The sequence below is a fragment of the Pseudomonas sp. FW305-3-2-15-E-TSA4 genome (assembly GCF_058787295.1).
Window position 1 is genome coordinate 1 of the sequence record NZ_JBYSZP010000011.1, and the last position, 113291, is coordinate 113291.

At 60.8% G+C, this 113291-nt stretch carries 102 protein-coding genes and 2 tRNA genes (1 of these 104 running past the window's edge); 42 read left to right on the forward strand and 62 right to left on the reverse strand.

Annotated elements, in window-relative coordinates:
* Nucleotide 1: 1 nt before the first annotated feature.
* From AC3WMV_RS16205 to rluD, 5 genes are all read right to left on the reverse strand, one after another.
* Nucleotides 2-75, reverse strand: a tRNA-Pro gene (locus tag AC3WMV_RS16205).
* Between the two features lie 9 nt (nucleotides 76-84).
* Nucleotides 85-160, reverse strand: a tRNA-Asn gene (locus tag AC3WMV_RS16210).
* Between the two features lie 296 nt (nucleotides 161-456).
* A complete protein-coding gene (gene clpB / locus AC3WMV_RS16215) occupies nucleotides 457-3021 on the reverse strand; it encodes an ATP-dependent chaperone ClpB (RefSeq protein WP_007963856.1) in 2565 nt (854 codons plus the stop codon).
* A gap of 130 nt (nucleotides 3022-3151) precedes the next feature.
* A complete protein-coding gene (pgeF, locus tag AC3WMV_RS16220; protein ID WP_027612808.1) occupies nucleotides 3152-3874 on the reverse strand; it encodes a peptidoglycan editing factor PgeF in 723 nt (240 codons plus the stop codon).
* Nucleotides 3871-4833 carry a 23S rRNA pseudouridine(1911/1915/1917) synthase RluD gene (gene rluD / locus AC3WMV_RS16225; RefSeq protein ID WP_007963852.1) on the reverse strand — a complete coding sequence of 321 codons (963 nt, stop codon included), beginning with the start codon at nucleotides 4831-4833 and terminating at the stop codon, nucleotides 3871-3873. The genes pgeF and rluD overlap by 4 nt, the downstream gene beginning before the upstream one ends.
* 150 nt (nucleotides 4834-4983) lie before the next feature.
* Here rluD and AC3WMV_RS16230 point away from each other — a divergent pair, with 150 nt between their 5' ends.
* From AC3WMV_RS16230 to AC3WMV_RS16245, 4 genes are all read left to right on the forward strand, one after another.
* Nucleotides 4984-6006: an outer membrane protein assembly factor BamD gene (locus AC3WMV_RS16230; protein ID WP_027612809.1), complete on the forward strand. Its 1023-nt coding sequence runs from the start codon at nucleotides 4984-4986 to the stop codon at nucleotides 6004-6006.
* Between the two features lie 127 nt (nucleotides 6007-6133).
* Nucleotides 6134-6367, forward strand: a complete 234-nt coding sequence (locus AC3WMV_RS16235; RefSeq protein ID WP_097089235.1) for a PP0621 family protein — start codon at nucleotides 6134-6136, stop codon at nucleotides 6365-6367.
* The gene (locus AC3WMV_RS16240; RefSeq protein ID WP_097089237.1) at nucleotides 6357-7946 is read left to right on the forward strand and encodes a sensor histidine kinase; all 1590 of its coding nucleotides are present in this window, start codon (nucleotides 6357-6359) and stop codon (nucleotides 7944-7946) included. Before AC3WMV_RS16235 ends, AC3WMV_RS16240 begins: the two co-directional genes overlap by 11 nt.
* Entirely contained in the window at nucleotides 7943-9289 is a 1347-nt protein-coding gene (locus tag AC3WMV_RS16245) for a sigma-54-dependent transcriptional regulator (protein WP_103367295.1), read from the forward strand. Before AC3WMV_RS16240 ends, AC3WMV_RS16245 begins: the two co-directional genes overlap by 4 nt.
* Before the next feature lie 115 nt (nucleotides 9290-9404).
* Here AC3WMV_RS16245 and thiO read toward each other — a convergent pair whose 3' ends face one another.
* Genes thiO through AC3WMV_RS16280 form a run of 7 tightly spaced genes read right to left on the reverse strand, consistent with a single transcriptional unit; the run spans nucleotide 9405 to nucleotide 16170 of the window.
* On the reverse strand, nucleotides 9405-10505 hold the full coding sequence (gene thiO / locus AC3WMV_RS16250; protein WP_103367294.1) for a glycine oxidase ThiO: 1101 nt from the start codon (nucleotides 10503-10505) through the stop codon (nucleotides 9405-9407).
* 58 nt (nucleotides 10506-10563) lie between these two features.
* Nucleotides 10564-10965, reverse strand: coding sequence for a type IV pilin protein (locus AC3WMV_RS16255; RefSeq protein ID WP_103367293.1), 402 nt, complete (start codon nucleotides 10963-10965; stop codon nucleotides 10564-10566).
* 15 nt (nucleotides 10966-10980) lie between these two features.
* Nucleotides 10981-14064, reverse strand: coding sequence for a pilus assembly protein (locus AC3WMV_RS16260; protein ID WP_103367292.1), 3084 nt, complete (start codon nucleotides 14062-14064; stop codon nucleotides 10981-10983).
* Nucleotides 14051-14530: a pilus assembly PilX family protein gene (locus AC3WMV_RS16265; RefSeq protein WP_096795282.1), complete on the reverse strand. Its 480-nt coding sequence runs from the start codon at nucleotides 14528-14530 to the stop codon at nucleotides 14051-14053. Before AC3WMV_RS16265 ends, AC3WMV_RS16260 begins: the two co-directional genes overlap by 14 nt.
* A 10-nt stretch (nucleotides 14531-14540) precedes the next feature.
* A complete protein-coding gene (locus AC3WMV_RS16270; RefSeq protein ID WP_103367291.1) occupies nucleotides 14541-15254 on the reverse strand; it encodes a PilW family protein in 714 nt (237 codons plus the stop codon).
* Nucleotides 15251-15700, reverse strand: coding sequence for a type IV pilus modification protein PilV (gene pilV / locus AC3WMV_RS16275; protein WP_097089249.1), 450 nt, complete (start codon nucleotides 15698-15700; stop codon nucleotides 15251-15253). The genes AC3WMV_RS16270 and pilV overlap by 4 nt, the downstream gene beginning before the upstream one ends.
* Nucleotides 15697-16170, reverse strand: a complete 474-nt coding sequence (locus AC3WMV_RS16280; protein ID WP_098965689.1) for a GspH/FimT family pseudopilin — start codon at nucleotides 16168-16170, stop codon at nucleotides 15697-15699. The genes pilV and AC3WMV_RS16280 overlap by 4 nt, the downstream gene beginning before the upstream one ends.
* Nucleotides 16171-16301: 131 nt before the next feature.
* Between AC3WMV_RS16280 and AC3WMV_RS16285 the strand changes: the two genes are divergently transcribed.
* A complete protein-coding gene (locus AC3WMV_RS16285) occupies nucleotides 16302-16871 on the forward strand; it encodes a GspH/FimT family pseudopilin (RefSeq protein WP_103367290.1) in 570 nt (189 codons plus the stop codon).
* Here the strand turns inward: AC3WMV_RS16285 and ispH are convergent.
* The 6 genes from ispH to murJ form a co-directional block, all read right to left on the reverse strand.
* On the reverse strand, nucleotides 16828-17772 hold the full coding sequence (ispH, locus tag AC3WMV_RS16290) for a 4-hydroxy-3-methylbut-2-enyl diphosphate reductase (protein WP_027612821.1): 945 nt from the start codon (nucleotides 17770-17772) through the stop codon (nucleotides 16828-16830). The genes AC3WMV_RS16285 and ispH overlap by 44 nt on opposite strands.
* Nucleotides 17773-18006: 234 nt before the next feature.
* Nucleotides 18007-18444, reverse strand: coding sequence for an FKBP-type peptidyl-prolyl cis-trans isomerase (gene fkpB / locus AC3WMV_RS16295; protein WP_178085219.1), 438 nt, complete (start codon nucleotides 18442-18444; stop codon nucleotides 18007-18009).
* A gap of 7 nt (nucleotides 18445-18451) precedes the next feature.
* A complete protein-coding gene (gene lspA, locus AC3WMV_RS16300; RefSeq protein WP_103367288.1) occupies nucleotides 18452-18964 on the reverse strand; it encodes a signal peptidase II in 513 nt (170 codons plus the stop codon).
* A complete protein-coding gene (gene ileS / locus AC3WMV_RS16305) occupies nucleotides 18957-21788 on the reverse strand; it encodes an isoleucine--tRNA ligase (protein WP_103367287.1) in 2832 nt (943 codons plus the stop codon). The genes lspA and ileS overlap by 8 nt, the downstream gene beginning before the upstream one ends.
* 13 nt (nucleotides 21789-21801) lie before the next feature.
* Complete coding sequence (gene ribF, locus AC3WMV_RS16310) at nucleotides 21802-22740, reverse strand: bifunctional riboflavin kinase/FAD synthetase (RefSeq protein ID WP_003228347.1); 939 nt, start codon at nucleotides 22738-22740, stop codon at nucleotides 21802-21804.
* A 129-nt stretch (nucleotides 22741-22869) separates the two neighbouring features.
* Nucleotides 22870-24408: a murein biosynthesis integral membrane protein MurJ gene (gene murJ, locus AC3WMV_RS16315; protein ID WP_097089255.1), complete on the reverse strand. Its 1539-nt coding sequence runs from the start codon at nucleotides 24406-24408 to the stop codon at nucleotides 22870-22872.
* Between the two features lie 252 nt (nucleotides 24409-24660).
* On the opposite strand from murJ, the gene rpsT reads away from it, so the two are divergent.
* A complete protein-coding gene (gene rpsT / locus AC3WMV_RS16320) occupies nucleotides 24661-24933 on the forward strand; it encodes a 30S ribosomal protein S20 (protein WP_003228351.1) in 273 nt (90 codons plus the stop codon).
* Nucleotides 24934-25116: 183 nt separating this feature from the next.
* On the opposite strand, the gene AC3WMV_RS16325 is transcribed toward rpsT, so the two are convergent.
* The 5 genes from AC3WMV_RS16325 to rplU all read right to left on the reverse strand — a co-directional run bounded on the left by AC3WMV_RS16325 (nucleotide 25117) and on the right by rplU (nucleotide 28875).
* The gene (locus AC3WMV_RS16325; RefSeq protein WP_003228353.1) at nucleotides 25117-25584 is read right to left on the reverse strand and encodes a CreA family protein; all 468 of its coding nucleotides are present in this window, start codon (nucleotides 25582-25584) and stop codon (nucleotides 25117-25119) included.
* A 12-nt stretch (nucleotides 25585-25596) separates the two neighbouring features.
* Nucleotides 25597-26715 (reverse strand): glutamate 5-kinase, encoded by a 1119-nt coding sequence (proB, locus tag AC3WMV_RS16330; RefSeq protein WP_027612826.1) that lies wholly within the window; start codon nucleotides 26713-26715, stop codon nucleotides 25597-25599.
* A 137-nt stretch (nucleotides 26716-26852) separates the two neighbouring features.
* Nucleotides 26853-28076, reverse strand: a complete 1224-nt coding sequence (gene cgtA / locus AC3WMV_RS16335; protein ID WP_097089258.1) for an Obg family GTPase CgtA — start codon at nucleotides 28074-28076, stop codon at nucleotides 26853-26855.
* Between the two features lie 194 nt (nucleotides 28077-28270).
* A complete protein-coding gene (gene rpmA / locus AC3WMV_RS16340) occupies nucleotides 28271-28528 on the reverse strand; it encodes a 50S ribosomal protein L27 (RefSeq protein WP_003228360.1) in 258 nt (85 codons plus the stop codon).
* 35 nt (nucleotides 28529-28563) lie between these two features.
* Nucleotides 28564-28875 carry a 50S ribosomal protein L21 gene (gene rplU, locus AC3WMV_RS16345; protein ID WP_003228361.1) on the reverse strand — a complete coding sequence of 104 codons (312 nt, stop codon included), beginning with the start codon at nucleotides 28873-28875 and terminating at the stop codon, nucleotides 28564-28566.
* A gap of 241 nt (nucleotides 28876-29116) precedes the next feature.
* Here rplU and AC3WMV_RS16350 point away from each other — a divergent pair, with 241 nt between their 5' ends.
* The 3 genes from AC3WMV_RS16350 (at nucleotide 29117) to AC3WMV_RS16360 (ending at nucleotide 31072) form a co-directional block, all read left to right on the forward strand.
* Nucleotides 29117-30085 (forward strand): polyprenyl synthetase family protein, encoded by a 969-nt coding sequence (locus AC3WMV_RS16350; protein ID WP_003228362.1) that lies wholly within the window; start codon nucleotides 29117-29119, stop codon nucleotides 30083-30085.
* A 180-nt stretch (nucleotides 30086-30265) separates the two neighbouring features.
* On the forward strand, nucleotides 30266-30607 hold the full coding sequence (locus AC3WMV_RS16355) for a zinc ribbon domain-containing protein YjdM (RefSeq protein WP_025108781.1): 342 nt from the start codon (nucleotides 30266-30268) through the stop codon (nucleotides 30605-30607).
* A gap of 207 nt (nucleotides 30608-30814) precedes the next feature.
* The gene (locus tag AC3WMV_RS16360) at nucleotides 30815-31072 is read left to right on the forward strand and encodes a PA4570 family protein (protein WP_003228365.1); all 258 of its coding nucleotides are present in this window, start codon (nucleotides 30815-30817) and stop codon (nucleotides 31070-31072) included.
* A gap of 136 nt (nucleotides 31073-31208) precedes the next feature.
* Here the strand turns inward: AC3WMV_RS16360 and bamJ are convergent, their stop codons facing one another.
* The 3 genes from bamJ to AC3WMV_RS16375 all read right to left on the reverse strand — a co-directional run bounded on the left by bamJ (nucleotide 31209) and on the right by AC3WMV_RS16375 (nucleotide 32877).
* On the reverse strand, nucleotides 31209-31826 hold the full coding sequence (gene bamJ, locus AC3WMV_RS16365; protein WP_003228367.1) for a BamJ family beta-barrel-assembly machinery protein: 618 nt from the start codon (nucleotides 31824-31826) through the stop codon (nucleotides 31209-31211).
* 121 nt (nucleotides 31827-31947) lie between these two features.
* Nucleotides 31948-32253: a DUF6482 family protein gene (locus tag AC3WMV_RS16370; protein WP_096795239.1), complete on the reverse strand. Its 306-nt coding sequence runs from the start codon at nucleotides 32251-32253 to the stop codon at nucleotides 31948-31950.
* Nucleotides 32254-32388: 135 nt separating this feature from the next.
* The gene (locus tag AC3WMV_RS16375) at nucleotides 32389-32877 is read right to left on the reverse strand and encodes a TIGR00645 family protein (protein ID WP_007963798.1); all 489 of its coding nucleotides are present in this window, start codon (nucleotides 32875-32877) and stop codon (nucleotides 32389-32391) included.
* Between the two features lie 174 nt (nucleotides 32878-33051).
* On the opposite strand from AC3WMV_RS16375, the gene AC3WMV_RS16380 reads away from it, so the two are divergent.
* The gene (locus AC3WMV_RS16380) at nucleotides 33052-34884 is read left to right on the forward strand and encodes a hypothetical protein (RefSeq protein WP_103367286.1); all 1833 of its coding nucleotides are present in this window, start codon (nucleotides 33052-33054) and stop codon (nucleotides 34882-34884) included.
* 6 nt (nucleotides 34885-34890) lie between these two features.
* On the opposite strand, the gene AC3WMV_RS16385 is transcribed toward AC3WMV_RS16380, so the two are convergent.
* Together AC3WMV_RS16385 and AC3WMV_RS16390 are read right to left on the reverse strand one after the other, a co-directional pair.
* Nucleotides 34891-35220 (reverse strand): PA4575 family protein, encoded by a 330-nt coding sequence (locus tag AC3WMV_RS16385; RefSeq protein ID WP_007963794.1) that lies wholly within the window; start codon nucleotides 35218-35220, stop codon nucleotides 34891-34893.
* Between the two features lie 264 nt (nucleotides 35221-35484).
* A complete protein-coding gene (locus AC3WMV_RS16390; protein WP_027612829.1) occupies nucleotides 35485-37923 on the reverse strand; it encodes a Lon protease family protein in 2439 nt (812 codons plus the stop codon).
* 277 nt (nucleotides 37924-38200) lie between these two features.
* Here AC3WMV_RS16390 and AC3WMV_RS16395 point away from each other — a divergent pair, with 277 nt between their 5' ends.
* The 4 genes from AC3WMV_RS16395 to AC3WMV_RS16410 all read left to right on the forward strand — a co-directional run bounded on the left by AC3WMV_RS16395 (nucleotide 38201) and on the right by AC3WMV_RS16410 (nucleotide 41944).
* Nucleotides 38201-38689, forward strand: coding sequence for a DUF3015 domain-containing protein (locus tag AC3WMV_RS16395; RefSeq protein ID WP_007909797.1), 489 nt, complete (start codon nucleotides 38201-38203; stop codon nucleotides 38687-38689).
* Between the two features lie 260 nt (nucleotides 38690-38949).
* Nucleotides 38950-40803 (forward strand): Lnb N-terminal periplasmic domain-containing protein, encoded by a 1854-nt coding sequence (locus AC3WMV_RS16400; RefSeq protein WP_103367285.1) that lies wholly within the window; start codon nucleotides 38950-38952, stop codon nucleotides 40801-40803.
* 218 nt (nucleotides 40804-41021) lie between these two features.
* Nucleotides 41022-41378, forward strand: coding sequence for a hypothetical protein (locus AC3WMV_RS16405; protein ID WP_007963787.1), 357 nt, complete (start codon nucleotides 41022-41024; stop codon nucleotides 41376-41378).
* Nucleotides 41379-41449: 71 nt separating this feature from the next.
* The gene (locus tag AC3WMV_RS16410; protein ID WP_103367283.1) at nucleotides 41450-41944 is read left to right on the forward strand and encodes a GreA/GreB family elongation factor; all 495 of its coding nucleotides are present in this window, start codon (nucleotides 41450-41452) and stop codon (nucleotides 41942-41944) included.
* Here the strand turns inward: AC3WMV_RS16410 and gdhA are convergent.
* On the reverse strand, nucleotides 41941-43278 hold the full coding sequence (gene gdhA / locus AC3WMV_RS16415; protein WP_103370556.1) for an NADP-specific glutamate dehydrogenase: 1338 nt from the start codon (nucleotides 43276-43278) through the stop codon (nucleotides 41941-41943). The genes AC3WMV_RS16410 and gdhA overlap by 4 nt on opposite strands.
* A gap of 346 nt (nucleotides 43279-43624) precedes the next feature.
* Entirely contained in the window at nucleotides 43625-45289 is a 1665-nt protein-coding gene (ettA, locus tag AC3WMV_RS16420; protein WP_003228391.1) for an energy-dependent translational throttle protein EttA, read from the reverse strand.
* Nucleotides 45290-45576: 287 nt separating this feature from the next.
* Between ettA and morA the strand changes: the two genes are divergently transcribed.
* The 5 genes from morA to AC3WMV_RS16445 all read left to right on the forward strand — a co-directional run bounded on the left by morA (nucleotide 45577) and on the right by AC3WMV_RS16445 (nucleotide 54034).
* A complete protein-coding gene (gene morA / locus AC3WMV_RS16425; RefSeq protein ID WP_103367281.1) occupies nucleotides 45577-49425 on the forward strand; it encodes a cyclic di-GMP receptor MorA in 3849 nt (1282 codons plus the stop codon).
* 239 nt (nucleotides 49426-49664) lie between these two features.
* Nucleotides 49665-50918, forward strand: a complete 1254-nt coding sequence (gene glyA, locus AC3WMV_RS16430) for a serine hydroxymethyltransferase (protein ID WP_103367280.1) — start codon at nucleotides 49665-49667, stop codon at nucleotides 50916-50918.
* Between the two features lie 279 nt (nucleotides 50919-51197).
* Nucleotides 51198-52511, forward strand: a complete 1314-nt coding sequence (locus tag AC3WMV_RS16435) for a C4-dicarboxylate transporter DctA (RefSeq protein WP_095139287.1) — start codon at nucleotides 51198-51200, stop codon at nucleotides 52509-52511.
* Between the two features lie 84 nt (nucleotides 52512-52595).
* Nucleotides 52596-53300, forward strand: coding sequence for a FadR/GntR family transcriptional regulator (locus tag AC3WMV_RS16440; protein ID WP_027612834.1), 705 nt, complete (start codon nucleotides 52596-52598; stop codon nucleotides 53298-53300).
* A 23-nt stretch (nucleotides 53301-53323) separates the two neighbouring features.
* Nucleotides 53324-54034, forward strand: coding sequence for a GntR family transcriptional regulator (locus tag AC3WMV_RS16445; RefSeq protein ID WP_103367279.1), 711 nt, complete (start codon nucleotides 53324-53326; stop codon nucleotides 54032-54034).
* Nucleotides 54035-54150: 116 nt separating this feature from the next.
* On the opposite strand, the gene yjiA is transcribed toward AC3WMV_RS16445, so the two are convergent.
* The 3 genes from yjiA to AC3WMV_RS16460 all read right to left on the reverse strand — a co-directional run bounded on the left by yjiA (nucleotide 54151) and on the right by AC3WMV_RS16460 (nucleotide 57554).
* A complete protein-coding gene (gene yjiA, locus AC3WMV_RS16450) occupies nucleotides 54151-55122 on the reverse strand; it encodes a GTPase (RefSeq protein WP_096795248.1) in 972 nt (323 codons plus the stop codon).
* 152 nt (nucleotides 55123-55274) lie between these two features.
* Nucleotides 55275-55472, reverse strand: coding sequence for a YbdD/YjiX family protein (locus AC3WMV_RS16455; RefSeq protein ID WP_003228401.1), 198 nt, complete (start codon nucleotides 55470-55472; stop codon nucleotides 55275-55277).
* A gap of 15 nt (nucleotides 55473-55487) precedes the next feature.
* Nucleotides 55488-57554, reverse strand: a complete 2067-nt coding sequence (locus AC3WMV_RS16460) for a carbon starvation CstA family protein (RefSeq protein WP_007963766.1) — start codon at nucleotides 57552-57554, stop codon at nucleotides 55488-55490.
* A 159-nt stretch (nucleotides 57555-57713) separates the two neighbouring features.
* Between AC3WMV_RS16460 and AC3WMV_RS16465 the strand changes: the two genes are divergently transcribed.
* Nucleotides 57714-58082 carry a PilZ domain-containing protein gene (locus tag AC3WMV_RS16465; protein ID WP_103367278.1) on the forward strand — a complete coding sequence of 123 codons (369 nt, stop codon included), beginning with the start codon at nucleotides 57714-57716 and terminating at the stop codon, nucleotides 58080-58082.
* 111 nt (nucleotides 58083-58193) lie between these two features.
* On the opposite strand, the gene radA is transcribed toward AC3WMV_RS16465, so the two are convergent.
* The 3 genes from radA to katB are packed head-to-tail and all read right to left on the reverse strand — an operon-like array spanning nucleotide 58194 to nucleotide 61743.
* A complete protein-coding gene (gene radA, locus AC3WMV_RS16470; protein WP_007963764.1) occupies nucleotides 58194-59561 on the reverse strand; it encodes a DNA repair protein RadA in 1368 nt (455 codons plus the stop codon).
* A gap of 43 nt (nucleotides 59562-59604) precedes the next feature.
* Nucleotides 59605-60141: an ankyrin repeat domain-containing protein gene (locus AC3WMV_RS16475; protein ID WP_103367277.1), complete on the reverse strand. Its 537-nt coding sequence runs from the start codon at nucleotides 60139-60141 to the stop codon at nucleotides 59605-59607.
* Nucleotides 60142-60201: 60 nt separating this feature from the next.
* Nucleotides 60202-61743: a catalase KatB gene (katB, locus tag AC3WMV_RS16480; RefSeq protein WP_103367276.1), complete on the reverse strand. Its 1542-nt coding sequence runs from the start codon at nucleotides 61741-61743 to the stop codon at nucleotides 60202-60204.
* Nucleotides 61744-62028: 285 nt separating this feature from the next.
* On the opposite strand from katB, the gene mscL reads away from it, so the two are divergent.
* Entirely contained in the window at nucleotides 62029-62442 is a 414-nt protein-coding gene (gene mscL, locus AC3WMV_RS16485) for a large-conductance mechanosensitive channel protein MscL (RefSeq protein WP_027612841.1), read from the forward strand.
* Between the two features lie 42 nt (nucleotides 62443-62484).
* Here the strand turns inward: mscL and AC3WMV_RS16490 are convergent, their stop codons facing one another.
* On the reverse strand, nucleotides 62485-63261 hold the full coding sequence (locus AC3WMV_RS16490) for a ferredoxin--NADP reductase (protein ID WP_027612842.1): 777 nt from the start codon (nucleotides 63259-63261) through the stop codon (nucleotides 62485-62487).
* Nucleotides 63262-63591: 330 nt separating this feature from the next.
* Between AC3WMV_RS16490 and AC3WMV_RS16495 the strand changes: the two genes are divergently transcribed.
* Together AC3WMV_RS16495 and AC3WMV_RS16500 are read left to right on the forward strand one after the other, a co-directional pair.
* A complete protein-coding gene (locus AC3WMV_RS16495; RefSeq protein ID WP_027612843.1) occupies nucleotides 63592-64320 on the forward strand; it encodes a helix-turn-helix transcriptional regulator in 729 nt (242 codons plus the stop codon).
* Nucleotides 64321-64470: 150 nt separating this feature from the next.
* Entirely contained in the window at nucleotides 64471-65595 is a 1125-nt protein-coding gene (locus AC3WMV_RS16500) for a methyltransferase (RefSeq protein ID WP_027612844.1), read from the forward strand.
* A 76-nt stretch (nucleotides 65596-65671) separates the two neighbouring features.
* On the opposite strand, the gene AC3WMV_RS16505 is transcribed toward AC3WMV_RS16500, so the two are convergent.
* From AC3WMV_RS16505 to AC3WMV_RS16515, 3 genes are all read right to left on the reverse strand, one after another.
* Nucleotides 65672-65839 (reverse strand): DUF2474 domain-containing protein, encoded by a 168-nt coding sequence (locus tag AC3WMV_RS16505; protein WP_007963754.1) that lies wholly within the window; start codon nucleotides 65837-65839, stop codon nucleotides 65672-65674.
* Nucleotides 65840-65922: 83 nt separating this feature from the next.
* Nucleotides 65923-66930, reverse strand: a complete 1008-nt coding sequence (gene cydB, locus AC3WMV_RS16510) for a cytochrome d ubiquinol oxidase subunit II (RefSeq protein ID WP_007963753.1) — start codon at nucleotides 66928-66930, stop codon at nucleotides 65923-65925.
* Between the two features lie 3 nt (nucleotides 66931-66933).
* Nucleotides 66934-68376, reverse strand: a complete 1443-nt coding sequence (locus AC3WMV_RS16515) for a cytochrome ubiquinol oxidase subunit I (RefSeq protein WP_027612845.1) — start codon at nucleotides 68374-68376, stop codon at nucleotides 66934-66936.
* 538 nt (nucleotides 68377-68914) lie between these two features.
* Between AC3WMV_RS16515 and AC3WMV_RS16520 the strand changes: the two genes are divergently transcribed.
* Complete coding sequence (locus AC3WMV_RS16520; protein WP_007963751.1) at nucleotides 68915-70153, forward strand: MFS transporter; 1239 nt, start codon at nucleotides 68915-68917, stop codon at nucleotides 70151-70153.
* A gap of 6 nt (nucleotides 70154-70159) precedes the next feature.
* Here the strand turns inward: AC3WMV_RS16520 and AC3WMV_RS16525 are convergent, their stop codons facing one another.
* Nucleotides 70160-70711, reverse strand: coding sequence for a DJ-1 family glyoxalase III (locus AC3WMV_RS16525; protein ID WP_103367275.1), 552 nt, complete (start codon nucleotides 70709-70711; stop codon nucleotides 70160-70162).
* Nucleotides 70712-70778: 67 nt separating this feature from the next.
* Nucleotides 70779-71228 (reverse strand): DUF4879 domain-containing protein, encoded by a 450-nt coding sequence (locus tag AC3WMV_RS16530; protein ID WP_103367274.1) that lies wholly within the window; start codon nucleotides 71226-71228, stop codon nucleotides 70779-70781.
* A gap of 224 nt (nucleotides 71229-71452) precedes the next feature.
* On the opposite strand from AC3WMV_RS16530, the gene AC3WMV_RS16535 reads away from it, so the two are divergent.
* The 4 genes from AC3WMV_RS16535 (at nucleotide 71453) to AC3WMV_RS16550 (ending at nucleotide 75323) form a co-directional block, all read left to right on the forward strand.
* Nucleotides 71453-72748: an NCS2 family permease gene (locus tag AC3WMV_RS16535; RefSeq protein ID WP_003228434.1), complete on the forward strand. Its 1296-nt coding sequence runs from the start codon at nucleotides 71453-71455 to the stop codon at nucleotides 72746-72748.
* Nucleotides 72745-73824, forward strand: coding sequence for a tRNA (uridine(54)-C5)-methyltransferase TrmA (trmA, locus tag AC3WMV_RS16540; protein ID WP_047602591.1), 1080 nt, complete (start codon nucleotides 72745-72747; stop codon nucleotides 73822-73824). The genes AC3WMV_RS16535 and trmA overlap by 4 nt, the downstream gene beginning before the upstream one ends.
* Before the next feature lie 198 nt (nucleotides 73825-74022).
* The gene (aroQ, locus tag AC3WMV_RS16545) at nucleotides 74023-74472 is read left to right on the forward strand and encodes a type II 3-dehydroquinate dehydratase (RefSeq protein WP_025108744.1); all 450 of its coding nucleotides are present in this window, start codon (nucleotides 74023-74025) and stop codon (nucleotides 74470-74472) included.
* Nucleotides 74469-75323: a shikimate dehydrogenase gene (locus AC3WMV_RS16550; RefSeq protein WP_103367273.1), complete on the forward strand. Its 855-nt coding sequence runs from the start codon at nucleotides 74469-74471 to the stop codon at nucleotides 75321-75323. The genes aroQ and AC3WMV_RS16550 overlap by 4 nt, the downstream gene beginning before the upstream one ends.
* Before the next feature lie 117 nt (nucleotides 75324-75440).
* Here AC3WMV_RS16550 and AC3WMV_RS16555 read toward each other — a convergent pair whose 3' ends face one another.
* Both AC3WMV_RS16555 and quiC read right to left on the reverse strand, forming a co-directional pair.
* Nucleotides 75441-76118 (reverse strand): TetR/AcrR family transcriptional regulator, encoded by a 678-nt coding sequence (locus AC3WMV_RS16555; protein ID WP_027612854.1) that lies wholly within the window; start codon nucleotides 76116-76118, stop codon nucleotides 75441-75443.
* Nucleotides 76119-76220: 102 nt separating this feature from the next.
* On the reverse strand, nucleotides 76221-78122 hold the full coding sequence (gene quiC, locus AC3WMV_RS16560; protein WP_103367272.1) for a 3-dehydroshikimate dehydratase QuiC: 1902 nt from the start codon (nucleotides 78120-78122) through the stop codon (nucleotides 76221-76223).
* 267 nt (nucleotides 78123-78389) lie between these two features.
* Here quiC and AC3WMV_RS16565 point away from each other — a divergent pair, with 267 nt between their 5' ends.
* On the forward strand, nucleotides 78390-79727 hold the full coding sequence (locus tag AC3WMV_RS16565; protein WP_103367271.1) for an MFS transporter: 1338 nt from the start codon (nucleotides 78390-78392) through the stop codon (nucleotides 79725-79727).
* Between the two features lie 127 nt (nucleotides 79728-79854).
* On the opposite strand, the gene AC3WMV_RS16570 is transcribed toward AC3WMV_RS16565, so the two are convergent.
* From AC3WMV_RS16570 to AC3WMV_RS16585, 4 genes are all read right to left on the reverse strand, one after another.
* Entirely contained in the window at nucleotides 79855-80733 is an 879-nt protein-coding gene (locus tag AC3WMV_RS16570; RefSeq protein ID WP_103367270.1) for a DMT family transporter, read from the reverse strand.
* A gap of 64 nt (nucleotides 80734-80797) precedes the next feature.
* Nucleotides 80798-81613 (reverse strand): sugar phosphate isomerase/epimerase family protein, encoded by an 816-nt coding sequence (locus AC3WMV_RS16575; protein ID WP_027612858.1) that lies wholly within the window; start codon nucleotides 81611-81613, stop codon nucleotides 80798-80800.
* Nucleotides 81614-81615: 2 nt separating this feature from the next.
* Nucleotides 81616-82677, reverse strand: coding sequence for a Gfo/Idh/MocA family protein (locus tag AC3WMV_RS16580; RefSeq protein ID WP_103367269.1), 1062 nt, complete (start codon nucleotides 82675-82677; stop codon nucleotides 81616-81618).
* Nucleotides 82678-82901: 224 nt separating this feature from the next.
* On the reverse strand, nucleotides 82902-83678 hold the full coding sequence (locus AC3WMV_RS16585; protein WP_097089295.1) for an IclR family transcriptional regulator: 777 nt from the start codon (nucleotides 83676-83678) through the stop codon (nucleotides 82902-82904).
* Between the two features lie 176 nt (nucleotides 83679-83854).
* Here AC3WMV_RS16585 and AC3WMV_RS16590 point away from each other — a divergent pair, with 176 nt between their 5' ends.
* From AC3WMV_RS16590 to AC3WMV_RS16605, 4 genes are all read left to right on the forward strand, one after another.
* Nucleotides 83855-85594: an FAD-dependent oxidoreductase gene (locus AC3WMV_RS16590; RefSeq protein ID WP_103367268.1), complete on the forward strand. Its 1740-nt coding sequence runs from the start codon at nucleotides 83855-83857 to the stop codon at nucleotides 85592-85594.
* The gene (locus AC3WMV_RS16595) at nucleotides 85578-86411 is read left to right on the forward strand and encodes an aldo/keto reductase (protein ID WP_027612862.1); all 834 of its coding nucleotides are present in this window, start codon (nucleotides 85578-85580) and stop codon (nucleotides 86409-86411) included. Before AC3WMV_RS16590 ends, AC3WMV_RS16595 begins: the two co-directional genes overlap by 17 nt.
* Nucleotides 86412-86601: 190 nt before the next feature.
* Nucleotides 86602-87492, forward strand: a complete 891-nt coding sequence (gene ypfJ / locus AC3WMV_RS16600; protein ID WP_027612863.1) for a KPN_02809 family neutral zinc metallopeptidase — start codon at nucleotides 86602-86604, stop codon at nucleotides 87490-87492.
* On the forward strand, nucleotides 87493-88443 hold the full coding sequence (locus tag AC3WMV_RS16605; protein WP_103367267.1) for an alpha/beta fold hydrolase: 951 nt from the start codon (nucleotides 87493-87495) through the stop codon (nucleotides 88441-88443). It abuts the gene before it with no gap.
* A 70-nt stretch (nucleotides 88444-88513) separates the two neighbouring features.
* Here AC3WMV_RS16605 and AC3WMV_RS16610 read toward each other — a convergent pair whose 3' ends face one another.
* The 3 genes from AC3WMV_RS16610 to AC3WMV_RS16620 form a co-directional block, all read right to left on the reverse strand.
* A complete protein-coding gene (locus AC3WMV_RS16610; protein WP_103367266.1) occupies nucleotides 88514-89107 on the reverse strand; it encodes an HAD family hydrolase in 594 nt (197 codons plus the stop codon).
* Entirely contained in the window at nucleotides 89104-89973 is an 870-nt protein-coding gene (tesB, locus tag AC3WMV_RS16615) for an acyl-CoA thioesterase II (protein WP_003228466.1), read from the reverse strand. The genes AC3WMV_RS16610 and tesB overlap by 4 nt, the downstream gene beginning before the upstream one ends.
* A 105-nt stretch (nucleotides 89974-90078) precedes the next feature.
* Entirely contained in the window at nucleotides 90079-90648 is a 570-nt protein-coding gene (locus AC3WMV_RS16620) for a GNAT family N-acetyltransferase (protein ID WP_103367265.1), read from the reverse strand.
* 82 nt (nucleotides 90649-90730) lie between these two features.
* On the opposite strand from AC3WMV_RS16620, the gene AC3WMV_RS16625 reads away from it, so the two are divergent.
* Nucleotides 90731-91651 carry a histone deacetylase family protein gene (locus tag AC3WMV_RS16625; protein ID WP_103367264.1) on the forward strand — a complete coding sequence of 307 codons (921 nt, stop codon included), beginning with the start codon at nucleotides 90731-90733 and terminating at the stop codon, nucleotides 91649-91651.
* 281 nt (nucleotides 91652-91932) lie between these two features.
* Complete coding sequence (locus AC3WMV_RS16630; protein ID WP_103367263.1) at nucleotides 91933-93174, forward strand: TIGR03862 family flavoprotein; 1242 nt, start codon at nucleotides 91933-91935, stop codon at nucleotides 93172-93174.
* 117 nt (nucleotides 93175-93291) lie between these two features.
* Here the strand turns inward: AC3WMV_RS16630 and rhlE1 are convergent, their stop codons facing one another.
* A complete protein-coding gene (gene rhlE1, locus AC3WMV_RS16635; RefSeq protein ID WP_103367262.1) occupies nucleotides 93292-94629 on the reverse strand; it encodes an RNA helicase RhlE1 in 1338 nt (445 codons plus the stop codon).
* Between the two features lie 65 nt (nucleotides 94630-94694).
* The gene (gene yedA / locus AC3WMV_RS16640; protein WP_103367261.1) at nucleotides 94695-95636 is read right to left on the reverse strand and encodes a drug/metabolite exporter YedA; all 942 of its coding nucleotides are present in this window, start codon (nucleotides 95634-95636) and stop codon (nucleotides 94695-94697) included.
* Nucleotides 95637-95799: 163 nt separating this feature from the next.
* Between yedA and AC3WMV_RS16645 the strand changes: the two genes are divergently transcribed.
* Nucleotides 95800-96252: an Lrp/AsnC family transcriptional regulator gene (locus AC3WMV_RS16645; protein WP_095139246.1), complete on the forward strand. Its 453-nt coding sequence runs from the start codon at nucleotides 95800-95802 to the stop codon at nucleotides 96250-96252.
* A 134-nt stretch (nucleotides 96253-96386) separates the two neighbouring features.
* Here the strand turns inward: AC3WMV_RS16645 and AC3WMV_RS16650 are convergent, their stop codons facing one another.
* The 3 genes from AC3WMV_RS16650 to AC3WMV_RS16660 all read right to left on the reverse strand — a co-directional run bounded on the left by AC3WMV_RS16650 (nucleotide 96387) and on the right by AC3WMV_RS16660 (nucleotide 98515).
* Nucleotides 96387-96992 carry a 3'-5' exonuclease gene (locus AC3WMV_RS16650; RefSeq protein WP_027612872.1) on the reverse strand — a complete coding sequence of 202 codons (606 nt, stop codon included), beginning with the start codon at nucleotides 96990-96992 and terminating at the stop codon, nucleotides 96387-96389.
* Between the two features lie 40 nt (nucleotides 96993-97032).
* A complete protein-coding gene (locus AC3WMV_RS16655; RefSeq protein WP_007963710.1) occupies nucleotides 97033-97512 on the reverse strand; it encodes a LabA-like NYN domain-containing protein in 480 nt (159 codons plus the stop codon).
* A gap of 244 nt (nucleotides 97513-97756) precedes the next feature.
* Nucleotides 97757-98515, reverse strand: coding sequence for a DUF2076 domain-containing protein (locus AC3WMV_RS16660; RefSeq protein ID WP_103367260.1), 759 nt, complete (start codon nucleotides 98513-98515; stop codon nucleotides 97757-97759).
* Between the two features lie 178 nt (nucleotides 98516-98693).
* Here AC3WMV_RS16660 and AC3WMV_RS16665 point away from each other — a divergent pair, with 178 nt between their 5' ends.
* Both AC3WMV_RS16665 and AC3WMV_RS16670 read left to right on the forward strand, forming a co-directional pair.
* Complete coding sequence (locus AC3WMV_RS16665; RefSeq protein ID WP_103367259.1) at nucleotides 98694-99368, forward strand: YciC family protein; 675 nt, start codon at nucleotides 98694-98696, stop codon at nucleotides 99366-99368.
* A gap of 74 nt (nucleotides 99369-99442) precedes the next feature.
* Nucleotides 99443-100522 (forward strand): endonuclease/exonuclease/phosphatase family protein, encoded by a 1080-nt coding sequence (locus tag AC3WMV_RS16670; RefSeq protein WP_103367258.1) that lies wholly within the window; start codon nucleotides 99443-99445, stop codon nucleotides 100520-100522.
* 87 nt (nucleotides 100523-100609) lie between these two features.
* On the opposite strand, the gene hrpB is transcribed toward AC3WMV_RS16670, so the two are convergent.
* On the reverse strand, nucleotides 100610-103129 hold the full coding sequence (gene hrpB / locus AC3WMV_RS16675; RefSeq protein ID WP_103367257.1) for an ATP-dependent helicase HrpB: 2520 nt from the start codon (nucleotides 103127-103129) through the stop codon (nucleotides 100610-100612).
* A gap of 109 nt (nucleotides 103130-103238) precedes the next feature.
* Here hrpB and AC3WMV_RS16680 point away from each other — a divergent pair, with 109 nt between their 5' ends.
* On the forward strand, nucleotides 103239-103658 hold the full coding sequence (locus AC3WMV_RS16680; RefSeq protein WP_103367256.1) for a polyribonucleotide nucleotidyltransferase: 420 nt from the start codon (nucleotides 103239-103241) through the stop codon (nucleotides 103656-103658).
* A 9-nt stretch (nucleotides 103659-103667) separates the two neighbouring features.
* Nucleotides 103668-104576, forward strand: a complete 909-nt coding sequence (locus AC3WMV_RS16685) for a cation diffusion facilitator family transporter (protein WP_047602562.1) — start codon at nucleotides 103668-103670, stop codon at nucleotides 104574-104576.
* Here AC3WMV_RS16685 and AC3WMV_RS16690 read toward each other — a convergent pair.
* Nucleotides 104570-105610, reverse strand: a complete 1041-nt coding sequence (locus AC3WMV_RS16690; RefSeq protein ID WP_103367255.1) for a DUF6515 family protein — start codon at nucleotides 105608-105610, stop codon at nucleotides 104570-104572. The genes AC3WMV_RS16685 and AC3WMV_RS16690 overlap by 7 nt on opposite strands.
* 455 nt (nucleotides 105611-106065) lie before the next feature.
* On the opposite strand from AC3WMV_RS16690, the gene AC3WMV_RS16695 reads away from it, so the two are divergent.
* Both AC3WMV_RS16695 and AC3WMV_RS16700 read left to right on the forward strand, forming a co-directional pair.
* Nucleotides 106066-106545, forward strand: a complete 480-nt coding sequence (locus AC3WMV_RS16695; protein WP_008081091.1) for an Lrp/AsnC family transcriptional regulator — start codon at nucleotides 106066-106068, stop codon at nucleotides 106543-106545.
* Between the two features lie 188 nt (nucleotides 106546-106733).
* Nucleotides 106734-106943 carry a DUF2788 domain-containing protein gene (locus AC3WMV_RS16700; RefSeq protein WP_003228500.1) on the forward strand — a complete coding sequence of 70 codons (210 nt, stop codon included), beginning with the start codon at nucleotides 106734-106736 and terminating at the stop codon, nucleotides 106941-106943.
* Here AC3WMV_RS16700 and AC3WMV_RS16705 read toward each other — a convergent pair.
* The 4 genes from AC3WMV_RS16705 to AC3WMV_RS16720 all read right to left on the reverse strand — a co-directional run.
* A complete protein-coding gene (locus AC3WMV_RS16705; protein ID WP_103367254.1) occupies nucleotides 106938-107573 on the reverse strand; it encodes a pseudouridine synthase in 636 nt (211 codons plus the stop codon). The genes AC3WMV_RS16700 and AC3WMV_RS16705 overlap by 6 nt on opposite strands.
* Nucleotides 107574-107643: 70 nt before the next feature.
* Nucleotides 107644-109143 (reverse strand): AMP nucleosidase, encoded by a 1500-nt coding sequence (gene amn, locus AC3WMV_RS16710; RefSeq protein ID WP_167734182.1) that lies wholly within the window; start codon nucleotides 109141-109143, stop codon nucleotides 107644-107646.
* Between the two features lie 182 nt (nucleotides 109144-109325).
* Nucleotides 109326-110975 (reverse strand): acyl-CoA dehydrogenase family protein, encoded by a 1650-nt coding sequence (locus tag AC3WMV_RS16715; protein ID WP_103367253.1) that lies wholly within the window; start codon nucleotides 110973-110975, stop codon nucleotides 109326-109328.
* A 97-nt stretch (nucleotides 110976-111072) separates the two neighbouring features.
* Nucleotides 111073-113291, reverse strand: partial view of a hybrid sensor histidine kinase/response regulator gene (locus AC3WMV_RS16720; RefSeq protein WP_103367252.1) — the 3' portion only. Its footprint extends 136 nt past the window's final position; 2219 of the gene's 2355 nt are visible here — the last part of the coding sequence; its start codon lies off the right edge, out of view; its stop codon occupies nucleotides 111073-111075.

A 113291-nucleotide genomic window follows, 5' to 3' on the forward strand; every position in this document is an offset into this window, starting at 1 on the left:
GTCGGGGTAAGGGGATTCGAACTCCTGACATCCTGCTCCCAAAGCAGGCGCGCTACCGGACTGCGCTATACCCCGGTTTGAAATTGGCTCCGTGACCAGGACTCGAACCTGGGACCCAATGATTAACAGTCATTTGCTCTACCGACTGAGCTATCACGGAACTACATATTTCAATTTACAACGGTGAAACTTACAGCTCTTAGACTTCCGTTCGCATCGCTGCGTTCGTGTGTCTGAGGCGCGCTATTCTACAACCTAGAACACCTCTGTCAACCCCCTAAATCGCTTTCAAGTTAATGATTTGCAACTTATTTCAGATTTCAGCTCAGTGAGCTGAGATGCTGCGGGTGACTGACTGCGGGGCGCACTTTACAAGCCTTTTCCTTAGACTTCAACAGCCTAACGAAAAAAAGGCCTCGCAAAGCGAGGCCTTCCTTATTTCATTGGCGTTGCCGCTCAGTCGAAAACGATTTCGTCGTTCACGACCTTGCCGGTTGCTGTATCGCCCGGCAGGAAATGCCCCGACAGGATCAACTGCGCCAACGGGTTTTCGATCCAGCGCTGGATCGCACGCTTGAGAGGACGCGCGCCATAAACCGGGTCGTAACCCACGGCAATCAGCTTGTCCATCGCTTCCGGGCTCAGTTCCAGCTTCAGCTCGCGCTCGGCCAGACGACTGCGCAGACGGCCCAACTGGATCTCGGTAATCCCCGCGATCTGATCCCGCGCCAAAGGCTCGAAGATCACTACTTCGTCGACCCGGTTGATGAACTCGGGACGGAAGTGCGACGTCAGCGCGTCCATCACCGCTGCACGCTGGGCCTCACGATCACCGACCAGTTCCTGGATCTGCGACGAACCGAGGTTCGAGGTCATGACGATCACGGTATTGCGGAAATCCACCGTGCGTCCGTGGCTGTCGGTCAGCCGTCCATCCTCAAGCACTTGCAGCAGGATGTTGAATACATCCGGATGCGCCTTCTCGACCTCGTCCAGCAGGATCACCGAGTAAGGCTTGCGGCGCACCGCTTCGGTCAGGTAACCGCCCTCCTCGTAACCCACGTAGCCTGGTGGCGCCCCGATCAGCCGCGCCACGGAATGTTTCTCCATGAACTCGGACATGTCGATCCGCACCATTGCCTCTTCGGTATCAAAGAGGAATTCGGCCAGCGCCTTGCACAGCTCGGTTTTACCGACACCGGTCGGGCCGAGGAACATGAACGAGCCGCTCGGACGATTCGGATCCGCCAGTCCGGCACGCGAGCGCCGTACCGCGTTGGCGACCGCGACCACCGCCTCGTCCTGACCAATCACACGCTGATGCAACAGGCTTTCCATCTTCATCAGCTTGTCGCGCTCGCCTTCGAGCATTTTCGACACCGGAATACCGGTCCACTTCGAAACGACTTCGGCGATTTCCTCTTCGGTCACCTTGCTGCGCAGCAGCTGGTTTTCGCTCTTGCCGTGCTGATCGACCATTTGCAGGCTGCGTTCCAGATCCGGGATCACCCCGTACTGCAATTCGGCCATGCGGTTGAGGTCGCCTTTACGGCGCGCCGCTTCCAGCTCCTGACGCGACTGCTCGATCTTCTGCTGAATCTGCGCCGAACCCTGCACCTCGGCTTTTTCCGAGTTCCAGATTTCTTCCAGATCCGAATATTCACGCTCGAGGCGGACGATTTCTTCCTGGAGTTTTTCCAGGCGTTTCATCGCCGCTTCATCGCTTTCTTTCTTCAGGGCCTGAGATTCAACCTTGAGCTGAATCAGGCGACGCTCCAGACGATCCAGCACTTCCGGCTTGGAGTCGATCTCCATGCGAATACGGCTGGCGGCCTCGTCAATCAGGTCGATGGCCTTGTCCGGCAACTGCCGGTCAGTGATGTAACGATGGCTGAGCTTGGCCGCGGCGATGATCGCGCCGTCGGTGATCGCCACTTTATGGTGAACCTCATAACGCTCCTTGAGGCCACGCAGAATGGCGATGGTGTCTTCTTCGCTCGGCTCGTCCACCAGCACTTTCTGGAAACGCCGTTCGAGGGCCGCATCCTTCTCTATATATTGGCGGTACTCGTTGAGCGTGGTAGCGCCGACGCAGTGCAGCTCACCGCGCGCCAGTGCCGGTTTGAGCATGTTGCCGGCATCCATCGAGCCTTCGCCCTTACCCGCGCCGACCATGGTGTGCAGCTCGTCGATGAACAGAATGATCTGCCCTTCCTGCTTCGACAGTTCGTTGAGCAGCGCTTTCAGGCGTTCCTCGAACTCACCGCGATACTTGGCACCGGCAATCAGCGCGCCCATGTCCAGCGACAGCAGACGTTTGCCCTTGAGGCCGTCCGGCACTTCGCCGTTGATGATGCGCTGGGCCAGACCTTCGGCAATCGCGGTTTTACCCACGCCAGGTTCACCGATCAGCACCGGGTTGTTCTTGGTGCGACGCTGCAGAACCTGAATAGTGCGGCGAATTTCGTCGTCACGGCCGATCACCGGATCGAGCTTGCCGTCTTCGGCGCGCTTGGTCAGGTCGACGGTGTATTTGTCCAGCGCCTGACGCGACTCTTCGTGGTTGGCGTCATTCACCGCCTCACCACCGCGCAGGTTGTTGATCGCGTTTTCCAGGGCTTTCTTGCTCACGCCCTGGCCGAGCAGCAATTTGCCGAGCTTGCTGTTCTCGTCCATCGCGGCGAGCAGCACCAGCTCGCTGGAAATGAACTGGTCGCCCTTCTGCTGGGCCAGACGATCAGCCTGATTGAGCAGGCGCGCCAGATCCTGCGACATGTTGACGTCGCCGGTCGGGTTCTGGATTTTCGGTAATTGGTCGAGCTCTTTGGTCAGCTCTTTGCGCAAGCTGTTGACGTCGAAGCCGACTTGCATCAACAGGGGTTTGATCGAACCACCCTGCTGTTCAAGCATGGCTTGCATCAAATGCGCCGGCTCGATGGCCGGATGATCGTGGCCAACGGCCAGGGATTGGGCGTCGGACAACGCCAACTGTAATTTGCTGGTTAAACGGTCTATACGCATGGGTCACCTTCCTTTTGAGCAGGCCGGACCTAAAAACCATCCTGAATAAAGAAACCTGCCAGATACCACTGTAGATGCGGTCGATTCTGGGAGATTCAAGCGTCAGCGAGTTGATTCAGGTCAGGCAAGTCTAGCGGGTGAGCCAGACAAGGGAGGCGAAACGGCCAGTGCGCGACGCACGGCGGTAAGAAAAGAAGCGCGGGTCGGTCACGGTGCAGAAACCGCCACCATAAACCGCAGTGACACCGCGTTCAGCCAGACGCAGGCGCGCCAATAGATAGATATCAGCCATGAACTTGCCAGCATTGTGACTGGGCACGAAGGCTGCTGCCGCTGCCGGCAGTTGCTTGACGAAGACTTCGCGGACTTCCGGGCCGACTTCAAAGGCCTTCGGGCCAATGGCCGGACCGAGCCAGACCAGTACGTCCGCCGCAGCGGTGTCGAGATGGTCGAGGGTGGCTTCCAGTACGCCCGCCGCCAAACCGCGCCAACCAGCGTGAGCCGCCGCGACGCGAGTACCGGCACGGTTGCAGAACAACGCCGGCAGGCAATCTGCGGTCATCGCCGTGCAGGCAATCCCGGGAGTCGCCGTCCAACTGGCATCGGCGGTGGCAACCACGCCCGGATCAGCATGAGCCACGGCAGTCCCGTGTACTTGCTGCAACCAGGCAGGCTTTATCGAGAAGTGTTCGGTCAGACGCCGACGATTCTCGGCGACTGCTTCCGGGCGATCATCGACATGATCGCCCAGATTGAGGCTGTCGAACGGCGCCTCGCTGACACCGCCCTCGCGGGTGGTGACACAGGCGCTGACGCTGGCCGGCGCAGGCCAGTCCGGCGTCAGCCAGTTCATCCGACGAATGCCTCGCGATCCTGCTTGAGCAGGGTCAGCAGCCAGACGAAGTCTTCCGGCAGCGGCGATTCCCAGCTCATGCGCTCACCGGTGGTCGGATGATCCAGCTCAAGGAAGCGCGCGTGCAGGGCCTGACGCGGGAAGTGCTTGAGCGACTCGACCATGGTCGGGTTCGCGGCAGGCGGAATGCGGAAACGACCGCCGTACGCCGGGTCGCCGACCAACGGGAAGTTGATGTGCGACATGTGCACGCGAATCTGGTGGGTGCGGCCGGTTTCCAGTTTGACCCGCACATGCGTGTGGGACCGGAAACGCTCCAGCACGCGGTAATGACTGACGGCCGGCTTGCCGCCTTCCATCACTGCCATGCGCTGGCGCTGCTGACCATGACGGCCGATCGGGGCGTTGATCTTGCCCCCGGCGGTCACGACACCGATAACGATGCACTCGTAGATCCGGCTGACACTGCGGCTTTGCAACTGGGCAACGAGCTTGGTCTGCGCCTGAATGGTCTTGGCCACCACCATCAGACCGGTGGTGTCCTTGTCCAGGCGGTGCACGATACCGGCGCGCGGGACATTGATGATGTCCGGCACGTGGTGCAGCAAGGCATTGAGCAAGGTGCCATCAGCGTGGCCGGCAGCCGGGTGCACCACCAGGCCCGCAGGCTTGTTGATCACCAGGATGTCGTCGTCTTCATAAACGATGTCGAGCTCGATGTCCTGGGCGATCCACTCGCCCTGGGCTTCCTGCTCGGCAGTCAGCTCAAGAATGGCACCGCCATGCACGATGTCGCGCGGGCGGATGACCGCCCCGTCCACAGTCAGGCGACCTTCTTTGATCCAGGCGGAAAGGCGCGAGCGTGAGTGCTCAGCGAAGAGTTGGGCGGCGACTTGATCGAGGCGTTGGCCGCCCAAATCGGACGGCACCTCTGCGCGAAGTTCAATTTTATCGGACATGCTCTGACTGGCGTCGGCACAGCCTTTGGTTTCGGCTGCGCGCTTGTGGTTAAATACGGCGTCTTTTGCCCCGAGGCTTTTCAACGGGGCGCTCATCATAACAGGACGGCCCCGCCCAAGACAGCGGCCGTCATAGGGACGCAAGCCGCCATGCAAGTGAAACACCTGCTGCTGATCGCCATCCTCGCATTGACCGCTGCTTGCTCATCGAAGGAAGTCGTAGACGAAAACCTCAGCGAAGCCGAGCTGTATCAGCAGGCTCAGACTGACCTGGACAACAACAGCTACACCAGCGCCACAGCCAAGCTGAAGGCCCTGGAGTCGCGTTATCCGTTCGGTCGCTACGCCGATCAGGCACAGCTGGAGTTGATCTACGCCAACTACAAGAACGCCGAGCCGGAAGCTGCAAAGTCCGCCGCCGAGCGTTTCATTCGTTTGCATCCGCAGCATCCGAACGTGGATTACGCGTACTACTTGAAAGGTCTGACCTCTTTCGACCAGGACGTCGGCCTGCTGGCGCGCTTCCTGCCGCTGGACATGACCAAGCGTGACCCAGGCGCTGCCCGCGACTCGTACAACGAGTTCGCACAGCTGACCAGCCGCTACCCGAACAGCCGCTACGCGCCGGACGCCAAGCAGCGCATGATCTACCTGCGCAACCTGCTGGCGGCCTACGAAATCCACGTAGCCGACTACTACCTGACTCGTCAGGCCTACGTCGCCGCCGCCAACCGTGGCCGTTATGTAGTGGAAAACTTCCAGGAAACCCCATCGGTCGGCGACGGCCTGGCGGTGATGACCGAGGCTTACCAGCGTCTGCACCTGGACGATCTGGCCGCCACCAGCCTGGAAACCCTGAAGCTCAACTACCCGAACCACCCAAGCCTGCAGGACGGTCAGTTCGTGCCATCGGTCGCCGAAGCCGACAACCGTTCGTTCCTGAGCAAGGCGACGCTGGGCCTGATCGAATCGCGTCCACCGCTGCCGCCGGGAGAAACCCGCGCCAACCAGGACGTGCAGAAGCAGTTCCAGGACGCGAAAGACGCAATCCCGAACGAGCTCAAGCCTAAAGACGAAAACGGTGACGTGATCGAGGAAGAACATCACGAGGCTGAAGGCAACAACGATGACCGTTCGTGGTTCAGCTACATGACCTTCGGCGTGTTCGACTGATCACACCGGACGTTACAAAAAAGGGAGATCTGCGGATCTCCCTTTTTCATGGCTGCGCATTAATAGTCTGTGCGCTTGCCGGCGCCTTGGCTAAACTGCCGAATCATTAGCCGAAAAGCCGCCCATCATGCTTCGTTTACTGTTCTGGATTGTCCTGATTTTCGCTGCGGTATGGCTGTGGCGCAAATTCAAGGCGCCCGCCGCTTCCGCCCAGTCGCCCCGCGAGCATGACGCCGCGCCGATGGTGCGCTGCGCCCATTGCGGCGTGCACCTGCCGCGCGACCGCGCGCTGAACCTTCAACAACAGTGGTATTGCAGCCAGGCTCACCTTGAGCAAGGCCCGGGCACCAGTGATCGCTGAGGCCGCCAACGCCGACAGTAAACAGGCGCAGCGCCTGCTGCGCCTTTATCACCTCTACCGTTTAAGCGTCGGCATCACCCTGGTGTTGCTGATCTCCAGCAACATGGACAACCGCCTGCTGACGTCGGCCGACGACGATCTGCTGCGCAGCGGCAGTTGGTTGTATCTGGTGCTGAACATTCTGCTGGTGGTGTTCCTGGAGAACACCCGCCGCCCGGCGCAGTTGTTCACCCTGGCCTTGGTCGATGTGCTGTTGCTGTGCGGCCTGTTCTACGCGGCGGGCGGCGTGGCCAGCGCCATCGGCAACCTGTTGATTGTCTCGGTGGCGATCGCCAACACCCTGCTGCGCCGGCGCATCGGCCTGCTGATTGCCGCCATCGGCGCACTCGGCATTGTCGGCTCCAGCTTTCTGCTGGGCTTCAGTCACCCCCTGAGCGCCAATGACTATCTGCAAGCCGGGACCCTCGGCGCTTTGTGTTTTGCCGCATCGTTGCTGGTCCAGGGCCTGATCCGGCGTCTGGAAGTCAGCGAAAATCTCGCCGAACAGCGTGCCAGCGAAGTCACCAGTCTTGAAGCCCTCAACGCCCTGATTCTGCAACGCATGCGCACCGGCATCCTGGTGCTCGACGAACAGCGCCGGGTACAGCTGGCCAATCACAGCGCGAAAAATCTGTTGGCCCAGTCGCATCTTGAAGGGCATTTGATCAGCGACTACTCGCCGGCATTGGTCGAGCGTCTGCAGCTGTGGCTGAGCAACCCGACCCTGCGCCCGCAGAGCCTGAAGATCCCCGGCAACGGCCTGGAACTGCAACCCAGCTTCATCGCCCTCGACCAGAGTCCCAACCAGCAAACCCTGGTGTTCCTCGAAGATCTGGCGCAAATCGCTCAGCAAGCCCAGCAGCTCAAACTCGCCGCACTGGGGCGTCTGACTGCCGGCATCTCCCATGAAATCCGCAATCCACTGGGCGCCATCAGTCATGCCGCGCAGCTATTGGCGGAGTCCGAGGAACTCGATAGCGCCGATCGGCGTCTGACGCAGATCATTCAAGACCACTCCCAGCGCATGAACCGAGTCATCGAAAACGTCCTACAACTGTCGCGCCGCCAGCAAAGCGCTCCGCAACGGCTGGATCTCAAACCGTGGCTGGAACACTTTGTTGCCGAGAGCCGCGAGCAGGCGAGCGAGCGCCAGTCGATTCATTTGCGGATCAATTCCGGGGACTTCATCACGTTGATGGATCCCGACCAGCTCACGCAGATTCTCGACAATCTGTTACGCAACGGCTGGCGGCACAGCGCCCTGCTGCACCAGCAGGCCGAAGTCTGGCTGGCGCTGTTCGTCGACCCCGACAGCCAGCTGGCGGTGCTCGAAGTGCAGGACAACGGCCCCGGTGTCCCGTCCGATCAGCAGGCGCATCTGTTCGAGCCGTTCTTCACCACCAGCAGCCAGGGCACCGGCCTTGGGCTTTATCTGTCCCGTGAGCTGTGCGAAAGCAACCAGGCGCGCCTAGACTTCAAACCACGCCAAGGCGGCGGCTGCTTTCGCATCACCTTTGCTCACGGACGGAAACAAAGTTGAACACGAGCCCACGGCAAAAAATCCTCATCGTCGACGACGAACCGGATATCCGCGAACTCCTGGAAATCACCCTGGGACGGATGAAACTCGACACCTTCAGTGCTCGCAACCTCGGCGAAGCCCAGGCACTGTTGCAGCGCAATGCGTTCGACCTGTGCCTGACCGACATGCGCCTGCCCGACGGCACGGGGCTGGACCTGGTGCAGCACATCCAGCAACGTCATCCACAACTGCCGGTGGCGATGATCACCGCCTATGGCAGCCTGGAAACCGCGATCAATGCACTGAAGGCCGGAGCCTTCGACTTCCTCACCAAACCGGTTGATCTCACGCGCCTGCGCGAACTGGTCAGCACCGCGTTGCGCATGCCAGCGGCGGGTGGCGTCGCATCGTCGATAGATCGGCGCCTGCTCGGCGACTCGCAGCCCATGCGCGACCTTCGCAAACAGATCGACAAATTGGCGCGCAGTCAGGCCCCGGTCTACATCAGCGGCGAATCGGGCAGCGGCAAAGAACTGGTCGCGCGGCTGATCCACGAACAAGGGCCGCGCGCGCAACAGCCGTTTGTACCGGTCAATTGCGGGGCGATCCCTTCAGAGCTGATGGAGAGCGAATTTTTTGGCCATCGCAAAGGCAGCTTTACCGGCGCGGTGGACGACAAACCGGGGCTGTTTCAGGCCGCGCACGGCGGCACCCTGTTTCTCGATGAAGTGGCGGATCTGCCGCTGTCGATGCAAGTCAAGCTGCTGCGGGCGATTCAGGAAAAAGCCGTGCGCAGCGTCGGCGGCCAGCAGGAAACCGTGGTCGATGTGCGCATTCTGTGCGCCACACACAAAGACCTGGAAGCGGAAGTCGCCGCCGGACGCTTTCGCCAGGACCTGTATTACCGCTTGAATGTGATCGAACTGCGCGTGCCATCCCTGCGCGAACGGCGCGACGACATCGAAGTGCTGGCCACGCACATGCTCCAGCGTCTGGCCAGCAACAGTGGCCAGCCGGCAGCCCAATTGCACCCGCAAGCGCTTGAAGCACTGAAGCGTTATCGTTTTCCCGGAAATGTGCGAGAACTGGAGAATGTCCTCGAACGCGCGCACACGCTGTGCGAAAACCAGGTGATCGAGGCTGCGGATTTGCGCTTGAGCGAAGGCAATTGCGCAGTCGAGGACGGTATTGCCGACCTGACGCAAATCGACAACCTTGAGGATTATCTGGAGAACATCGAGCGCAAGCTGATCCTGCAGGCGCTGGAGGAAACGCGCTGGAATCGTACAGCGGCGGCGCAGCGTTTGAGTCTTTCGTTTCGGTCGATGCGTTATCGCCTGAAGAAACTCGGGCTGGATTGAGGGCCCCTTCGCGAGCAGGCTCGCTCCCACATTGGATTTTGTGATCGACAAAGATCAACTGTGGGAGCGAGCCTGCTCGCGAAAGCGATCTGCCAGGCTACAGAGAAATATCAGACTAAATGCGACCTTCAGGTGCATACGGCGCCGGATCGATAATCGGCGCCCGCCCCAGCATCATATCGGCAAACAACTGACACGACGCCGGCGCCAGCACCAGGCCATTGCGGTAATGCCCGCAGTTCAGCCACACCCCCTCAAACCCCGGCACCCGGCCGATATACGGGATTCCCTCAGGCGAGCCCGGGCGCAAACCGGCCCAGTGCCCCACCACTTCGGCCTCCGCCAGCGCCGGCAGCAGCTCGACGGCCGAAGCCTTGAGGCTCTGCAACGCGACATCGGTCGGCGTCTTGTCGTAGCCTTCGTGCTCCAGCGTACTGCCGATCAGAATGTGCCCGTCGCGACGCGGAATCGCATAACGCCCCTTGGCCAGCACCATGCTCGACAGGAAATCCGCTGCGCATTTGTAGAGAATCATCTGGCCCTTGACCGGCTCCACCGGCAGCGTCAGGTCCAGCGTCTTGAGCAGATCACCGCTCCATGCCCCGGCCGTCAGCACCACCTGATCGCCACTGATCACGCCTTTGGACGTCTCGACGCCAACCACCCGCTCGCCTTCGCGAACAAACCCGCTGACTTCGCATTGCTCGTGAATCGTCACGTTCGGCAGCGCCAGCAAAGCGGCTTTCAATGATTTGACCAGACGCGGGTTACGCACATTGGCCACATCGGCCATGTAGATCGCCCGGGAGAACCCGCCGCCCAACACCGGCACTGCGTCGTGCGCCGCCGAGATATCCACAGCCCGCAGCGGACGGTTTTCCCGCTCGGCCCAAGCCAGCGCCTCGGCTTCATCCTCCAGATCCAGCCAATACAGGCCGGTGGTGTGCACTTCGGGATCAACCCCGGTATCGGCAAACAGCCGCTCGCCCAGCTGTGGATAAAAATCCTGCGACCAATGCGCCAGCGCGGTGACTGCCGGGCTGTAGCGCCACGGGTACAGCGGTGAAACGATACCGCCGCCGGCCCAGGACGATTCCTGGCCGACGTTCGAGCGATCCAGCAGCACCACGCTGCGCACTTCGGAGGCGAGGTTGTAGGCGGTCAGCAGGCCAATCACCCCGCCACCGACAATCACCACTTGCTGTTGCCTGGTCATGTTTGATCCAACCGTAAAAAAGACAGTGGGCGCAAAAAGACGCCCTTAAGAAGGTACCTCAGCGGCCCCAGCAATCCTTGGTGGTCAGCCCGGTGGTAGCGTTGTTCATGCTTCTGACGCCGGTGTTGGACAGGGTGAAGTCCCCGCACTTGTCGGTGGCCATGGCAGTGCCAGCCTTGCGTGTGGCGGTCAGCAGGAAGGTCTGATCAGCGATCGTCGGGGTGATGGTGTAGAAATCATTGCCCGTGCTCAGACCAGTGATGCCGGTGTAGACGTTGTTTTTGGTATAGAAGCGTTCGAGGCTCTGCGCCTGCTCCGAGAGCAGCGACACCACTTCGGCGCGCCGGCCCTTTTTCAGGTATTCGGTGTAGCTCGGTGCGGCGATGGTGATGATGATCCCGATGATCGCAATCACGATCATGATTTCGATCAGGGTGAAACCTCGGTTGAATCTGCGCATGCCTCAAACTCTCACTTACTGTATTTGTCGCCACATGATACGACGGCTGCCGCCGCCGGATTTTTCCACCAGTGTGGTGACGGTGCCACTGGAATCGTTGACGATCTTGCGCGTCGCGCCATTGACGATGGCGTTCAGGGTGGGGATCCCGCCGGTGAACACCACGCCGCTGGAAATCGTGTCGTTGCTGTCGACCACGCCATCGGCGTTGGTGTCGAGCACCGCGTAGTTGAGCATCTTACCGCTGAACGCATCGAGTTCGACCAGTTTGCCGGTGCCGAAACTGGCACACGGGTCGGTGGTGTCGACACTGGCGGTGGTAAACACGATGCGTCCGAGCACCAGACTGGCCTGATTGATCACCCGCTCGCCGGTCAGCACGTTGTTGTACACCAATGGCAGGTACCAGCCCTTCTCCCCCGGATAGGTCGTGTCGTTCTGGCTGGTGGTGATGAACTGCCCGGTGCTGCCGGAGAACACTCCAGTCACTGCCTGCGCCTGCAGGCTGCTGACCGTCAGTTGCCCGGAACCGCCGTCGGCATCCCACACCGAATAAAATGCCTGCAGATCCTTGTTGGTCTTGTCGGCGGTCTCGTTGAATTTGCCGGTGCCGACGAAGATCTGTTTGCCCCCCAGCGAATTGTCCGCCAGCAGCGGCTGCGCGGTGATCGGTTGAGTCGCCCCGCCCGCCGTGGTGAACAGCGGCTTACCGGAAAACGCCACGCCCCAACTGTCGGTCGATGTCGCGCTCAGATCGAATTTCCACAATCGCCCTTTCAGGTCACCTCCGTAAGCGGCCTGCACCACGTTGGAAGAATTGACCTTGAGCTTCACCGACGACAGGCCATTGGTGGTTTCGGTGCTGTCGATCACGATCTTCTTGATCAACGATCCGTCACGCACATCCAGCACATACAACGCCGCCACCCCGGAGCTGCTGCCATAACCATTGGCAATGAACGCCGCCCAGCGACCATCGGCCAAGCGTGCCACTTCCGGCCGGGCATAGGCGTAACCCAGATCATTGAATGCGTTGGCGGTGTTAGCCGTGGCAGGTGCACTGACTTCCCACAGGGCATTGAGCACATTGCCCGCCGACGCGTCGAACAGTTGCAGCGCATAGAAAGTCTTGCCGCCAGCACCGGTACCGCCGATGGCCAGGGTTTTCCAGGCGCTGTTGATTTGCGCGTCATACACACCGACCTGACCGTCCACCAGAAACTTGTGGCTGACGCCATTGATGTAAGCCGGGTCGGCAATCAGCCGCAGCGACGGCAACACGCTGGACGGCATGTAGGCATAACGCCGGGTGCCGTTAGCCGAGTTGATCACGTTGACGAAACCGTCGTTGGCATTCACCACCAGATTCGAATTCATGTTCGCCGCTTTGGTGGTCAGGTACGTGGTGTAGGTGGTGTCACCCGAAAGGTCGGAGGCGGTTTTGTCGCTGGGCGAGGCCAGCACCAGCGGCGAGTTGATGATGTCGCCGAGCAATACGCTGCGCACTTTCAGCCCGGTCTTGTTGGTGCCCTTGCTCCACTCCACCAGATCGCTGCCGCTGATACCGGTGGGCAGGCTCTGGCTGAGCGTCGTCTGTTGGGCTGCGGAAAAGTTGCCATAGGCCAGGGTGACGGCGGCGTTACTGGAGGTGTTCCACGATTGATAGGTTGGAGCGGTCGCGCCCGGCACGATCGTGGTATCGGTGGTCCACAGGGCTGTCGAAGTATTCACCGCGCCGGCCGAGGTGAAGCCGAAAGACTTGATCGTCCCGCGCCAGTCCTTGGGATCGTAGCTGGTCTGGAAATAACTGGTGCCACTGGCCAGCGTGGTACCGCTGGTGACCCCGCTGCCGCCGGAACCGGCCTTGGAAGTGATGTCGCTCAACGCCGAGGACAGCGCGGTGTTGAGACCGGCGCTGTCGGTGGCTTGGTAATACCTGCCCTGCCCGTAAGCGGCGGCGTCCGACAGCATGTCGTTGTCGGCGGTAAAACCCACGGTGTAGGTGTTCATGTTCTGTTTGGGAAAATCCACGGCATTCCAGCTTTTGCCAGCGGCGTCAGTCCCCGTGGAACGCATGTCGATGTCGAAGGCGAATTTGGCAATGTCATCCAGATACAGCGTGTCACCCTCGTTATCGCCATTGAGGTTGTTGCCGTCATTGTTGATACCGTCCCAGTTCGGCAGGCGACTGCCACCCAACGGATCATTGGTGGGAAACGTGCGGTCGTAGGTCGGCAAACCGTCGGTGATCACCACGCCGTAGTTCTTTTGGCAGCGGTACTGAATCGGGCTGGTGTAGGTCGCCGGCGTACTGTTGTAGTAAGGCGCCATGCCACGCATGTAGCGGGTGATTTCGTAATAGGTTTCTGCCAGCGGCGTATTGGCCACGGCGCTCAAACCGTTGATCGAAGAAATCAGCGCGTTGTAGTTGGCGTCGGCCTGCGCCTGGGTCACGCTGCCGGAGACCGGGGACAGGTCGCTGATCGATCGCGCGATATATCCGCCATTGCCCGAATTGTTACTGGTGGCCGGATTGAAGGTCGACAGGCCCATGCGCAAGGTACGGTTGCTGGTGACCAGCGCGGTGGACACATTGCGCGCGACGTTGATCCGATAGTCGTTGGGAATTGCCCCGTTGGTGAAGTCGCGGGTGCCGTTGTTGATCGCCAGCCCGACAACGTAGGCGATGTAGTCCCCGGTGTAGCGGGTGTTGCCGCCACCCACCGGATCCGGCAGTTTCAGGCATAGCGGCGCGATACTGTTGTTGTAAAAGGCATAGGCCCCACTGGAACAACCCGAGGTCGGCAGGCTCGAGAGAAACACCGAATCACCAGTGATGGCAGTAGAACTCAGGCACAGTCCGAGCAACGCGTTGCACTGCCGGGCGGGTGTGCGATCAACGCCGGGGTCGAATCCTGCCGCATAAATAATGCTGTTCATACTGCCGGAATCATCGATCAGCAACATCACGTTGGGCGGCACCGCTGCAGCGCTCAACAGTGGCGAGTCGGACGGCGTGAACGCGTAGGCCGGTGCCGCCAGATACAAGCTCAGCAGCATGCCGGTCAATAACGTCCAGCAGCGCTTAATACTTCGCATAGACGCTCTCCACCACACTGCGCGAAGTACCGGCGATGCCGACTGCCGTAATTCGATACAGCGTCGCCGAAGTGTTGCTCGGCACGTTGACCGCCGTCAGGGTGGTGCCAATGTTCTGCACACCATAAAAGCCGTTACCGGCAGCGATCCACGTAACTCCGGAAGTCGAATTGAACCCCGCCGCGCTGACCACAGAAGACTCCGCCGGCGGCGCACATTGCGTGGTACTGGCACACACCGCCAGCGAATAACTGTCGAGTTGCACCGCACTCTCGCCGATGCGCAACGCCGCCTCGGCGGTCTGGAACGACTGATTGCGCAGGCTGACACTGCCGGCCATTTTCTCCTGCAGGTTGGCACTCTGCATCGAGGACAGCCCGATCAAGGTCAGCAGCAACAGAAACACCAGACTGACCAGCAACACCATGCCGCGCTGGGTTTGCCTCTGGTTGAACGTGATCCTCATCATTCCGGCCTCACTGCAAACGGTTGCGCAAAGCGGCAACCACGTTGAAGGTTTGATTGGCCACCCGGTTGTTCGGGTCGGTGAGGGTCAGGCTCAGGCGCACACTGCGGATGCGCGCCGGGTCACTGGGGTTGGCGCTGTAGGAGGACGCCGCGACGTCAGTGGCGGACGTCGCCAGACCGAACATGACGCTGAACGCACTGACATTGTTCACCAGCACCTGTTGGGTCGGGGTACCGCTGCCGGTGCCCATGAGAATCTGGTTGTTGCTGAAGCTGTAGATCAAGCGGCGGATCGGAAAAGCGATCTGCCCGCTCGCTGCCGCCCGCAACCCGGTATAGGCCGTGGCACTGTTGCGGCAATCGGAGACCACCGTCCAGGTCGGCGTGCCACCACTGCCGCCGACATCGGCGGTAACCAGAGTCAGCTTGAGGTTGCTGTTGTCCCAACTGATCGGGGTGACCTGCGCCGCGTTGAAATCCCCCGCCGAGCTCGCGTCAGTAATCGTGCCCAGACAGCCGAACATGCCGACCATGCGCAGTTCCTGAATCATCTTGCTCAGGACAAAACGTGCGTCTTCCTGCATCGCAGCGGCGGTGTTCTGGCTGACATAAGTGTTTTTAGCTGCAAGGAACGTCTGCACCACCCCCAGTACGATGATCAGCCCAAGCGCTAGCGCGATGAGCATTTCGATCAGGCCAAACCCCCGCTGATCATGCTTCATGGCGTGGCCACCGGATCGACCGTTGCACGGCTGGTCAGGACGAAACTGCGCGTGGTACCGGTGGCATTCGCGGCCCGTGAGTCATTCCAGTTGATGGTGATGGTGTACACCCGCTGATTGCGGGTGATCGTGCCGGTGGCGGTTGGCCCGCCGAAATTGACGATGTTGGTGGTAAAATCGTAGAGATCCTGATCGCGGGCGACACTGAGGTTGCCCGAGGTCGGCGGTGTCACCGTGTAATCGGCGGCGGCGTTGGCGCGGATGCGGTCCATCATGTCGTAGGCGATAAAGCTCGCCTGACTGGTCATCCGCGAACTGTCGGTGTACTTCAGCGCATTCACTTGAACAGCTGCCGCGCCCAATATCCCGACGGTCAGAATCAGCAACGCGACCAGCACCTCGATCAGCGACATGCCCTCCTGTGCCTGTGTGCTCCCTGCCCTCATCCGCAACTTCCACCCAATTGAATTCGTCCATTCAGACACACGTTCAGCGTCCTGCTTTGCGTGCCCAACACGTAACTGATGGCCACCGCCGTCGACGGCGCCGCCAGGCCACCCAGATTATTGAAATCCAGTGCGGTCACTCCTGAGGGTAGCGTCAGAGTCGCGCCGCTGCTCATCGCTGGAACAACCCGCAATACATTGGCCGGTGTGCCAGTACTGTCGTAGACCGACAATTCGCCGGTCCACACGCTGCCGCCGGCGCTCGGGCGCAAGCGCGTGGTCACGCCGCGATCAATCGCCTCCAGCCGGGCATAGTTGATGGCGCGCTGCAGGTCGCCCATTTCCGTGTCGGCCTTGCTGCTCTGGATCGAGCGGGTAAAACCCGGCACCGCCAGGGTGATGAGGATCACCATCACCGCTACCGCAGCCAACAACTCGGGCAGCGTGAAACCTTTTGTACGATGATCCATCGATGCCCTCCGTTGCCGTCGGCTATACCTGCTTCTACAAACTAGAACATTCAACCGGCCTGCGTCGGTTGATTTGCCCTGCCCGGCGAAAAGGATCGCGCCGGGCTTCATGCTCCACGGAGGGAGTTGTCATGCCGCAACAGGGTTTCAGCCTGATCGAATTGCTTATGGGACTGGCGATTGGCGCAATTGTTCTGGCGCTGGTCAGCCCGGCGTTCGCCACCTTCACCGAGTCGACCCATCGCGACCAGGCAGCGCGGTCACTGGTTGAGGGCATTCGCAACGCCCGCACCCTGGCCATCACGCGCAATCAGAGCGTGGTTATCCATGGCATCAATGGCGACTGGAGTCAGGGCTGGCGGATCATTCTGGATATCAGCGGCAAGGGGTCGCTGGACAGCAGCAATCCGCTGCTGGTGGAGCATACGAGTGACGGGCGGACACCGATTGTCGGTAATTGGGCGGTCAGTCGTTACGTGCGCTTCAGCAGTCTGGGACAACCGCTGATGCCCGGGCGGGCATTTCAGGCAGGGACATTACATATCTGTTCGGCACGCGAGCCGGTCAGCCAGCGCCAGGTGGTGCTGGCGGCAACCGGTCGGGTGCGCCTGACCAGCGCAAAGGCTGAGCAGGCGCTGTGCCTGAAGGCGAAGAGCGTCAGATCGAACGGACGCGCAGCTCTTTCGGCATCGAGAAGGTGATGTTCTCTTCGCGACCGGCCAGTTCATCGGCACCGGTCGCGCCCCAGGCTTGCAATTGCTGGATCACGCCGCGCACCAGCACTTCCGGTGCGGAGGCACCAGCGGTGATGCCAATGCGCTCGACACCCTCGAACCAGCTCTTCTGCAGGTCTTCGGCGCCGTCGATCAGGTAGGCCGGCGTGGCCATGCGTTCGGCCAGCTCACGCAGGCGGTTGGAGTTGGAGCTGTTCGGACTGCCCACCACCAACACCACGTCGCATTCGTCAGCCAGTTGCTTGACCGCGTCCTGACGGTTTTGCGTGGCGTAGCAGATGTCGTCCTTGCGCGGGCCACCGATGGCCGGGAAACGTGTGCGCAGGGCATCGATCACCCGACTGGTGTCGTCCATCGACAGGGTGGTCTGGGTCACGAACGCCAGTTTTTCCGGGTCACGCACTTGCAGTTCAGCGACGTCTTTCTCGTCTTCGACGAGGTAGATCGCGCCGCCATTGCTGGCGTCGTACTGGCCCATGGTGCCTTCGACTTCCGGGTGACCGGCGTGGCCGATCAGGATGCACTCACGGCCGTCGCGGCTGTATTTCGCGACTTCGATGTGCACCTTGGTCACCAGCGGGCAAGTGGCGTCGAATACCTTCAGGCCACGGCCGGCGGCTTCGCTGCGTACGGCTTGAGAAACGCCGTGAGCACTGAAGATTACGATGACGTCGTCCGGCACCTGATCCAGCTCCTCGACGAAGATCGCGCCACGGCTGCGCAGGTCTTCGACGACAAATTTGTTGTGCACCACTTCATGACGCACGTAGATCGGCGGCCCGAAGACTTCCAGGGCGCGGTTGACGATTTCGATCGCCCGGTCCACACCGGCGCAGAAGCCACGGGGGTTGGCGAGTTTGATTTGCATGCTGTGCCTCGTGTCTTGCGCGCAAGAAATAGCGAAAACGGTTGAAAACATTGTGGGAGCGAGCCTGTTGTGGCGAGGGGATTTATCCCCGATCGATTGCGAAGCAATCGTCAAAACAGTCAACGCTTTCCGGTTCTGAATCGCGGTGATCAGATTCGGGGGCGCTTCGCACCCGATCGGGGATAAATCCCCTCACCACAAAAGCCCGCTCCCACAGTGGTTTTGCAGTGTTACTCAGATCGCTTCGACGTTGATGATCTCGACGTCAAAGGTCAGCGTCTTGCCGGCCAGCGGGTGGTTGAAGTCGATGGTCACTTGCGCGTCATCGAACTCTTTCACCACACCCGGCAGCTCAGTATTGGCCGCATCATTGAAGATCACCAGCAAACCCGGCGACAACTCCATGTCGACGAACTGCGAACGCGGGATGATCTGTACGTTTTGCGGGTTCGGCTGGCCGAAAGCGTTTTCCGGCTCGACGGTCAGCGTACGCTTGTCGCCGGCCTTGAAGCCGAACAATGCTGCTTCGAATCCCGGCAGCAGGTTGCCGTCACCGACCTTGAAGGTCGCCGGGGCCTTGTCGAACGTGCTGTCGACCGTGTCGCCGTTCTCCAGGCGCAATGCAAAGTGCAAAGTGACTTCCGTGTTCTGGCCGATGCGTTGCTCAGCCAATACCTGTTCAGTCATGAACGGCTTCTCCGGTTTTCTTACTTTTGAACATGTCCAGTGCGAGCATCACCGCACCGACGGTGATGGCGCTGTCGGCAAAGTTGAACGCCGGGAAGTACCAGCGGTTCTGCCAGTGCACCAGAATGAAGTCGATCACATGGCCCAGGGCAATGCGGTCATACAGATTGCCCAGCGCACCGCCCAGCACCAGTGCCAGTGCGACAGCCAGCCAGGTATCGTTGCGGCCCAGACGCTTGAGCCAGACCACCAGCACCGCACTGACCACAATCGCGATCAGGGCGAACAGCCAGCGCTGCCAGCCGGAGCTGTCAGCCAGGAAGCTGAAGGCCGCGCCGGTGTTGTAGGCCAGGGTCCAGCTGAAGTAATCGGGAATGATCACGATCTGCTGGAACATTTCGAGCTTGCCTTCGAAGTAGAACTTGCTGGCCTGGTCGATGACCAGAACCAGCAAACTCAACCAGAGCCAGCTCAACCGTCCGAAACGGCCAACGGCTTTAGGCATAGTGACGAACCTCGCCGGCGCCGCTGATGTTGTCGACGCAACGGCCGCAGATTTCCGGATGCTCCGGGTTCACGCCGACGTCTTCGCGGCAATGCCAGCAACGCGCGCATTTCGGGAAGGCCGATTTGACGATCTTCAGTTTCAGGCCGCTGACTTCGGTGGCTACCGCGTCCGCAGGTGCCTGAACGAAAGGTGCCACGCTGGCAGTCGAAGTGATCAGGACAAAGCGCAGTTCGTTGCTCAGCTTGGCCAGGTCGGCGCTCAGCGCTTCTTCGGCGAACAGCGTCACTTCGGCTTGCAGGTTGCCACCGACGGCTTTGGCCGCACGCTGGATTTCCATTTCTTTGTTGACCGCCACCTTCACTTCCATGATGCGATCCCAGTACTCGCGACCCAGCTCGAAGCCTTCCGGCAACTCGGTCAGACCTTCGTACCAGGTGTTGAGCATCACCGATTCGTTGCGCTCGCCCGGCAGGTACTGCCACAGCTCGTCGGCGGTGAACGCGAGGATCGGCGCGATCCAGCGCACCAGCGCTTCGGAGATGTGGAACAGCGCGGTCTGGCACGAGCGACGTGCCTTGCTGTCGGCGCCGGTGGTGTACTGGCGATCCTTGATGATGTCGAGGTAGAAACCACCCAGCTCCTGCACGCAGAAGTTGTGGATCTTCGAGTAGACGTTCCAGAAACGGTATTCGCCGTAGTGCTCTTGCAATTCGCGTTGCAGCAGCAGCGTGCGATCCACGGCCCAGCGATCCAGTGCGAGCATGTCTTCAGCCGGCAGCAGGTCGGTGGCCGGGTTGAAACCGGTCAGGTTGGAAAGCAGGAAACGCGCGGTGTTACGGATGCGACGATAGGCGTCCGCGCTGCGCTGCAGGATCTGCTCGGACACGGCCATTTCGCCGGAGTAGTCGGTCGACGCAACCCACAGACGCATGATGTCGGCGCCCAGGGTGTCGTTGACTTTCTGCGGCGCAATCACGTTGCCCAGGGATTTGGACATCTTGCGGCCGGATTCATCGACGGTGAAACCGTGGGTCAGCAACTCGCGGTACGGCGCGTGGTTGTCGATGGCGCAACCGGTCAACAGCGACGAGTGGAACCAGCCGCGGTGCTGGTCGGAACCTTCCAGGTACAGGTCGGCGCGCGGGCCGGTTTCGTGACCCATCGGGTGCGAACCGCGCAGCACGTGCCAGTGGGTGGTGCCCGAGTCGAACCACACGTCGAGGGTGTCGCTGATCTTGTCGTACAGCGGCGCTTCGTCGCCCAGCAGTTCGGCGGCGTCGAGCTTGAACCAGGCTTCGATGCCTTCGACTTCAACGCGCTTGGCGACTTCTTCCATCAGCTCGACGGTGCGTGGGTGCAGTTCGCCGCTTTCCTTGTTCAGGAAGAACGGGATCGGCACGCCCCAGTTGCGCTGACGGGAGATGCACCAGTCCGGACGGTTGGCGATCATCGAGTGCAGGCGCGCCTGGCCCCAGGCCGGAACGAACTTGGTGTCTTCGATGGCTTTGAGCGAGCGCACGCGCAGGGTGTCGCCGCTGACCGGCTCTTTGTCCATGCCGATGAACCACTGCGCGGTGGCGCGGTAGATCAGCGGGGTCTTGTGGCGCCAGCAGTGCATGTAGCTGTGTTCGATGACGGTGGTGTGCAGCAGCGCACCGACTTCGGTCAGTTTTTCGACGATGGCCGGGTTGGCCTTCCAGATGAACTGGCCGCCAAAGAACTCCAGCGACGGCACGTACACGCCGTTGCTTTGTACCGGATTGAGGATGTCATCGTTGACCATGCCGTACTTCTTGCAGGTCACGAAGTCGTCCACACCGTAGGCCGGGGCGGAGTGAACCACGCCGGTGCCAGCGCCCAGTTCGACGTAGTCAGCCAGGTACACCGGCGACAGGCGGTCGTAGAACGGGTGACGGAAGTTGATCAGTTCCAGCGCCGAACCCGGCGCGGTGGCCAGTACGGTGCCTTCAACGCCGTAACGGGACAGGCAGGATTCAACCAGCTCTTCAGCCAGCACCAGCAGCTTGTCGCCGATATCAACCAGCGCGTAGTTGAATTCCGGGTGTACGTTCAGCGCCTGGTTGGCCGGGATGGTCCACGGGGTGGTGGTCCAGATCACGATCGAGGCAGGCTTGCCCAGCGATGGCAGACCGAACGCGGCGGCCAGTTTGGCTTCGTCGGCGATCGGGAAGGCCACGTCGATGGTCGAGGACTTCTTGTTCTCGTACTCGACTTCGGCTTCGGCCAGCGCCGAACCGCAATCGAAGCACCAGTTCACCGGCTTCAGGCCCTTGAACACGAAACCGCCCTTGACGATTTCGGCGAGGGCGCGGATTTCACCGGCCTCGTTCTTGAAGTCCATGGTCTTGTACGGGTTGGCGAAGTCGCCCAGCACGCCGAGACGGATGAATTCGCTCTTCTGCCCTTCGATCTGCTCGGTGGCATAGGCACGGCACAGTTCGCGGGTCTTGTCCGCGCCCAGGTTCTTGCCGTGGGTCACTTCAACCTTGTGCTCGATCGGCAGGCCGTGGCAGTCCCAGCCCGGAACATAAGGCGCGTCGAAGCCCGACAGGGTCTTCGAGCGGATGATCATGTCCTTGAGAATCTTGTTCAGCGCATGACCGATGTGGATCGTGCCGTTGGCGTACGGAGGGCCGTCGTGCAGGACGAACTTCGGACGATCCTTGCCAATCTCGCGCAACTTTCCGTACAGGCCAATACTGTCCCAGCGCTGCAGGATCTGCGGTTCGCGCTGTGGCAGGCCGGCCTTCATTGGGAAGGCGGTGTCCGGAAGGTTTAGCGTGGCTTTATAGTCGGTCATTTAAGGCTCTTCATTAGCGATGGGCGCTAGGTGCGGCTAGTGCACGGGCGGCGGCGACATCCGCGTTGATCGCCGTTTTCAGTGCCTCCAGGGAGGCGAAACGCTGCTCTTCACGCAGCTTTTGGTGGAAAACCACCGTCAGACGCCGGTCATACAGATCGCCGGCAAAATCCAGTAGATGAACTTCAAGGTGGGCTTTGCCATCACCTTGGACCGTAGGCCGCACGCCGATGTTGGCGACGCCAGGCCAGGTCTTGCCGTCGATGTCCACATCCACCAGGTAAACCCCGGTGAACGGTACGCGACGGCGCTTGAGTTGAATGTTGGCAGTGGGCGTACCCAGTTGCCGGGCCAGTTTCTGACCGTGCAGCACGCGACCGGCGATCCGGTACGGGCGGCCGAGCAAGCGTTCGGCCAAGGCAAAATCGGCCGCGGCCAACGCGTTGCGCACCTGAGTGCTGCTGACGCGAATGCCGTCCAGCTCGACGGTTTGCGCGGCTTCCACGGTAAACCCGTGGACCTGGCCGGCCTGCAGCAGAAAATCGAAATCGCCGAGGCGATCGCAGCCGAAGCGGAAATCGTCACCGACCTCCAGATGCTGCACGCCGAGACCGTCCACGAGGATGGTATCGACGAATTCACTGGCGCTGAGCTTGCTCAGGCGCTGATTGAAAGCCAGGCACAACACCCGGTCGACGCCTTCGGCGGCCAGCAGCTGCAGCTTGTCACGCAAGCGGGCCAGACGCGCCGGAGCGGTCTCCGGGGCAAAGAATTCCCGTGGCTGCGGCTCGAAAATCACCACGCAGCTGGGTACGCCCAACTCGAGCGCACGCTCACGCAGCCGGGCCAGGATAGCCTGGTGACCACGGTGAACACCGTCAAAGTTGCCAATAGTGGCGACGCAGCCCCGATGCTGGGGGCGCAAGTTGTGGAGGCCTCGAACCAGCTGCATAACGCGCTTCTTGCTCATAAAGTGGTCGATTATAACCACACCCGACGGTCGACGACAGGCAACACCGTAACGCAAAGTGATCGAGCCGACAAAACTGCCGGCCCGTGCCCGGTTATAAAGGCTGAAACCTCAGCTCAAAGCCTTGCGATTGAAGTCGCGCAGACGGAAACCGAGCAGCAGCAACATACCGAAATACGCCACCACACCAGCAACCACCAGCGCCCCCAGACGCAGAAAGCGCTCCAGCATGTGCCCCTGATCCCAGGCCGGCATGAAATGCATGCCCAGCAGCAATACCGCCGACATCACCGCCACTGCCACCACCAGTTTGAAGCCAAATGTGTACCAGCCTGGTTGCGGCTGATACATCTTTTGCTTGCGCAGTTGATAGAACAACAGCCCGGCATTCAGACAGGCACCGGCACTGATCGCCAGCGCCAGCCCGGCGTGAGCCAGCGGGCCGATCAGCATCAGGTTGAACAGCTGTGTGCACACCAGTGTGAAGATTGCGATTTTTACCGGGGTGCGGATGTTCTGTTGCGCGTAAAAGCCCGGCGCCAGCACTTTGATCACGATAATTCCGAGCAGACCGACAGAATAGGCAATCAGCGCACGCTGGGTCATGGACGCATCAAACGCGCTGAATTGACCGTACTGGAACAATGAGACGGTCAGTGGCTCGGCGAGAATTCCCAGAGCCAGTGCACACGGCAACACCAGCACGAAGCACAGGCGCAGCCCCCAGTCGAGGATCCGCGAATATTCGTGGCGATCCTTGCTCGCATAAGTCTTGGCCAGCGTCGGCAGCAAAATGGTGCCCAACGCTACGCCGAGCACACCGGACGGCAATTCCATCAAACGGTCGGCGTAATACATCCACGACACCGAGCCGGCGACCAGAAACGAGGCAAAAATGGTGTTGATGATCAGCGAAATCTGGCTGACCGAGACACCGATGATCGCCGGCAGCATTTGCTTCATCACTCGCCAGACGCCGCTATCGCGCAGATTCAAGCGCGGCAGCACCAGCATGCCGATCTTTTTCAGGTGCGGCAGTTGATAGAGCAACTGCGCCAGACCACCGACCAGTACCGCCCAGCCGAGGGCCATCACCGGCGGATCGAAATACGGCGTGAGGAACAGCGAGAACACAATCATGCTGACGTTGAGCAGGGTCGGCACGAACGCCGGCACCGAAAAGCGGTTCCAGGTATTGAGGATCGCCCCGGCCAGCGAGGACAGAGAGATCAGCAATATATAAGGGAACGTCACCCGCAGCAGGTCGGAGGTGAGCTGGAATTTTTCCGGCGTGTCGGCAAAACCCGGCGCCGTGGCCCAGATCACCCACGGTGCGGCGATCATGCCCAGCGCGGTAACCAGCGCCAGCACCAGCGTCAGCAGGCCCGATACATAAGCAATAAAGGTACGGGTCGCCTCTTCACCCTGCTGACTCTTGTATTCCGCCAGAATCGGTACGAAGGCCTGCGAGAACGCGCCCTCGGCGAAGATTCGCCGCAGCAGGTTGGGCAATTTGAAGGCAATGAAGAAGGCGTCCGTGGCCATTCCGGCGCCGAACGTGCGAGCGATGAGCGTGTCACGGACGAACCCGAGAACCCGGGAAAGCATGGTGATAGAGCTGACGGCGGCCAACGATTTGAGCAGATTCATTGAGGGAATGTGTGCCTGTCGATAAACAGCAGGCGAACAATGCGCCTACTTGTGCGATACTCTGCGCCGCAACAGCACAGAGCCAAAGCTCGCGAGTTTACAGGTCAAGCGCCGGAAATAAATATCCCGCCTCTTTACACCTACCACTTAGCGGAACGTTTCAAGCGCCCTTGACAAGACTTCTCTTCATCGGCATGATTCGCGGCCTATTTTGTTTGCTATTTCCTAAAAAGTCTTTCGAGGAGCTCGACGGTGGCCAACTCACCTTCCGCCAAAAAACGTGCAAAACAGGCTGAGAAGCGTCGCAGCCACAACGCCAGCCTGCGTTCCATGGTTCGTACCTACATCAAGAATGTAGTTAAGGCCATCGACGCAAAAGACGCTGAAAAAGCTCAAGCTGCATACGTTCTGGCTGTGCCAGTTATCGACCGTATGGCCGATAAAGGCATCATCCACAAGAACAAGGCTGCTCGTCATAAGAGCCGTCTGAATGGCCACGTCAAGGCACTGAAAGAAGCTGCTTAATCGACGTAGTCATTAAAAAACCGACCTTAGGGTCGGTTTTTTATTGCCTGCGATTTGGTGAATCCCGCACTCAAAAAAGTGGGAGCCGGCTTGCTCGCGAATGCAATCTGTCAGCCGACATCTCTAGCAACTGACACGACCTCTTCGCGAGCAAGCCCGCTCCCACATTCCGGATTTGCGTTGTTACTGCTGGACGGGTACCCACGGCACGATCGGAATCGCGGTTACCGCATTCTGCGGGCTGCCTTCGATCACGCGATCGCTGTAAACCAGGTACACCAGCGTATTGCGCTTCTTGTCGAGGAAACGCACCACCTGCATGGTCTTGAACACCAGCGATGTGCGCTCCTTGAACACCTCATCACCATCCTTCAGTTCGCCCTTGAACTTGATCGGACCGACCTGACGACAGGCGATCGACGCCTCGGCGCGATCCTCGGCCAGACCCAGACCACCCTTCACCCCTCCCGTCTTGGCGCGAGACAGGTAGCAGGTCACACCGTCGACCTTCGGATCATCGAAAGCCTCGACCACGATCCGGTCATTCGGGCCGACGAACTTGAACACCGTCGACACCTGACCGATTTCCTCGGCCGAGGCCAGCAATGGCAGCGCCATCAGCAGACCCAACAATCCTTTAGCCATGCGCATGCGTATTTTCCCTTAGACCAGAATCAGGTTGTCACGGTGAACCAGTTCCGGCTCAGCCATGTAGCCCAGCACGCCGACAATTGCATCTGACGACTGACCAATGATTTTTTGCGCCTCAAGCGCACTGTAGTTGGCCAGGCCACGGGCAATCTCACGACCGTCCGGCGCCACGCAGACCACCATCTCGCCACGCCGGAAGCTGCCCTGGACCAATTTGACGCCGACCGGCAACAGACTCTTGTTGCCCTGCGACAACGCCGACACCGCGCCTTCGTCCAGCACCAGCGTGCCGCGAGTCTGCAGATGCCCGGCCAGCCACTGCTTGCGCGCCGCCAGCATGCCGCGCTCAGGCGACAGCAGCGTACCGATGCGCTCGCCAGCCTTCAGGCGATCGAGTACTCGCTCCAGACGCCCACCAACGATGATCGTGTGCGCCCCGGAGCGCGCCGCCAGCCGCGCCGCACGCAGCTTGGTCTGCATACCACCGCGCCCCAGTGCGCCACCGGTGCCGCCCGCCACCGCATCCAGGGTCGGATCATCGGCGCGCGCTTCGTAAATCAGTTGCGCATCAGGATTGTTGCGCGGATCGGCGTCGAACATGCCGTCGCGATCGGTGAGGATCACCAGCAGATCAGCCTCGACCAGATTGGCCACCAGCGCCGCCAGCGTATCGTTGTCGCCGAAACGGATTTCGTCGGTGACCACGGTGTCGTTTTCGTTGATCACCGGGATGACTTTCAGCTCGACCAGCGCACGCAGGGTGCTGCGGGCGTTGAGGTAGCGCTTGCGGTCGGACAGGTCATCGTGAGTCAGGAGAATCTGCGCGGTGTGCCGGCCATGCTCGGCAAAGCTCGACTCCCAGGCCTGCACCAAGCCCATCTGGCCGATTGCAGCAGCGGCCTGGAGCTCGTGCATCGCACTGGGTCGTGCGGTCCAGCCCAGGCGGCTCATGCCGGCAGCCACTGCCCCGGAGGACACCAGCACCAACTCGACACCCGCCTCATGCAGGGCGACCATCTGCTCGACCCATACACTCATTGCCGCACGATCCAGCCCTTTGCCATCAGCTGTCAGCAAAGCGCTGCCGATCTTCACGACCCAACGCTGCGCACCTGTCACTTTGCTCCGCATCATCTTCAACCTTAGCTTGAGGACAGCGCGACCCAGCGCTGCCCGTGACGTTAATCGTGGCTATTGGTGACCAACGATCGATTTCCAGATACTAAAACGCCGCTCGATTGAGCGGCGCTTAAGTTTACTGCAACGAATCAGTCGCGCACGTAAATGATTTCCGGACCGTCTTCATCATCCACATCTTCTTCGTCCCAGTCATCGTCGCCGATGTCGTGGACCGACTTCACGCCGCTGCGACGCAGAGCACGCTTGTCATCCAGCGCCTGCAACTGTGCACGGGCTTCGTCTTCGATGCGCTGATCGAGATCGGCAAGCTCTTCCTTGTACACCGGGTCGTTAGCCAGGCGATCGGCACGATCTTCCAGATAACGCATGATGTCGCGCGTCAGGCGCTCGGTGCCTTCTTTGGCGATGGCCGAGATCACGTAGACCGGACCCTCCCACTGCAGGCGATCAACGATTTCCTTGACGCGCTCTTCGTGCTCTTCCTCGAGAATCTGGTCGCACTTGTTCAGCACCAGCCAGCGATCACGCTCGGCCAGCGACGGACTGAATTTGACCAGCTCGTTGACGATCACTTCAGCCGCGTCCGGTGCGCTGGTGTCATCCAGCGGCGCCATGTCGACAAGGTGCAGCAACAGACGCGTACGCGCCAAATGCTTGAGGAAGCGAATGCCAAGTCCGGCACCGTCGGACGCACCTTCGATCAGCCCCGGAATGTCGGCGATGACGAAGCTTTTCCAGCGATCAACGCTGACCACACCCAGGTTCGGCACCAGCGTGGTGAACGGGTAGTCGGCGACTTTCGGCTTGGCCGCCGACACCGAACGGATAAAGGTACTTTTACCGGCGTTCGGCAAGCCCAGCAGACCAACGTCAGCCAGCACTTTCATTTCCAGTTTCAGGTCACGCTGCTCACCCGGCTTACCCGGAGTGGTCTGGCGCGGCGCACGGTTGGTACTGGATTTGAAACGGGTATTGCCCAGACCGTGCCAACCGCCCTGCACCACCATCAGCTTCTGGCCGGCCTTGGTCAGGTCGCCAATTACTTCCTGGGTGGCCGAGTCGATCACGGTGGTACCGACCGGCACGCGCAGGATCAGGTCTTCACCCTTCTTGCCGGTGCAATCGGTGCTGCCGCCGTTGGAGCCACGCTCGGCATCGAAGTGCCGGGTGTAACGGTAGTCGACCAGGGTGTTGAGGTTTTCGTCGGCCATCATGTAGATGGAACCGCCGTCACCGCCATCACCGCCGTTCGGGCCGCCGTTTTCAATGAATTTTTCCCGACGGAAACTCATGCAGCCATTGCCGCCGTCGCCAGCTTTTACGCGGATCGATACTTCGTCTACAAACTTCATAACTCAACGCCTCTCGCCATACGGACGAGCCGAAAAACAATCAAGACATAAGACTCTTGCAAAAATGAGCGCAGCGACCCCAAAACACGACCTGCATCGCACGCCGACAGCCCATACAAACAGTTTTGCAAGAGACTCACCCCACAAACGAAAAAGCCCCGTCGCAAGACAGGGCTCTTCCAGCGATCTCGCGATTAAGCCGCGACAACGCTCACGTAACGACGACCGAAGGCGCCTTTTACTTCAAACTTGATCACGCCTTCGATTTTCGCGAAGAGGGTGTGATCCTTACCCATGCCAACGCCGTAGCCAGCGTGGAATTGGGTGCCGCGCTGACGCACGATGATGTTGCCGGCCTTGATGACCTGGCCGCCATACATCTTCACGCCAAGGCGTTTGGCTTCTGAGTCGCGACCGTTACGGGTACTACCACCAGCTTTTTTGTGTGCCATGAGTTCAATTCTCCTAGTGAGGAATTAGGCTGTAATTAAGCCTGAATACCGGTGATTTTGATCTCGGTGAACCACTGGCGGTGGCCCATACGCTTCATGTGGTGCTTACGGCGACGGAACTTGATGATGCGGACTTTATCGTGACGACCTTGGGAGATCACTTCAGCCTTGACGGTTGCGCCAGCAACAACAGGTGCGCCGATGTTCACGTCGTCGCCATTGGCGACCAGCAGAACGCGGTCAAAAGTCACGGATTCGCCAGTAGCGACTTCCAGTTTTTCGATCTTCAGGTATTCACCTTCAGCGACCTTGTATTGCTTACCGCCGGTAACGATTACTGCGTACATGGTATTTCTCCGATAATCCTGCTCACCCAGCTCTTTATAAGAAGAGGTATTGGCTGGCATGGCTGCATGGGGCTGGAACGGCCCAAGTGCAATTGCGTAAGGCAGGTGCTGCCCAGGAAGTTCAGGGTGCGCGATTGTACGCAAGCCGCGAGAGTCACGCAAGTGGCCGTCCATCGCGCCTTGACAGGCCCCGGTGTGGGTCCTAGCATGCCGCGCAACCCTTCTGGAGCAACTGTCGCTGATGCAACCCCAAGCTTTCTACCGCGCGGTGGCGGACGATTTTAACGCCGTCGACGGCATCATCAAGAAGCAGCTGACTTCCCGAGTGCCGCTGGTATCGAAAATCGGCGATTACATCACCTCGGCTGGCGGCAAACGCCTGCGTCCTTTATTGGTGCTGCTGTGCGGCAAGGCCCTGGGTCGCGAAGGCGACGACATGCGCCTGCTGGCCGCCACCATCGAATTCCTGCACACCGCGACCCTGCTGCATGACGACGTGGTCGACATGTCCGGCATGCGCCGTGGCCGCTCGACCGCCAACGCCATGTGGGGCAACGCCCCGAGCGTGCTGGTCGGCGACTTCCTGTACTCGCGCTCGTTCGAAATGATGGTCGAGCTGGGCTCGATGCCGGTGATGAAGATCCTGTCCCAGGCCACGCGCATCATCGCCGAAGGCGAAGTGTTGCAACTGTCCAAGGTACGCGACGCCAGCACCACCGAAGAAACCTACATGGAAGTCATCCGCGGCAAGACCGCGATGCTTTTCGAAGCCTCGACCCACAGCGCCGCCGCACTGGCCGGTGCCACCGCCGAGCAGAGCGAAGCCCTGCGCACCTTCGGTGATCACCTCGGCGTGGCGTTCCAGCTGGTCGATGACCTGCTGGACTACAAGGGTGATGCCGAGACTCTGGGCAAGAACGTCGGTGACGATCTGGCCGAAGGCAAGCCGACCCTGCCGCTGATCTACACCATGCGCGAAGGTACGCCGGAGCAAGCTGCTCTGGTACGTCAGGCGATCCAGAAAGGCGGGATCGAAGACCTCGAAAGCATCCGCATCGCCGTGGAAGCCTCGGGTTCGCTGGAGTACACCGCGCAACTGGCCCGCGACTACGTGGCCCGTGCGATCAAGTGCCTCGACGCGCTGCCGGCCAGCGAATACCGCGATGCACTGGTGGAATTGAGCGAATTTGCGGTCGCCCGCACGCACTGATCTGCCTTCTGTGGGAGCGGGCTTGCTCGCGAAAGCAACCTGTCATTCAACATTAATGTTCAATGACACACCGCATTCGCGAGCAAGCCCGCTCCCACAGTTGTTTCTGCGATATGCCCTCCTGCGCGTAAAACCCTATACAATGTGCGACTTTTAGCGATCCCCTATCAAGGAGCCTTAGTGAGCACGTTGCCACCCTGCCCGAAATGCAATTCCGAATACACCTACGAAGACGGTGCCCAACTGATCTGCCCTGAGTGCGCCCACGAGTGGTCGGCCAGCGGCGAAGCTGAAGTGGCATCCGATGATGCCGTGAAGAAAGATTCGGTCGGCAACGTGCTTCAGGACGGCGACACCATTACCGTGATCAAGGACCTGAAGGTCAAGGGCACCTCGCTGGTGGTCAAGGTCGGTACCAAGGTCAAGAACATCCGCCTGTGCGACGGCGACCACGACATCGACTGCAAGATCGATGGCATCGGCCCGATGAAGCTCAAGTCCGAGTTCGTCAGAAAGGTCTGATCCTGCTGTCAGCCATCCCGCGCCCGACGCGGGATGGTGCTCCGCCCTCCCCGCTTTCCCCTCCCGCATTCCCGCGTAATAGCCAGACGCCAGCCGTTTTGACCTTACGCAATCTTTACCCGGAAAAAATCGCATTCCGCCAATAGGCACTTGCTATTTGACGAATAAGAATTATTCTCATTGAAACCTTTCAAGGAGATGAGAACCATGACTTATTTGATCGACGCCTGGCTGGATCGCCCACACCCGTACCTCAGGATCCTGCATCGGGAAACCGGCGAAGTCTGTGCGGTACTGGAAGAAGAAGCCCTGCATGAGCTGCAGGATCAGGGTGATCTGGACGTCAGCAGCCTGAATTCCAGCGAACCGCTGGTGCTCAAGGAGCTGGTGCGCAATCTGTTCCTGTTCTGCTATGCCCGGGCCTTGCGCCCGACCAATGAGCTGCATCACAAGATCGAAATATGAGTAGCGCGGAAAAAACTGTGGGAGCCAGCCTGCTGGCGAAAGCGCTGTGTCAGGCAACGGATGATTGCCTGAAAGGACGCCTTCGCGAGCAAGCCCGCTCCCACATTATTGACCTGTCACCGGGACAGGCCAGGCATTACAGAACGTCCAGCAGCTCGACGTCGAATACCAGAACGCTGTGCGGCGGGATGCTGCCGACGCCTTGAGCGCCGTAAGCCAGTTCGCTCGGCACGTACAGGCGCCATTTGCTGCCGGCGTTCATCAGTTGCAGAGCTTCGGTCCAGCCAGCAATCACGCCGCCAACCGGGAATTCTGCTGGCTGGCCACGATCGTAGGAGCTGTCGAACACAGTGCCGTCGATCAGCATGCCGTGGTAGTGAGTACGCACGGTGTCTTCACGGGACGGCTTGGCGCCTTCGCCCTGGGTCAGCACTTCGAATTGCAGACCGGAAGCCAGAGTAGTGATGCCTTCTTTCTTGGCGTTTTCAGCCAGGAAAGCACGGCCTTCACCGGCAGCCGCTTCAGCTTTGGCGGCGGCTTCGGCTTGCATGATCTCGCGGATAACCTTGAAGCTGGCGGACATGGCTTCCTGATCGACACGGCTTGGCTTGCCGGCGAATGCGTCGGTCAGACCGGCCAGGATGGCGTCCAGGCTGACACCCGGTGGCGGGTTGTCGCGCAGCTGGTCACCCAGCTGACGGCCAATACCGTAGCTGACGCGGGTTTCGTCGGTGGACAGATTTACTTCGGACATGACACTGCTCCGCTGTGCGGACGGCCATCAGACTTGCCGTGCGTGCACAGCGCGTCCCGGCGCGCCCGGAACCAAAAGGGCGAGCAGACTAGCACAGATGCCCGGCGATGGGGCGCAACGCCTACAGGGCCGAGCGCCAGGCCAGCGGCACTTTCAGGCTTTCCTCGTCACTGACGCCCAGGCCGCACATTTCGTCGTGCACCGAGGTGTGTACGAGGTTGAACGGCAGCACCGGAAAGTTATGCAAAAGATCCCGTGCATGCTCCACCGAACGCAGCTGCAGCATCTCGCCCTTGAGATCACTCAGCGGATACGCCGCCCCGTGCATCCGCGCTTCGAGCAGATAAATCCCGCCCTCCATGGAGATCAGGTTCAGCTCATCGACCTTTCTGGCGATGGCAAACGCATTCAACTCTTGCAGGTTCATGAACGCACCTCGTGCGATGGCGAGCCAGGACCCTTACAGGGATATGCCCGCGCGCACCAAAGCACAAGCCACAAACGACACCGCCCGTCTGTTTCGCAACAGACGGGCGGTGTTTTTGCAGCGATCAGCCAATGATCAGTGCTTGGTGAGCTTGTCCAGATAACCCATCGCGAACGCCGAAATCACGAAGGTCATGTGGATGATCACGTACCACATCAGGTGCTCGGGATCGACGTTCTTGGCATCCATGAAGATCCGCAGCAGGTGGATCGAGGAAATCGCCACGATCGACGCCGCCACTTTCATCTTCAGCGACGAGGAGTCCATGGTGCCCAGCCAGCTGAGCTTCTCTTTGCCTTCGTCGATGTTCAGCTCGGACACGAAGTTCTCGTAGCCGGAAATCATCACCATCACCAACAAGCCGCCCACCAGCGCCATGTCAATCAGCGACAGCAGCACCAGAATCAGATCCGATTCGGCCATGGAAAACACGTTGGGAATGACATGAAACACTTCCTGGAAGAATTTCAATGCCAGCGCCAGCAGCCCGAGGGACAGCCCGATATAGATCGGCGCCAGCAGCCAGCGCGTGGCGTACATTGCATTTTCGATAAAGCGTTCCATTGACTCTCACACAATAAGGATTGAAATCGGCGGCGAGTATACCAGCCGCCCGTGACCGCCAGAAACCGCCCGGCTCGCACCTCCCATCACCGCAACCTGCGTGTGTGTGTGAATTTTTTTCTGCTACTGTCCAAACCATTGACCGCCTAGCGAAAGTGGACAGGACGACTGGAAATGCATGTGCGATTACCGTTGACGACTGCCGGAGTTTGCCTCGTTCTGCTGCTGGGTGGCTGCTCACCCGGCGATGAGAAAAAGCCCTCGGTCAGCCTCGACGCGAAGACGGCAACCTTCGAACACTCACTGGACGCCATTACCGACCCGAAACTCAAGGACGCCGTGACCGAACTCGGTGGTTCGCTGCTGCTGCTCGAACGCGCGCAGCTCAAGCTCGACAGCACCCCGCTGAAAACCGTCTACGGCGAAGACACCCTCGGCATCCTCAAGCACTACCCTTCGCCGCAGGCGCTGGTCGATACCTTTATCAACGGCCTGTTCGTGCTGCACAAGGACGCCAGCTCCGATTACCTTACCGACCTGCAACCGGTATTCCCGTTCAACCTGAACATTCCCGGCGGCTTTCTATTCCCGCACGGCGTGGAATGGCAGTCGGTGACCCTGAGCAACAAGCGCGTGATCGCCTATCAGCCGGAGTGGTCGGAAACCGATCCCGGCATTCAGTTGAGCCCGTCCAGCTCCAACGTCAACAACCCCGATGACCTGACCGTGACCTACCCGTTCATCGAAGGGCTGAACGTGGACAACAAGAGCCAGCCACAACCGGTGAGCCTGCAAGGCAAAGTCGAAGTCATCGCGCCGCGCCGCCTGTTCAGCTTCAACCTGAGCCAGAAGGACGTCGGCCAGACCCGCACCGATGACAACCTCAGCGTCACCCTGCTGAAGCTTGAAAAGAACTACGCCGAAGTCGAATTCAGCAACAGCCTGCCACTGGCCCCTGAGGTCGAGGGTGCGCAACTCAATCCAGTCATCGTTCAGGCCCGTGACACCAACGGGCAATACCTGGTGCGCGCCGGCTCAATCAATGAGAGCCCGGCACAAGTCGCTTTCTACGAGAAACAACTGGCGCATCTGCAACAGCAGAAAACCTGGAGCGAGGCGTTGGAAAAACAGCTCGAGGACGAACAGCAGACCTTCGAGCAGCAGCATCCGCGCCGCTACAACAAGGTCTACTTCAACGGCCCCATCGACACCCTCGAAGTCAGCGTGCTGGATTTCTCATCGGCAACCGTGACCCGCAAAACACTGGATCTGCCAGTGCGCACTTTCAGCCAGCACACCACCGAAAAAGCCATCCAACCGCTGGACCCGGCGGTGGTCGTCTATGACGATCTGGCGCCGAACTGGCTCAAAGGCGCGAGCCTCACCGAGGAAGCGTTGAAGGCTGGTATCCGCATCCATCAGTCCGTGGAAGATCCGAGCGCTGCACGCATCGAGTTCTCTCACCGGCGAACCTTCAACGATGAATTGCTCGGTGATGATTTCAGCCCCGGCGAGAGTCCCGTGACGTTCTTCACCGAGAAACGCAGCGGCAAACTCGATGAGCCGATCGAACTGCCACCCGAGGCGTATCAGGTCGATCCGCTGCAAGCGACCATTACTTACGATTTGAACCTGTTCCCGGAAACCCCGGCGATTGCCGTGGGGTCTATGCCGCTGTTTCTCGCCAGCGTGGAGAAAAAAGCCTACGACGCCAAATCCCTGCCCAAAGGCCTGGAGATCAAGAACAACACGTTGGTGGTGGACCTGAAACTATTTCCGGCCAACGCTTGGCGATTCTTCGTCAAGGACGACAGCGGCAACTACCTGAAACAGATTCTCTCGGTCAGTCATGACGCGAGTGCGGATGGCCCGGCGCTGTTCGGCGTGCATTACTTCTATGGTCGTCCAACGCACGTGGAGACCTATCAGCGGACCGAGCTCAATACCGTGCAATACGGCTTTGAGGTCAAACTCGACAAGGCGCAGCAGTCCGACTCCGCGCCATGATTGCGCCTAGTGGTCGAACACGCCGACCGTACGCCCACGCCCGCCATTGATCTGGCGCAACTGTGCCTGCAGGTGCAGGCTCCAGATCTGCGGATCGTCGGCCAGCTCGTAGCCGTGCATCGTCAGGCTTTCCACAATAGTGTCGAGAATCGACTCGGCGGCGACCGGCCCGTGAAACGGGCCCTGGGCCTTGATGGCGGAGGGTTGTTCGCCGGCCATGCCGGCAGCGAAGAGCAAGGTCCACATGCCGTTATCGCCGGCCAGCGGTTTGATGGCGCATTCGATGCGGGTCACAAGACCCAGGCATTGACGGGTGAGGCAGAGGTTGCGCGACATGGCGGCGACCCTCGGTAAAGCCTGTATTCAGCCTTCACGCGAAGGCTGTTTCGATCCAGTGATACTGTCGATGTCCTTGAGCAGAGAATAGAAGAAAAGTCCGTCGCGCAAGCCGGATAGAACCAGAAGGCGCCGAATGGTCATTGTGTGAATTCTGACGTCAGAGTAGTGGCACTTTTCCCGAAGATCAGCGCAAAAATCAATCTGGAAAAACAACTGTGGGAGGGGGCTTGCTCCCTCCCACAGTTTTTACCGCGTTTGTGGTCAGGCTGGTTTGGCTTCGGCTAGTGCCTCCTGCGCCAGTTCCTTTTCCGCCTCTTTCAGATCGTCTTCACTGATCATCTCGGCAATCACCCGCAGACGCTCGACCACGCGCGCATTGACGCTGCCTTCAGGGAACTGACCGTCAGCATCCGGCTCACCGGCCGGCTCGCCGACCAACAGGCTCAGCGCTTCGTCAGCCTGACGCACGGCATACACGTGGAACTGCCCGGCGCGCACCGCCGCCAGCACCTTCTCGTCGAGCATCAGCGTGGCGACGTTGGCCTGCGGAATGATCGCGCCCTGCTCGCCGGTCAGCCCGCGTGCTTCGCAGAGACGGAAGAAGCCTTCGATCTTCTCGTTGACCCCGCCGACCGCCTGCACTTCGCCGAACTGGTTGATCGAACCGGTGATCGCAAAGCACTGCTTGAGCGGAGTTTTCGACAGCGCCGAAATCAGCGTGCAAGCCTCGCCCAGCGACGCACTGTCGCCATCGACGTAGCCGTAGGATTGCTCCAGCGCGATGCTCGCGGAAATCGCCAGCGGGAATTCCTGGGCGTAACGGCTACCCAAATACCCGGTGAGGATCATCACGCCCTTGGAGTGGATCGGCTGACCGAGGTTGACCTCGCGCTCGATGTCGACGATACCGCTGCCGCCCGGGTACACCGTGGCGGAAATCCGCGCCGGCACACCGAACGCCGAATCACCCACTTCGAGCACAGTCAGCCCGTTGCACTTGCCGACCGCCGCGCCGTCGGTGTCGATCAGGATGATCCCGGCGAGCATGTCGTCGAGAATCCGCGCCGAGACCCGACCGGTGCGAGTGGCCTTGGCTTTCAGCGCACGCTCGATGTGCCCGGCATCGGTCATTTCATCGCCGGCCAGATGACGGATGAAGTCCGCCTCGCTGACCAGTTGGAACAGATCGCCGATCCGCGCCGACAAACGCCCCTGATGCTCGGCCAGCCGTGCACTGTAGGTCGCCAGACGCGCCACCGCATCGGCGGTCAGCGGCGCCATGCCTTCTTCCGAAGTGCGGGTTTTCAGCAACTGGGCAAATTGCTCCAGGCTTTCGTCGACCATCGGGATGTCTTCGTCGAAGTCGACCAGCACGCGGAACATCTCCTGGAAGTCCGGATCCAGGTCCTGCAGCGTGTAATACAACTGTCGCGCGCCGATGATGATGACTTTGACCTGCAACGGAATGTGTTGCGGGTTGAGGGTCACCGTGGCGAAACGGCCCATCTCGCCCAGCGGCGATTCCATTTTCAGCTTGCGCGATTGCAGGGCGCGTTTCAGCGCGTCCCACACGAACGGCTCGCTGAGCATTTTTTCCGCTTCAAGAATCAAAAAACCGCCATTGGCCCGATGCAAAGCACCTGGACGCAACTGCCGGTAAGTGGTGTAAAGCGCGCCCTGATCGGTGGTGTACTCGATGCGCCCGAACAGGTTTTCGTAAGTCGGGTGCGGCTCGAACACTACCGGCGCCCCGCCGCTGGCCGGATGACCGACCACCAGGCTCGGCGCGTATTGCTCTTCCAGCAGCTTGCGCGCCACGGCGTCGGTCTTGCTGTCGTCGACCAGTTGCTCGACCACGGTTTTCAGCAAGTACACCTGCATCGCTTGCAGGTAACCGCAGACCGCAGCGTTCTCCGCGTACTTCTCGGACAACGGCGAGAGCAACGGCTGCAAGGCCAGGGTGATGGTTTCCTCGTTGAGCTGACGCAGTTGATTGTTCGACTCACGCTTCCACTGCGGCAGGCTGGCGAGTTCTTCGTTCAGACGCTCTTCGAGGCCGGAGATGTCTTCGTGAAACCGTTCGCGCTCGGCTTCCGGCAATTGGGCGAATTCCGCTTCATCCAGCGCCTTGCCTTCAAGCATCGGCGTGAAGGCGATATTGCTGCTGTCGCGGTACAGGGCGACGTCCTTCTCCAGCGCCAGCCGCTCGATGATATCGAGGGCCTTGTCGTAGCGCTGGTTGAAGGCGCGGTCGATGGCGCTTTTCTTCTGCTGGTAGGACGGGTGTTCGAACACGGCCGGAAAGGTTGCCAGCAGGTTATCGATCAGGCCGTTGATGTCACCGATGAACGAAGCCGCAGTGCCAGAAGGCAATTCCAGCGCGCGGGGCTCGCGCGGCTCATCGAAATTATTGACGTAGACCCAGTCCGCCGGGGTCTGCAGGCGCTTGCCTTCGGCCTTCAGGTAGCGTTTGACGAACGAAAAGCGGCCAGTGCCGGGCTCGCCCATGACAAAGACGTTGTAACCGGGGCGTGGCATCGCCACACCGAACTGCAAGGCTTCGACCGCACGTTCCTGGCCGAGCACACCGCGAAAGGGCTCCAGATCATTGGTGGTAGTGAAGCTGAACTGTTCAGCGGAAAACGGACGAGTCAGCGCTTCGGGCGCTATACGCAGGCTGGCAGCAACAGGATCAGGCATCGGGCTTCCTTAACAATCAGGCGGGGCGGATAGCGGCATTCTGGCGCTGCCCGTGCCCCACTGGCAAGGCGCGCCACACGACAAAGCATAGACAACCGGGTGACCCTGCCCCGCCCCCCGGCAAATCGGGGTTATCGCCAAATCTTTTGTAAAAACTCACGGAACCCCTGGAACGTGCCTAAACTCCAAACTGCGCGGCTGGAACGAATACTGGCCCACTGGCACCTTCAGGTGTCAGAACCCTGTCCATTGGTATGCACACAAAGAGAACAAAGCTATGAAACGGATTCTTCTCGGTACTCTCTTCACCGCTGTATCCATCAACGCCATGGCGCAAGCCCCGGGTGGCCCGGATTGCGGTTGGGGCAACATGCTGTTCGAAGGTCAGCGTGGCACCCCGGCACACTTCCTGGCATCCACCACTAACGGCACCTCCGGTAACGCTACGTTCGGTATGACTTCCGGCACCAACGGTTGCTCGACCAACGCGTCGCTGACCTACGGCGGTAAATCCTGGTTCGCCATGAATGGCATGATGAACGAGCTGTCCGAAGACATGGCCAAGGGCAACGGCGAAGCGCTGACGACCTACGCCGTGGTACTGGGCGTGGCGCCGGAAGACCGTGCGCACTTCGCTGCTGTCACTCACGAGCACTTCCAGCAGATCTTCAGCAAGGCTGACGTGACCGCAGAAGACGTGCATACCAACACCCTGGCCGTGCTGAAGTCGGACCCACGTCTGGCCAAGTACGCAACTCAGGCTTAAGCTCGACCCCACCCGCTTCTTTCGGGAAGCGGGTTTTGTTTTGAGTGCAATCACTCGAATGTGACGCTGAACCTGTGGTGAGGGGATTTATCCCCGATCGGCTGCGTAGCAGTCGTAAAACCATTCAATTGGGTGTATCTGATACACCGAGTTTTGCAGGTATGAGGGCCGCTTCGCAGCCCATCGGGGATAAATCCCCTCGCCACAGGGAGTGATCGCAGCCCGATCCGGTTTTTTTCTTTCGACTTAAGTTGCCACTTATGCTCAAACGCCTTGCCTGGCTGGCGCTCTGTGTCTGCGCCCCGCTGTCCGCCGCGCCTCACATCGACCCTCAACGTTTGCAGCAACTGGCCAACGACCGCTTCTGGATTTCCCTCGGTCATTACGAAACCGCCAAGCTTGGCGGCTGGCGCAGCTACGTCAGCGACAGGAAATTCTTTCTTGCGCCCGATGGCAACGAACACCCCGACCATGAGCTGGCCGCCACCGTGCAGGCGCTGTACGCCCCGGCCAGTCTCGGCGAGCAGCATGCGCAATGCGTCTACCCGGCGCGTACCCGCTGGCTGAAAGCCCAGCTCAACCTGACCGATCTGCCCGCCCCCGATTGCGCCGAATTCAAGAAGTGGTTCAAGGACGTCTCGCCGCACAGCGCGGTGATGATCTTCCCGGCGGCCTACCTCAACAGCCCGTCGTCGATGTTCGGCCACACCCTGCTGCGCATCGACCAGGCTGACGTGCAGGCCGACAAGACCTCACTGCTGAGTTACGCGATCAATTTCGGCGCCTACATCGAAGGCTCGGACAACAGCATTCTCTACGCCTGGAAAGGCTTGATGGGCGGCTACCCGGGGCTTTTTGCGCTGGTGCCGTATCAGGAAAAACTCTCCGAGTACCGCAGCCTGGAAAACCGCGACCTGTGGGAGTACCGGTTGAACCTGACGCAAGCAGAAACCGCGCGCATGGTCGAGCATGTGTGGGAGCTGAAGCAGATCCAGTTCGACTATTTCTTCTTCGACGAAAACTGCTCCTATCGCCTGCTCGAACTGCTGCAAGTGGCACGTCCAAGCCTGCGCCTGACCGAGCAATTCCCGCTGACCGCTATCCCTACCGATACGGTCAAAGCGGTGAAAGAGGCCGGGCTGGTGGAAAGCATCGAATATCGTCCGTCCCGCGAGCGTGAACTGCTCAGCCGCGCCGAGCCGTTGAATAAGGAAGAACAGCAATGGGTGCTGAAGGTCAGCGCCGATCAACAGGTGTTGCAGGAGCCGACCTTCAAGGCCCTGCCCCGGGATCGTCAGGCGCTGATCATCGATGCCGCCTATCGTCTGGAGCGTTACCGCGCCAACGGGCAGGAACGTGATGCGCAACGTGCACAGCGCAGCTTCGAACTGCTGCGGGCGATCAACAAGAACCCGGCGCCGGAGTTGCAGATTCCACAACCGGGCCTGCCGGAAGACGGCCATGAATCACGCACCTGGCAGGCCGGCATCGGCACCCGCGGTGATCGTGCATTCGGCGAGTACGGCTTGCGCATGGCCTATCACGATCTCAATGACAACGCCGAGAGCTTCCCCCTCGGCGCGCAGATCGAAATTCTACAGATGAAGCTGCGCCAGTATGAAGGCAACCAGTGGCAGTTCCAGCAACTGGACCTGGCGACCATCCGCTCGCTGACCCCGCGCAATGAACTGCTGCAGCCTCTGTCGTGGCAAGTCACCGGTGGCCTTGAGCGAGTGCCGGGCAAGCATGATGACGAGACGCTGGTCAGCCACGTCAACGGTGGTGGTGGCGGTACCTGGGAGTTAGGTGATGACGTATTGGGTTTTGCCCTCGGCACCGTGCGCGTTGAACACAACAATGACTTCGCCGAGTTCGTCTCCCCGGCCGGCGGTTTCAATACCGGCGTGTTGTGGAAAAACCCGTTGGGCAATCTCAGCCTGGAAGCCAAGGGCGATTACTTCTTCAATGGTGAAGTGCGCCGTAGCTTGAGCCTGAATCAGCAATGGGAGCTGTCGCGCAACCTCGGTTTGCGCCTGAGTGCGCAGCGTGACTTCAGTCATGTGGCGACACCGGAAACCGAAGTGATGCTTGAGGTGAAGTGGTACCACTACTGATCTGAAGCCTAATCAATACCCCCTGTGGGAGCGGGCTTGCTCGCGAAGGCGTCGTGTCAGGCGATTCAAATCTCGACTGACCCACCGCTTTCGCGAGCAAGCCCGCTCCCACAGGGATCTCCAGTGTTCAACGAATTACTTACATGTCTTTCACCAACGCCCGACGAATCCGCTTCTAGACTTTCCCTATCAGCCGAGAATCGGCGCGGGAGAGTGCGATGTGGCGGTGTGCGGGATTGCTGGGTGTTTTGCTGTTGCTCGGGGGTTGCCAGACCACCCACGAAGACTTGATCGCCAAAGGTTATCCACCGGCCTTCGCCGACGGTTTTGACGATGGCTGCGTCAGTGGCCGGCAAGCCGCCGGTTCGATCAGTGGCGAGTTTCGCAAGAACGTGCCGCGCTATCTCAAGGACAAGCAATACGCCGAAGGCTGGACCGACGGCTTCCGCCAGTGCCAGGCAATGCTGGAAAACAAGGATCGCGAAGAGTATCGCAACGAGCACTGGGACGAACGCGAGCGCGCCTGGCAGCAGCAGAAAGATCAGGACGCCGGGCGGGCTTATCGCTCGCAATAGGTCGCTTCCAGACATCCAGTGAAACCAAATGCCGGCGACCATGGCCCAAACTCTTTGCAGAGGAGGACAGCATGAGCCGCGCTTTCGTCAACGAAGATAACGCCGCTGCGCAAGCCGATCAGCCCGTCGAACGGCAGGTCAGTGCGCAGCCCAATTACGTCACCCCCCAAGGATTGGTGCAGTTGCAGGCCAAAGTCGCCGAACTGCAAGCCCTGCACGCCGAGCAATCGGCCAAGGGCGAACAGGCCGACAAGCAGCGCCAGGCCGATCTCGAAAGAGATTTGCGCTACTTCAACCAACGCCTCGCCAGCGCACAGGTCGCGGCCCCGGCGATCTCGACCGATAAAGTGCAGATCGGCAGCTGGGTGACCTACGCCGACGAACACAACACCGAAAGTCGGGTGCAACTGGTCGGCGAAGATCAGGCCGACGCCAGCCAGGGCCTGATCAACTGGGCTTCGCCGCTGGGCCGGGCGCTGCTCGGCGCCCGGCTCAATGACGAAGTGCTGTGGCAGCGCCCCGCTGGCGATCAGCTGATTGAAGTGATTCGCATCGAATCGGCTTAAACCACACCCTGCGCGAGCATCGCATCGACGACTTTGACGAAGCCGGCGATGTTCGCGCCTTTGACGTAGTTGATCCGTCCGTTCTCTTCGCCGTAATGCACGCAGGCGTGGTGGATCGACTGCATGATCGCGTGCAGCTTGCTGTCCACCTCACCCGCCGTCCACAGCAGGCGCATGGCGTTCTGCGACATCTCCAGACCGCTGACCGCGACCCCGCCGGCGTTCGACGCCTTGCCCGGGGCGAACAGAATGCCGGCCTCGACGAAGATATCCACAGCCGCAAGCGTGGTCGGCATGTTCGCGCCCTCGGCCACGCATACGCAGCCGTTGCGCAGCAGCGTACGTGCGGCGTCTGCATCGAGTTCGTTCTGCGTGGCACACGGCAGCGCGATGTCGCACGACAGCGACCAGGGCAACTGACCGGCGCGGAACTCCAGACCGAACGCCGTGGCCAGTTCGCTGATGCGTCCGCGTTTGACGTTTTTCAGCTCCAGCAGCGCCTGCCACTGTTCTTCGCTCAAGCCCGATTCGCAGTACAGCGTGCCTTCGGAGTCGGACAGCGAAATCACCTTGCCGCCCAGGTCCATGACCTTGCGCGCCGCGTACTGCGCGACGTTGCCGGAACCGGAGATCGCCACGCGCTTGCCTTCGACGGTCTGCCCGCGGCGCTTGAGCATCTCCTCGGCGAAGTACACGCAACCGAAACCGGTGGCTTCCGGGCGAATCAGGCTGCCGCCATAGGTCATGCCTTTACCGGTCAACACGCTGGTGAACTGGTTGCTCAGGCGTTTGTACTGGCCAAACAGGAAACCGATCTCCCGCGCCCCGACACCGATATCGCCGGCCGGCACGTCAACGTCCGCGCCGATGTGGCGGTACAGCTCGCTCATGAACGCCTGGCAGAAACGCATGACTTCGGCGTCGCTCTTGCCCTTCGGATCGAAGTCCGAACCGCCCTTGCCGCCGCCCATGGGCAATGAGGTCAGGGAGTTCTTGAAAGTCTGTTCGAAGGCGAGAAACTTCAGCACGCCCATGTTCACCGAAGGATGGAAGCGCAAGCCGCCCTTGTACGGGCCGATCGCGCTGTTCATCTGAATGCGGAACCCGCGATTGACCTGGACCTTGCCCTGATCGTCGACCCACGACACGCGGAACACCACTGCGCGCTCCGGCTCGCAGATGCGCTCCAGAATGCCTGAGGTCAGGTAACGCGGATTGGCTTCGAGAAACGGCCACAGACTGCGCAGGACCTCTTCGACGGCCTGGTGGAATTCGGGTTGATCCGGGTCGCGTTTTTTCAGGCGGGCGAGGAAGGATTCGACGGATTCGATCATGGGAAAAGTCTCGGCAAATTTATTGTCGTTGGAAGCGATTGAGCCGGACTGTAACAAACGATTTGCGCACAGGAACAGCGCAAAATGTCGCAGTTATGAAATTAAATGGTGCACAGGATATAAATCAGAGGGCTTTTTGGACTGATATTGCACCTGAATGGGGAGTTCAAATTGAAGTGATGCACCAGCAGTTACACCGCTATCGCGAGCAGGCTCACTCCTACAGGGGACCGTATTTCAATTGTAGGAGTGAGCCTGCTCGCGATGGCCACGACTCGGTATCACTGAAAAAAACTCAAAAAAAACGGAGCCCGAAGGCTCCGCTTTTTCATCCAACCAACCCGAATCAGGCCAGTTTTTTGTGGCGTACCCGGTGTGGCTGGGCCGCCGCTTCGCCAAGACGCTTTTTGCGGTCGGCTTCGTACTCGGTGTAGTTACCTTCGAAGAACACCGCTTGCGAGTCGTCTTCGTACGCCAGGATGTGGGTCGCGACGCGGTCCAGGAACCAGCGATCGTGAGAGATCACAATGGCGGCGCCCGGGAAGTCCAGCAGGGCTTCTTCCAGCGAACGCAGGGTTTCAACGTCGAGGTCGTTGGACGGTTCGTCGAGCAGCAGGACGTTGCCGCCCTCCTTCAGGGTCAGCGCCAGGTGCAGACGACCGCGCTCACCACCGGACAGGTCCTTGACGAACTTCTGCTGGTCGCCGCCCTTGAAGTTGAAGCGACCGACATAAGTGCGCGATGGGATCTCGTAGTTGCCGATGCGGATCTGATCGGAACCGTCGGAGATCTGCTGGAACACGGTCTTGCTGCCGTCGAGGTCTTCGCGGCTCTGGTCAACGCAGGCCAGTTGCACGGTTTCGCCGACTTCGATGGTGCCGGAATCCGGAGTTTCCTTGCCCATCAGCATGCGGAACAGGGTCGACTTACCGGCACCGTTACCACCGATCACGCCGACAATGGCGCCCTTCGGCATGGAGAACGACAGGTTGTCGATCAGCACGCGATCGCCGTAGCCCTTGGTGACGTTCTTGAATTCGATGACCTTGTCGCCCAGACGCGGACCGGCCGGGATGTAGATCTCGTTGGTTTCCGAACGCTTCTGGAATTCCTGCGACTGCATTTCTTCGAAGCGTTGCAGACGAGCCTTGGATTTCGACTGACGGGCTTTCGCGCCTTTGCGCACCCACTCCAGTTCTTCCTTCATGGCTTTTTCGTGAGCCGACTGCTGCTTGGATTCGGCCGCCAGACGATCGGACTTGGCTTCGAGCCAACCCGAGTAGTTGCCTTCGTAAGGAATGCCCGCGCCGCGGTCGAGTTCGAGAATCCAGCCAGCAACGTTATCCAGGAAGTAACGGTCGTGCGTGATCGCGACCACGGTGCCCGGGAAGTCGTGCAGGAAGTGCTCCAGCCACGCCACGGAGTCAGCGTCCAGGTGGTTGGTCGGTTCGTCGAGCAGCAGCATGTCCGGAGCGGACAGCAGCAGACGGCACAGGGCCACACGACGTTTTTCACCACCAGACAGGTGTTCGACCTTGGCGTCCCAGGCCGGCAGACGCAGGGCGTCAGCGGCGACTTCCAGTTGACGCTCCAGGTTGTGACCATCGCTGGCCTGCAGGATCGCTTCGAGCTTGGCCTGTTCGGCAGCCAGCTTGTCGAAGTCGGCATCCGGGTCAGCGTAAGCGGCGTAGACCTCGTCCAGACGCGCTTGCGCATCCTTGATCACGCTGACGGCTTCCTCGACCACTTCACGCACGGTCTTGGTCGGATCAAGTTGTGGCTCTTGCGGCAGATAACCGATGTTCAGATCCGGCATCGGACGGGCTTCGCCCTCGAACTCGGTGTCGACGCCGGCCATGATTTTCAGCAACGTGGATTTACCCGAACCGTTGAGGCCGAGTACGCCGATCTTGGCGCCGGGGAAGAACGACAGCGAAATGTTTTTCAGGATTTCCCGCTTCGGCGGAACAACTTTGCCCAGCCGATGCATGGTGAAGACGTATTGAGCCATGGAGAACCTTGGGTCAGTGACAGATGAATGATTGGAGCGCAGGCGATGCCCGGCCAGACCGATGCGCGTCGTTCACTTGATGGTCATCAATGCGTGCGCGCGGAAAAAAGTCTGATTCTAGGAGCTGGAACGCTCCCGCGTAACCGGCAAAGCTACCTGAATGACCGGTGGCAGTCCAGCCGAGTGGGGCTGGCACTTCGCCACAACTCAAGGCATGCTAGCCGCCCTTCGGGCGTCCGGCTTATAGTGCACGTCGCGCCAGTCCAGCCAAACCGCAGGATTTCAGCTTGTCCAACGTTACCCCGCCAGCTTCTGTGAGCGCGTCCAATCCGGGGACCGGCTCGCCCCTGCGCGGAACATTGAAGGGGGCATTGGCGACGCTGGTACTTTTGCTGCTGGCCCTGCTGTTCTGGCAACTGCTCGATCAATTGCGCGAGACCCAGAAAAACCAGCGCCAGTACACCATCGACTACACCGCCGACCTCGCCTCGCAGGTCAGCCTGAACATGTCGCTGAATGCGCAAATCGCCCTCAACCTGCTACCGATCGTCGAACAGCCGCAGTCGTCCGACGAACAGCAGGCGCTGCTGCGCAAGCTCCAGCAATCGCTCCCGGACCTGCGCAGTCTGGCCCTGCTCAGCCCGTCCGGGAAAATCCTCAACGACAGCGCCAGCGACAGCCACGACGCCGATTACCTCGCTGAACTGGTGCGCCGCAGCCGCGCCCAGGCACATTACTTCAGTAACGCCGACGACGGCTCGGTGGTGCATCTGTTGTTGCATCAGGCCAGCGGCAGCACGCGCGGTTATTGGGCGTTGCGCCTGACCCCGACGTTTTTCGATTCGCTGACCCAGCAGGGCGAAACCGGCATCCGTCCGTTGTGGCTGGTAGAAAACCGTCTCAACCATCAGATCATCAGCCGCGACGAAGCGCTATCCTCCGCCCGGCCCGGGGTGCTGAGCCCGGACGACATGGCCAACACCGTGCTGACCGTGCCACTGAGCAGCAGCGACTGGCAGTTGCGCGGGCTGTTCGATCGTCAGCGCGTGCTCGAAGAACTGCTGCCGGCGTTCATCGGCAAATGCCTGCTGGGTCTCGCGTTCTCGATGTTGCCGGTGATCGCGCTGCTCAACATGCGCCGCCGCCAGCGCCAGTTGCATGAAGGTCGCCGACGTTATCAGGACATCTTTGAAGGCACTGGCGTTGCGTTGTGTGTGCTCGATCTGTCCGGCCTCAAGCAGGTATTCGACAAAGCACAGATCCAGACCAGCGACCAGCTCAAGGCCTGGCTCGACCAACCGGCCCAGCGCCAGCAACTGCTGCAGGAACTGCGCGTCACCGAGGTCAATCAGGTGGCGCTGCAACTGCTCAATGTCAATTCCTGTGAGCACGCCTGGCAGTTGCTGATCGATGGCCATCCGCACAGCCAGTGTGCCATCGGCAACCAGGTGCTCGACGCGGTTCTGCAGCAGCAAAAACAGCTGGAGCTGGAAATCAGACTGCCGGACATCAACGGCCGCGATCAGCACCTGTGGATGGTCCTGCGCCTGCCCGAGGAACAGCACGACTATAAAGCGGTGATCCTCAGCATCAACGACATCACCAGCCGCAAGCTGATCGAACTGTCGCTGCTGGAGCGCGAAGGTTTCTGGTCGGACGTGGTGCGCACCGTGCCGGACCATCTGTATGTGCAGGACGTGATCAGCCAGCGGATGATTTTCAGCAACCACCACCTCGGCCAGACCCTCGGTTACAACCGCTCCGAGCTGCACCAGATGGGCGAGTACTTCTGGGAAATCCTCCTGCACCCGGAGGATGCCGACTATTACCACCGCTCGCGGCAGATGCAGCGGCACGCCGGGTACAGCCAGCTGTTGCAGTGCCAATTGCGCTTCCGCCATCGCGACGGCAAATGGCGGCGCTTCGATATTCGTGAGCAGGCGCTGGCCCGTGACAAACATGATCAGGTCACGCGGATCATCGGCGTGGCCAAGGACATCACCGAGCAGATCGAGGCCAGCGAATCGCTGCGCGACAGCGAGCAGCGCTACCGCATGCTCGCCGAAAGCATCAGCGATGTGATTTTCTCCACCGACAGCAAGCTGTCGTTGAACTACGTCAGCCCGTCGGTGCAGGCGGTGCTGGGTTACGACGCCGAGTGGATCTTCCAGAATGGCTGGCAATCGACGATCGCCAACCCGCAGCAGCTATCCGGCATCTACACCTTGATGGATCGGGTCAGCAAAGCGCTCGACAAGCCTGAGCAACTCGCGCAACTGCGAAGCCAGGTACAGACGCAGATGTTCCTGTTCGACTGCCTGCGCGCCGACGGCCGCAAGATTCCGATCGAGCTGCGGCTGGTGCTGGTGTGGGACGAACACGGCGCGTTCGAAGGCGTGCTCGGCGTCGGTCGCGACATCAGCCAGCAGCGCCGCGCCGAGAAAGACTTGCGCATGGCCGCCACCGTATTCGAGCACTCGACCTCGGCGATCCTGATCACCGACCCCGCCGGTTACATCGTGCAGGCCAACGAAGCCTTCAGCCGGGTCAGCGGTTACGCGGTGTCGGAGGTGCTCGATCAGTTGCCGAACATGCTCACCGTCGACGAGCAACAGGACGCGCACCTGCGCTACGTGCTCAAGCAATTGCATCAGCACAGCACCTGGGAAGGCGAAGTCTGGCTCAAGCGCCGTAACGGCGAGCATTACCCGGCGTGGGTCGGCATCACGGCGGTACTCGACGATGAAGGCGATCTGGCCAGTTACGTGTGCTTCTTCAGCGACATCAGCGAGCGCAAGGCCAGCGAACAACGCATCCATCGTCTCGCTTACTACGACGCCCTGACCCACCTGCCGAACCGCACGCTGTTCCAGGATCGTCTGCACACCGCGCTGCAATCGGCCGAACGGCAGAAGTCATGGGTGGTGCTGATGTTCCTCGACCTCGACCGCTTCAAACCGATCAACGACTCCCTCGGCCACGCGGCTGGCGACCGCATGTTGAAAGACATGGCCACGCGGTTGCTGGCCTGCGTCGACGATGACGACACCGTGGCGCGCATGGGCGGTGACGAGTTCACCTTGCTCCTGCAACACCGCTCCAGCCGCGAAATGGCGCTGAACCGAGCGATTCATGTGGCCGAGCAGATTCTCGCCAGCCTGGTGCGTCCATTTGTGCTGGAAGGTCGCGAGTTCTTCGTCACCGCCAGTATCGGCATCGCCCTGAGCCCGCAGGACGGCAACGAACTCAGCCAGTTGATGAAGAACGCCGACACCGCGATGTACCACGCCAAGGAGCGCGGCAAGAACAACTTCCAGTTCTATCAGGCCGACATGAACGCCAGTGCGCTGGAACGTCTGGAGCTGGAAAGCGACCTGCGTCATGCGCTGGAGCAGAACGAATTCGTCCTGTATTACCAGCCGCAATTCAGCGGCGACGGCAAACGCCTGACTGGCGCCGAAGCGCTGCTGCGTTGGCGTCATCCGCGTCGCGGGCTGGTGCCGCCGGGGGATTTCATTCCGGTGCTGGAAGAGCTGGGTCTGGTGGTGGACGTTGGCGACTGGGTGATCAGCGAGGCCTGCCGTCAGCTCAAGACCTGGCACCAGAACCGCGTGCGCGTGCCGAAGGTCTCGGTGAACATTTCGGCGCGGCAGTTCTCCGATGGCCAGCTCGGTACGCGCATCGCCACGATCCTGCGCGAAACCGGGCTGCCACCGGCGTGTCTGGAGCTGGAGCTGACCGAAAGTATCCTGATGCGCGAAGTCAGCGAAGCAATGCAGATTCTGGCCGGGCTGAAAAACCTGGGCCTGAGCATTGCGGTCGACGACTTCGGCACCGGTTATTCGTCGCTGAACTACCTCAAGCAATTTCCGATCGACGTGCTGAAGATCGACCGTACCTTCGTCGACGGCCTGCCGTCCGGCGAGCAGGACGCGCAGATCGCTCGCGCAATCATCGCCATGGCCCACAGCCTCAATCTGGCGGTAATCGCCGAAGGCGTGGAAACCCATGAGCAACTGGACTTCCTGCGCGAGCACGGCTGCGATGAGGTTCAGGGCTATCTGTTCGGACGGCCAATGCCGGCGAGCCGGTTTGAAGCGCAGTTCAGTAACGACGCCCTCTTCATGTTCGACTGAACATCGGCGGCGCGCCCTTCGCGAGCAGGCTCGCTCCCACTGGGATTGATGTCGATCACAAAATCGCAGGCCTGCCTCGATTACTGTGGGAGCGAGCCTGCTCGCGAAGAGGCCTTCAAAGGCACCGCACATCTGGCATGAACGCCACTTGTCTGCGACATGATGTCGTTTCATATGCCATCCAAAACCCATTGGGTTAGAATGCCCCCCTTTTCTGCCCCCGATCCTTGAGGACCGCCATGTTCAGCCGTGATTTGACTATTGCCAAGTACGACGCCGATCTCTTTGCCGCCATGGAGCAAGAAGCTCAGCGCCAGGAAGAGCACATTGAGCTGATCGCTTCGGAAAACTACACCAGCCCTGCGGTGATGGAAGCTCAAGGCTCGGTACTGACCAACAAGTACGCCGAAGGCTACCCGGGCAAGCGCTACTACGGTGGTTGCGAGTACGTCGACGTTGTTGAACAACTGGCCATCGACCGCGCCAAAGAGCTGTTCGGCGCCGATTACGCCAACGTTCAGCCGCACGCCGGTTCCCAAGCCAACGCCGCTGTCTACCTGGCTCTGCTGCAAGGTGGCGACACTATCCTGGGCATGAGCCTGGCCCACGGTGGTCACCTGACCCACGGTGCCAGCGTTTCCTCCTCCGGCAAGCTGTACAACGCGGTGCAGTACGGCATCGACGCCAATGGCCTGATCGACTACGACGAAGTCGAGCGTCTGGCTGTAGAACACAAGCCGAAAATGATCGTGGCCGGTTTCTCTGCCTACTCGCAAATTCTCGACTTCCCGCGCTTCCGCGCCATCGCTGACAAAGTCGGTGCCTACCTGTTCGTCGACATGGCTCACGTAGCCGGTCTGGTCGCCGCTGGCGTCTACCCGAACCCGGTGCCATTCGCGGACGTGGTCACCACCACCACGCACAAGACCCTGCGCGGTCCACGTGGCGGTCTGATCCTGGCACGCGCCAACGCCGACATCGAGAAGAAGCTGAACTCCGCGGTATTCCCGGGCGCCCAGGGCGGCCCGCTGGAGCACGTGATCGCCGCTAAAGCGATCTGCTTCAAGGAAGCACTGCAGCCTGAGTTCAAGGCTTACCAGGAACAAGTGGTGAAGAACGCCCAGGCCATGGCCGAAGTGTTCATCGAGCGCGGTTTCGACGTGGTGTCCGGCGGTACCAAGAACCACCTGTTCCTGCTGTCGCTGATCAAGCAGGACATCTCCGGTAAAGACGCCGACGCCGCGCTGGGCAAAGCGTTCATTACCGTGAACAAGAACTCCGTGCCTAACGACCCACGCTCGCCGTTCGTCACTTCCGGCCTGCGCTTCGGTACTCCGGCTGTGACCACTCGCGGCTTCAAGGAAGCAGAGTGCAAAGAGCTGGCCGGCTGGATCTGCGACATCCTGGCTGACCTGAACAACGAAGCGGTGATCGACGCCGTTCGTGAGAAAGTCAAAGCCATCTGCAAGAAACTGCCGGTGTACGGCGCGTAATCGCGACGCCAAATCCGCAGCATGAAAAACCGGCCAAGTGATTGGCCGGTTTTTTTATGCCCACATTTTTTCAAACGCCTGAACCGCTCAAGAATGGGACTCACCGCACAACTGGTCAGACCGGTCATGCCAATTCATCAATTTTCACTTGCGATCCGCAAAAATCCGCGCCTAGACTGCACCCGCACTGGACATACCGGTAAGACCACAATAATTAAGTTCTGAATCTGATGCGCCCAAAGGCGCACGGCAGCCAGGACACCGACCAGGATTCCTCCCATGCTCAGATGGTGCTCGCGTTCAATCTTCCTCCAAGTGGTTCTCGGACTGGTGCTCGGCATCGTCTGCGGGCTGACCCTTCCCGAATATTCCGCTCAGCTCAAACCACTGGGTGACGGCTTCATCAAACTGATCAAGATGCTTATCGGCCTGATCGTGTTCTGCGTGGTGGTCAGCGGTATCAGCGGCGCGGGCGATCTGAAGAAAGTCGGGCGCATCGGCCTCAAGTCGGTGATCTACTTTGAAGTGCTGACCACCCTCGCGCTGGTGATCGGTCTGGTATTCGCCTTCAGCACCGGAATCGGCAGCGGCGCGAATATCCATCTGGAGCAACTGTCCGCCGCCGACATGGGCGATATCGCTGAACGCGGCCAGCACATGCACACCACCACCCAGTTCCTGATGGACCTGATCCCGACCTCGGTGCTGGGAGCTTTCGCCGACAACAACATTTTGCAAGTGCTGTTGTTCTCGGTGCTGTTCGGCAGTGCGCTGAATCTGGTGGGCGAAGCGGCCTCCGGAATCTCGCGGCTGATCAACGAACTGAGCCATGTGATCTTCCGGATCATGGGCATGATCGTGCGCCTGGCGCCGATCGGCGTGTTCGGCGCCATCGCCTTCACCACCAGCAAGTACGGCCTCGATTCGCTACAGCACTTGGGCAGTCTGGTCGGCCTGTTTTACCTGACCTGCATGGCGTTCGTCAGCGTGATCCTCGGCGTGGTAATGCGCGCCTCGGGCCTGCGTCTGTGGCCGCTGCTCAAGTACCTGCGTGAAGAGCTGCTGATCGTCATGGGCACCGCTTCTTCCGACGCCGTGCTGCCACAGATCATGCGCAAACTTGAACACCTGGGGATTGGCAGCTCGACGGTCGGGCTGGTGATTCCCACCGGCTATTCGTTCAACCTCGACGGTTTCTCGATCTACCTGACCCTGGCCATCGTGTTCATCGCCAACGCCACCGGCACGCCACTGGCGATGACCGATCTGCTGACAATTCTGCTGGTGTCGCTGATCACTTCCAAGGGCGCCCACGGCATTCCCGGCTCGGCGCTGGTGATTCTGGCGGCGACCCTGACGGCGATTCCGGCGATTCCAGTGGTCGGCCTGGTGCTGGTACTGGCAGTGGACTGGTTCATGGGCATCGGCCGGGCGCTGACCAATCTGATCGGCAACTGCGTCGCCACCGTGGCCATCGCCCGTTGGGAAAAGGACATCGATGTGCAACGCGCAAACAAAGTACTCAGCGGTCAGCAGGGCTACACCTTTCAACCGCGTAAAACCGGAACTCCGGCGCACCAGCAAGAGTTCTGATTTTCAACCCTGTAGGAGCTGCCGCAGGCTGCGATCTTTTGATCTTGTTTGCGGCATCCCCTATGGGCTTACGGAGCTAGACAAGTGATCACCACATCAACCGTCGTCAACTCAGTCGTAGAAAAACTGCGCGCCGCCCTCGCCCGTGGTCAGTGGCGCTCCGGCGACATGCTGCCGGGCCAGCGCGAACTGGCCGAACAACTGGGCATCAGTCGTCCGAGCCTGCGCGAAGCGGTGATCGTCCTGGAAACCCTTGGCCTGGTGCGCTCGATGCCGGGCAAAGGCGTGGTGGTGCTCGACGCCCAGCTCAGTGACAGCCAGAGCCACGACAGCGCGGTGGCCGGCGCCAGCCTCGAAGACGTGCTGCAACTGCGCTACACCCTTGAGCCATTCATCGTCGGTCTGGTCGCGCAGTCGATCAGCAGCAAGGAAGTCGGCCAGTTGCGCCTGACCCTGATGGACATGCGCGAAGCCCTCGAAGCGGGCGACAGCGAAGCCGGGGTCAGCGCCTACATCGCCTTCCACGAGGAGCTGTTCACCCTGACTTCGAACCCGATTTTCCAGAGTGTGGTGCAGCAAACGAGCAATGCCCTCAAGCAAAGCGCCGAAGTGCTGCGCAATTCGCCTGAGCATCTGGCCGAACGCCTGGAAGAAAACGAAGCGGTGGTACGCGCAATCCGCAGCAAGAACAGCGCTCAGGCCAGCGCCGAAATGCGTCGGCACATTCTGCGCGAAGGCCAACGGATGGGCGTTGAATTGAACATTCCGGATGACAACCTCAGCCACTGATTGATTCACACTGGAGACCGGCCATGAACAGCCTTGCCACGTCGCCGCACACTCGTCAGATGTCGGCCCCCCTGCCCTTCTCCCGCCTGCAGGCGTCGGCAGACGATCTGTACCCGCGGCTGTTCGACGCGATTCTGGACCGGCGAATCGACCCGGCCAGCCGCTTCACCGAAGACAGTCTCAAGCAGATGTTTGGCGTCAGCCGCGCCGATGTGCGCCGGGTGCTGACGCAGTTGTCCCATGAGCAGGTGATTGTGCTGCGCGCCAACCATCGGCCACGGGTCGCCACACCGGATGCCGAGCAGACCCGGCAAACCCTGCACGCCCGGCGCCTAACCGAAGCGACGCTAGTGCGTCTGGCTTGTCAGAATGCCTCAGCGGAGAGTTTGAAACGCTTGCGCACGCTGGTCGAGCGTGAACGTCTGGCCGTGACACAGGAACGCCGTGCGGCGGCGATTCGTTTGTCCGGCGAGTTTCATCTGCAGCTGGCACAAATGGCGGGGAATGCACCGTTGGCACATTTTCTTGGCAGTCTGGTGCCGTTGACGTCGCTGGCGATTGCGCGGTGTGATGGATCGACGCTGGGTTGCTGCGCGTGGCAGGAGCATCTGGCGATTGTCGATGTGGTCGCGTCTGGGGATATGTCCATGGCTGAGCGACTGATGAATCAACACCTGGATCATCTTGAGCAGACCTTGCTGGGTACAGCCCTTGAGCATCGTGTCGCCGGTTAGATCGCCTTCGCGAGCAAGCCCGCTCCCACAGTGAATTGCATTCCCCCTGACAGAATGCGGTCTACTGTGGGAGCGGGCTTGCTCGCGAAGGCGTCAGCCCTGGCGCCGAAGAATCATCAGGCAGAAGTCACTCTGGCAAACCCCGCCCGAATCTTCTCTTCCGGCAGATCATCGGCAATAAACACAATCACACTTTCCCGCGCCTCACCCTCGGCCCATTCGGTGTCCCAGTCGAAACCGTAAAGCTTCAGCACGCCCTGAAACACCAGCCGCCGATCCTCGCCAGCGATGTTCAACACGCCCTTGTAGCGCAACAACTGCTTGCCATGTTCTTCCAGCAGCTCATTCATGAACTCGCTGAGTTGATCGATATCCAGCGGCTGGTCTGTGCGCAGCACCAGACTGGAGATGCGGTCGATGGAAGGCGCCTTGCTCACCGGGCGCAGGCTCACCCCGCCGCCCAGGTCAGCATTGAGGTTGAAGCCGCGCACGTCGAGCAGTTCCGCCAGATCGATGTTGCCGTGCTCGACCACACGGATCGGCGCGCGACGATTGATCCGCGTCAGGCGTTCGCTCAGTGCGTTGAACGTGGCTTCATCCACCAGATCGGTCTTGCTCACCAGCAAGCGGTCGGCGAAACCGATCTGCGCCTGAGCAATTGTCTGGGTCAGGTGCTGGTCGGCATGAGCGGCATCCACCAGGGTAATGATGCCGTCGAGCAGATAGCGTTCGCGCAGTTCTTCATCGATGAAAAAGGTCTGTGCCACCGGGGCCGGGTCGGCCAGACCGGTGCACTCGATCACCAGACGGTCGAAGGCGATTTCACCGCTGTCCAGGCGTTCGAGCAGCAGGTACAGGGCCTTGGTCAGATCGGTGTGGATGGTGCAGCAGACGCAGCCGTTGGCCAGGGTCATGACTTGCACCGGTTCGACGCCGAGCAACTGGGTGTCGATGCCGGCGTCGCTGAATTCGTTCTCGATCACGGCGATCTTCAGGCCATGCTCGGCTTTGAGCAGATGGCGCAACAAGGTGGTCTTGCCGGCACCGAGGAAACCGCTGAGTACCGTTACAGGTATGGGAGAAGACAAAACACGATCTCCTGAAACAAACACAAAACAAATGTGGGAGCGAGCCTGCTCGCGAAAGCGGTGTGTCAGTCAAATCATTCATCAACTGACACTCCGTATTCGCGAGCAGGCTCGCTCCCACAGGGGGATGACCTCAACCGCAGGCTGTCAGCTCAACAGCACTTCGGCCCACCCTTGCCACCGTAACGCGCTTCCTGACGTTCGCGGAAGAACATCTCGTAGCTCATCACCGGTTTGTCCGGGTGTTTGGTTTGCATATGCTCGACGTAGGTGTCGTAGTCGGGCATGCCGACCATCAGGCGTGCGGCCTGACCGAGGTATTTACCGAGGCGACTCAGGTCATTGAACATGGTGCAATCCTCTGGTTACGCGTCCGGCAGGGCCTGGAATGGCGATTCTTTATCCGTTCGCTCTTTTTTGCCCCAGGCAGCGATGCCGACCTTGAGCGCATAGAACAGGATGCTGAAGACCACGAACAGGAACAGCGCCGTGAGCGTTGCGTTGGTGTAGGCGTTGAAGATCACGTGCTGCATCTGCTCGATACTCTTGGCCGGGGCAATGACTTGCCCGGCGGCCAGGGCATCGCTGTACTTCTTGGCCAGCGACAGGAAGCCGATCGCCGGGTTGGCGTCGAACAGCTTGATGAAGCCTGCAGTGGTGGTGCAGATCAGCAGCCAGGCGGCTGGCAGCAGGGTGACCCAGATGTAGCGCTGACGCTTCATCTTGATCAGGACCACGGTGCCGAGCATCAGCGCGATACCGGCCAGCATCTGGTTGGAGATACCGAACAGCGGCCACAGGGTGTTGATGCCGCCCAGCGGATCGATCACGCCCTGATACAGCAACCAGCCCCACATCGCCACACAACCGGCGGTGGCGATCAGGTTGGCAGTCCACGATTCGGTGCGCTTGAGCGCCGGAACGAAGGAGCCGAGCAGGTCCTGCAGCATGAAGCGCCCGGCACGGGTGCCGGCGTCTACAGCGGTCAGGATGAACAGCGCTTCGAACAGAATCGCGAAGTGGTACCAGAACGCCATGGTGTTTTCACCCGGCAGGACACTGTGCAGGATCTGCGCGATACCGACCGCCAGGGTCGGCGCGCCGCCGGCACGGGCGAGGATGGTGGTTTCGCCGATGTCGTGAGCCACGGCTTGCAGCGCCTCCGGCGTGATCGCGAAGCCCCAGCTGCTGACCATCTGCGCCACCGATGCGACGTCACCGCCGACCACGGCGGCCGGGCTGTTCATGGCGAAGTACACGCCCGGCTCGATCACCGAAGCGGCAACCATGGCCATGATCGCCACAAACGATTCCATCAGCATGCCGCCGTAACCGATGTAACGCGCGTTGGTTTCGTTATCCAGCAACTTCGGCGTGGTGCCCGAAGAGATCAGTGCGTGGAACCCGGACACCGCACCGCAAGCGATGGTGATGAACAGGAACGGGAACAGACCGCCCTTCCACACCGGGCCGGTGCCGTCGACGAACTGGGTCAGCGCCGGCATTTTCAGCTCGGGCATGGTCACCAGAATGCCGATCGCCAAGGCGATGATGGTGCCGATCTTGAGGAACGTCGACAGGTAGTCGCGTGGCGCGAGGATCAGCCACACCGGCAACACGGCGGCGACGAAGCCATAACCGATCAGCATCCAAGTGATTTGCACGCCGGTGAAGCTGAAGGCCTTGGCCCACACCGGATCAGCGGCAATCTGCCCGCCGAGCCAGATCGAACCGAGCAGCAGCAACACACCGATGACCGAGATCTCGCCGATGCGGCCCGGGCGGATGTAGCGCATGTAGATGCCCATGAACATCGCGATCGGGATGGTCGCCATCACGGTGAAGATGCCCCATGGGCTCTCTGCCAGTGCCTTGACCACGATCAGCGCCAGCACCGCGAGGATGATGATCATGATCAGGAAGCAGCCGAACAGGGCGATGGTGCCGGGGATGCGGCCCATTTCTTCACGCACCATGTCGCCCAGGGAACGGCCGTTGCGCCGGGTCGACATGAACAGAACCATGAAGTCCTGCACCGCGCCCGCCAGCACCACCCCGGCAATCAGCCACAGCGTGCCGGGCAGATAACCCATCTGCGCCGCCAGTACCGGGCCGACCAGAGGTCCTGCGCCGGCGATGGCCGCGAAGTGGTGACCGAAAAGAATGTGTTTGTTGGTTGGAACGTAGTCCAGACCGTCGTTGTTGAGCACGGCGGGGGTGGCCCGACGCGGATCGAGTTGCATCACATTGTTGGCGATGAACAGGCTGTAGTAACGGTACGCGACCAGATAAATGGCCACTGCCGCGACCACGATCCACAAGGCGTTGATCGCCTCTCCTCGGCGCAATGCCACTACGCCCAGGGCGCACGCTCCTACGATTGCCAGCACTAGCCAGGGTAAGTGGCGTAGCAGGCTATTATTATTTTTCATTTTATTATTCCAGCCAGGGTGGACAAGAAAGACAGCCACCCCGAGTTTAGCGCTTACGGCGCCAAAGGCCATACCCCGACGTTGGTCTAGACGGCTCGTTGATTGGCAGCCACCCGCGAGTCGGGTCTATAGTCAGCGAACTCTCCCGAGGATTGCGCCATGAGCGAACACCCAGCCAATCGCCGTCGCTTCAAACGTATTGCGTTCGATGCCAGAACCGAGTTGCGCCAAGGTGAATATATCTGGCCGGTGAAACTGATCGACCTGTCGCTCAAAGGGCTGCTGATCGAACGGCCGGAGCCGTGGCTTGGGGATAGGGAGCAGGATTTCTTCGTCAACATTCATCTGAGCGATGATGTCGATATCGAGATGGATGTACACCTGGCTCACGAAGATCACGGACAACTAGGCTTCGTCTGCCGGCATATCAGTCTGGAGTCGATCCAGCGCTTGCGACGGTTGATCGAGCTCAACCTGGCTGACGAAGCCGAGCTTGAGCGCGAACTCGGCGCCCTGATCGAAATCTAGCCATCAATACAAATCCCCTGTGGGAGCGGGCTTGCCCGCGAAGAAGCCGTGTCAATCAACATTGATTTCGACTGACACACCGCTTTCGCGGGCAAGCCCGCTCCCACAGGACTATTCGAACAATGCGTCGAGCGCCTGTTCCAACCGGGTCACGGCAATGATCTGCAACCCCGGCGGCGCCTCTTTCGGTGCATTGCCCTTGGGCACGATCGCCCGTTTGAAGCCATGCTTGGCCGCTTCCTTCAAGCGCTCCTGGCCGCTCGGCACCGGACGCACCTCGCCGGACAAACCGACTTCGCCAAACACCAGCAGATCATGCGGCAACGGCCGGTTGCGCAGGCTCGACATCACCGCCGCCATCAACGCCAGGTCGGACGCGGTCTCCAGCACCTTCACCCCGCCGACCACGTTGAGGAACACGTCCTGATCATGGGTCGGAATGCCGCCATGGCGATGCAATACCGCCAACAACATCGCCAATCGGTTCTGATCAAGGCCCAACGTCACGCGCCGTGGATTGGCCAGATGGCTGTCATCGACCAACGCCTGCACTTCCACCAGCATCGGCCGGGTGCCTTCCCAGGTGGCCATCACCACACTGCCCGGGACTTCTTCCTGGGCACGGGTGAGAAAAATCGCCGAAGGGTTGGAGACTTCTTTCAGGCCCTTGTCGGTCATGCCGAACACGCCCAGTTCATTGACCGCACCGAAACGGTTTTTCACCGCCCGCAACAAACGCAAACGGCCATCGGATTCGCCTTCGAAATACAGCACGGTGTCGACCATGTGTTCGAGAACCCTTGGGCCTGCCAATGCGCCTTCCTTGGTGACGTGACCGACGAGGAAGATCGCCGTGCCACTCTGCTTGGCATAACGCACCAGCAGCGCCGCGCTCTCACGTACCTGCGAGACGCCACCCGGCGCTGATTGCAGCTGTTCGGTGAAAATCGTCTGGATCGAGTCGATCACCATCACCTTGGGTTTTTCCTGACGGGCGGTGGCGATGATGGTTTCGATGCAGGTTTCGGTCATCACCCGCAGTTGATCCTGGGGCAACCCCAAACGCCGGGCGCGCATCGCCACTTGCTGCTGGGATTCTTCGCCGGTGACGTACAGCGCCGGCATGCTCTTGGCGAGGTTGCACAGGGTCTGCAACAGAATCGTCGACTTGCCGATGCCCGGATCACCACCGATCAGCACCACCGAACCGTCGACCAGACCGCCACCCAAGACTCGATCCAGCTCACCGGACGCAGTGGAGAAACGTGGAATCTCCTCGATGCTGACTTCGGCCAGGGTCTTGATCTGCGCTTGCTGCCCGGCCCAGCCGGTACGCCCGGTGGGCGCCGTGGCCCCGCCGCTTTCGATCATGGTTTCGGTCAGGGTGTTCCAGGCGCCGCACTCGCCGCACTGGCCCGCCCACTTGGGAAAGGTTGCGCCGCACTCGGTGCAGCCGTACATGCGCTTGGCCTTGGCCATCTGGATCCCCCGGCAAAAACCGCGATGATAACGCAGCCACCGCTCAGCGCGGCGCGGCGGTACGGATTTCGCCGTTGGCCAGACGCGCGGCGCTGTTGCCCAGCGGGTCTTCGGCATTGAGATCGGCGCCTTTGGCCTTGAGCGCATCGAGCAGTTCGACACGCTTGAACAACCCGGCGTACATGGCCGCAGTCTGGCCTGCGCCGTTGCGCTGATCGGGGCTGCAATCGGTGGCCATCAGCCTTCGAGCAATCTGTATCTCGCCTTTGAAAATCGCGCCCATCAGCGCTGTGTTGCCACGTTGGTCCTGCGCGCAGGCATCAGCGCCCGCCGCCAGTAACCGGTCAACTGCCGCACCCTGGCCGTGATACGCCGCCAGAATCAAAGCGGTGTAGCCCTTGCTGTCGCGGGTATCGAGGGAATAACCGGACTCGATAAAGGTCTCGAGCATCGGCACATCACCACGCCGGGCGGCATCGAAATAGTAATCCTGCAACTGCGCCTTGATCGCCTCGGGGTTCTGTTCGGCCAGCGCTGCAAATGACAGGCAACCGAGCAACAGTAAAAGAAAGGCACGCATAAACGCTCTCCTTGGGCAGAGCGGGGCCTGAGTCAGGCCCCGCGTTGCATGGCGTCGAGATCAGTCGACCAGTTTCGCTGCCAGCGCCTTGACCCGGCTCAGATCACCCTTGGCCACTTTGGTCACACCGGTGCCGTATTCCGGATCTGCCTTATAAAGAAAGGACAGGATGATGTGCTTGCTCTCGTCATCGGTGGTCGCCAGCGAACCGCCGAAGCTGGTGATCAGGTCCTGACGCTCCTGCTGGCTGAACGAGCGATACAGATCCCCGGCCTGTTTGAAGTTCTGCTCACGCTGAATCTTCGCCTGCTGGGTGCTGCCCGACAGTGCCAGCTGGCTGTAACGCGCGCTTTGCGGCTCTTCACGCGGTTGCATGCGGCTTGGCTGATAGTTCACGCCAGACGCCGTGGCACCGAAGTTCATCGCACCGTCCTGATTGCCATTGTTGACCGCAACTTTTGGCGCATTGATCGGAAGTTGCAGGCCGTTTGCACCCAGGCGATACATCTGCGTATCGGCATAAGAAAACACTCGACCTTGCAACAGACGATCTTCTGAAGGTTCGATACCCGGCACAACATTGGCCGGGGCCATGGCAACTTGTTCGGTTTCCTGGAACACATTGGCCGGATTACGGTTCAACACCATTTGTCCAACTTTTCGCTCAGGAACATTCGGCCAGATTTTGGTAGCGTCCAATGGATCGAAATCAAACTTGGACAAATCTTGCGGATTCAGCACTTGGATGTACAAGTCCCATTTCGGGAAATCACCCTTATTGATATGACTGACCAGATCATTAGTCATATGACTGTAATCTTTGCCCTGAACTTTCTCGACTTGTTCAGGTGTCAGGTTTTTGATGCCCTGCAAACTTTTCCAGTGGAACTTCACATAGTGCACTTCGCCATTGGCGTTAACCAACTTGTAGGCATGCACGCCATTACCGTCCATTTCCCGATAACTGGCTGGAGTACCCGAATTGGAATACAGCTCGGTCAGCGTGCGAGTGGCTTCCGGCACGTGGGAGAAGAAGTCGAAACGACGCGAGTCATCGTCAAGGTTGGTGCGTGGATCGGGTTTGAACGCATGGACCATGTCCGGAAACTTGATCGCGTCGCGAATGAAGAAGGTCGGGAAGTTGTTGCCGACCAGGTCCCAGTTGCCATCAGCGGTGTAGAACTTGGTGGCAAAGCCCCGTGGATCGCGCAGGGTTTCCGGGGAGTGGTTACCGTGAACCACTGCGGAGAAGCGCACGAACACTGGCGTCACCTGCCCGGCAGCGAATACCTTGGCCTTGCTCAGGTCGCTGAGGTCGTTGGTCACGGTGAACGTGCCATGGGCACCGGTACCGCGGGCATGCACCACACGCTCGGGAATGCGCTCACGGTCGAAACGCTGGAGTTTCTGGATCAGTTGCACGTCTTGCAGCAGCACCGGGCCGTTGGCGCCGGCGGTTTGCGAGTTCTGATTGTCGCCCACCGCTGCACCGTTATCCCGGGTCAGGGGCGCGGCGTGCACGGAGAAGGTCAACAGGCTGGCGGTGAGTACGCCGAGCGTACGGCGATGGGGAAAAGCCCCCAATCCAAGGGTGGAATTCATATCAGGTTCCTCTGGTTCTTTTGGGCGCATCCAGGTGCGCCAACCAGAGGCTAGAGGGCTAAGTCCGCGAACATAAATAGAAAGTTCGTAACCCGACGATTAAAAATTTTGGCTTCCCGATCAGCGTGTTACGGCGTATTTCGCGCGCGATTAGTGGCACTTTGCAAACTAATTGCAGATTTATCGGTCGATAAAAACGGGCATTGTAAGAAGGTGTTTCGCGCAGGACGCGTTTGCTGATTTACACTGCGTACACCAACCTCATCTGTAACAAGGAAATAACCTATGGGCGTGCTTAGTGAGTTCAAGGCCTTCGCGGTCAAAGGCAATGTGGTCGACATGGCCGTCGGTATCATCATCGGTGCCGCCTTTGGCAAAATTGTTTCGTCGTTTGTCGGCGACGTGATCATGCCGCCAATCGGCCTGTTGATCGGAGGGGTGGACTTCAGTGATCTGGCCATCACGCTTAAAGCCGCCGAGGGCAACGCCCCTGCCGTGGTCATGGCTTACGGTAAATTCATCCAGAGCATTCTGGACTTCGTGATTGTCGCCTTCGCGATCTTCATGGGTGTCAAAGCCATCAACCGCCTTAAACGCGAAGAAGCCGTAGCCCCTTCCCTGCCACCGGTTCCGACCAAGGAAGAAGAGTTGCTCGGTGAGATCCGCGATCTGCTCAAGGCCCAGAACAACCGGCCTTGACTGCTTGATGAATAAAGAACGGCGCCTGATGGCGCCGTTTTTTTACCAGTAGTTTTCCACCGCCACCTGTCCCGGCCGCCGCGTCAGGCTCAGGCTCATGTGGCGTTTCTTCAGCAGTGCCCGGGTGTCGTCGATCATCTGCGGATTGCCGCACAGCATGACGCGCGAGTGCTCGGGGGCCAGTTCAACGCCGGCTTCACGCTCCAGCTCGCCGCTTTCAATCAGGCTGGTAATACGGCCATGCAAGGCACCAGGAACCTTTTCTCGGGTAACGGTGGGAATGAACTGCAGTTTATGGGCGTGTTCTGCCAGGTAATCACGCTCGGACAGTTCTGCAATCAACGACTGATAGGCCAGTTCCCGCGCTTCGCGCACGCTGTACACCAGAATGATCCGCTCGAATCGCTCCCACACTTCGAAGTCCTGCAGAATCGACAGAAACGGCGCAACCCCGGTCCCGGTGGATAACAGCCACAAATCCCGACCGTCGACAAACCGATCCAGCGTCAGGTAACCAAAGGCCTGGCGTTCCACCAGCAGGGTATCGCCGACCTGCAAGCGACTAAGTTCACTGGTGAATTCGCCACCTGGCACCACGATGGAGAAGAACTCGAGAAACTCGTCGAAGGGTGAAGAGACCATCGAGTAAGCACGCCAGACCGTGCTGCCATCAGCCTTTGTCACCCCCAGGCGAGCGAATTGTCCCGCGCGAAACCTGAAGCCCGTATCGCGCGTGGTGCGCAGGGTAAACAGACTGGGGGTCAAAGGCTGCACGTCGAGCAAGGTCTGGGCAGTAAATTTATCTGCGCTGACAGTCATGGGGGCACTCCACGGAAAAGACCCTGACAGTCTCGCGCAAACCCAGAACATAAACACCACTGCTTTTGTAGTGGTTTACCGTTCAGACCGCCCGAAAAAATGAGAATTAAACCCAAATGCCGTTAATACAGCAGTATTCAAAGTCCGATTGAATGACAGGTTAAATCCAACGCGTTATTGATGACTAATAACCTTTCCAGCAACTAACCGCCCCCTCCAAGAGCAAAAAAATTCAACGCCATTTGTAAGACCTGTCCTACACTCGGTTGCGTGCAGGATCCGATTGGATCCATAAAAAGCACCCGACGAACGACTCATGGAGAGTGAGTGATGGAAATGTGGAAGGAGTCGCAATTAAAGCAACTGACTTTCGCAAGAGAAATAGAGACCGCTTATCCGATCTTGCTGCGATTCGCTCAAAATATTGGCTTCAATTTTTGTGCCATCTCATTGACATCAAACAATCGGAACGCTGACTTAAAGACCTTGCAAATCAATAACTATCCGAAAGAGTGGAACCAACTTTATGAAAGACAAAACTACAGAAAAATCGACCCGGTAGTAGCACACTGCAGTCATTCAATGCTGCCGATTGTCTGGACCGAGGACGTGTTTTCGCAAACCTTGTCGCTGTGGGACGCGCAACAGAGGCATGGGTTGCGACACGGTTGGTCCCAGTCGTTCCACCACGAAGACAGCGGGCTGTGCAGCACCCTGAGCCTTGCCAGGAAAAACGGTCCATTAAGTCCGCTCGAGTTATACGAGCATTTTGGCTATATGTTTTACGCAACCAGCCACCTGAGTGACCTGTTCGCCAAAACCTTGCCCAAACCGGCCAAAAAGCCCGTCCCCCCACGCCTTTCACCGCGAGAACTGGAAGTGCTCAAGCTCTCGGCGCTCGGCAAGACGGCCTATGAGATTGCCAGGATCCTCTGCCTGAGCGAGCGGACGGTGAATTACCACGTGCAAAACGTGATTCTCAAACTGAACGTCTGCAACAAGATTTCTGCGGTCATTGCCGCCAAGAGTTGCGGCCTTCTCGACATGCCCGCCCACTAAAAGCTGCGAGTATTTCAACGGAAAAAAACGTACCATTTGCAACCTTCCTGAGTGATGACGTGCGCCGCACGCCGCAGTCCACTCGGATGGTTCCGCCGCGCGACGCCCTGGGCTGCGGGCCACCCGTTGAATAACCAGAGTTCTCGCCCGATGCCCTTGCTCGAAACACCCTTTGCCCAACTCGACCTGATCCGCCAGCCCGAGCAGCAGAATGAACCTCTGCAAGCGTTCGATGCGGCTGACGAATACCTGCTCAATCATCTGGCCGCGCAACAACCGACGGCAGACACCCGGGTGTTGGTACTCAATGACAGCTTCGGAGCGCTGGCGGCGAGTCTGGCAGGCAAGGTTCAGGTCAGCAGCAGTGGCGACTCGTTTCTCGCATTCCAGGGCCTGGAAAAGAACTTGGTACGCAACGGCCTGGCATTTGATGCCGTGCGCGGGATTGCGGCCAGTGAGCCGTTGATCGGGCCGTTCGACCGGGTGCTGATCCGCGTGCCCAAGACGCTGGCATTGCTGGAAGAGCAACTGATCCGCCTGCAAGGGCTACTGGCACCCGGCGCCGAAGTGGTGGCAGCGGCCATGGTCAAGCATTTGCCGCGCGCAGCCGGTGATCTGCTGGAGCGTTACATTGGCCCGGTACAGGCTTCACTGGCGGTGAAGAAAGCTCGCCTGTTGATCGCAACGCCTGAAGCCAAAGCCCCGGCGACCTCGCCCTACCCTTCGCGTTATCAACTGGACGAGCCGGCCATCGAATTGCTCAACCACGCCAACGTGTTTTGCCGTGAAGGCCTGGATATCGGCACCCGAGCTTTTCTCCCGCACCTGCCCAAGAACCTCGGCAGCGCCCGCGTCGCCGACCTCGGCTGCGGTAACGGCGTACTGGCCATCGCCAGCGCCCTGCACAACCCCGACGCGCACTACACGCTGGTCGACGAATCGTTCATGGCCGTGCAATCGGCCGCCGAGAACTGGCGCGCCGCGCTGGGCGAGCGCGAAGTGCTCGTGCGCGCCGGCGATGGTCTGGCCGGCCAGGCGCCGCAATCGCTGGACGTAGTGCTGTGCAATCCGCCGTTCCATCAACAACAGGTGGTGGGCGATTTCCTCGCCTGGCGCATGTTCCAGCAGGCGCGCGAGGCGCTGGTGGTAGGCGGTGCGTTGTACATCGTCGGCAACCGGCACCTGGGTTATCACAGCAAGCTGGCGCGGCTGTTCCGTGGCGTCGAGCAAGTGGCGGCCACACCGAAGTTCGTGATTCTCAAAGCCCGCAAGTAAAGCGTCAGGCCAAAAAAAACCCTCCGCAATGCGGAGGGTCGTAGAACCGTGCCCAAGGGCAGCGGGACGGGATGTTTCAGTGTGTGGTCAGGCCGGCCGCGTTCATGAACAGGCGCATCAGGCTGGCGGCAATGAACAGCGCGCCGACGCTACCGATCCAGATCAGGGCCAACCAGCCGAGCCGCTGCCACAGCGGCTTTTTTTCGGCTTCTTCAATCTCGTGCAGGGAATGTTTGCCGTTCATTGCATCGTTCCTCTTGGGCGATGGCGTCGCTGAGGACGCCACCGCGAGACGGCTTGCTCTCACAAGGTGAGCAGAGCGAGAGATCAGTGGTAACCGTCTTCATGGGTGACCTTGCCGCGGAACACGTAGTAGCTCCAGAAGGTATAACCCAGGATGAACGGGATGATGAACAGCGTACCGACCAGCATGAAGCCCTGGCTCTGCGGCGGTGCGGCGGCGTCCCAGATCGAGATCGACGGCGGCACGATGTTCGGCCACAGGCTGATGCCCAGACCGCTATAGCCGAGGAAAATCAGCACCAGGGTCAGCAAAAACGGCATGTAGTTGGCATTGCGCGCCACCGCGCGGATCAGCCCGTACAGCGTCACCAGCACCAGAATCGGCACCGGCATGAACCAGAACAGGTTCGGCATGCTGAACCAGCGTGTCGCGATCTCGGGGTGAGCCAGCGGCGTCCACAGACTGACGATGCCGATCACCGCCAACAGCACGAATGCCAGCGGCCGCGCGAGGTTGTGCATCTGCTCCTGCAACTTGCCTTCGGTCTTCATGATCAACCAGGTGCAACCGAGCAAGGCATAGGCCACCACCAGCGCGGCGCCGCAGAACAGGGTGAACGGTGTCAGCCAGTCCAGTGAACCACCGGCGTATTGCCGATTGACCACCGGCAAACCGTCGATGAAAGCCCCGAGTGCCACGCCCTGGAAGAACGTCGCCGCCACCGAACCGCCGATGAACGCCTTGTCCCACAGGTGACGCTTGTCGTCCTTGGCCTTGAAGCGGAACTCGAACGCCACACCGCGGAAAATCAGGCCGATCAGCATGAAGATCAACGGCAGGTACAGCGCCGACAGCACCACCGAATAGGCCAGCGGGAACGCGCCGAACAACGCCGCGCCGCCCAGTACCAGCCAGGTTTCATTGCCGTCCCAAACCGGGGCGACGGTGTTCATCATCACGTCACGGTCGGTCTTGCCCGGGATGAACGGGAAGAGAATCCCGATCCCCAGGTCGAAGCCGTCCATGACCACGTACATCATGATGCCGAAGATGATGATCACGGCCCAGATCAGCGGAAGATCAATACCCATGAGTCAAATCTCCTTTTCCAGGCTGCGCTGCGAGTCGGCGTCGGTACCTTCATCATCGGCTGCGGACAACGGCCGAGCCGGAGTGCGTTTCTGGCCAGGACCACCTTCGTTGGTTTCCTTGCCTTCGTCGGTTTTCGGCCCTTTGCGCACCAGGCGCATCATGTAGCCAAGCCCCGCACCGAACAGCGCGAAATACACTACGACGAACATGATCAGGGTGATGCTCATCTGCATGAAACTGTGATTGGACGAGGCATCCGCCGTGCGCATCAGCCCGTAGACCACCCACGGCTGCCGACCGATTTCAGTGGTGAACCAGCCAGCGAGGATCGCGATCAGGCCGGACGGCCCCATCCACAGCGCCAGATACAGGAACGGCCGCGAGGTGTAGAGCGAATCGCGCTTGCGCAGCCACAGGCTCCACAGACCGGTGAAGATCATCAGGAAGCCGAGACCGACCATGACCCGGAACGACCAGAACACAATGGTCGAGTTCGGCCGGTCTTCAGGCGGGAACTCCTTGAGTGCCGGCACTTGCTTGTCCAGCGAGTGGGTGAGGATCAGGCTGCCGAGGTACGGAATCTCCACGGCGAACTTGGTTTTCTCTTCCTTCATGTCCGGCCAGCCGAACAGGATCAACGGGGTCGCTTCGTTGCCTTTGTTTTCCCAGTGGCCTTCGATCGCGGCGATTTTCGCCGGCTGATGCTCAAGGGTGTTCAGCCCGTGGAAGTCACCGATAACCGCCTGGATTGGCGCGACGATCAGCGCCATCCACATTGCCATCGACAGCATGGTGCGGATCGCCGGGTTGTCCTTGCCGCGAAGCAGGTGCCAGGCCGCCGACGAGCCAACGAAGAACGCCGTGGCCACGAACGCGGCGGTCGCCATGTGCATCAGGCGATACGGGAACGATGGGTTGAACACGATGGCCAGCCAGTCGGTCGGGATCACCTGGCCGTTGACGATCTCGAAGCCTTGCGGCGTCTGCATCCAGCTGTTGGAAGCGAGAATCCAGAATGTCGAGATCAGCGTGCCGATCGCCACCATCACCGTGGAGAAGAAGTGCAGTTTGCGTCCGACCTTGTTCCAGCCGAACAGCATCACCCCGAGGAAACCGGCCTCAAGGAAGAATGCCGTGAGCACCTCGTAGGTCAGCAACGGTCCGGTGACGGAACCGGCGAAGTCCGAGAAACGGCTCCAGTTGGTGCCGAACTGGTAAGCCATGACCAGACCGGAGACCACACCCATGCCGAAGTTGACGGCAAAGATTTTCGACCAGAAGTGGTAGAGATCCCGGTAAGTGTCGTTATGGGTTTTCAACCACAACCCTTCAAGCACCGCCAGGTAGCTCGCCAGACCAATGGTGATGGCCGGGAACAGGATGTGGAACGAGATGGTGAACGCGAACTGAATTCGGGCGAGATCGAGTGCCTCTAAACCGAACATAAGTCTTCCTCTGTCAGGTAATACCGGCATTGGGGCTTGTGGCCCCTGCCTACTGCCCCCACGGATATGGAGTGCGGCGAATTCTGATTCGTTCTTTTTTAACAGCCATCGCAACGCAGGGAGTCTGGCCAACGGGCCACCAGAGCATGGCCCGGGAGGGTCTTGATCTGGATCAAGCAACGTTAAAAGAGTAGTCCCATTTCCGACGAAGAACGGCGTGGTCGTTTGCCGCGTGACAAGTTGCCTCATTGCCTGGGCAACGTTCTGAAATACATCCCCAGAGCGGCACGACCTGTAGCGAGGGGATTCATCCCCGATGGGCGGCGAAGCAGCCCCACAGACATCCTGCCTTTTGGTGCATCGTCAATTTTTTACGACTGCTGCGCAGCCGATCGGGGATAAATCCCCTCACCACATTGAGATGAGGTATGCCAGGGAGCGATAGATGTCTGGCTAACTAAATTTTTTGTCATAGCAACTTCCTGTTACAGACTGGTGATAACCTCGCGGTTCCCCCAAGAGCCAGACCTGCCTTCAGATGCCCAGCCAAGAGCCCCTGCTGTTACGTCACCATCGTCCTTTTCTTGCGTTCTGGTTCGCCCGGATCTTTACCGCCAGTGGCTTTCAGATGCTTACCGTGGCGATCGGCTGGAATCTGTATCAACTCACCGGCAACGTGCTCGACCTGGGGCTGGTCGGGCTGGTGGAATTCGCACCACGGGTGCTGTTCATGCTGCACACCGGGCATGTCGCCGACCGCTATGACCGACGCCGGGTCGCGGCGATCTGTCAGTCGTTGCAGGCGTTGATTGCCCTGGCACTGGCCATCGGCAGTGCGACCGACCACGTCACCCGGGAAATGATCTTTATCCTCGCCTTCCTGCTCGGTGCCGCACGATCCTTCGAGATGCCGACGACCCAGGCGCTGCTGCCAAGTATCGTGCCCAGCGCCCTGTTTCCACGGGCGGTCGCCGCAGCGCAGTCGGCTCAACAGTCAGCCACCATTGTCGCTCCGGCCCTCGGTGGCTTGCTTTACGCGTTTGGCAGTGTCTGGGTCTACGGCCCGACGGTGTTGCTCTACGTCATCGCCTGCACCTTGATGCTCAACCTGCCCGCCCGACAAACGCCGCTGAACAAAGGCAAAGCCACGCTGGATTCGTTGCTGGCGGGTATCCGCTTCATTCGCAGCCGCCCGGACATTCTCGGGGCGATCTCGCTGGATCTGTTCGCGGTGTTGCTCGGTGGCGCTACGGCGTTGCTGCCGGTGTTCGCCAAGGACATCTTGCTCACCGGGCCGTGGGGCTTGGGCCTGCTGCGCTCGGCGCCGGCGGTAGGCGCGTTGGGGATGTCACTGTTTCTGGCGCGATTTGCCGTCGAGCGCAATGTTGGCCGGGTGATGTTCACCGCCGTTGGCGTGTTCGGCGTCGCAACCATCGCCTTCGGTCTGTCGACCTCGTTCTGGTTCTCGCTGGCGGTGCTGGTGGTGCTAGGCGCGGCGGACATGATCAGCATGGTGATCCGCGCCTCCTTCGTTCAGTTGGAAACCCCGGACGAAATGCGTGGCCGGGTCAGCGCGGTGAACGGCCTGTTCATCGGCGCCTCGAACCAGTTGGGCGAATTCGAATCCGGCCTCACCGCGCACTGGTTCGGCACCGTCCCGGCGGTGGTGATGGGCGGGATCGGCACGCTGGTGGTCACCGGAACGTGGATCAAACTGTTCCCGACCCTGGCCAACCGCGACCGGATGCATGTGCCGGTGGAAGAGGCGAAGGTCTGAGGCTCGTCAAACCAATATCTCCCCCGCCACTTTCACCCGCAATGCCTTGCCACCAAGCTGCTCAACCAGCGTCAGGGCAAAGGCCAGTGCGGCGCCGGAGCCCTGGGCGGTGATGCAATTGCCGTCGACCACCACCGGTTGATCAACAAACGTACAGCCCGACAGTTGATGGCTGGCACTCGGCAGGCAGGTCATGCGCCGTTGGCGCAATACACCTGAGGCTTGCAGGGCAATGGCCGGGGCTTCGCCGATGGCGGCGAACAGGCGTCCGGCGCTGGCCTGGTCCTTGAGCAATTGCTGCAGCGGCTGATGCGCCGCGAGATGTTGGGCGCCGACGGCACCACCGGGCAGGACGATCAGGTCGAAGGTCTGCGCCAATACATCAACCAGCATGCCATCGGCCGTCAGGCGCGTACCGCGCGCGCAGGTCAGCATGCGCCGGCCTTCGATGCTGGCCGCCACGACTTCAACGCTGGCGCGGCGCAGCACGTCGATCAGGGTCACGCTTTGCAGATCATCAATGCCCTCTGCGAGGGTAATCAGGGCTCTAAAGGTCATGGGCGCTATCCGCTGGGTGATCTTTCAAGCGTAGTCAGCTTTGCCTTGCCCTGTTCGATGACAGCCGTTACTTGATGTAAAGCTGGGCCGACAGGGTGTTGCGTGGCGCGTTGATCGAGGTGTTACTGAAGGTGAAGGTGCCTTCCTGCTTGCCCGCCAGATCAAAGGTATACAGTGAGCCGACGGTGTTGCTGCCGGGCTTGCACTCAGTCAGGTTGCCGTTATCAAAGGCGCACACCGGCGCCCGGGTGCCGTTGACTTCAAAACCATCGAGCGTGGCATGCGGCTGGTTCTGGCCATAGCCGATTTCCAGCACGAACACCTTGATGCTCGGGCCGCTGTGATCGCATCGGGTTTGCGGCTGGTTATCGCCGATGTCTTCCAGACCACAGGCCGGCGATTGAACCTTGATCACCTTCACTTCAGTCAACGGTGGCGCCGAGGCTGCCAGCGCCGCCGTCGACCCGGCCATCAGCCCGGCCACTACCCCGAAAGCCTTTATCCAGCGCTTGCCCATGTGATCACGTTTCCCCGAAAAATTCAGCGCGCAGTATGGCGCAGTTGGCCCTGTGGCAAAACTTCGACGACGTTCGGCACCAACAACCGCCATATTCCTCACGCTGCTGGTATGATGCGCGGCTTTTTCCGGCCCACCACAAATTCCCAGGCGCTTGCGACGGTCTGTGCTTTGCTGTTGAGGTCGATACATTCACGGCGCCGCGCGCGCCACGGGGAGCAGACATGCTGGAAAGGCTGTTTCAACTCAAGGCACACAACACCAACGTGCGTACCGAGATTCTGGCGGGCGTCACGACCTTCCTGGCCATGGCCTACATTCTGTTCGTCAACCCGAGCATCCTCGGCGAGACCGGCATGGACAAGGGCGCGGTGTTCGTCGCCACCTGTCTGGCAGCCGCCATCGGCTCGACCATCATGGGCCTGATCGCCAACTACCCGATCGCCCTCGCGCCAGGCATGGGCCTGAACGCCTTCTTCACTTACACCGTGGTCCTGCACATGGGCCACACCTGGCAAGTGGCGCTGGGCGCGGTGTTCATCTCGGCAGTGTGCTTCTTCCTGCTGTCGATCTTCCGCATCCGCGAATGGATCATCAACAGCATCCCGCTGCCGCTGCGCTCGGCGATTGCCGCCGGTATCGGCCTGTTCCTGGCGCTGATCGCCCTGCACAACGCGGGCATCGTGGTCAGCAACCCGGCGACCATGGTCGGCCTCGGTGACCTGAAAGCCCCGGCGCCGATCCTCGCCACCCTCGGCTTCGCCCTGATCGTCGCCCTCGAAGCGCTGAAAGTGCGCGGCGCAGTGCTGATCGGCATTCTGGCAGTGACCATCATTTCCATCGCCATGGGCTTCACCCCGTTCGGCGGCGTGACCTCGATGCCACCTTCGCTGGCCCCGACCTTCATGCAACTGGACATCAAGGGCGCGCTGGACATTGGTCTGGTCAGCGTGATCTTCGCCTTCCTGTTCGTCGACCTGTTCGACAACTCCGGCACCCTGATCGGCGTCGCCAAACGCGCCGGCCTGATGGGCAAGGACGGCCACATGCCGAAAATGGGCCGGGCACTGATCGCCGACAGCACCGCGGCGATGGCCGGCTCGCTGCTGGGTACTTCGACCACCACCAGCTACATCGAATCCGCGGCTGGCGTGAGCGCTGGCGGGCGTACCGGTCTGACGGCTGTAGTGGTAGCTATCCTGTTCCTGCTGGCGCTGTTCTTCTCGCCACTGGCGGCCAGCGTGCCAGCCTTCGCCACCGCGCCGGCGCTGCTGTTCGTCGCCGTGCTGATGACTTCCGGTCTGGCGGAAATAGACTGGGAAGACATCACCGTCGCCGCACCGGTCGTGGTCACCGCGCTGGCCATGCCGTTCACCTACTCGATCGCCAACGGCATCGCCTTCGGCTTCATCTCCTGGACCGTGATCAAGTTGCTGTCGGGCCGCGCCCGTGAGCTGAACCCGGCGCTGGTGATTCTGTCGATTCTGTTCGTGATCAAGTTGGGTTGGTTCAACGCATGACTTTCGATTCCCAGGCCTACGCCACTCAGCTCGAAGACAAGGTCACGCGTTTGCGTGATTTGCTGGCCCCGTTCGATGCGCCAGAGCCGACCGTGTTCGACTCGCCGCTGCAGAACTTCCGCCTGCGCGCGGAATTTCGCCTGTGGCGCGAGGCCGGTGAGCGGCACTACGCGATGTTTTCCCAGGACGACAAACGCACGCCGATCCTGATCGAAGAGTTCCCGATTGCCAGCCTGCGCATCAACCAGTTGATGCCGCAGCTCAAGGCGGCATGGCAGGCCAGTTCGGCGCTGAGCCACAAGCTGTTCCAGGTGGAGTTCCTGACCACCCTGGCCGGCGATGCGATGATTACCCTGTGCTATCACCGTCCGCTGGACGAACACTGGCATGCGGCCGCGTCGAAGTTGGCGGCTGATCTCAACGTCAGCGTCATCGGCCGCTCCAAGGGCAAGCGCGAAGTCATCGGCCACGATTACGTGGTGGAGAAACTCGACGTCGGTGGTCGCACCTTCAGCTACCGCCAGCCAGAAGGCGCGTTCACCCAGCCCAACGGCACGGTGAACCAGAAAATGCTCAACTGGGCCTATGAAGCATTGGGCGATCGTCCCGACGATCTGCTGGAGCTGTATTGCGGCAACGGCAACTTCACCCTGCCGCTCGCCACCCGTGTGCGCAAAGTGCTGGCCACCGAGATCAGCAAGACCTCGGTCAACGCCGCACTGAGCAACCTCAGCGAAAACGCTGTGGATAACGTCACGCTGGTGCGCCTGTCCGCCGAAGAGCTGACCGAAGCGCTGAACGAAGTGCGCCCGTTCCGTCGCCTGCAAGGAATCGACCTGAAGAGCTACGAGTTCGGCAGCGTATTCGTCGACCCGCCGCGCGCCGGCATGGACCCGGACACCTGCGAGCTGACCCGGCGCTTCGACAACATCCTGTACATCTCCTGCAACCCGGAAACCCTGGCCGCCAACATCGCCCAACTGCACGACACGCACCGCATCACCCGCTGCGCGATGTTCGACCAGTTCCCGTGGACGCATCACATGGAGTCCGGGGTGTTGCTGACCCGCCGTTGATGGCGAATGCCGAATACAAAAAAGCCGTCGTGATTGACGGCTTTTTTGTGGGTGCAGTTTCTTGATCTGTGCGATCACCGAACATAAAACGTCGGACGCAACGCCGTTCAATTGACCATGGTAACCATCTGGTACATTTTACCTCCACAGGCTGAAACCTTCGGCCCAAGCCAAAAACAATAAGTGGAGTTTGCCCCCATGCCCCCTATCGTTCTGGTGCTCAACGGCCCGAACCTGAACCTGCTCGGCACTCGTGAACCGGCAACCTACGGTCACGAAACCCTGGCTGATATTTCTGCTCTGTGCGGCCGCGCTGCCGAAGAATTCGGCCTGGCCGTGGAGTTTCGCCAGACCAATCACGAAGGCGAATTGCTCGACTGGATTCATGCGGCACGCGGCCGCTGCGCCGGGATCGTGATCAACCCGGCGGCGTGGACGCACACCTCGGTGGCGATCCGCGACGCGCTGGTGGCCAGTGAGTTGCCGGTGATCGAAGTGCACCTGTCCAACGTGCATGCGCGTGAGCCATTCCGCCACCACTCGTTTGTCTCGGCCATCGCCACGGCGGTGATGTGCGGCTTCGGCAGCCATGGCTATCGCCTGGCCCTGGAGCATTTCAGTCAGCGACTGAAGGGGCGCGCAGCATGACCCGTAAACCGGTAATACTGGCTGGCCTGATCGGTGCGGGTATTCAAGCCTCGCGGACGCCAGCACTGCATGAACATGAGGGCGACGCCCAAGGCTTGCGCTACCTGTATCGGCTGATCGACCTCGATCAGTTGCAACTCGACAGCAACGCCCTGCCCGACTTGCTGCAGGCCGCCGAGCGGATGAACTACACCGGTCTGAACATCACTTTCCCGTGCAAGCAGGCGATCATCTCGCTGCTCGACGAACTGTCCCCGGAAGCCCGGGGCATTGGCGCGGTCAACACCGTGGTGCTCAAGGACGGCAAACGCATCGGCCACAACACTGATTGCCTGGGCTTTGCCGAAGGTTTTCGTCGCGGCTTGCAGGATGTCGCCCGCGAGCGTGTAGTCCAGATGGGTGCCGGTGGTGCCGGGGCGGCAGTGGCCCACGCGTTGTTGAGCGAAGGCGTACAGCAGCTGAGTATTTTCGATGTCGACCGCGAGCGCGCCGAGAGTCTGGCGAACAACCTCAACCAGCATTTCGGCGTCGGTCGCGCCGTCGCCGGGCGAGATCTGCCGGGCACGCTGAATCAGGCCGATGGTCTGGTGAATACCACGCCGATGGGCATGGCCAAACTGCCGGGCATGCCAGTACCGGTGGAGTTGCTGCGCAAGGAGTTGTGGGTCGCGGAGATCGTTTACTTCCCGCTGGAAACCGAACTGCTGCGCAACGCCCGCGCCTTGGGTTGCCGCACGCTGGACGGCGGCAACATGGCGGTGTTTCAAGCGGTGAAGGCGTTTGAATTGTTCAGCGGCGTGGTGCCGGACGCACAGCGGATGCTGGCGCATTTTCAAAGCATGAATGGCTGAAGATAAACATCGATCCTGTGGGAGCGGGCTTGCTCGCGAAGGCTGTGTGTCAGGCGCTAGATGTATAGGCTGACACGCCGCTTTCGCGAGCAAGCCCGCTCCCACATTGGATAGGTGTCACGGCTGCAAGTAACGCAACACCGACTCGCAGATCATCTCGCGATGTCGCTGCTTGATGCTTTCGTCCGGCAAATCGATCTGAAAAATCTCACCGAACGTATGGCGGTTCGAGACGCGGTAGAAACAGAACGAGCTGATCAGCAAGTGCACATCCAGCGCGTCCAGCCCGGCGCGGAAGACACCCTCCTCGGCACCGCGACGCAAAATCTCGCCCAGTGAATCGAGGATCGTATTGTTCATCGCCTTGATCGTGTCCGAACGCTTCACGAACTCGGCGTTGTGAATATTTTCGATACAGACGATGCGCACGAAATCGACGTTGCGGTCGTGGTGATCAAAGGTGAACTCCACCAGTCGGCGGATCGCCACCACCGGCGGCAACTCGGCCAGGTGCAGGCGGTTTTCGGTGCTGCGGATGTCGCCGTAAAGCTTCTCCAGCACCTCGACGTACAACTGTTCCTTACTGCCGAAGTAGTAATAGATCATGCGTTTGGAGGTGTGGATACGCTCGGCGATCGCGTCGACGCGGGCGCCGGACAAGCCCTGCTGGACGAACTCGACGATCGCCTCCTGCAGGATGTTCTCGCGGGTTTTTTCCGGGTTGTTCTTGCGACTCTTGCGCGGCTCGATACCGGATTCGACGGGAGCGGCGGGGAGTTCTGAAGTCATTGTCATTGCGGGCTCACGGCCATCACTGCACAGGTTGGCGATTATGGGCCGCGCTGCACAGTGAAGGAAGCCACGCGGCTCGTGTTTAATCCCGCGTTTACGAAATTCCTACAACTTCGCCTGACGCACGGCGCCGCTGCGTGATTTGGCCATCGCCGCCAGACGGACCGCAACGTTCGCCGCACCATAACCGGCATAGCCGTTTTTACGCTGGATGATCTCGAAGAAGAAGCGCCCCTCGAACGGCTCGGTGTACACGTGGAACAACTCGCCGCCCTGCGCGTCGCGGTCGTAGAGCACGTTGTAGTACGCCAGCTCGCTGAGGAACTCGTCGTCGAAATCGAAGCGCGCGGCGAGGTCGTCGTAATAGTTGAGCGGGATATCCAGCAACGGCACACCAGCTTCTTTGGCGCGGCTGACTTCGGCGAAGATGTCATCACAATCGAAGGCGATGTGATGCACACCGGAGCCGCGATAACTCGACAGCGCGTGGGAAATCGCGGTATTGCGGTTCTCCGAGATGTTCAGCGGCAAGCGGATCGAACTGTCGCGGCTGCGCAACGCGCGGCTCTTCACCAGCCCGTACGGATCGGGCAATACCACTTCATCGTCGGCCTCGAAATCCAGCAGACTCTTATAGAACAACACCCAACTGTCGAGGCTGTCGGCCGGCAACGCCATGGCCATGTGATCGATGCGCTTGAGGCCGCCACGGGCCTGAGCGTTCGGCAGCAGATTGAAGTCGGTGCCATAGACATCCGCCGCTTCATCCACCAGATAAATCAGGCTGCCGTCCGGCGCACGCACCGCGGCCAGTTCCAGTTCGTTGGGGCCGACCAGGCCGCGATAGGGCTGGCCCTTGTAAGCGACCGCACGAGCGAGGGCGCTGGCGCTGTCCTTGACCCGCACAGCGGTGGCACACAGCGACGGGCCATGGGCCTCGAAGAAACTGTGGCCGAACGAGTACGGTTCGGCGTTGAGGATCAGGTTGATATCGCCCTGACGCAGCAGGCTCACGCTCTTGGAGCGGTGCTGCCCGGCCTTGACGAAGCCCAGCCGCTCCAGCCAGTTGCTCAGTTTGGCGCCAAGGCTTTCGTCGACGGCGAACTCAAGAAACTCGATGCCGTTGTACTCGCTGGCCTGTGGCGTTTCGAAGAGGATTTCGCGGTTGGTCACCGGCGTTGCTTGCTGTTCCAGGCGCTGACGGGTTTTCTCTTCCAGATACAGCAGCGAACGCAGACCATCGGCGGCATTGGCCCGTGGCGGTGCGGCGCGGAAACCATCGTTGAAGATCTCCAGCGACAACGGCCCGGTGTAACCGCTCTGGATAATCGGCGCGAGGAACCCCGGCAGATCGAATTCGCCCTGCCCCGGGAAGCAACGGAAATGCCGGCTCCACTCCAGGACATCCATGGCGAGGATCGGCGCGTCGGCCATTTGCACGAAGAAGATTTTGTCGCCGGGAATATCGGCAATCGCGCGTGGATCACCTTTCAGCGACAAGGTGTGAAAGCTGTCGAGCAGCACGCCGAGCGCCGGGTGATCGGCCTGGCGGACGATGTCCCAGACCTGTTGATAAGTATTGACGTGCCGGCCCCAGGCCAGCGCTTCATAGCCGATACGCAACCCGCGAGCGCCGGCACGTTCGGCCAGCAGCCGCAGATCATCGACGAGAATCTGCCGGTCGCCGACGCTGTCCGCCGAAGCGTTGCTGCACACCAGCACCAGATCGGTGCCCAGCTCCTGCATCAGGTCGAATTTGCGCTCGGCCCGCTCCAGGTTGCGCGCCAGCCGATCACGGCGGCAGCCTTCAAAATCGCGGAACGGCTGGAACAGGGTGATGGCGATCCCCAGGTCAGCGCACATCTGCCTGATTTCCCGCGGGCTGCCGTCGTAATACAGAAGATCGTTCTCGAAGATCTCGACGCCGTCGAACCCGGCGGCGGCAATGGCTTCGAGCTTTTCCGGCAGGGTGCCGCTCAGGGAAACGGTGGCAATGGAACGCTGCATGTTGCTACTCCCGGACTGCGCTGCAGTTTTTTACAGGGGATCATTTTTTATCGTGAGGAAATTATTGGCTGCATCGTCTTCAGCAGCAATTTAAAGTGTACCAGCCGGTTAGTTTTGCGTGCGATTATCGAACACTATGGCGTTTCGGCGAATTGACGATTTTTCGTCCACTGCCCACCATCGACTTCACATTGAGTCCGGAAATGAACCTTCGGTCGCAGTGCGTGCAAACAACACCACATAACAAATTCAAAAACGGGTGGAACAATGATTCCTTCACAGACTTCCCGCATGGCCCCGGCCATGAGCACTGCCACGGGTGGCATCGGCGACAAGATCCGCGGCGCCATGGCTGTCGGCAAGACCCGTTGGGGCATGCTGGCGCTGGTGTTTTTCGCCACGACCCTGAACTACATCGACCGCGCAGCCCTCGGCGTCATGCAGCCCATCCTCGCCAAGGAAATGAGCTGGACGGCGATGGATTACGCCAACATCAACTTCTGGTTTCAGGTCGGCTACGCCATCGGTTTCGTCCTGCAGGGACGCCTGATCGACCGGGTCGGCGTGAAACGCGTGTTCTTCTGCGCAGTGCTGCTCTGGAGCCTGGCCACCGGCGCTCACGGTCTGGCGACTTCGGCCGTCGGCTTCATGGTCTGCCGGTTCATCCTCGGCCTGACCGAAGCAGCCAACTACCCGGCCTGCGTGAAAACCACGCGCCTGTGGTTCCCCGCCGGTGAACGCGCAGTGGCCACCGGCATTTTCAACGCCGGGACCAACGTCGGCGCCATGTTCACGCCGATGCTGCTGCCGCTGATTCTTCACGTGTGGGGCTGGCAGGCGGCGTTCCTTTGCATGTCGGCACTCGGTGGGATCTGGCTGCTGTTCTGGGGCCTGAAATACTTCAACCCGGAAGATCATCCACGGGTGAAAAAATCCGAACTCGACTACATCCAGCAGGAAGTCGAACCGGAACAGGCCCGCGTACCGTTTTCACGCATCCTGCGCATGCGCGGCACCTGGGCGTTCGCCCTCGCCTATTCGCTGACCGCGCCGGTGTTCTGGTTCTACCTGTACTGGCTGCCGCCGTTTCTCAATCAGCAATACAACCTGGGTATCAACGTCACCCAGATGGGCATTCCGCTGATCATCATTTACGTCACCGCTGACTTCGGCAGCGTGGGCGGCGGGATTCTGTCTTCGTTCCTGATCGGTCGCGGCATGAACTCGATCAAGGCGCGGCTGCTGTCGATGTTCCTGTTCGCCTGCTGCATCATCGGCGTGATCATGGCCGCCGGCTCAAGCAATCTGTGGGTCGCCGTCGCGGCAATCTCCCTGGCCATCGGCGCGCATCAGGCCTGGACTGCGAACATCTGGAGCCTGGTGATGGACTACACGCCCAAGCACATGATGAGCACGGTGTTCGGTTTCGGCGGTATGTGCGCCGCGATCGGCGGGATGTTCATGACCCAGATCGTCGGCCACATCCTGACCGTCACCAACAATAACTACACGGTGCTGTTCACCCTGATCCCGGCGATGTACTTCATTGCCCTGACCTGGATGTACTTCATGGCACCGCGCAAGATTCCAGACGTCACCGAGTAACCGGCCTGCCCCCCTCCCCCCTGTGGGAGCGGGCTTGCTCGCGAAAGCGTCCAGTCAGTCACTGAAGATGTCGACTGAAACACCGCCTTCGCGAGCAAGCCCGCTCCCACAGGGTTATTTATCTCTCTCATCTGCGGCTTTGCTGCCACGCCGCCGCCAGGCCGCTGCAGCAGATCACCGCAATGCCGATCACCGTCAACAGACTCGGCGTGTGATTGAACACCACCCACCCCAACAACCCGGCAAACACGATCTGGCAGTAGCCGAACGGCGCCAGCAATGCCGGCGCGGCATGGCGGAACGCCTGGGTCAGAAACAGGTGCGCGGTCATCCCGCAGCTGCCCAGCGCCAGCATCAACACGGCGTGAGACAAGGTCGGCACTTGCCAGAAGAACGGCACCAGCGCACTCATCACCAGCGTGTTGCACAGACCGGCGAAAAAGTTGCTGGTGGTCGGACTGTCGACCTCACTGAGCTTGCGCGTCAGCAGTTGATAGAAGCAGAAAAACAGCGCCGAGCAGAACGGCAGCAGCACCGCCGGGGTGAACAATTCACCGCCCGGGTGAACGATGATCAGCACGCCGATGAATCCACAGATCACCGCAATCCATTGCCCGCGCGTCACCCGTTCCTTGAGCAACGGCACCGACAGCGCCGTCACCAGCACCGGCGCGAGAAAGTTGACCGCGGTGGCCTCGGCCAGCGGGATGTACAGCAGCGCCGTGGTGAAAAACAGACTGGTGCCGAGCAGGCACAGCGCCCGCGCCAACTGCCATAGCGGTCGTTTGGTGCGCAGTACACGCAACCCCGACTGCGGCAGGAAAATCCCCGCCATCAGCAAGGTGTGCACCAGATACCGCGCCCAGACCACCATGATGATCGGGTAGAAACCCGATAGGTATTTCGACAGCGCATCGTGGCTGGAGAACAGGAAAGTCGCCACGACAATCAGCAGGATCCCCTTGAAGGGTTGGTTGACACCGGAGAGCGGGGTGCTGACGGTCATTGGATATCTCTGAAGGAAAAATAAACAGTGGCGAGGACGCTGGCGCCCCGCCACAAAAACTGACTTACAACTGCGCCAACAATTCCCGCGTCCTGTTGAGCGCCATCTGCGCTCGTTGCAATCCGCTGACGCCCTGCTCCAGCAGTTTTACCGTGGGGATCTCCAGGCTCAGTGGAATATTAGCTGGCAGACTGCGCAACAAACCGTGCAGGTCGCAATCGCCCTCGCCGGGAAACCGCCGTTCGTTGCGAGCCTGACGCAAGATCTCGGCCATGTCCGCCGGTCTCGGTCCCGCCACATCACACAATTGCGCATAACGCAGGCGCGCAGGTGCGACGTGGGCCAGATCCTCCAGCCGTGAACCGGAGCGATCGAAATGAAAGGCATCGACCAGCACCGCGGCGTTTTCCCGGTCGGCATTGGCAACGATGCGCAACGCCTGTTCGAGGTTGCGCGCATCGGTCCAGGGCATGAACTCCAGATGCGGATGCAAACCGTAAGGCGCCGCCAGATCACACAGCGCGGCAAAGTTGTCGGTGAGCCGTTGTTCGTCAGGATCATTGCCGGCGACCAGTAATTCACTGGCGCCAAACTCCGCGCCAACGGCCAGCAGCTTGTCGAAATCGGCGACCACGGTTTGCGGTTTCAGACGCAGGATTTCCACATCGAGCACAGCGATGCCAGTGTCGCGCAAACGCGCCAACGTCTGACGCCGTAATCCGCCATCGGCCACCAATGGAAAGTGATATTCCTCCGGCGTCGCCGGCTCCAGGCGCAGGCCAACATGGCTGTAACCGGCACGCGCCGCGACCTCGACCATTTGCGGTGGCGACAATTCGAGCACGGTGAGACTGGCCAGGGACAGGATTCGTTCGTTCATGCTCAAGCCTCGACCGCTGCTGGGCAACAGGCACGACCGCTGGCCGCCGCCTCACGTATCGCCTCGACCAGCGCCAATGTTCGCGCGGCATCGGCGGCACTGACCAAGGGTTCGACTTCACGCCGCGCGACCTGCACAAAATGCTGCAGCTGCAACCGCAACGCGTCCCCTGCCTCACACCGTTCTTGCTGCGCAATCAGCGGTTCGTGCCAGCCGGCATCGACTTGATCGGCAGCGTAATGCCAGCACTTGAGTTGCGGAATGCTCAGCGCCCCGGCGGTTCCCGCCAGCAGATAACACGGCTGATCGTCCTGACGCGGATAGACCGGGTTCTCCCCGGAGTTCAGCTCCCAACTCCACGGCGCGGCAACTGCATCGGAACCGCTCAGCGTGCCCAGTGCACCGCCGGCAAATTGCAGTAACACCGCGACACTGTCTTCGTTGGCAACCCCACGCACCGCGTTGTCGGTGACGGCCTGCACCGACTGCACTTCACCGCACAGGTGACGCAGCAGATCGAGGTCGTGAATCAGATTGGTCAGCAACAGGCCCGCCCCCGGTTCACGGCGCCACGGGACCTCGAAATATCGGTCGGGTTTGCGTAACTGGAACAGTGCAGTAACCGTGGTCAGCCGCCCGAGCGCGCCGCTGAGCAACAATTGGTGGGCACGCACGATCAACGGATTGTGCCGCCGATGGTGGCCGACCAGCACCGGCACGCCACTGCGTTTGACTGCCGCCACCAGTTCGCGTGCCTCATCCAGATGCACGCCCACCGGTTTCTCCAGCAACACCGGAACCCCGGCGGCGAGGCAATCCAGCGCCGTGCTGACGTGCTGATTATTCGGATTGGCCACGATCACCGCATCGGGCCGCACCTGCTCCAGCATCTGCCGGTGATCGGCGAAATACGCCACGCCCCACTGCGCCGCCAGCGCGGGAGCCTGCGGGCCGGGATCGGCCACTGCGCATAACCGGGCTTCTTCGAGGGTTTGCAGGTGCTGGTAATGCTGCTGGCCCATGTTGCCAGCGCCGATCAGGGCGATACGAAGGGGCGGAGTCAAGGCGCGATCCTCTTGTGATTGTTGTTGGAAATGTCACTCCAGCAACAATTTAGAACCGCGTTCCACAATCAAACACCCAGTGATGGGAAAACCGTGCGAACACCGCACAACTTTGTACTTGACGCTCAACCTGTAGGAGCTGCCGCAGGCTGCGATCTTTTGACTTTGATTTTCAAGACCAAAAGATCGCAGCCTGCGGCAGCTCCTACAGGGATCGGTGCGAGTCAGACGAACAATTCGGACGCCAGGCTCGCCGCCGACAATTCCTCGGTGAACTTCATCAGCAGCGGCGCCAATTCATGCAGCCGCGCGCCGGGCATCCGCGCGCTTGGCCCGGCAATGCTCAGTACACCGATCACTCGCCCGTCAACGGGATGCTTGACCACCGCGGCAATCGCCGAAGTACCCACCGCCGAACTTTCCTCGACACAGGCATAGCCTTGCTCTCGCGCCAGGCGCAGGCGCTCCAGCAGTTCGATATTGGAGCGCGGCGCATTCGGCCCGACGCCCACCGGTACTTCCGCGCCCTGGCGCTCAACCATCGATAACGCTTCGGCATCGCTCATGCAGGCCAACCACGCGTGCCCGGAAGCGGTGTAGAACAGCGGCGCATCGCGACCCATGTCCGGGTCATAACGCAAGCCCGTGCGTGCGCCCTGTGCCTTGGCGATCCAGGTCTGGCGCTCGCCATCGATCACCCCCAGACGCACCAGTTCACCGGTTTCCTGCGCCAGTCGATCCAGCACCGGCTGCACGATGTCAGCACCGCTGCTCGACAGGTACTGAAACCCCATCGCCACCAGTTTGGTCGACAGGTGATAGCGCAGAGTGTCGGCATTCTGCCGCACGTAGCCCAGCCGAATCAGCTCCGCGAGCATCCGGTGGGTGGCACTTTTCGGGATGTCCAGTTGCTCGGCCAGCGTCTGCATCGGCAGCCCGCGCGGCTCACTGGTGAGGCTTTCCAGCACGCTGAAAACCCGTTCGATCTGACTGCCGGCCATGGGAAGGTCCAAGTAAAATTTTGCCGATTCTAGAAGACATCCGGGACAAAGCGAAATCCGGAACTGGCCGTGCGATAACCGCCCACTTTACTGAAACATGCCTTGTTGCAGTTGAAGTTCATTGGTTAATTTCTGGAATCTAATTCCAATAAATTCTTACTGCGGAGCTTTGCTTGATGCCTGCCGAACTTCCCGAAATCGACTGCGACGTTCTGGTCGTCGGCTCCGGTGCCGCCGGTTTATCCACAGCGGTCACTGCCGCATGGCACGGTCTGAAGGTCATCGTGGTTGAAAAAGATCCGGTGTTCGGCGGTGCTACCGCGTGGTCCGGCGGCTGGGCATGGGTGCCGTGCAATCCGCTGGCCCGGCGCGCCGGCATCGTCGAAGACGTCGAGCAGCCGCGCACGTACCTGCGCCATGAACTCGGCGAGCATTACGATCCGGCAATGGTCGACGCTTTCCTCACCGCCGGGCCGCACATGGTGGCGTTTTTCGAACAGCACACTGCTCTGCAATTTGCTGACGGCAACGCTATTGCCGACATTCATGGCGATACACCCGGCGCGGGCACGGGCGGTCGCTCGGTCATCGCGGCGCCTTACGACGGACGAAACGTCGGACGCCTGCTCAGGCGCCTGCGTACAACGATGCGCGAAACGTCCTTCATGGGCATGCCGATCATGGCCGGCGCCGACCTTTCGGCGTTCCTCAATCTCACCCGTTCGCTGAAAGCCGCGTGGCATGTAACCCGTCGTTTTACCCGACACTTGCTCGATCTGGCGGTACACGGCCGGGCCATGCAATTGGTCAACGGGGTGGCATTGGTCGCAAGGCTGGCGAAGTCCGCCGAGGACCTTGGCGTTTTGTTATGGGAGTCGGCACCCGTGACCGAGCTGCTGCGTGATGAAGCAGGGGTTTGCGGCGCAGTGGTCAGCAGCGCCAAAGGCTCGATCCGCATTCATGCACGTAAAGCCGTGGTGCTGGCCGCCGGCGGATTCGCCAACGACGTCGAACGGCGCAAGGCCTTGTTTCCGCGCACGCCCACGGGTCATGAACACTGGGCACTGCCGCCGCTGGCGGTGAATGGCGATGGCCTGCGCCTGGGCGAAAGCGTCGGCGCCACGGTCAACACCGACCTGGCGTCGCCCGTGGCCTGGGCGCCGGTCTCGCAAGTGCCACATGCCGACGGCAGCATCGGCCATTTCCCACACATCATCGAACGCGGCAAACCGGGAATCATCGGCGTACTGCGCAACGGCCAGCGCTTCGTCAATGAAGCCAATGGTTACTTCGACTACGTCAGCGCCATGGTTGCCGCCACCCCGGAAGGCGAGGAAGTCGCCTCGTGGCTGATCTGCAGCCGCGCCTTTCAACGGCGTTATGGCCTGGGCATGTCGCGGCCATTTCCCGTTCCGCTGTCAGGGTTTATCCGCAGCGGCTATCTGAAAACCGGCAACACCCTTGAAGAATTGGCCAGCGCCTGCGGCATCGACCCCAGCGGATTGCGCCACACGGTGGAGGACTACAACCGCCATGCACGCCACGGCGAGGACCCGTCGTTCGGTCGCGGCGCAACGCCCTATAACCGCAAGCAGGGCGATCCGGCGAACCTTCCCAACCCTTGCGTTGCCCCAATAGAGGCCGGCCCTTTTTATGCCGTGAAAGTGCAACCGGGCTGCTTCGGCACCTTTGCCGGGCTCAAGGTCAACCCGCAGGCGCAAGTGCTCGATGCCCATGCCCACCCCATCGCCGGGCTCTACGCCGCCGGTGGCGACATGGCCAGCATCATGGGCGGGCACTATCCGGCAGGCGGGATCAACCTCGGCCCGGCGCTGACTTTCGGCTACATCGCCGCTCGGCATATCGCCGGCATCACTGCTTTCGAACAGGAGATCGACCATGCAGCACATCGTTAACGCCCAGGGTTTGAACATGCCGAAACTCGGCCTCGGCACCTGGCCGATGCTCGGCGACGAATGCACCCGTGCCGTCGAGCAGGCCCTGGAACTCGGCTACCGGCACATCGACACGGCAGCGGCCTACAACAACGAAGACGCGGTCGGACAAGCATTGGCGAATACACCGACACCCCGCGAGCAGATTCATGTCACCACCAAGGTCTGGTGGGACCAGTTGCAACCGGACGCCATGCGCCACTCGATGGAACGAAGCCTCAAGGCCTTGCGCAGCGAGTACGTCGATCTGTTCATGATCCACTGGCCGAGTACCGATTGGGATCTGCCGCGCACTCTCGACACCCTGGCCTCGTTCAAGGAACAGGGTCTGGCGCGCAACATCGGCGTGGCGAATTTTCCGCTGCCGCTGCTGCGCACAGTCGTCGAGGAATACGGCATCCCTCTGTCAGCGATCCAGGTCGAGTACCACGTCCTGCTCGGCCAGAACGCCCTGCTCGACTACGCGCGCCAACACGACCTGGCGCTGACCGCGTACACACCGCTGGCGCGCAACAAGGTCTCGGAGATTCCACAGATTCAGCAGATTGCCGAAAAACACGGCGTGCTGCCGACTCAGGTGGCGTTGAAATGGCTGCTGGATCAGAACAACGTGGCAGCGATTCCCAAAGCCAGCAGCCGGGCCAATCAACTGGCGAACCTGGCTTCGCTGCAGGTTGAACTGGACGCTGAAGACCGCGCACTGATCGCCGCGCTGCCGAAGAATCAGCGTCAGGTCAGCCCGGATTTCGCCCCGGTGTGGGATGCCTTCGATCGCTGACGCACAGCGCGCCGAGAGAAATCCGCCGACGGATTGAATTAGTCGCGCACACGCTCGTCAATAACAGGCCCGCCCTCGTCACCCGAGGCCGGGCCTGTTTGCGTGTACGCCAATAGACGGACGACCGGACTGGCGCCACACTCCCACACCAGCAACACTCATCACCACGAACAGAAAAGAGGATTCCCACATGCTATGGAAAAAAGGCCGACGCAGTGACAACGTCGTCGATGCCCGTGGCGATGATAGCGGCGGCGGTGGTGGCATGCGGTTCGGTGGCGGCAAAGGCCTGAGCCTGGGGGCGATCCTGCTGATCGTCGGCATCGGCTGGATCACCGGACAGGATCCGTTGCAGATCCTCGGCCAGCTCACCGGGCAAATGACCGAGCAATCGGCACCGGCCAGTACGCAGACGCGTCAGGCGCCACCGGCCAACGACCAGCAGGCCGAATTCGTGCGTTCGATCCTCGGCGATACCGAAGACACCTGGGGCGCGATCTTCCAGCAGGCTGGTCGCCAATATAAGGACCCGACCCTGGTGCTGTTCAGCAACCGGGTGAATTCCGCCTGCGGTCTGGCGACTTCGGCGACCGGCCCGTTCTACTGCCCGGCGGATCAGAAAGTCTATCTGGACATGGCCTTCTTCCAGGAAATGGCCCAGCGCTTCAAGGCCGCCGGCGACTTCGCCCAGGCTTACGTGATCGCGCACGAAGTCGGCCACCATGTGCAGACGCTGCTCGGCGTCTCGGCAAAAATTCAGACGGCCCGTCAGCAGGGCCGGCAGATGCAGGGCGACGGCGGTTTGCTGGTGCGTCAGGAATTGCAGGCCGACTGCCTGGCCGGCGTCTGGGCCTACCATGCGCAGAAGCGCCTGAACTGGCTGGAACCGGGTGACGTCGAAGAGGCCTTGAATGCGGCCAACGCCATCGGTGATGATCGCCTGCAACAACAGGGTCAGGGCCGTGTGGTACCGGACTCGTTTACCCATGGCACGTCGGCGCAAAGGGTGCGCTGGTTCAAAACCGGTTTCGCCCAGGGCCAGGTCGGCCAGTGCGATACCTTCGCGGCGAAAAACCTGTAAATGCGCAAATGGCTTCTGGCTTTACTGATCATCGGCGGCAACGCGCACGCGGCAGGCGTCGATGCCATCAGCCCAGGGCGCCTGCAATTCGAGGCCGGCGAAATGGCCGTTGGCATCAGCCCGGCACCTGAGAAAATCGAGCGGGTGCTGATCGTCATTCACGGTCGTCTGCGCAATGCCGAGACCTATCGCAAGAGTGCCGAGCACGCCACCGAACTGGCCGGGCAAACGGCGCACACGCTGGTGATCGCGCCGCAGTTTCTCAACGAAAGCGACGTCGCGCTGTACTCCCTGCCCAATACATTGCTGCGCTGGAAAGGCAACGAGTGGATGGGCGGCGGGTTATCCACAGGGCCGAAGCCGCTGAGTTCCTACGCCGCACTCGACGCCATCGTCGCCCGGGTCAGCGACCGCAAGCAGTTTCCGGACGTGAAGCAGATCGTGATTTTCGGCCATTCCGGTGGCGGTCAAGTGGTGCAGCGTTATGCCTTGCTGGCCAAGGATCAACCGGCGCTGAAGGCCAATGGCATTCGCCTGCGCTATGTGGTGGCCAATCCGTCGTCGTACGCGTATTTCAACGAACAGCGGCCGGTAGCGTTCGATCACGCACAGTGCCCGGGTTTCAATCGCTGGAAGTACGGGTTGACCGACATGCCGGTGTACGCCGGTGGGCAAACACCGTTGCAGCTTGAGAGCAGCTACATCAAACGCGAAGTGATTTACCTGCTGGGGCAGCAGGACATAGACCCGCAACATCCGGCGCTGGACAAGAGTTGCGCCGCCGAGGCACAAGGCGCGTATCGGCTGGAACGCGGCAAGCTGTTTTTCGGCTACCTGCTGCGCCGGCATCCGGAAGGGGTCAATCAGCGGCTGGTTGAAGTGCCCGGGGTCGGGCATAACGGCGATGGGATGTTGACGTCGCCTGAAGGCCAAAAAGCGTTGTTCGAATAAGTCCTGTATTGAATGATCTGGCGCCATCGCTGGCAAGCCAGCGATGAGGCCAGATCAAGCAACAGGGATGTCAGGTAAGCAACATCCGCCGCAACTCCACACAATCCTGCGCATGCCAGTCCGTCAGTTCCGGCCACGGGTTGTCCGGCAGATTCACTAGCACTGTCCGCGCCCCGGCCGCCCGACCGCAATCCAGATCGAAGCGGTAATCCCCGACCATCACCATCTCGCTGGCCGGTACGTTCCAGGCTTCGGCCAGTTTCAGCAACCCGCCGGGATGCGGCTTCGGCGGTGCTTCATCGCGGCCCAGCACATCGTCCACGGCGAAGCAGTCGGCCAGGCCAATGGCTTCAAGCGTCACATGCGCGAGTTCCCGCGCATTACGGGTCAGAATGCCCAGGCGATAGCCACGCCCGTGCAGATCTCGCACCAGCTCCACCGCACCGGCCGCCGGTTTCGAGCCCAGCGCCAGATCGCGCTCATGCTCCAGCAACCACGCGTGTTTCGCTGCGGCCTCCTCGGCCGGCAGCGCTGCAAGGTGGGTGAGAATGTCGTCCTCGGGCGGAATCGCCAGCGCCACGCGAATCGCCGCAAAGTCATGCACGGCGATGGTCAGGGTGCCGTCCATGTCGAACACCCAGTGCTTCACATCGCTCAGGCTCATGCCCAGTCCTTGCGGTGACGAATCAGGCCTTCCTGGGTCACCGATGCCACCAGTTGCCCGGCGCGGTTGTACACGCTGCCACGGGAGAATCCCCGGGAATTGCCGGCCCACGGGCTGTCCATCGCGTAGAGCAACCAGTCATCGGCGCGCAGATCGTTGTGGAACCACAATGCATGATCGAGGCTGGCGACCTGCATGTCTTTCTGCCAGACCGACTTGCCGTGCGGCAGCATCGAAGTGGTCAGCAGGCCGAAGTCCGAGGCGTAGGCCAGCAGGTATTTGTGCAGCGCCGGAATATCCGCCAGCGCACCGTCGGCACGGAACCACACATACTTCACCGGATCGGCCGGCTGCGGGTTGTACGGATCCTTTTCGGTGACCGGGCGCACTTCGATCGGTTTCGGGCACAGCAGTTTTTCGCGCATGTGTTCGGGGATCAGGTGCGCGCGTTGCTGGGTCAGTTCCAGCTCCGACGGCAGGTTTTCCGGGCCGACCACCACCGGCATCTGGCTCTGATGCTCGAAGCCTGCCTCGTCGTACTGGAACGACGCGCTGCAGGTGAAGATCGGGTGGCCCTTCTGGATCGCAGTGACCCGTCGGGTGCTGAAGCTGCCGCCGTCACGCACGCGATCCACCGAATACACCACCGGCAACTTGGCATCGCCCGGACGCAGGAAATAACCGTGCATCGAATGCACATGGCGCGCCTCTTCAACCGTCTGACTGGCCGCCGACAGCGACTGACCGAGTACCTGACCACCGAACAACTGACGGAAACCCAAGTCCTGGCTGCGGCCACGGAACAGGTTTTCCTCGATTGGCTCCAGGGTCAGCAGGTCGACCAGATCTTCCAACACTTGGCTCATTCAGACTCTCCTCACACAACGCTATGCCGCGCAGTCTTGGCTGCGGCGGCCCATTCAGGTTCTGGCGCGAGCCACTGTCGCGCCATTGTAAACGTCCGTGTCGGCTTAGCCATGCAGGGTTTGCAGCCATTGCTCCCTGGTAATTCGGTACAACAGATGCCGCCGCAACGGGTGATCGACGGCAAGTTTGGGGTGATCGAAATCATCGGCCGGATCGTGCTGCATGCCAATCGCCTGCATGACTTTCTCCGACGGCAGATTGCTCTGGGCGGTGAAAGACACGATTTCCTTCAGTCCCAGCCGATCAAAACCTGCGCGCAATGCCGTCCACGCCGCCTCACTGGCATAGCCCAGCCCCCAATGCTCGCGGGCCAGACGCCAGCCGATTTCCACCGCCGGGGTGAACGGCGCATCGAAACCGACCACACCCAGGCCAGTGAAACCGATGAACTCACCGCTGTCCTTGCGCTCCAGTGCCCACAGACCGAAACCGTGCTCGGCAAAATGCCCGCGCACCCGGCCAATCATCGAGGCACTTTCCAGACGGCTGAGCGGGGCCGGAAAGTAACGCATCACCTGAGGATCGGCGCACATCGCCGCAAATGCCGGCAAATCCTCGTCGCGCCACTGACGCATCAGCAGGCGTGCGCTTTCGAGTTGCTGAATCGGCTCCATCATGCCCCTCCATTTCCATGCCGCAAGTCTACATCGCTGGTAGGATCGTTCACTCTTTCCATCGTTCCTACATGAAGTTGCCATGCCCCTGCCGCTGATCTACCACGAAGACTACAGCCCCGAGTTTCCGGCGGATCACCGCTTTCCGATGGACAAATTCCGCTTGCTGCGCGACCACCTGGTCGACAGCGGCCTGACCCGCGACGCCGACCTGCTGCGTCCCGAGATCTGCCCCAACGACATCCTCGCCCTGGCGCATGACCGCCGCTATATCGAACGCTACATGAGCGGCGAGTTGTCTCGCGAAGACCAGCGGCGACTTGGCCTGCCGTGGAACGAAGTCTTGGCGCGGCGCACGGTGCGGGCGGTCGGCGGCTCGATTCTGGCGGCGGAAAAAGCCCTCGAGCATGGTCTGGCCTGTCACCTCGCCGGCGGCACCCATCACGCTCACTACGACTACCCGGCCGGGTTCTGCATCTTCAACGACCTGGCAATCATCAGCCATTACCTGCTGCAAAGCGGTCGGGTGAACCGGGTGCTGATCTTCGATTGCGACGTGCATCAGGGCGACGGCACCGCGCGGATCCTGCATGACACGCCGGAGGCCATTACCGTTTCCCTGCACTGCGAAAAGAACTTTCCGGCACGCAAGGCCGAAAGTGACTGGGACATTCCGTTGCCCAAAGGCATGGGCGATGCCGACTATCTGCAGGTGGTGGATGACACCCTCAACTACCTGCTGCCGCTGTATCAACCGGACCTGGTGCTGTACGACGCCGGGGTCGATGTGCACAAGGACGACGCCCTTGGTTATCTGCAACTGACAGACGAAGGCGTCGCCGCCCGCGATGAAAGCGTGATGCGCCATTGCCTGGGCCGCGACATCCCGGTAGTCGGCGTGATCGGCGGCGGCTACAGCAAGGATCGCCACGCCCTCGCCCGCCGCCACGGCATCCTGCATCACAGCGCGCAACGGGTCTGGACGTCACACGGATGTCACTAAGCTGTGCTGCGTTACCCACAATCGCTGTGGAACGGCCTGTGGATAACCTGAGCGAAAGGGACTACAGGCCATATCGAACATGGCGTACAGCGCGATGGTTATTTTTTAACCACATACTGAATTCACCTCGATCTCTTTGTAGGAGTGAGCCTGCTCGCGATGGCGGACCAACATTCAGCACTTATGTCGCCTGATAAACCGCCATCGCGAGCAGGCTCACTCCTACAAAGGTCTGCGCTGTTAGAATGCGCGCCTTATCCCGCCATACCGCAGCGCACGCCATGACCCAGAACTCCGCCCCCCACCCCGCTCACGTCGCCATCATCGGCGGTGGCCCCGCCGGCCTGATGGCCGCCGAAGTGCTGAGCCAGGCCGGCGTGCGCGTCGATCTGTACGACGGCATGCCCTCGGTGGGGCGCAAGTTCCTGCTGGCCGGGGTCGGCGGCATGAACATCACCCACTCCGAGCCTTACCCGGCATTCCTCGCGCGCTACGCCGAACGCGCGCCGCAGATCGCGCCACTGCTGCGCGGCTTCGATGCCGACGCGTTGTGCCGCTGGATTCATGATCTGGGCATCGAGACCTTCATCGGCAGCTCCGGCCGGGTATTTCCCACCGACATGAAAGCCGCTCCCCTGCTGCGCGCCTGGCTCAAGCGCCTGCGCGACAGCGGCGTGGTTATCCACACCCGCCATCGCTGGCTCGGCTGGGATGAACACGATGCGCTGCGCATCGCCAGCCCCGACGGCGAAATCACCGTCAAACCCGACGCCACCCTGCTCGCCCTCGGCGGTGGCAGTTGGTCGCGGCTGGGTTCGGATGGCGCGTGGATGCTGCCTCTGGAACAAAAAGGCGTAGGGCTGGCGCCGTTACAACCAAGCAATTGCGGATTCGAGGTGCAGGCCTGGAGCGAATTGCTTGTCAGCAAATTCGCCGGTGCACCGCTGAAAAATGTCGCCATCGGTTTGAACGACGACGTGCCACGCTTGGGCGAATGCGTGATTACCGCAACCGGGGTCGAAGGCAGCCTGATCTATGCGCTGTCGGCACCGATTCGCGAGGCGATCAATACGCAGGGGTCAGCCACCGTGCACATCGATCTGTTGCCCGGCCGACCTGTGGATAAATTGCAGGCAGCGTTGAGCAAACCGCGCGGTTCGCGTTCGATGGCCAAGCATCTGCACAGTCAGGTTGGAATTGATGGGGTGAAAGCGGCGTTGTTGCGTGAGCTGACCGACGCGGCAACCTTCGCTGATCCGGCGTTGTTGGCGCGGGCGATCAAGGCGTTGCCGCTGACCTTGGTGAAAACCCGTCCGCTGGACGAAGCGATCAGCAGTGCCGGTGGTGTGACGTTCGAAGCGCTGGATGAACGTTTGATGCTCAAGGCGTTGCCAGGGGTGTTCTGTGCGGGCGAGATGCTGGATTGGGAAGCGCCGACAGGCGGCTATCTGCTGACCGGGTGCTTTGCCAGTGGCCGGGCGGTGGGATTGGGAATGTTGGAGTGGTTGCAGAGTAAGGGCTGAAGACCGCGGCGCGCCCTTCGCGAGCAAGCCCGCTCCCACAGGAGATCTGCATTTCACTGAAGACCAATGTGGGAGCGGGCTTGCTCGCGAAGGCGCCTTTACAGACAGCGCATCAAATCAAGGCTTGCGCTTGCGTGGCCCGGTATTAAATACCGGCACTTTACGCACAGGCTTGATCGACGGCTCCGGCGCCTGGGTGTCGCCACTGTCGACCCACTTGCCCAGATTGCGCTTGCCACCGCCGCCGGATGCTTTCGGCTTTTTCGGTTTCTTCGGCTTCTTGATCACCTGACCGCTGGCATCGGTATCCGGCACGCGGTGCTCAGGTTCGAAATCCGGCTCGTTCTGACGCTTCAAGGTCTGGCGGGTGAGCATCTCGATTGCCGAGAGCATGTTTACTTCATCCGCGCACACCAGCGAGATCGCCTCGCCCGTCGCGCCCGCACGGCCAGTACGACCGATGCGGTGGATGTAATCCTCGGCGACGATCGGCAGGTCGAAGTTGACCACCAGCGGCAAATCTTCGATATCCAGACCACGGGCGGCGACGTCAGTCGCCACCAGAATCTGCACTTCACTGAGTTTGAAACGATCCAGCGCACGCTGACGGGTCGCCTGCGGTTTGTCGCCATGGATGCCGTCGGCGTTCACACCGAGGCCCTGGAGTTTTTCCACCAGCGCATCGACGCCATTGCGAGTCTTGGCAAACACCAGCACCTGCTTCCACTTGTTCTTGCGCATCAAGTGCACGAACAGTTCCGGCTTGCGCTTCTTGTCCACCGTCACCACCCACTGTTTGACGGTGTTGGCCGCCACGTTGCGCGGACTGACTTCGATGCTCAGCGGATCGTTGAGCATCTGCCCGGCCAGCAGGCGGATGTCATCGGAGAAGGTCGCGGAGAACAGCAGCGTCTGGCGCTTCTTCGGCAACATGCGGTAAATGTTCGCCAGTTCTTCGGAGAAGCCCAGGTCGAGCATGCGGTCGGCTTCGTCGAGTACCAGAGTTTGCAACTGATCGAGTTTCAACGCGTTCTGGCGGAACAGGTCGATCAGGCGACCAGGCGTGGCGACCAGCACATCAACGCCGCCGCGCAGCTTCATCATCTGCGGGTTGATGCTGACGCCGCCGTACACCGCATACGTGCGCAATGGCAGGTTTTCAGCGTATTGGCGCACCGACTCATGAACCTGTTCCGCCAGCTCGCGGGTCGGCACCAGAATCAGTGCACGCGCCGAATTGGCGGCCACTTTCGGCCCTTCCATGGCCAGCAACTGCAGCAGCGGCAAGGCGAAACCGGCGGTCTTGCCGGTCCCGGTCTGGGCCGCGGCCATCAGGTCGCGACCGGCCAGAACGGCCGGAATGGCTTGCGCCTGGACCGGCGTTGGAGTCTGGTAGCCGAGCTTCTCGAGGGAGCGCAGCAAGGGTTCGATCAGGCCAAGAGAGGCGAAAGTCATGGGAGTACCGTAGGAAAATTCAGCGCAATTGTGCGACACGAGTGTGCAATGGCGCGCAGTTTACCCTAATTCACACGCTGTTCTGCTGGAACGGCGGTCTTCGGCGTCTCCACGACGAGCGGCTGCGCCGGCCGCCGCCACTGCGGCAGACCGATCAGCACCACGGCACTGATGATCACCAGCATCGCCAGCGCTTCTTCCATGCCGATGGTCTCGCCGACAAACACGATCCCCAGCAACACCGCCACCGCCGGGTTGACGTAGGCATAACTGGTGGCCGCCGCCGGACGCACGTGTTTGAGCAGGTACATGTAGGAATTGAAGGCGATGATCGACCCGAAGAAGATCAGATAACCCAAGGCCAGCCAGCCTTCCATCGGCGGCAAGGCTTGCAGATGTTCGCCGCTCACTGCGCTGCCGATCAACAGCACCACGCCACCCACCAGCATCTCCACGGCACTGGCCATTGCCCCTTGCGGCAGCGGCAGGTGTTTGCTCCACACCGAGCCGAACGCCCAGGTCGCCGCCGCAAAAATCAGCAGCGCCGCGCCCAGCGGGCTCGATTGCAGGTTGGAACCCATGTTGAGCATGGCGATGCCGACAATTCCCAACGCCACCCCGGCCCATTCGAGGCGCGTATTGCGCGCGCCCCAGAAATACCCGAAGAGCAAGGTGAACAGCGGCACCGTCGCCACCGCCAGTGCCGCCACGCCGGAAGCCACGCCAGTATGCTCGGCGACACTGACCGCGCCATTACCGAAACTGAGCAGCAGAATCCCGATGATCCCCGCCGCTTTCCATTGCGCCCAGGTCGGCGCCGGTGCCCCGCGCCAGCGCAGGAAGGCGTACATCAGGCTGCCGGCAATCACGAAGCGCACCCCGCCGAGCATCAGTGGCGGCCAGTATTCGACGCCGAGGCGGATCACCAGATAGGTTGATCCCCAAATCACGTACAGCGCGAAAAACGCGGCGATCAACGGCAAGGAAAAACGGCGCAAGGCAGGCATGGGCAGCTCGACAGTCAGAGGCAGGGTGTGAATTATTCTAGAAAGGCCCGCGAGCAAAAATAAGCTACAAAACCTGTTTATCGCGCCGGTACACTTTTGAAACAACGGAGATCGACGGGATAAACCGCGATTTCGAAAGTCTGGCAATTTCAGGAGTCCGGCCTTGGACAAATACGACCGCATGCTGCTCAGCGCCCTGTTGGAAAACGGTCGCGCGTCCTATGCCGATCTGGCGCGCAAAGTGAACCTGTCCGCCCCGGCAGTGGCCGAGCGCGTCGCCAAGCTTGAAGCCGCCGGAGTGATCACCGGGTATCAGGCGAACATCGACCTGTCGAAAATCGGCTTGCCGATCCAGTGCATGATCGAACTGCGCCTGCACCAGAACGGCAGCCAGAAGGTTTACGACGAACTGGTGAAAATCCCGCAACTGACCGAGTGCTTTCGGGTGACGGGCGATCCGTGCGTGATGATGAAGGGCGCGGTGGGTTCGATGACGGAGCTGGAAGAGTTGATCAATCGGGTGGCGAAGTTCGGCTTCAGCAAGACCTCGATTGTGTTGTCGAGCGCAATCGAGAAGCGCGTGCCGCTGAGCCACATCGAAGGCAACGGTAAGTAATCAGGAACTCAGAAGATCCAAATGTGGGAGCGGGCTTGCTCGCGAAGAGGGAGTGTCAGACAACCTTTTGCCGAATGACACACCGCTTTCGCGAGCAAGCCCGCTCCCACAGGGGATTTTGGGTGACTTCGAGATCAGCGGTAGCGCTGCAGGTGCTCGCTGACTTTGGCCGCCGGGACTTTCTGCAGTTTGCACAGCAGATCGTGATTCAGCTCCCGCACCCCATGCTTGTGCCGCAGTTCTTCCGCCAGATGCGCCATCAGATTGGCCGCCATCTCCGCATCCGCCATCGCCCTGTGCGCTTGGCCGGTGTGTGGCAGGCGGGCGAAAGTGGTGAGCGTGCCGAGCTTGTGATTCGGTGCAGCCGGCATCAGGCGACGGGCCAGCAGCAGCGAGCAGGCGAAATTCTGCAGACGGGTGCGTTTGATCCGTCCAAGCTCGAAGTCCCAGAACTTCTGGTCGAACGAGGCATTGTGCGCGACCAGTGGCGTGCAGCCGACGAATTCGTTGACCTCTTCCATGACCCGCTCGGCCGAGGGTGCACTGCGCAACATGGCGTTGCTGATGCCGGTCAGTTGTTCGATGAACGCGGGGACGCGGACGCCGGCGTTCATCAGGCTCTGGTAACGCTCGACGATACGGCCGTTTTCCAGCATGACCACGGCGATTTCCGTGGCGCGACAGCTGCTGTTCGGCGACAGGCCGGTGGTTTCAAAGTCGATGACTGCAATGCGTTCCAAACCGGGTTCAACTCCGTACAAATCAATTCTTGAGCAACGCTCAGTTTTTCAACAGCAGTGCGCCTTCAATCGGCACATAACGGCTGGCGGCGCGGATCAGCGAGTTGGCGGTCAGGCCCGGCACGCCATAGGCCACTGCCTGTACGCCGTGCTTGCTGATGATGCGTTCGAGCAGCATGTCGAAGTCGCCGTCACCGGAGGCCAGGACGATTTCGTCGACGTGGTCGGCGGCGTCCATAATGTCGAGGGTGATGCCCACGTCCCAGTCGCCCTTGGCCGAGCCGTCGCTGCGCTGGATATAGGGTTTGAGCTTCACGGTGAAACCGAGGTTGCGCAGGATCTGCTGGAACTGCTGCTGCTTGCTGTCGCCACGGTCGATTGCGTAGGCGTAGGCCTCGACGATCTGCCCTTGCTTGCTAATGTCAGCCCACAGCGCGGCGTAGTTGAAGTGACAACCATAGGCCTGACGCACGGTGTAGTAGAGGTTCTGCACATCGGCGAACACTGCGATTTTTTTCACCGGGATTCCTGTGAGCGCATAGCGCACGAAGCGGGATCAGGCGCCGGGCCCGAAAAAGGCGCTCAGTATGCCAGCCCACAGGAAGGTGGCGCGAATAATCGACCCACCACTCCGGACGGATGGTGGATTGTGGTGAGGGGATTTATCCCCGATGGGCAGCGCAGCGGCCCCGAAAATGGGACTGCTGCGCACTCCATCGGGGATAAATCCCCTCACCACAGATTTGATACTGACGGCTGATCAGTCAGACAAACGAATCGTCGTCATCGAAGAATGACGAGTTGTCATCGCTGTAGTCGGTGTCAGTGAATCCGCCCTGGTCATTGCCAGAGAAACCGTTATCGGCCACACGCTGGTCATTGCCCCAGTCGTTACCGCTCTGGTCGGCCACTTGCGCCGGCTCTTCCTTGATCACTTCAACGATTTCTTCGGGCTGCTGGTTGTGATGGAACAGGCTGCTGATGCCCTGCGCCAGCATCACGCCACCGGCCACGCCAGCGGCAGTCTTCAGGGCGCCGCCGAGGAAGCTGCTGCCCGTAGCCGGAGCTGCTTGCTGCGCGTAGTTGGGCGGTGGTGCGGCATAGTTCTGTTGTGGCGCTGGCGCAGCGTAGTTCTGCTGCGGTGCCGGCTCACGCCAGCCGCCGGTAGAAGCCGGAGCGCTCTGGGTCGGCGCTGGACGCGAGCTGCCGCCGCCGAAGATGCTCGACAGGAAACCACCGCCGCCGCTTGGCGCCGGGGCCGCGCTCTGGGACTTGGCCGCTTGCAGTTCAGCCTGCAATTGCTGGACTTGCCGGGTCAGCTGCTTGTTCTGTTCGTCGAGGCTCTTGATGGCCGCCTCTTGCACCAGAATCGCCTGGGTCATGAAATAACCTGCCGCCGGCTGGCGGGTCAGGTGTTCCTTGATCCGCGCCTCGGCCTGGGCGTCGCGCGGGGCTGCCTCCGTTTCGGCCTGTTGCAGCCGGGAAAACAGTCCATCGATCAGGGTTTGCTCTTCGCTGTTCATGGCGACCTCGTAGATTGCCGGGGATAACGTTGCCCGTGTCCACTGTGGACATGGCGCACCTCTGTAATGGAGGCAGTGACAGGATGTTTCAACGACCTTTACCGAATGTTTACGTTTGTGTCCGCCCGCCCATCATCGGTTAAAGTGAGCCACTGTTTTCGACCTGCGATACCGACTGATGAATGCCTTCGATGTACTGCGCGACTCTCTGTATTTTTTCAAACGCCACCTGGTCAGCATCTTGCAGCTGTGCCTGCCGCTGGTGATCTTCGAGGCGGCGCTGCAGCAAGTGGTGGATCACGTCACCGACCCCGACAGTTTCTCCGCCGCCAGCGTGGTCGTCGGTCTGCTGGTGTATCCGCTGTACACCGCCGCGCTGATCCTGTTCCTCGATGCTCGCACCCGTGGCGAAGCCCCGCGTAACCTTGATCTGCTGGCGATGTCCGCGCGCCTGTGGCCGCGTTTCGCCCTGCTCACAGCGCTCAATACCTTGCTGATTCTGCTGGGGCTGTCACTGTATTTCCTGCCGGGGCTGATGCTGATGGTCATGCTCGCATTCGCTGAATACCTGCTGGTGCTGCGCGGCATGGGGCCGTTGCAGGCGATGAAGGAAAGCCTGCGCCTGACCCGTGGGCATTTCTGGCGGATCCTGCTGTGCATTCTGTGTGTGATGGGGCCGCTGTGGCTGCTCAAGGGCGCGACCCTGGCGTCGTACCCCGACCCACAGAATCCGCTGATCGCGGTACTGATCGACAGCGCGCACAGTTTCCTGCAGCTGTTCACCAGTGTGGTGCTGTTCCGTCTGTTCATGCTGATCAGCGAATTGCCTGACAAACGTACCGGAGCGGTCTGACTTCGCGACCCTTGGGCCAAGGCTCTGCGGTCAGGTATGCTCGGAGCCACTTTTGTAACGCGATAAGCCGAGCCATGCCCCGTCTGCTGCGCTACACCCTGTCACTGATTGTGCTCGCCATCGCCGTGATCGGCGGGCTGATCTACAGCCTGACCTGGCGCCCCGATGCGCGAGAAACCTTGCCCGCCACCTGCAGCGGCACGCCGCCGACCCTGGTGCCCGGGCAAGCGCTGAAAGTCATGACCTGGAACGTGCAGTATCTGGCGGGCAAGCGCTATGTGTTCTGGAACGATCTCGCCCAAGGCGCCGATGAAGCACCATCCCCGGAGGACATGGCCTTCAGTCTCGACGAAGTGGCGCGGGTGATTCGCGACGAGCAGCCCGACGTGGTGCTGCTGCAGGAGCTGGATGACGGCGCCAAGGCCAGCGATTACCAGAATCAGCTCAAGCTGCTGCAGGAACGGGTCACCGATCTCTACCCGTGCAGCGCCCATGCCTTCGACTGGAAAGCCGAGTTCGTCCCCGACCCGCACATCTTCGGCAGCGTTGGCCGGCAACTGGTGACCCTGAGCCGTTACCGCATCGAACACGCCGAACGCCTGCAATTGCCGGTGCCCCCGGCGAATTTCATCTCCCGCCAGTTCCAACCCAAAGACGCCCTGCTCGCCACCAAGCTGCCGCTGAGCGACGGCGGACAACTGACGGTATTCAACACCCATCTGGATCGCGCCCGCCAACCGGACGAGACTTTGCAGGCGCAAGTGACGGCGGTGGCCAAAGTGCTCGACAAGTACGAAAGCCAGGGCCTGCCGTGGCTGATCGGCGGCGACTTCAATCTGTTGCCGCTGGGCCAGTATCAGCGTCTGCCCGCCGAGCAGCGCACGCCCTACTCGATCGACAGCGCGCTGCATCTGTTGTGGGACAAGTACCCGATGATCCCGACCAACAACGAAGCCAGCGGCATCGACCGCGCCCACTGGCTGACCCACTACCCCAACGACCCCGGCCTGAATGGCCCGGATCGCACCGTGGACTATCTCTTCTACAGCCCGAAGATCAAACGGGTCGAAGCGAGGGTGCGCCAGGACGATACGTTGCGCATTTCCGATCACTTGCCCGTGATTGCGCGGTTCCTGCTGCCCGCAGCCCCGTAGCCCCGTAGCCAGTTAACACGATATCCCGCTCCCACAATAGATTGATGTCGTACCGTGATGGGGTAGCAGGCTGCGATGTTTTGCTCTTCAGGTGCCGCGCGGCTTGGCCCGCGCGGTCGCCTCGGCCACCAACGGATCATCCGGCCAATAATGCTTCGGATAGCGCCCCTTCAGATCCTTCTTCACCTCGGCATAGGTGCTGCGCCAGAAGTTGGCCAGATCCTGCGTCACCTGCACCGGCCGGCGTGCCGGGGACAACAGGTGCAGCTTGACCACTTGCCGGCCGCCGGCAATTCGCGGCGTCTCGGCGAGGCCGAACAACTCCTGCAGACGCACCGCGAGAATCGGCGGAGACTCGCTGTAATCCAGACGAATCGATGACCCCGACGGCACGCTGATGTGATGCGGCGCCAGCTCATCAAGCCTCTGCGGCAACGGCCACGGCAGCAGATTGCGGACGATGCTCGACAGGTCCAGATTGGCGAAATGGCTGAGCCGCGAGACCTTGCCCAAGTAAGGCATTAACCAATGCTCGAGAGTGTTCAGCAACGTTGCATCGCTGACATCCGGCCACTGACTTTCATCCTGATGACTCAAATCCAGTTGCCGCAGCAACGCGACCCGTGCCTGCCACTGGCGCAACTCCGGGGTCCACGGCAGCAACTCCAGCCCCTTGCGCCGCACCAGATTGACCAGCGCCTGACTGCGCGCCGCTTCGTCGAGACCAGTCAACGGTTCGCGGCTGAGGATCAGTTCGCCAACCTTGCACTGACGCTCGGCGCGCAGCACGCCTTCGCGCTCATCCCAGTCCAGTTGATCGACAGCGCGCACTTGCTCGGCGAGCACCGAATCGAACAGCGCCGGATCAAAATCCGCCGCCAGGTAAATCCGCTCCTCACGCTGGCCCTGACGACTGCCGAGATCGGCGACAACGATCCACGGCTCCTTCATCAGGCTGTCGGCTTCGGCGAACAGCGCAGCGCGACCATTGGCCAGACGATATTCGGCGCCACCGGCACGCCGCTGCTGGGCAACCCGATCCGGGTAAGCCAGCGCCAGCAGCGCACCGAGCCAGCGCGGGTGATCGGGATCGCTGACCGGCGCGCTGGCCTTGCCGCGCAGGTAACCGCGATATTGCCGCGCCAGTTGCCGCGCACGCTGCACGCCGCCCTGAGCACCGCGTGCCGCGCGTTCTTCGCCGGAGAGCAGCACCAGGCGACTGTGCAGATCCGCACCGGCGCCGCGCAGGATATCGCGCTCGCCGAGCAGTGCCGCGACGTCGCACGCCATGTTCGCCAGCCCCAACGCCTGACCGCGCAGCAACAGATGGGCGATGCGCGGATGCGCCGGCAATTCGGCCATGGCCTGACCGTGGGACGTCAACGCCTCGCCTTCAAGTGCGCCCAGGCGCTGCAACAAATCCTGCGCCTGGGCATAGGCCGCTGCCGGCGGCACATCGAGCCAGACCAGCTCGCCCGGGGTCACGCCCCAGCGTCCAAGTTGCAGCGCCAGACTCGCCAGATCCGCCGACAGTATTTCCGCACTGCCGTAAGCGGCGAGCTGCTCGTGCTGATCCTGCGACCACAGGCGATAACAAACGCCCGGCTCCAGACGTCCGGCCCGGCCCGCACGCTGGGTGGCGCTGGCCCTGGAAATACGCTGAGTATCGAGGCGGGTCATGCCGCTGCCTGGGTCGAAACGCGGCACCCGCGCCAGCCCGGCGTCGATCACCACGCGCACGCCGTTGATGGTCAGGCTGGTCTCGGCGATGTTGGTCGCCAGCACCACTTTGCGCTGGCCCGCCGGCGCCGGGTCGATGGCAGCGCGCTGGGCGTTGAGATCCAGTTCGCCGTGCAACGGACAGAGCAATACGTCTTTACGCTCGCCAATGGCATCGCTCAGTTGCTGATGCACCCGACGGATTTCCGCCTGCCCCGGCAAAAACACCAGCAGGCTGCCGGTTTCATCGTGCAGCGCTTCGAGGACGGTCTGGGTCACGCGCTGGTCGATGTATTCGCCGGGCTGGAACGGCCGGCCCCAGCGCATCGTCACCGGGTACATGCGCCCTTCGCTGCGCAGGATCGGCGCGTCATCCAGCAACCCGGCCAGACGCTCGCCTTCCAGCGTGGCGGACATCAGCAATATCTTCAGCGGCTGTTCAGCTCGGAACAGTTCACGACCGTTCAAACTCAGGGCCAAGGCCAGGTCGGCATCAAGACTGCGTTCGTGAAATTCGTCGAAGATCAGCAGACCGACGCCTTCCAGTGCCGGATCATCCTGCAGACGTCGGGTGAGGATGCCTTCGGTGACCACTTCGATACGGGTATTGGGGCCGACCTTGCTGTCGAGACGGATGCGATAGCCGACCGTTTCACCGACCTTCTCACCCAGTTCGCTGGCCAACCGTTCGGCAGCGGCTCGCGCGGCGAGACGCCGTGGTTCGAGCATCAGAATGGTCTGCCCGGCCAGCCACGCTTCATCGAGCAAGGCTAAAGGCACGCGGGTGGTTTTACCGGCGCCGGGCGGTGCTTCGAGCACGGCTTCGTGGCGTGTCGCCAAGGCTTCACGCAGGGCGGGTAAAACTTCATCGATCGGCAAAGAAATCATGCTGGCTCCCAAACAGAGGCGCGAGTATAACGGCGAACTGCCGGGCGTTTGTCAGGGTCTTAACTTCACAAGACGAAGCTTCGTTAATAGATGACTCAGGAGATTTTCCATGCGCTTACCTTCTCGCCTGATCGGCGGTGTACTGGTCGCCACCCTGCTCACTCAACTCACGGCCTGCGGTTCGATTTTCTATCCGGACCGTCGCGGTCAGATCGACGGCAAGATCGACCCGGCGATTGCCGTGCTCGACGCCGTGGGCCTGCTGTTCTACGTGATTCCAGGGCTGATCGCGTTCGCGGTCGACTTCACCACCGGTGCGATCTATTTCGAACCGGGCCACACCGCTCAGATCGATCCGGCCAAACTCAAACAAGCCATCGGCCCGGACGGTCAGGTCGATAACCTCAAGTTGCAGGCTATTCTCGAAACAGAACTGGGCCGCAACCTGCCGCTGGACGATCCGCGCCTGATCCAGCACAAGGGCAGCACTCAACAACTGGCGATGTTTGGCCTGCAACCCGCCGCATAAGGAAATCACATGACCACCAGCCCCGAACACGCCCGCCTGCTGCGGCTGGCAACCCGCGCTTCGGTGGCGGTGGCCTGCACGCTGATCATCGCCAAAGCCATCGCCTGGTGGCTGAGCGGCTCGGTGAGCATGCTCGCCGGCCTCACCGACTCGGCGCTGGATGGCGTCACTTCGCTGCTCAATCTGCTGGCGGTGCATTACGCGCTGCGTCCGGCCGATGACGATCACCGTTACGGCCACGGCAAGGCCGAATCGCTGGCGGGCATGGCGCAGGCGCTGTTCATCGGTGGCAGTGCGGTGCTGATTGCGTTTCAGGCGTATGAACGCATCAAGCAACCGGAGCCGCTTGGCGCGCCGTGGCTGAGCATCGGCGTGATCGTGTTCTCGCTGCTGCTGACCGCGGCGTTGCTGACGCTGCAACATCGGGTGATCAAGCAGACCGGCTCCAACGCCGTGCGCGCCGACTCGCTGCACTACCGTTCTGACATGCTGCTCAACGGCAGCATTCTGATTGCGCTGATTCTCGCCGGCATGGGCTTTCATCAGTTGGACGCATGGTTCGGCCTGGGGATTGCCGGGTACATCTTGTGGAGCGCGATCCAGATCGCCCGGGAAAGTTTTTCGGTGCTGATGGATGAAGAGCTGCCGACGGACGTCAGTCAGCACATGCTCGAACTGGCCTGCGGCGTACCCGGCGTACTGGGCGCGCATGATTTGCGCACGCGGATTTCAGGCAACCACTGGTTCGTGCAGTTGCATCTGGAATTGCCGGGAGAGCTGACCTTGTCAGTCGCTCACGGTATCAGCGATCAGGCGGCGGATGCGATTCACGCCGCCTACCCGCGAGCCGAAGTGCTGGTGCACGCCGACCCGCAGGAAGTGGTCAAGACCGAACGGGCGCAAACCCGGATTCAGTAAGACACCTGATAACCGCGACTGCTCAGGCAATTGCCCTGCGCCTGACGGTAAGCCTGCACCACCTCAGGCGCCGGTTGATAGGTCGCGGTACGCGGGTCGAAACCGCTCTGCTGCACGGCGTATTGGTAGCACTGATAACCGTCCTGCTGCACCTGTTCCGGCGACTGCCCGTTGGCCGGATAGGCCTCGACGTCATAGCCCTGGGATTGCGGCTGCGGTTGCGGCGGTTGCTGCACCGGGGGTTCGACTACGACGTAATCCTGAGTGGCTTCCTGATACGCATAGTAGGAACCGGCAGCGAGGAACAGCAACGCACCGCCGATCCACACTTCACGGGCATAGTCCGGCAGATACTGGGTGCGAATCCCTCGTGGCGGCTGCACGACGATGTAGCGCGGGCCTTGCGGGCGATACCAGTAGCCGCCGGAATAGAAGTAATCCTGACCGCGATACGGCACTCGGTATTCGCGATCCGGGAAGCGGTCGATCACATGCCCCGGGCGGTATTGCGGGCCTGGCCCCCAACCGTTGCCATGTCCGTCCGGGCGACCCGGCCAGCGATTGTCATTGGGCCGGTTGCCGGTTTGCCATTGCTGGTTGTGGTAACCATTCTGCGGCCGCTCGTCGCGGTAGTAACCCTGGCGCGGTTCCTGAGTCTGGCGCACGGTGTCGGGCCGTGGCTGGATCGGCAGGTTGTTCGACGGGGGCGCCTGATGCACCGGAGCGGGTTGATTGGGCGCGCGGTTCTGGTTCTGCCACTGGCCATTGTTGTGCTGCTGGCCGTTGTGCTCGAACTGGCGGCTGTTGTCGCCCCGAATGATTTCGTTGTTCTGCGGCCGCGGCTGATTTTGCGGCGACGGATTGTTCTGCCCGTGGGGCTGATGATCGCCCCCATGGCCCTGGTTATTTCCCTGATGCTCAGGGCCGCGTCCACCATTAGGGCTGCGGCTCTCCGGATCGTCGGCGAGCGCTTGCGCACTGACGCTCACACACAGCAAACCAACACCGGCCAGACGCCAGATGCGCGACTTCATGCTTTTCCTCACTGCGGGTATTAAGAGGGCTTATAGCTAAGACCGGGAATACGCATACCGGGTTCTGCGACAGGTTATCAGTCACGAAACTTATTTATTGAGGAAGGCTGTGCATCGAGGCACAAAAAATCGCAGGCAAGAAAAAGGGAGACCCGTCGGCCTCCCTTTAGAGAACTTCGTCCTGGCTCGACGCTTTTGACGTCGGCTCACCTCACGCCGTCTTCTGGACAGTGTGCAGCTCGGGGGCCGGCCCATCCCCGGTGGGGGTGGCGGCCGCGGCGGGCCTGATTGGGCGGGCCGCAGTGGACTGTGTTACCGAGCAGTGATTCTGGTGATAAGAATAGGCCGCAAGACGCGACAGAGGATTGCGAAGATTGCTCAAATAAACACTGCTTGCGCAATTTTTAACCCTGGATAGATAATCCGCCGCAATAGTTACAACCAAGGACTGATTCATGAGCAAACTCGACCGTTACGACCTGAGTATTTTGGCGGAATTGCAGCGCGACGCCCGCATCTCCAACCAGGAACTGGCCGAGCGCATCGGTCTGTCGCCCTCGCCCTGCTCGCGCCGGGTCAAACAACTGGAGGACGACGGCTACATCTCGCGCCAGGTCGCCCTGCTCGATCGCAAGATGCTCGGCCTGAGCCTGACCGCCTACGTACTGATCGGCATGGACCGGCACACCCCGGAGCGTTTCGAGAATTTCGAAGCGGCGATCCGCACCTTGCCGCAGGTGCTGGAATGCAGCCTGGTGACCGGCGTGGATGCCGACTATCAGTTGAAAGTGGTGGTGCCGGACATGGATCACTATCAGAAGCTGTTGCTGGGGCACCTGACCCGGATTGAAGGCGTGACCAGCGTGCGTTCGAGTTTTGTGCTGAATCAGGTGCTCAACAGCACTGAATTGCCGCTGACGCATCTGCGCAACTGACATCGCCTTCGCGAGCAAGCCCGCTCCCACAGGGAAATGCATTCCAAATGTGGGAGCGGGCTTGCTCGCGAAGAGGCCGGTACAGGCACCCCATAACCGCGGCACACCGACACAGGTCAATGCGGCCCTGCCACCCTCGGCGTATAATCGCCCAGCCCTTTCAGCCCTGTGCGCGCCGGAGATGCCCGATGGATCCTGCAGTATTCGAAGAGTGGATGATGACTGGCCTGGTCAGCATCCTGATCATTTTCATGGGTTTCATCGTCTGGGATCTGGCGAAGAAGTCCAAGGCCGGGCGTTTCGGCTCGTTCATTCTGTTCTTCGTCCTGGGCCTGGGCGTGGCTGCGTTCATCATCAAGAGTGTGGTGATCGGCCTGATCGAATCCGGCGCTCTATAACCGCGCCGGCACTTCTTTCCATTGGCCCTGATCGAGCCCGTCGAGCGTCCAGTCGCCGATCCGCACCCTTACCAGCCGCAACGTCGGCAGCCCTACCGCAGCGGTCATCCGCCGTACCTGACGGTTGCGCCCTTCACGAATCACCAACTCCAGCCAACTGGTCGGCACGCTTTTGCGAAAGCGTACCGGCGGATTGCGTGGCCACAGTTCAGGTTCCTCCAGTTGCCGCGCCTCGGCAGGCAAAGTCTTGCCGTCATTCAACTCGACACCTTCGCGCAGACGCTGCAACTGCTCGCCTGTCGGCACGCCTTCGACCTGCACCCAGTAAGTCTTCGCCAGTTTGTGTTTCGGATCAGCGATGCGCGCCTGCAACTGGCCGTCATTAGTCAGCAACAACAAGCCTTCGCTGTCGCGATCAAGGCGTCCGGCCGGATAGATACCGGGCACGTCAATGTAATCCTTGAGCGTCGCCCGCCCGCCTTCGTCGCTGAACTGCGTCAGCACATCGAATGGCTTGTTGAACAGGATCAGCTTCGGCTCGGCCGGCGGCGCCTTGGCGACACGGCGTGGAGCTGAGGGGGAAAGCTTCGCGCCAGGGCGGCGGGAAGGAGGACGCGGGGGACGGGACATAAGAGAACAAACATCTAACGGTCAGGGCTGCTAATGCTAGTAGCCCGACCGTTAAATGACCATCAACAAATCAGCGGAACGGCGGCTCGTCGAAGCTGCGCAGTTTGCGCGAGTGCAGCGAGTTGAGTTCGGTGCGCAGCAGATCCACCGCCGCGATGCCGATCTTCAAGTGTTGGCTGACCGCGCGCTCGTAGAACGCGTTGGCCGAACCCGGCAGCTTGATTTCACTGTGCAGCGGTTTGTCCGAAACGCACAGCAACGTGCCGTAAGGCACCCGCAAGCGATAACCCTGGGCGGCGATGGTGCCGCTTTCCATGTCCACCGCCACGGCGCGGGACAGGTTGATCAGCGGACGTTCCTGCGCCCAGCGCAGTTCCCAGTTGCGGTCGTCGTAGGTCAGCACGGTGCCGGTGCGCAGGCGCTTTTTCAGCTCCTCGCCCTTCTCGCCGGTGATATTGGCGGCTGCTTGCTGCAGCGCCAGTTGCACTTCGGCCAGCGCCGGGATCGGAATGTTCGGCGGCACCACGCGGTCGAGAATCCCGTCACGACGCATGTAGGCGTGGGCCAGCACGTAGTCGCCGATGGTCTGCGACTGACGCAGCCCGCCGCAGTGACCGATCATCAGCCAGCAATGCGGGCGCAGCACCGCCAGGTGGTCGGTGATGTTCTTCGCGTTGGACGGGCCGACGCCGATGTTGACCAGGGTCACGCCATGGCCGTCGTTGGCGATCAGGTGATAGGCCGGCATCTGGTAGCGGTGCCAGACCACGCCAGCGGCGATCGCCGAGGCTTCGCCGTGATCCATGCCCTTCTCGATGATCACGTTGCCCGGCAAAACCATGCGCACGAAACGCGGGTCGTTGCGCAGTTGTTCCAGGCCATGAACGATGAACTGGTCGACGTAGCGGTGGTAGTTGGTCAGCAGAATCCACGGCTGCACATGGCGCCAGTCGCTGCCGGTGTAGTGCACCAGGCGACGCAGGGAGAAGTCGACGCGCGCGGCGTCAAACAGCGCCAGTGGCAGCGGATCGGTGTTTTCCCAGTCGTAGAGACCGTCGGCGATGCCATCGGTGGCGGCGGACAGGTCGGTACTCGGGAACACTCGCGCCAGCACCGCAGCGGTGACGCCGGAGCCGGCCAGTTCATCGCCCTGCTCGACCACGTACGGGTATGGAATATTCTGCTGACTGACGCCGACTTCCACGGTCACGGTGAAGTCGTGCATCAACGGCACCAGTTGTTCCAGCAGGTATTTGCGGAACGCCTTGGGATGGGTGACGGTGACGCTGTAGGTGCCCGGCAGTTGCACCTTGGCGTAGGCGCGGGTGGTCTGCGGGACTTCGCCCTGACACAGGTAGGTCAGACGCAGTTCGGGATAACGAAACAGGGCACGCTGTTCGGCGTCAGGCTCGACGCGATCCTTGAGGTAACGCTTGAGCGCCGAGTTCAGCGCAGTGGTGGCCCGCTCATGCAGCTCGGCCAGACGATCCACGGCTTGTTCGGCGGTTTGAACGACAATAAACGCTTCGGTCACGATCAGCTTCCTGTGTTCTGACTTGCAGAGCTTCATCTTGCCTGCATCGTGGTCTCACGGGAACAGTGGCGTTGTGGCTGTACCCAAATCTCCCTGTCAATGGAGATCCCCTGTGGGAGCGGGCTTGCTCGCGAATGCGCTGTGTCAGTCGACCTATCCATTGACTGACACACCACATTCGCGAGCAAGCCCGCTCCCACAAGGGGATTTGTGTTGGGTCAGAAACCCTGGGGGGTTGCGCGGGCGACGATGGCTTCGACGTCCAGCCCACGCGGCAATGCACCGTAGACCCGGCCGCCACCACTCAGGCGGCTGGCAATGAACGCGTCGCTGACCGCCGAGTTGCCGGCCTCCAGCAATAGCTTGGCCTGCAAACCGAGCGCGATGTCTTCGGTGAGTTGCCGCGCCCGATACTGAATATCGCTGGTGTCCTTGAACTGCGCCTGCAACTGCTGGATATGCGCGGCCAGGCGCTTGTCGCCGTGCCCGTCACCCAACTCGCTGAACAGCACATCGAGCACACCCGGTTCTTTCGACAGCGCACGCAACACATCCAGGCACTGCACATTCCCCGAGCCTTCCCACGTCGAGTTGACCGGCGCTTCGCGATACAGCCGTGGCAGGATGCTCTCCTCGACATAACCGGCACCGCCCATGCACTCGGCGGCTTCGTTGATCATTCCGGGGGCACGTTTGCAGATCCAGTATTTGCCCACCGCCGTCACCAGCCGGGCGAATTGCGCTTCATGGCGATCATCCAGATGATCCAGCGCCTTGCCCATGCGCAGGCTCAGGGCCAGCGCGGCCTCGCTTTCCAGCGCCAGATCGGCCAGCACGTTCTGCATCAACGGTTGCTCGCTGAGCAGTTTGCCGCCGACCTTGCGGTGCGCGCAGTGGTGGCTGGCCTGGGTCAGCGCCTGACGCATCAGCGAGCTGGAGCCGACCATGCAATCGAAACGGGTCATCGCCACCATCTCGATGATGGTCGGCACACCGCGCCCCTCTTCGCCGACCATCCACGCCAAAGCGCCACGGAACTCCACTTCACTGGAGGCATTGGACTGGTTGCCGAGTTTGTTTTTCAGGCGCTGGATGTAGAACTGATTGCGCGTGTCGTCGGGGCGGTGGCGCGGCAGCAGGAAGCAGGTCAGGCCCTTGTCGGTCTGCGCCAGCGACAGGAATGCATCGCACATCGGCGCCGAGCAGAACCACTTGTGCCCGACCAGTTCATAGGCCTGCCCCGGGCCACTGGCACCGACCGGATAGGCCTTGGTGGTATTGGCGCGCACGTCGGTGCCGCCCTGTTTCTCGGTCATCGCCATGCCGATGGTCACGCCGGCCTTGTGCGCCATGCCGACGTTGCGCGGGTCGTATTCGGTGGCGAGGATTTTCGGCAGCCACTGCTCGGCCAGATCAGGCTGCAAACGCATGGCCGGGACACTGGCGAAAGTCATGGTGAATGGGCAACCGCTGCCGGCCTCGGCCTGGCTGTGCAGATAGCTCATCGAGGCGCGGGCGACATGCGCGCCGTCCTGCGGATGGGTCCAGGGTGATGAGGTCAGGCCATGTTCGATCGCGGTGCGCATCAGCTCGTGATAAGCGGGATGGAATTCCACCAGATCGATGCGATGACCGTAGCGGTCATGACTGACGAACACCGGCTTGTTCTGATTGGCAAGGAACCCGGCTGCCATCAACGGCCCGCCGGCCAGCGCACCGTAGGCATCGATCCGAGACTCGGCCCACCCGGCGCCGAAACGGCGTGACCACTCCTGCAGCGGCAGGTCGATGCGGTACAGGTTGGCGCCATCCAGCGACGGTGGCTGGTTGGTGACTTCGTGGGTTTCGGCGAACTGATGCAGGTTCATGACGGGGCTCCTTTGGTCAGCCAAGGGATTCAGTTAAGCACCGGCCCGTGGTTGATCAAAGTGTCATATGCGCCGAACTGTCGGCGCTTTCACCCTATTATGCGCTGAGCACCCGACGCTCCAGCGCCGTCTGCAGGTCTTCGAATTTCACCGGTTTGTTCAGGTAATCGATGCGCGTACCCGGCGCGCAGTGCTCGCGATCTGTGCCCAGCGCCAGCATGAACACCGGCAGATTGGCGCAGCCGGGCAACGCATGAATCTGGCAGCACAACGACGCGCCTTCATGATTGGGCAACTGGCAATCGATCAGCACCGCGTCGAAGGTTTCCCGTTGCAGGCAATCAAGTGCCGCCGCGCCGTTGTCCGCCGTGCGCACGCGGAAACCGAGCTTGAGCAGCATGCCGCGCATCAGCAGTTGGTTGACGCTGTTGTCGTCCACCAGCAACACCGTGCAATCCTGCGGCGCACGGCTGCGCTCGTGCAGCGCGTCCGCGGTTGGCGCCGCTTCGACTTCCGGCAGCTCAAACTCGACATCCAGTTGAAAACGGCTGCCGCTGCCAGGCTGGGAGCGGTGAGTCAGCTTGCCGCCGAGCAGTTCCACCAGTTGCCGACAGATCGCCAGCCCCACGCCCAGCCCGCCGTATTCGCGGGTCATCGAGCCATCAAGCTGGAAGAAGCGCTGATACATCGTCGCCTCGCCCAGATCGGTGAAACCGATGCCGGTGTCGATCACCGCAAACGACAACGCCAAGCGATTGCCCGCCGACGGTTTGCCGGTCACTCGCAGCGCCAGACCGCCGACCCGGGTGAACTTGATCGCGTTGTCCAGCAGGCACTCCAGGCACTGCGCCAGTTTTGCGCTGTCGCCGTGCAAGCGATCCGGCAGGGTCGGCAGCACCTCGACTTTGAAGTCCAGCGACTTGCTCGCCGCGTTGCCGTCGAACTGCACGCGCAAGGCCTCGACCACCGCGCGCAGACTGAAGCTGCCCGGCGTCGCCTTGAGCTTGCCGGCCTGCAATTCGGTGAGGGTGAGGATGCCGTTGACCATGCGCATCATGTCCCGGGCGGAGCCGGCGGCGGTTTGCTGGTATTGCTCCAGTTCAGGCTCCAGCTCGACGGTCTGCATCAGTTCCAGCGAACCGATCACACCGTTCATCGGCGTGCGCAATTCGTGGGTCAGGGTCGCGAGGAATTCATCCTTGAGCTTGTTGCTGTGGGCCAGTTGCTGGTTGAGCACTTCGAGTTTCTGCCCGGCATCGAACAGGGTTTGCGCCTGTTGCTCGCGCATCGCGTTGATGCGATCAGCCAGCGCCAGCGACAGCAGCGCGACTTCGATCGCCGAACCGATCTGGCTGGCGTACATGGTCAGGAACACGTTGGGCAGCAGGCCCAGCACCATCAGCGTATTGACGATGCCGCCGAGCAGGAATGCCGACCAGGCAATGATGAAATAACGCGCCACCCGCAAGCCGCGCCACCAGGCGAGAATCCCGGCGGCGAAGATCACCACGGTGAACACCAGCGCCAACAGGGTCGCCAGGCGCAGCGACAATGCGTAACTGGTCATCAGCGACAGCCCGACCACCAGCGCGCCGAACGCGATCAGGGCGATCAGCAGATAGTCGAGCCAGCGGCTGTGGGTTCTGGTCTGCAGGAAACTGCGGGCGAACTGGCTGCCGAACAACCCGGCGCAACCGATGAAAAACGGTGTGGCGGCGTTGGCCCACCACGGATTGTCCGGCCAGAAATACTCGACCGCCGCGCCGTTCACCGACAGTTGATAAAGGCCGAACGAGGCGATGTAGAAGATGTAATAGAGGTAGCTGGTGTCGCGCACGCTCAGGTAGATGAACAGGTTGTAGACCAGCATCCCCAGCAGCACACCATAGATGATCCCCAGCACATACAGGCGCACCGGCTGGTCTTCGAGGTACGCGGTGCTCGACCATAACGTCACCGGCGCCTGAATCGAACCTTCACTGGCCAGGCGCAGGTACACGGTTTTTTGCTGGTCAGGGGCGAAGGTCAGGTCGAACAGGTAATTGTTCTGCCGGATCTCGCGACTGGCGAACGGCAAGGCGTCGCCGGTCTGCCGGATCAGGCGGTAGTCGCCATTGGCATCGGCCATATAAAGGTCGAGATGATCGAGCGGCGGATACGCCAGTTCCAGCAGCCAGGTGCGTTGGGCGGCCGGGTTGTTCGGACGGTAATGCAGATCGATCTTCAACCAGAACGCCGAGCGCGAGTAACCGGCATTGAGCGTGGCTTTGTCGTGGGGTTTGAAATTGCCCGCCGCCGCTTGAGCACGGACGTCGG

Excerpts from the sequence above, each read along its gene's own strand:
- clpB (WP_007963856.1), bottom strand. The coding sequence starts at position 3,021 with ATGCGTATAGACCGTTTAACCAGCAAATTACAGTTGGCGTTGTCCGAC.
- pgeF (WP_027612808.1), bottom strand. The coding sequence starts at position 3,874 with ATGAACTGGCTGACGCCGGACTGGCCTGCGCCGGCCAGCGTCAGCGCC.
- rluD (WP_007963852.1), bottom strand. The coding sequence starts at position 4,833 with ATGTCCGATAAAATTGAACTTCGCGCAGAGGTGCCGTCCGATTTGGGC.
- AC3WMV_RS16230 (WP_027612809.1), top strand. The coding sequence starts at position 4,984 with ATGCAAGTGAAACACCTGCTGCTGATCGCCATCCTCGCATTGACCGCT.
- AC3WMV_RS16235 (WP_097089235.1), top strand. The coding sequence starts at position 6,134 with ATGCTTCGTTTACTGTTCTGGATTGTCCTGATTTTCGCTGCGGTATGG.
- thiO (WP_103367294.1), bottom strand. The coding sequence starts at position 10,505 with ATGACCAGGCAACAGCAAGTGGTGATTGTCGGTGGCGGGGTGATTGGC.
- AC3WMV_RS16255 (WP_103367293.1), bottom strand. The coding sequence starts at position 10,965 with ATGCGCAGATTCAACCGAGGTTTCACCCTGATCGAAATCATGATCGTG.
- AC3WMV_RS16260 (WP_103367292.1), bottom strand. The coding sequence starts at position 14,064 with ATGCGAAGTATTAAGCGCTGCTGGACGTTATTGACCGGCATGCTGCTG.
- AC3WMV_RS16265 (WP_096795282.1), bottom strand. The coding sequence starts at position 14,530 with ATGAGGATCACGTTCAACCAGAGGCAAACCCAGCGCGGCATGGTGTTG.
- AC3WMV_RS16270 (WP_103367291.1), bottom strand. The coding sequence starts at position 15,254 with ATGAAGCATGATCAGCGGGGGTTTGGCCTGATCGAAATGCTCATCGCG.
- pilV (WP_097089249.1), bottom strand. The coding sequence starts at position 15,700 with ATGAGGGCAGGGAGCACACAGGCACAGGAGGGCATGTCGCTGATCGAG.
- AC3WMV_RS16280 (WP_098965689.1), bottom strand. The coding sequence starts at position 16,170 with ATGGATCATCGTACAAAAGGTTTCACGCTGCCCGAGTTGTTGGCTGCG.
- AC3WMV_RS16285 (WP_103367290.1), top strand. The coding sequence starts at position 16,302 with ATGCCGCAACAGGGTTTCAGCCTGATCGAATTGCTTATGGGACTGGCG.
- ispH (WP_027612821.1), bottom strand. The coding sequence starts at position 17,772 with ATGCAAATCAAACTCGCCAACCCCCGTGGCTTCTGCGCCGGTGTGGAC.
- lspA (WP_103367288.1), bottom strand. The coding sequence starts at position 18,964 with ATGCCTAAAGCCGTTGGCCGTTTCGGACGGTTGAGCTGGCTCTGGTTG.
- ileS (WP_103367287.1), bottom strand. The coding sequence starts at position 21,788 with ATGACCGACTATAAAGCCACGCTAAACCTTCCGGACACCGCCTTCCCA.
- ribF (WP_003228347.1), bottom strand. The coding sequence starts at position 22,740 with ATGCAGCTGGTTCGAGGCCTCCACAACTTGCGCCCCCAGCATCGGGGC.
- murJ (WP_097089255.1), bottom strand. The coding sequence starts at position 24,408 with ATGAATCTGCTCAAATCGTTGGCCGCCGTCAGCTCTATCACCATGCTT.
- AC3WMV_RS16325 (WP_003228353.1), bottom strand. The coding sequence starts at position 25,584 with ATGCGCATGGCTAAAGGATTGTTGGGTCTGCTGATGGCGCTGCCATTG.
- proB (WP_027612826.1), bottom strand. The coding sequence starts at position 26,715 with ATGCGGAGCAAAGTGACAGGTGCGCAGCGTTGGGTCGTGAAGATCGGC.
- cgtA (WP_097089258.1), bottom strand. The coding sequence starts at position 28,076 with ATGAAGTTTGTAGACGAAGTATCGATCCGCGTAAAAGCTGGCGACGGC.
- rpmA (WP_003228360.1), bottom strand. The coding sequence starts at position 28,528 with ATGGCACACAAAAAAGCTGGTGGTAGTACCCGTAACGGTCGCGACTCA.
- rplU (WP_003228361.1), bottom strand. The coding sequence starts at position 28,875 with ATGTACGCAGTAATCGTTACCGGCGGTAAGCAATACAAGGTCGCTGAA.
- AC3WMV_RS16350 (WP_003228362.1), top strand. The coding sequence starts at position 29,117 with ATGCAACCCCAAGCTTTCTACCGCGCGGTGGCGGACGATTTTAACGCC.
- AC3WMV_RS16360 (WP_003228365.1), top strand. The coding sequence starts at position 30,815 with ATGACTTATTTGATCGACGCCTGGCTGGATCGCCCACACCCGTACCTC.
- bamJ (WP_003228367.1), bottom strand. The coding sequence starts at position 31,826 with ATGTCCGAAGTAAATCTGTCCACCGACGAAACCCGCGTCAGCTACGGT.
- AC3WMV_RS16370 (WP_096795239.1), bottom strand. The coding sequence starts at position 32,253 with ATGAACCTGCAAGAGTTGAATGCGTTTGCCATCGCCAGAAAGGTCGAT.
- AC3WMV_RS16375 (WP_007963798.1), bottom strand. The coding sequence starts at position 32,877 with ATGGAACGCTTTATCGAAAATGCAATGTACGCCACGCGCTGGCTGCTG.
- AC3WMV_RS16380 (WP_103367286.1), top strand. The coding sequence starts at position 33,052 with ATGCATGTGCGATTACCGTTGACGACTGCCGGAGTTTGCCTCGTTCTG.
- AC3WMV_RS16385 (WP_007963794.1), bottom strand. The coding sequence starts at position 35,220 with ATGTCGCGCAACCTCTGCCTCACCCGTCAATGCCTGGGTCTTGTGACC.
- AC3WMV_RS16390 (WP_027612829.1), bottom strand. The coding sequence starts at position 37,923 with ATGCCTGATCCTGTTGCTGCCAGCCTGCGTATAGCGCCCGAAGCGCTG.
- AC3WMV_RS16395 (WP_007909797.1), top strand. The coding sequence starts at position 38,201 with ATGAAACGGATTCTTCTCGGTACTCTCTTCACCGCTGTATCCATCAAC.
- AC3WMV_RS16400 (WP_103367285.1), top strand. The coding sequence starts at position 38,950 with ATGCTCAAACGCCTTGCCTGGCTGGCGCTCTGTGTCTGCGCCCCGCTG.
- AC3WMV_RS16405 (WP_007963787.1), top strand. The coding sequence starts at position 41,022 with ATGTGGCGGTGTGCGGGATTGCTGGGTGTTTTGCTGTTGCTCGGGGGT.
- AC3WMV_RS16410 (WP_103367283.1), top strand. The coding sequence starts at position 41,450 with ATGAGCCGCGCTTTCGTCAACGAAGATAACGCCGCTGCGCAAGCCGAT.
- gdhA (WP_103370556.1), bottom strand. The coding sequence starts at position 43,278 with ATGATCGAATCCGTCGAATCCTTCCTCGCCCGCCTGAAAAAACGCGAC.
- ettA (WP_003228391.1), bottom strand. The coding sequence starts at position 45,289 with ATGGCTCAATACGTCTTCACCATGCATCGGCTGGGCAAAGTTGTTCCG.
- glyA (WP_103367280.1), top strand. The coding sequence starts at position 49,665 with ATGTTCAGCCGTGATTTGACTATTGCCAAGTACGACGCCGATCTCTTT.
- AC3WMV_RS16435 (WP_095139287.1), top strand. The coding sequence starts at position 51,198 with ATGCTCAGATGGTGCTCGCGTTCAATCTTCCTCCAAGTGGTTCTCGGA.
- AC3WMV_RS16445 (WP_103367279.1), top strand. The coding sequence starts at position 53,324 with ATGAACAGCCTTGCCACGTCGCCGCACACTCGTCAGATGTCGGCCCCC.
- AC3WMV_RS16455 (WP_003228401.1), bottom strand. The coding sequence starts at position 55,472 with ATGTTCAATGACCTGAGTCGCCTCGGTAAATACCTCGGTCAGGCCGCA.
- AC3WMV_RS16460 (WP_007963766.1), bottom strand. The coding sequence starts at position 57,554 with ATGAAAAATAATAATAGCCTGCTACGCCACTTACCCTGGCTAGTGCTG.
- AC3WMV_RS16465 (WP_103367278.1), top strand. The coding sequence starts at position 57,714 with ATGAGCGAACACCCAGCCAATCGCCGTCGCTTCAAACGTATTGCGTTC.
- radA (WP_007963764.1), bottom strand. The coding sequence starts at position 59,561 with ATGGCCAAGGCCAAGCGCATGTACGGCTGCACCGAGTGCGGCGCAACC.
- AC3WMV_RS16475 (WP_103367277.1), bottom strand. The coding sequence starts at position 60,141 with ATGCGTGCCTTTCTTTTACTGTTGCTCGGTTGCCTGTCATTTGCAGCG.
- katB (WP_103367276.1), bottom strand. The coding sequence starts at position 61,743 with ATGAATTCCACCCTTGGATTGGGGGCTTTTCCCCATCGCCGTACGCTC.
- mscL (WP_027612841.1), top strand. The coding sequence starts at position 62,029 with ATGGGCGTGCTTAGTGAGTTCAAGGCCTTCGCGGTCAAAGGCAATGTG.
- AC3WMV_RS16490 (WP_027612842.1), bottom strand. The coding sequence starts at position 63,261 with ATGACTGTCAGCGCAGATAAATTTACTGCCCAGACCTTGCTCGACGTG.
- AC3WMV_RS16495 (WP_027612843.1), top strand. The coding sequence starts at position 63,592 with ATGGAAATGTGGAAGGAGTCGCAATTAAAGCAACTGACTTTCGCAAGA.
- AC3WMV_RS16500 (WP_027612844.1), top strand. The coding sequence starts at position 64,471 with ATGCCCTTGCTCGAAACACCCTTTGCCCAACTCGACCTGATCCGCCAG.
- AC3WMV_RS16505 (WP_007963754.1), bottom strand. The coding sequence starts at position 65,839 with ATGAACGGCAAACATTCCCTGCACGAGATTGAAGAAGCCGAAAAAAAG.
- cydB (WP_007963753.1), bottom strand. The coding sequence starts at position 66,930 with ATGGGTATTGATCTTCCGCTGATCTGGGCCGTGATCATCATCTTCGGC.
- AC3WMV_RS16515 (WP_027612845.1), bottom strand. The coding sequence starts at position 68,376 with ATGTTCGGTTTAGAGGCACTCGATCTCGCCCGAATTCAGTTCGCGTTC.
- AC3WMV_RS16520 (WP_007963751.1), top strand. The coding sequence starts at position 68,915 with ATGCCCAGCCAAGAGCCCCTGCTGTTACGTCACCATCGTCCTTTTCTT.
- AC3WMV_RS16525 (WP_103367275.1), bottom strand. The coding sequence starts at position 70,711 with ATGACCTTTAGAGCCCTGATTACCCTCGCAGAGGGCATTGATGATCTG.
- AC3WMV_RS16530 (WP_103367274.1), bottom strand. The coding sequence starts at position 71,228 with ATGGGCAAGCGCTGGATAAAGGCTTTCGGGGTAGTGGCCGGGCTGATG.
- AC3WMV_RS16535 (WP_003228434.1), top strand. The coding sequence starts at position 71,453 with ATGCTGGAAAGGCTGTTTCAACTCAAGGCACACAACACCAACGTGCGT.
- trmA (WP_047602591.1), top strand. The coding sequence starts at position 72,745 with ATGACTTTCGATTCCCAGGCCTACGCCACTCAGCTCGAAGACAAGGTC.
- aroQ (WP_025108744.1), top strand. The coding sequence starts at position 74,023 with ATGCCCCCTATCGTTCTGGTGCTCAACGGCCCGAACCTGAACCTGCTC.
- AC3WMV_RS16550 (WP_103367273.1), top strand. The coding sequence starts at position 74,469 with ATGACCCGTAAACCGGTAATACTGGCTGGCCTGATCGGTGCGGGTATT.
- AC3WMV_RS16555 (WP_027612854.1), bottom strand. The coding sequence starts at position 76,118 with ATGACAATGACTTCAGAACTCCCCGCCGCTCCCGTCGAATCCGGTATC.
- quiC (WP_103367272.1), bottom strand. The coding sequence starts at position 78,122 with ATGCAGCGTTCCATTGCCACCGTTTCCCTGAGCGGCACCCTGCCGGAA.
- AC3WMV_RS16565 (WP_103367271.1), top strand. The coding sequence starts at position 78,390 with ATGATTCCTTCACAGACTTCCCGCATGGCCCCGGCCATGAGCACTGCC.
- AC3WMV_RS16570 (WP_103367270.1), bottom strand. The coding sequence starts at position 80,733 with ATGACCGTCAGCACCCCGCTCTCCGGTGTCAACCAACCCTTCAAGGGG.
- AC3WMV_RS16575 (WP_027612858.1), bottom strand. The coding sequence starts at position 81,613 with ATGAACGAACGAATCCTGTCCCTGGCCAGTCTCACCGTGCTCGAATTG.
- AC3WMV_RS16585 (WP_097089295.1), bottom strand. The coding sequence starts at position 83,678 with ATGGCCGGCAGTCAGATCGAACGGGTTTTCAGCGTGCTGGAAAGCCTC.
- AC3WMV_RS16590 (WP_103367268.1), top strand. The coding sequence starts at position 83,855 with ATGCCTGCCGAACTTCCCGAAATCGACTGCGACGTTCTGGTCGTCGGC.
- AC3WMV_RS16595 (WP_027612862.1), top strand. The coding sequence starts at position 85,578 with ATGCAGCACATCGTTAACGCCCAGGGTTTGAACATGCCGAAACTCGGC.
- ypfJ (WP_027612863.1), top strand. The coding sequence starts at position 86,602 with ATGCTATGGAAAAAAGGCCGACGCAGTGACAACGTCGTCGATGCCCGT.
- AC3WMV_RS16605 (WP_103367267.1), top strand. The coding sequence starts at position 87,493 with ATGCGCAAATGGCTTCTGGCTTTACTGATCATCGGCGGCAACGCGCAC.
- AC3WMV_RS16610 (WP_103367266.1), bottom strand. The coding sequence starts at position 89,107 with ATGAGCCTGAGCGATGTGAAGCACTGGGTGTTCGACATGGACGGCACC.
- tesB (WP_003228466.1), bottom strand. The coding sequence starts at position 89,973 with ATGAGCCAAGTGTTGGAAGATCTGGTCGACCTGCTGACCCTGGAGCCA.
- AC3WMV_RS16620 (WP_103367265.1), bottom strand. The coding sequence starts at position 90,648 with ATGGAGCCGATTCAGCAACTCGAAAGCGCACGCCTGCTGATGCGTCAG.
- AC3WMV_RS16625 (WP_103367264.1), top strand. The coding sequence starts at position 90,731 with ATGCCCCTGCCGCTGATCTACCACGAAGACTACAGCCCCGAGTTTCCG.
- AC3WMV_RS16630 (WP_103367263.1), top strand. The coding sequence starts at position 91,933 with ATGACCCAGAACTCCGCCCCCCACCCCGCTCACGTCGCCATCATCGGC.
- rhlE1 (WP_103367262.1), bottom strand. The coding sequence starts at position 94,629 with ATGACTTTCGCCTCTCTTGGCCTGATCGAACCCTTGCTGCGCTCCCTC.
- yedA (WP_103367261.1), bottom strand. The coding sequence starts at position 95,636 with ATGCCTGCCTTGCGCCGTTTTTCCTTGCCGTTGATCGCCGCGTTTTTC.
- AC3WMV_RS16660 (WP_103367260.1), bottom strand. The coding sequence starts at position 98,515 with ATGAACAGCGAAGAGCAAACCCTGATCGATGGACTGTTTTCCCGGCTG.
- AC3WMV_RS16665 (WP_103367259.1), top strand. The coding sequence starts at position 98,694 with ATGAATGCCTTCGATGTACTGCGCGACTCTCTGTATTTTTTCAAACGC.
- AC3WMV_RS16670 (WP_103367258.1), top strand. The coding sequence starts at position 99,443 with ATGCCCCGTCTGCTGCGCTACACCCTGTCACTGATTGTGCTCGCCATC.
- hrpB (WP_103367257.1), bottom strand. The coding sequence starts at position 103,129 with ATGATTTCTTTGCCGATCGATGAAGTTTTACCCGCCCTGCGTGAAGCC.
- AC3WMV_RS16680 (WP_103367256.1), top strand. The coding sequence starts at position 103,239 with ATGCGCTTACCTTCTCGCCTGATCGGCGGTGTACTGGTCGCCACCCTG.
- AC3WMV_RS16685 (WP_047602562.1), top strand. The coding sequence starts at position 103,668 with ATGACCACCAGCCCCGAACACGCCCGCCTGCTGCGGCTGGCAACCCGC.
- AC3WMV_RS16690 (WP_103367255.1), bottom strand. The coding sequence starts at position 105,610 with ATGAAGTCGCGCATCTGGCGTCTGGCCGGTGTTGGTTTGCTGTGTGTG.
- AC3WMV_RS16695 (WP_008081091.1), top strand. The coding sequence starts at position 106,066 with ATGAGCAAACTCGACCGTTACGACCTGAGTATTTTGGCGGAATTGCAG.
- AC3WMV_RS16700 (WP_003228500.1), top strand. The coding sequence starts at position 106,734 with ATGGATCCTGCAGTATTCGAAGAGTGGATGATGACTGGCCTGGTCAGC.
- AC3WMV_RS16705 (WP_103367254.1), bottom strand. The coding sequence starts at position 107,573 with ATGTCCCGTCCCCCGCGTCCTCCTTCCCGCCGCCCTGGCGCGAAGCTT.
- amn (WP_167734182.1), bottom strand. The coding sequence starts at position 109,143 with ATGAAGCTCTGCAAGTCAGAACACAGGAAGCTGATCGTGACCGAAGCG.
- AC3WMV_RS16715 (WP_103367253.1), bottom strand. The coding sequence starts at position 110,975 with ATGAACCTGCATCAGTTCGCCGAAACCCACGAAGTCACCAACCAGCCA.